Source organism: Micrococcus sp. GPGPB33 (assembly GCF_037853785.1).
Lineage (GTDB): Bacteria > Actinomycetota > Actinomycetes > Actinomycetales > Micrococcaceae > Micrococcus > Micrococcus luteus.
In genome coordinates, this window is sequence record NZ_JAQMWO010000002.1 from 399,224 (window position 1) to 512,855 (window position 113,632).

Here is a 113,632-nt window from a genome sequence, read left to right on the forward strand (position 1 = left end):
CTGTGCGATGACGATGACCTCCGTGGGATTCGTTCCCGTCAGGGCAATGAGGGCACCGATCGCAAGGACTGCGCCCCACACGATGCGAGCAGGGACGCTGCGCAGATCGGTGTCCTGGCCCAGTGTGCCGGCAATCGCGTACGCCGCGCCGAGCGGGCCAGCTACGGCGGACGTGAACCCGGCCGCGAACATGCCCGCCGCGAACACCCAGCCAGCCGCGTCCCCGAGGAGGGGTTCCAGGGCGGAGGCGAGGTCCCGACCGGTCTCGGCCTGCATGCCCTTGACGTACATCCCACCGAACGCCGTCGCCATCACGGCCAGAGTGATTACACCTCCGACGGAGATCGACACCGCCGTGTCCGTTCTCGCCGCTCGGAGAGATTCCCGCGAATCCAGACCCGGCCCCCATTTCTCCTGCACCAAACTCGCGTGCAGGAAGAGGTTGTAAGGGACCACGGTGGTCCCGATCAGTGCGACCGCCAGCAACGCCGTGCCGGGTGGCAGCCGGGGAATGAACATGCCCATCAAGAGGTCGCCGATCGGAGGCTGAACTAGGACTGCAGTGACGATGAACAGCAGCCCCAATAACCCGACCATGACGGTCAGCACCCGCTCGATCAGTTTGTAGCTGCCTGTCCAGAGCAGAATGCCGATCGTGAGGACGATCCCGATGACGACCACGGGCTGACTGAGTCCGGTCACACTAGTTAAGGCGAGGGCGGTGCCGACTGTGTCACCACCGGCGTAGGACGCCCCTCCGATGCCGATCGCCGCGACGACGAGGATCGCCATGACAAGTCGTGCCGGCACCGAGGAGAACACCTCGCGCAGAGCGTGTCCGAGACTCATGCGGGTCGCGAGGCCCAACCGTCCCGACATCTCCTGCAAGACGATGGTGGCCAAAATTGAGAAGACGACAGCCCAGGCCAGGACGAATCCCTGCTCGGCTCCGGTAACGATGGAGGTTGTGATGGTCCCCGGCCCGATGAAGGACGCGGCGATGATTAGCCCCGGACCGAAACGACTAGGCCTCTCGTCTTGGGGCAACACCTCATTGGAGAACCGGCCATCCCTCGCCTGCGTTGCCATCGCGTCTCCTCCATCTCCGGCCCGCATGGGTCAAGATGAAGCGTATGCCGGGTATGATGCACATCATAGTGGATCTGGACTATTTCATCCCATATGAGCCCCCACGTGTTGCCCCTTATGGTCTGAGACGGGCATCCCTACGATGGAGCCAGGGCTACGGCCCTTTGCCCGACCCGCAGAGCTCGCCGAAAGGAACGCCATGTACACCCGTAGCCGGAACGACGTCGAGAAGGTCGAGTGGGGCGGAGGCACCTCCGAACGCCTCATCACCGCGAAGGACGAGATGGGTTTCGCCGTCGCCCACACGATCGTGCGCGCCGGATCGTCCTCGAAGCTCCAGTACCGCAACCACAAGGAGGCCTGTTACTGCATCGCGGGCAACGGCTCCGTGGTGGAGCCGGACGGCACCGTCCACGAGATCACGCCGGGTGTCATCTACGTCCTGCCGGACCACGAGCCGCACGACCTGCGCGGCGGCACCGAGGACATGCACCTGATCTCGGTGTTCAACCCCGCCATCACCGGCGACGAGAAGCACACCCTGTCGGAGGACGGCTACTCCAGCTACTGAGCCCGGGCACGGTGAGGGAGGCGTCGACGACAGCGCCTCCCGCGTCGGCGCCGACGGCGGCGTCCGGTCGTAGGGTGGCGGGGTGCTCAACCTGTGCGCCCCCGAGCGCACCGTGCGCCGCAACACCCACCTGGCGCTGGTGCTGACCGCGATCGCGGGGATCCTCAACTCCGTGGGCTTCGTCGCCGTGGCCACGTACACGTCCCACATGACGGGGATCGTGGCGTCCATGGCGGACGCGGCGGTCCTCCACGCCCCGGGTCTGGTCGGCACGGGCCTGCTCGCGCTGGCCATGTTCATCCTGGGCGCGGTCGTCTGCGCGCTGGTGTTCAACTGGGGCCGGGTCAACGGCCTCCGCTCGCGCTACGCCAACATCCTCCTGCTCGAGGGCGTCGGCATGCTGGTGTTCGGCCTGCTCGCCGAGCACGTCCGCGATGCGCACCGGCCGCTGGTCGTGGTGGCCGTGCTGTGCTTCACCATGGGCCTGCAGAACGCCTTGATCACCCGCATCGGGGCGTGGCCGATCCGCACCACGCACGTGACGGGCATGGTCACGGACATCGGCGTCGAGCTCGGCAAGATCCTGTACCGCAACGCGCCCGCGGCCGCGGCCCCCGTCGTCGGGGAACCGCGGCGCGTGGGACTGCTGGCGCTGCTCGTGGCCCTGTTCTTCCTGGGCGGGGTGGCGGGCGCGGCCGGCTACCTCTGGCTGGGCTTCGAGGTGGTCATCCCGGTGGCCGGCGTGCTGCTGCTCATCGCCCACCGCCCGCTGATCCAGGACCTGCAGGACGCGTGGCTCACACGAAGGCCGAGACGCCCGTGAGGGCACGCCCCACGATCAGGGTGTTCATGCCGTAGGAGCCCTCGTAGGAGTAGATGGCCTCCACGTCCCCCATGATCTTGGCGATCTCGTGCTCCGTGAGCAGGCCGTTGCCGCCGAGGGCGTCGCGGGCGAGCGCCGCCGAGGACCGGGCCAGCCGGGTCGAGGTGGCCTTGGCCATCGCCGCGTGCATCATCTCCATCCGCCCCTCCTGCCGCAGGGCGTCCACCTGGAGCATCATCCCGGCGGAGGCGGCCAGGTTGCCGGCGACCTCGGCGATCTGGGCCTGGATCAGCTGGAACGCGGCCAGCGGGCGACCGAACTGCTGCCGCCGCAGCGCGTAGGAGCGCAGCACGTCCAGCACGCCCATTTGCGCGCCGACGCCCTGCCAGCCGACCCACATGCGCGAGTCGCGCAGCAGGGCGCGGGTGGCGGCGAAGGTGGTGGCGCCGGGCAGGATCGCGTCCGTGGGCAGGCGCACGTCCAGGGTGATGTCCGCGTTCTGCATGATCCGCAGGCCCATCTTCCCGCTGATCTTGGTGGCCTCGTAGCCGGGGGTGTCGGTGGGCACCACGAAGCCCTTGATCTCGCCGTCGGCGGTGTCGCGCGCCCAGACGAGCGCGACGTCGGCGATCGTGCCGGCCCCGATCCAGCGCTTGGCGCCGCGGATGACCCACTCGTCGCCGTCGCGGGTGGCGGTGGTGGCGAGGCCTCCGGCGATGTCCGAGCCGTGGTCCGGCTCGGTGAGGCAGAACGCGCCCAGGGCGTCGAAGGATTCGAGGCGCCCCTGCCACGTGGCCTTCTGACGCTCTGAGCCCAGGCCGGCGATCATGCCGAGGTTGAGCTCGTTGTGGATGCCCACGAGGGCGGACAGGGACAGGTCCACACGGGCGATCTCCGCGTGCACGAGCTGCTGGAACAGCGAGGACGAGCCGTCCAGGACGAGGCGTCCCAGACCCAGCTCGGCCAGGCCCGGCAGCAGGTCGAACGCGAACTCCTCGGCGTCCCAATACCGGGTCAGGTGCGGCCGCACGCGGGTCTGCAGGTGGTCCTCGATCGCGTCGAGCCGGGCACGCTCGGCCGGCTCGAGGCGGTCCCGCAGACGGAGCAGGTCCACGTGGGGCAGGCCGGGAGGGGCGGCGGGCGCGCCGGAGTCGGGGACGGGGCGGTCGGCGATGGCGGTCATGGCTCTCCTTCGGGGGCGGTCCGACGACGGCGGGCGGTTTCGCCGCGAATCCGACTGTAGGACTTCCAACTATCCAGGTCTGCCAGTAGTGTTCCAGATCACAGGCCCCCGGCCAAGGATCCGTTCAGCAGCCATCCCGAGGAGGGACCCATGACCGTCCAGGACCCCACCGCCGTCGCCGCCCCGTCACCGACGGAGGTGTTCCGCGCGGCCCGCGACCTGCTGGTCGAGTGCCAGACCGACTATGAGCGCGCCCGCGCCGAGTTCGAGTGGCCCCGCTTCGAGCACTTCAACTTCGGCTTCGACTGGTTCGACCGCCTGGCCCAGGACCCGGCCCGCGCGGACGTGCCGGCGCTGATCATCGCCGAGGACGACGGGCGCAGCACCGAACGCACCTTCGCCGAGCTCTCCGCGGCCTCCAGCCGGGTGGCGAACTGGCTCTCCGCGCAGGGCCTGCGCCGCGGCGACCGCCTCATCCTGATGCTGAACAACCAGGTGGAGCTGTGGGAGTTCATGCTCGCCTGCATCAAGCTGCGGGTGGTCATGGTGCCCACCACCACGCAGATGACCTCCGGGGACCTCGAGGACCGCGTGACGCGCGCCGGCGCCGCGTGGGCCGTGGCCGGCGCCGAGGACCTGGCCAAGTTCGCCGGCGTCGGCGAGGGCCTGCACCTGGTGCACGTGCCGGGCGTCTTCGCGGAGGGCCCGGCGCGCCGCGCCCCCGAGGTCGCCGGCCACACCGTGCTCTCCTACGACGACGCCGCCGACGCCGCCACCGAGCTGACCCCGGCCGAGCCGACCCCCGCCGACGAGACGCTGCTCTTCTACTTCACCTCGGGCACCACCTCGAAGCCGAAGCTCGTGGAGCACACCCACACCTCGTACCCGGTCGGCCACCTCACGACGCTCTACTGGATCGGTCTGGAGCCGGGCGACGTGCACCTCAACGTGGCCTCCCCGGGCTGGGCCAAGCACGCGTGGTCCAACTTCTTCGCCCCGTGGATCGCGGAGGCCACGATCTTCGTGCACAACGCCCGCAAGTTCGACCCCGCGGCCCTGATGGCCAACATGGAGCGCTACGGCGTCACGAGCTTCTGCGCCCCGCCCACCGTGTGGCGCATGCTCATCAAGGCGGACCTGGCGCAGCTGACGACCCCGCCGACCAAGACCATCTCCGCGGGCGAGCCGCTCAACGCCGAGGTGATCGACCAGGTGCACAAGGCGTGGGGCACCACGATCCGCGACGGCTTCGGGATGACCGAGACCACCCTGCAGATCGCCAACACCCCGGGCCAGAAGGTCGTCATCGGCTCCATGGGCCGCCCGCTGCCCGGCATGGACGTCACCCTGCTCGACCCGCTCACGGGCCAGGAGGCCGAGGAGGGCGAGATCTGCCTGCGCCTGGACCCGCGTCCGGTGGGCCTGCTGAAGTCCTACTACGGCAACCAGGAGAAGACGGACGAGGTGTTCCGCGACGGCGTGTTCCACACCGGTGACATCGCCCGCCGCGACGAGAACGGCGTGCTGACCTATGTGGGCCGCGCGGACGACGTCTTCAAGTCCTCGGACTACAAGGTGTCCCCGTTCGAGCTGGAGTCGGTGCTGGTCAAGCACCCGGCCGTGATGGAGGGCGCGATCGTCCCCACCCCGGACGAGCTGCGCCTGGCCGTGCCGAAGGCCTTCGTCACCCTCGCCCCGGGCCACGAGCCCACCGCGGAGACCGCCCGGGCGATCCTGCAGTTCACGCTCACCCAGCTGCCCCCGTACAAGCGCATCCGCCGCATCGAGTTCCTCGAGCTGCCGAAGACCATCTCGGGCAAGATCCGCCGCGTGGAGCTGCGCAAGGCCGAGGTCGAGCGCGCCCAGACGGGCGCCGCTCCGGACGGCTACGGCACCGAGTTCCGCGAAGAGGACCTGGACCTGCAGCGCTGACCGGGCCGTTCCTCGCCGCCGCCCCGTCCTCGTCCGGCGGTGGCGGGGGACCCCCGGTGCGCCGCTAGTCTGGAGCGCCATGAAGAAGCCACCCCTCGCCCAGGACCCCATCCGGGAGGCCGCCCGGAACTGGGAGCGTCACGGATGGGGTGACGTCGCCCGCCCGATGGCCGCCATCACCTCCATCATGCGGGCCCAGCAGATCCTGCTGGGTCGTACGCAGGCCGCGCTCAAGCCCTACGGCCTCACCTTCGCGCGGTACGAGCTGCTGGCGCTGCTGAACTTCTCGCGCGAGAAGCGGATGCGGATGTCCAAGGCGTCCGCGCTCCTGCAGGTCCACCCCACTTCGGTGACCAATGCGGTGGACCGGCTCGAGGCCGCCGGGCTGGTGGAGCGCACCCCCCACGAGTCGGACCGCCGCGCGCTCGTGCTCGCCCTCACGGACGAGGGCCGGCGCGTCGCCGTCGCCGCCACGGAGACGCTCAACGCAGAGGTCTTCGGCCGCTCCGGCTTCGACCCGGCGGACGTGGACACCCTCATCGACGTCCTCGGCCGGTTCCGCGCCGAGGCCGGCGACTTCCAGGCCGACGGCCCCGACGCCGGCGCGCCCGCGACGGCGGAGCACACCTCCTCCTGACGCGCCCTCCGGCCTCCGGACCGTCCGGCTCAGCGGGGCTCGAGGCGCACGGCGCCGTCGAGCCGGATGACCTCGCCGTTCAGGAACGGGTTGGACACGATCTGCTCGACGAGCAGCGCGTAGTCCTCGGGTCGGCCGAGCCGGGCCGGATGCGGGGTCTTGGTGGACAGCGCCTCGCGGGCGGCCTCGGGCAGGCCGGCCATCATGGGCGTCTCCATCAGACCGGGGGCGATCGTGACCACGCGGATCTGCGAGGAGGCGAGCTCGCGGGCCGCGGGCAGGGTCAGCGCAACCACGGCGCCCTTGGAGGCGGAGTACGCGATCTGGCCGATCTGCCCGTCGTAGGCCGCCACGGAGGCGGTGTTCACGATGACGCCGCGGTCCTCGCCGAGCGGCTCCTGCGCCTTCATCGCGGCGGCGGCCTGGGCCATCATCGACACGGTGCCGACCGCGTTGATCGCCAGGACCCGGCTCAGCACCTCGGCGGACAGCGGCCCGTCGCGACCCACGAGCTTGCCCGGCGTCGCCACCCCGGCGCAGTTGACCAGCACCCGCAGCGGCCCGGCCTCCAGCGCGGCGGCCACGGCCTCCCGGGCGGTGTCCTCGGCGGTGACGTCGCCCGTCACGAAGCGCGCACGGGGACCGAGGGCGGCCACAGCGTCCGCGCGGACGGTCTCGCCCTCGCGGTCCGGCAGGTCCACCACCACGACGGCGGCGCCCGCGTCCGCCAGACGGCGGGCGGTGGCATGGCCGAGGCCCGAGGCCCCGCCGGTGACGATCGCGCTCTGGTTCGACAGGTCCATGGGCGGACCCTCCCTTCCTCCTCGGGATACCCCCGAGTTCGATAGTTGCATGTCCTACGTTCTCATTTTAGATTAGCGGATGAGTAACCCAGATCACACGCACGGCCGGGCCCGCCCCGCCCGCCGTGGGCGGCGCCCACCGACGTCCGCCCTTCCGCCTGGACCCGCGAGGAGCCCCCATGTCCGAGAAGACCGCGCCCACCGAGACCGCCCCCGTGATCCCCCACTTCGTGCACGGCGAGCGGCGCGAAGGCGCCTCCGGCCGGCACGGCGACGTCTACCACCCGGCCACGGGCGGCGTGGCGGGGCGCGTGCCGCTGGCCTCCGCCGAGGAGATCGACGCCGCCCTGGCCTCCGCCGAGGAGGGCTTCGCCGCGTGGTCGAGGCTGAACCCGCAGCGCCGCGGCCGCATCCTGCTGCGCTGGGTCGACCTGATCAACGAGAACATGAACGAGCTGGCCACCGTGCTCGCCCAGGAGCACGGCAAGACCTTCCCGGACGCCCAGGGCGACATCCAGCGCGGCATCGAGGTCGTGGAGTTCGCCGCGGGCGCCCCGCACCTGCTCAAGGGTGAGTTCACCGCCGACGCGGGCACCGGCATCGACGTGCACTCCATCCGCCAGCCGCTCGGCGTGGCCGTGGGCATCACGCCCTTCAACTTCCCGGCGATGATCCCGCTGTGGAAGGCCGGCATCGCCCTGGCGGCGGGCAACGCCTTCGTCCTCAAGCCCTCCGAGCGCGACCCCTCCGTCCCGGTGCGCCTGGCCGAGCTGGCCCTCGAGGCCGGCATGCCCGCCGGCGCCCTCAACGTGGTGCACGGCGACAAGGCCGCCGTGGACGCGCTCATCGAGGACCCGCGCGTCAAGGCCGTCGGCTTCGTCGGCTCCACCCCGATCGCGCAGTCCATCTACGCCCACGCCGGCCGCATGGGCAAGCGCGCGCAGTGCTTCGGCGGGGCCAAGAACCACGCCGTGGTCATGCCGGACGCGGACCTCGAGATGACCGCCGACGCCCTGGTCGGCGCCGCCTTCGGCTCCGCCGGCGAGCGCTGCATGGCGATCTCCGTGGCCGTCCCGGTCGGCGAGGAGACCGCCGACCGCCTGATCGCACTGCTCCGCGAGCGCGTGAAGGACCTCAGGGTCGGCCCGTCGCTCGAGGCGTCCTCGGACTTCGGCCCCGTCGTCTCGAAGGACGCGAAGGAGCGCATCGAGGGCTACATCGCGGCCGGCGTCGAGGCGGGCGCCGACCTGGTCGAGGACGGCCGGGGCGTCGTCGTCGAGGGCCACGAGGACGGCTTCTACGTGGGCGCCACCCTGTTCGACCGCGTCACCCCGGAGATGAGCATCTACCGCGAGGAGATCTTCGGCCCGGTGCTCTCCGTGGTCCGCGCGAAGGACTACGAGGAGGCGCTCACGCTCGTGAACGAGCACGAGTTCGGCAACGGCGTGGCCATCTTCACCCGCGACGGCGACGCCGCCCGCGACTTCTCCACCCGCGTGGACACCGGCATGGTCGGCGTGAACGTGCCGATCCCCGTGCCGATCGCCTACTACACCTTCGGCGGCTGGAAGGCCTCCGGCTTCGGCGACCTGAACCAGCACGGCACGGACGGGCTGAAGTTCTACACCAAGACGAAGACCGTCACCACGCGCTGGCCCTCCGGCGTGCGCGAGGGCGCCAGCTTCGTGATGCCGGCCGGCTCCTGACCGCCCCGCAGCCCGTCCTGACCAGGAGGACCCCATGACCACCGTTCTGTTCCTCGGCCTCGGCCACATGGGCGGCCCCATGGCCGCCAACCTCGCCGCCGCGGGTCACCGCGTGCTCGGCTTCGACCTCGTCCCCGAGGCCCTCGAGAAGGCCCGCGCGGCCGGCGTCGAGACCGTCACGGACACGGCCGCGGCGGCCGCGGAGGCCGACGTCGTGCTGACCATGCTCCCCCACGGACGCCTGGTGCTGGACGTCTACCGGGGTGAGGACGGCGACGGCGGCCTGCTCGCCGCCGCCCGGCCCGGCACCGTGTTCCTGGACTGCTCGACCATCGACGTCGCCGAGGCCCGCGAGGCGGCCGCGGCGGCGGAGGCGGCGGGCATGCGGGCGGCCGACGCGCCGGTCTCGGGCGGCCAGGTGGGCGCCGAGGCCGGCACCCTCGCCTTCATGGTGGGCGCCTCGGACGAGGTGTACGCCGAGGTGCTGCCGCTGCTCGAGGTCATGGGCGCGCGGATCGTGCACTGCGGGGCCGCCGGCCTGGGCCAGGCCGCGAAGATCTGCAACAACATGGTGCTGGGGGTCACGCAGATCGCCGTCGCCGAGGCCTTCGTCCTGGGCGAGCGCCTGGGCCTGCAGCACCAGGCCCTGTATGACGTGATGAGCAAGGCCTCCGGGCAGTGCTGGTCCCTGACCACCAACTGCCCGGTGCCCGGCCCCGTCCCCGGCTCCCCCGCGAACCGGGACTTCCAGCCCGGCTTCGCCGGCGCCCTGATGGCCAAGGACCTCGGGCTCGCGCTCGCGGCCCTGGACGAGCAGGGCGTGGCGGCCGACCTGGGCCGCCTCGCGCAGGCCAAATACGCCGAGTACGCCGCCGGAGAAGGCGCCGCCCGCGACTTTTCCGGCATCATCGAGGACATCCGAGCATCACACACGGACAGGAGCGAGGCATGAGCGAGCAGACCACCCCGGACGGCGCCGAGTCGCCGATCATCGTCGAGCGGCAGGGCCGGGTCGGCCACATCCGCCTGAACCGGCCGAAGGCCCTGAACGCGCTGAACGAGGCGACGATGCGTGCCGTCGTCGCGGCGGTGCAGGAGCTGGACACCGACCCGGAGATCGGGGCGATCCTGCTCTCCGGCTCCCCCAAGGCGTTCGCCGCCGGCGCGGACATCAAGGAGATGGCCACCAAGGAGTTCTCCGAGATGTACGCGGCCGACTGGTTCGCCGGCTGGGACGGGCTCACCCGTGCCCGCACCCCCATCGTGGCGTGCGTGACCGGCTACGCCCTCGGCGGCGGCTGCGAGCTGGCCATGATGGCCGATGTGCTCGTGGCCGGCGAGGGCGCGAAGTTCGGCCAGCCCGAGATCAACCTCGGCGTCATCCCCGGCATGGGAGGCTCCCAGCGCCTGACCCGCGCCGTGGGCAAGGCGAAGGCCATGGACATGATCCTCACCGGCCGCATGATCGGGGCCGAGGAGGCCGAGCGCATCGGGCTCGTCTCCCGCGTGGTGGCCGACGAGAAGGCCCTCGAGGAGGCGCTGGAGGTGGCCGCGACCATCGCGTCCAAGTCCAAGCCGGCCTCCTGGATGGCCAAGGAGGCCGTCAACGCCGCGTTCGAGACCACGCTTGCCCAGGGCATCGCCTTCGAGCGCCGCGTGTTCCACTCCGCGTTCGCCACGGCGGACCAGAAGGAGGGCATGGACGCGTTCACGGCCAAGCGCGAGGCGGGGTGGCAGCACCGATGAGCGACGCGCAGACCACGGCGACGACGGCCCCCGCGGCTGGGCAGGACGGCGCGGCGGACGAGGTGCTCCTCGAGGTCCGCGACGGCCTCGGCCGCATCACGCTGAACCGTCCGCGCGCCCTGAACGCGCTGACGCAGGACATGGTCCGGGCGATCGACGCGGCCCTGACCGACTGGGCCGCGGACCCCGCCGTGCGCGGCGTGCTCATCCGCGGCGCCGGGGAGAAGGGACTGTGCGCCGGCGGTGACGTCGTCTCCCTGCGCTCCTCGCTCCTGGCCGGGCGGTTCGCGGAGGCCGAGCAGTTCTTCCGCGACGAGTACGCGATGAACGAGCGCATCGCCACCTACCCCAAGCCGTACGTGGCCTTCATGGACGGCATCGTCCTGGGCGGCGGCATGGGCGTGTCCGCGCACGGCTCGCATCGCGTGGCCACCGAGCGGACCCGCGCCGGCATGCCCGAGACGGCGATCGGGTTCACCCCCGACGTCGGCGGCTCCTTCCACCTCGCCCGCGCACCCTTCCAGGCGGGCCGGCACCTGGCCGCGACCTCGGCGCACGCCTCCGGTTCCGACGCGGTGGCCCTGGGTCTGGCGGACGTCTTCGTGGAGTCCGCCCGGCTGGACGAGCTCGAGCAGGCCCTCGCCGCGGCGTTCGGCGCCCTCGGCTCGGCCGCGGACGCGGGCGGGCGCGACGAGGCCGCCTTCGCCGCCGCCGACGAGGTGCTGGCCCGGTTCGCGGTGGCCGAGGACGCACGGCCCGCGTCCGCGCTGGTGGCCGGCCGGGAGTGGATCGAGGACGCCTACGGCCGGGAGTCGGCCGCCGAGGTCCTCGCCGCCCTGGACGAGCGCGCCGCCGCGGGCGGGGAGCATGCCGAGGCCGCGGGGCAGGCCGCCGAGGCCATCCGCACCAAGTCCCCGACCGCCGTCGCCGTGGCCCACGAGGCCCAGCGCCGGCTGGCCGCACGCGGGGCGGACCTGACCGTGGCCGACGCGCTGCGTCAGGAGTTCACGATCGGCACCCACCTGATGCGCGAGCCGGACATGGCCGAGGGCATCCGTGCGCTGCTCGTGGACAAGGACAAGGATCCGGCGTGGAGTCCGGCCCGGCTCGAGGACGTCTCGGCCGAGGACGTGGCTGGGCACTTCGAGCCCGTGACCGGGGTGGACCCGCTGCAGCTCGGCTGAGCCCGCCCCGACGGACGGCGCCCCGTGGTCACGTGTGGTGACCGCGGGGCGCCGTGCTGTGGGGGCGACCGTGCGGGCCCCCGGCGTCAGCCGATCAGGCCGCGACCCACGATCATGCGCATGATCTCGTTGGAGCCCTCGAGGATCCGGTGGACGCGCAGGTCCCGGACGAGCTTCTCCACGCCGTACTCGTGCAGGTAGCCGTAGCCGCCGTGCAGCTGCAGGGCGGTGTCGGCGGCCTCGTAGCCGGACTCGGTGGCCACGAGCTTGGCCATGGCGCACAGGCGCACGGTGTCCGGGTCGTTGCGGTCCAGGGCGTCCGCGGCGCGCATGAGCATCGTGTGGGCGGTCTCCAGCTTCACGGACATGTCCGCCAGCTCGAAGACGAGGGCCTGCTTGGTGGTGAGCGGCTCGCCGAACGCGCTGCGCTCCTTGAGGTAGCGGGTGGCCTTGTCCAGGGCGGCCAGGCCGCCGCCGATCGAGCAGGCGCCGATGTTCAGGCGGCCGCCGTTGAGGCCCTTCATGGCGATGCGGAAGCCGTCGCCCTCCTCGCCGAGGCGGTCGGCCACGGGCACGCGGACGTCCTCGAAGATCACCTGGCGCGTGGGCTGGGTGTGCCAGCCCATCTTCTTCTCGTTGGGGCCGAAGGACAGGCCGGGGGTGTCCTTGTGGACCACGACGGCGGAGATCCCCCGGGCGCCCGTGTCCGCGGTGCGGCACATCACCACGTAGCAGTCGGACGCGCCGGCGCCGGAGATGAACTGCTTGACGCCGTTGAGGACGTAGTGGTCGCCGTCGCGGACGGCGCGGGTCTTCAGCGCGGCCGCGTCCGAGCCGGCGCCGGGCTCGGTCAGGCAGTAGCTGGCCAGGTGCGCCATGCCCACGAGATCGGGGATCCAGCGGGCGCGCTGCTCGTCGCTGCCGAAGGAGTCGATCATCCAGGCCACCATGTTGTGGATGGAGATGTAGGCGGCGAAGGCCGGGTCCGCCTTCGCGAGCTCCTCGAAGATCAGGATCGCGTCCGTGCGCTCCAGGCCGGTGCCGCCGTGCTCCTCCCCCACGTAGATGCCGCCCAGGCCGAGCTCGCCGGCCTCGGCGAGGACGTCCACCGGGAAATGCTACTCGGCGTCCCAGTCGAGGGCGTGCGGGGCGACGCGCTGCTCGGCGAAGTCGCGGACGGCGTCGACCAGGGCCTTCTGGTCGTCGGTGATGGGGAACATGGGTTCGTCCTCCTGGGGCTCGGGCCGGCCGCGCGGGCGGTCCACGACGGGGTGGTGCGGGGGTGACACCGCGGGCGGCGACAGGGTGTGACTGTCATCACCATGATAATAGGACATCCAATGATTAGCCGTGTCGCCGCCGGGCCGTGGGCTAGCGTGCTCCCCGTGCAGACCACCACCAGCCCCACCGCGGACTCGCCCACCGGCCCCCGCTCCCACCCCTCCGGCCGCACGGAACAGCTGTTCGGCATCCGCCGCCACGCGCTGATGACCGAGCGGGACGGCGCCCTCAACCCGGCCGCGTTCGAGGTCGGCCCGTGGTGCCTCGACCTGGACGGCCGGCCCACCGGCGCGGCGGCCACCGTGATCATGGACAACGCCACCGCGGTGGCCGTGCACCACGCGGCACGGGACATCGAGACCGTGGTCACCACCGAGCTGCAGGTCAACGTGCTCGGCCCGCTGCCCGCCTTCGACGCGGAGGCCGTCAAGGCCGGGGACGACGGCCCGCTGCTGGAGTGCTGGACCCGCCCGCTGGCCTGGGATGCCGGCGGTGGCGTGGCCCGCGCGTGGCTCGAGGACGCGGACGGGCGTCGCGTCGTCGAGGCGACCGGCTGGTTCCAGTCGGTGCCCGCCGGAGCGCCGGAGCGGATGGCCGCGTTCGTCGCCGCCGGACGGCTGCCCCGCGGGGCCGAGACCCGCGTGCCCATGCCGGGGCTGCTGGCCGCCCGCCCCGAGTCGCTGCCGGCGGCCGATCCGGACGTGCGCCCCGCCGTCGCTGCCGCGGCGAGCGCGGGCGCCCGCTTCGCCCCGAAGCCAGAGCTGGCCAACCCGTCGGGCGCGGTCCACGGCGGGGCCATGACGCTGCGGGCGGTCATCGCCGCGCAGGCGGCCATGCCGGACCGCGTGCGCTACGACGTCCAGGCCGTGCACGTGGTGTTCGTGCGCCCGGGGCATGGCGAGATGGTCGCCCTCACACGGGTGCGACACGCCGGCCGGTCCCTGCGCCTCGTGGAGGTGGACCTCGTGCCGGTCGGCGCCGACGGCGTCCCCGTGGCCGACAAGCCGATGGTCCAGGTGCAGGTCACCTTCCGCGCCGCCCGGAGCTGACGCCCCGCACGCCCGAGCACCCGAGCGCTTTCGAACGTGAGAAAGGGCCTATCTCACGTTCGAAAGCGCTCATTCCCCCGACATCACGTTCGAAAGTCCCGGGAGGAGGAGGGGCCGTCGTCGTGCGGCCGGCTCAGCGGCCCACGGTGCCGAACCGGGAGGCCACGGGGGCCGTGAAGGCGGGCTTCAGGAAGAACCACGCGGCGGCGGTGACCGCCACGCTCACGAGGAACACCACGAGGCCCCACGCGTCGGTGGCCCCGCCGCGCGAGGTGTACATGTGGTTCAGGTTCGTCAGCAGGCCCGTGAAGGCCACGAGGAACACGTGCACCACGATGAACGCCACGAAGAAGACCATCACCGGGAAGTGCACCTTGCGGGCCACTTCCATGGGGAACGCCTTGTTCAGTCCCTTGGCCTCCGTGGGGAACCACGAGGACATGCGCCAGCCCGTGAGGGCGGCGAGCGGGGCGGCCACGAACACCACCAGCGCGTAGGAGAGCATCTGCAGCGCGTTGTAGTGCACCCAGCCGTTCTCCGTGGGCCAGTCCAGGGACAGGTACTGGATGCCGGCGGACAGGGCGTGCTGGAACACGTGCGGGTCCGTGGGCACGATCCGCGCCCAGTGGCCGGTGACGATCAGCAGCACCACGAAGATCACGCCGTTGAGCAGCCACAGCGCGTCGAGGGCCTGGTGCGTCCAGATGGTGAGCGAGAACTTCTTCGGGGTGTTGCCCCGCGCGGAGAACAGGCCGTCCTTCGTCGGCGTGAAGTTGGCCGGAGGCCGCGTCTCGTGACGGATCTGCAGGCCCGTCCGGATGATCAGCACCATCAGGAACATGTTCAGGAAGTGCTGCCAGCCCATCCACCAGGGCATCCCCTCGGGGGTGCCCTCGGGCAGGACCGGGTGCCCGTCGTAGGTCGCGATGAAGTCCGCCACCGGGTCGAGGCTCCGCAGCCAGCGTCCGGCCAGCACTGCGAGCAGCGCCAGCACGACGACGCCGGCCACCGCCGGCAGCGCCTTGCGCAGGCGGGACGGGGCGGCGGATTCGGCGGCGTCCGTCTCCGCGGCCCGAGCGGGCGTGCCGGTGGCGGCCCCGGGGACGGCCCGGGGCGGCTGCGCGGTGGAGGCCGGCGGGGCCGAACGGGTGTCCGGCGCGGTGGGAGCCGGCTCCGCAGCCGGCGCCGCGGCCACGGGGGCGGCGACGGCCGGTTCCGCATCGGCCGGCTCCGCGGCGGCGGGCTCGGCGGTGGCCGGCTCGGCGACGACCTCCTGCGCCACCATCTCCGGCGCGGTGGGGCCGCCCACGGCGGCGAGCTCGGTGAACCACTCCCCCTCCCGGGCGAACGGCACGTACCCGGCCATGCGTCGCCGCTTCGCGAGCGGCACGAGGTCGGACTCCACGGGAGCGCCCACCCCGGCCGCGGCCGGCGCACCGGTCGCGGAGGCGACGACGGCCGCCACGTCCGGCACGACGGGCTCGGTCTCCGCGGGTGCGGGGGCCCGCGTCGGGGACGCCGAGGCGGCGATCGGCTCGGGCGCGACGGACCGCGCCGGGGCGGCGGCCGGGATCGATCCCGCGGCCGGGGCGGGGGCGCCGCCGAGCCACTCGGCCTCGCGGGCGAACGGGACGTACCCGGCCATGCGGCGTCGCGCGGACAGGGGCGTGAGGCCCGACGTCGGCGCGGTCGGCGCCACCGGGACGGCGGCCGCGGCCGAGGCGGGGGCCGCCGTCGTGGTGTCCTGCGCCGGGGCGGGGGCGGGCTCGGTCTCGGCCGGGGCGCCCTTCAGGGGGACGTAGCCGGCCATTCGCTGCTTGGGCATGCTTCTCCTCGTCCGAGGGGCGCGGTCCGCAGCGGACCGCGCCCGCACCGGTTCAGCCGCGGCGGGTGCGCAGCTGCTCGATGACCTGCGGGACCACCTGGAAGATGTCCCCGACCACGCCGAAGTCGGCGTGCTCGAAGATCTCGGCGTCCTCGTTCTTGTCGATCGCCACGATGGTCTTGGCGGTCTTCATGCCGGCCAGGTGCTGGATGGCGCCGGAGATGCCGAGGGCGATGTACAGGTTCGGGGACACGATCACGCCGGTCTGGCCCACCTGGCGCTCGGCCGCGGTGTAGCCGGAGTCGACGGCGGCACGCGAGGCGCCCACGGCGGCGCCGAGCTCGTCGGCGAGCTGCTCGACGATCGCGAAGCCCTCCTCGGAGCCCACGCCGCGACCGCCGGCGACGACGGTCTTCGCGCCGCGCAGGGGCGGACGGGCGGAGTTCTGCGTGCGGGCGTTCACCTCGAGCACCCGGGCGCCGGCGGTCACCGGGCCGAGCTCGGCGGCGGCCAGCTCCACGACCTCGGGCGCCTCGACGGCCGGGGCCCGGTCCGCGACGGCGCCGGGGCGCACGGTGATGATCCGGGGGCCGCCCTCGCCGGTGGACTCGCTGAGGTAGTCGCCGCCGAACACGGAGTGGCGGGCGATGACCTCGTCGTCGGCCCAGCGCAGCCCCACGGCATCCGCGCAGACGGGGCCGCGGGCGCGGACGGACAGGCGGCCGGCCACCGCGCGGGACTCGGGGCTGCCGGAGAGCAGCACGGCCACGGGCGCGGTGCGGGCGGTCGCGGCGGCGAGGGCCTGCACGGCGGCGTCGCCCAGGGTGGTGGCGGCGTCGTCGGCCACGAGGACGTGGACGCGCGTGGCGCCGTACTCCCCCAGACGGGCGACGGCGGCGTCCCTGCCCTCCGCGCCGGTCACGAGGACGGCCTCGGGCACGCCCACGGTGGCGGCGGCGCCGAGGAGCTCGGCCACGATCGGGCGGAGCGCTCCGTCCGCGCCGATCTCGGCGTGCACCAGCACGGTCTGGCCGCTGTTCGCGGCGTCGGTCTGCGTCGTCATCTCGGTCTCCTCCACGTTCGCGCTCACACGAGCCCCCGACCCGCGAGGAACTCCACCAGCCGCTCGGCGGCGGTGCCGTCGTCGGTGACCTTCTCGCCCGCGGCACGCTCGGGACGCGTGTCCGCCGAGACCATCACGGAGCGGTAGGCGGCCTCGGCCGGGCCCGCGGCGATGCCGAGGTCGGCCAGGGACAGCACGGTGAGCGGCTTCTTCTTGGCCGCCATGATGTTCTTGAAGTTCGGGAACCGCGGCTCCGCGGTCTTCTCCGTCAGGCCCGCCACGGCGGGCAGGGCGACGGCGGCGCGCACGTCCGCGTCCGAGGTCGCCACGGTGCCGGTCAGCTCGCCGTCGGCCAGCTCGGGGGCCTCGGCGTGCGGCAGGTAGGGCCGCTCCAGGAGCTCGGCGACCATGGCGGGCACCACGCCGGTGCCTCCGTCCGTGGACAGCGTGCCGGCGAGCACGAGGTCGGCGCCCTCCTTCTCGACGGCCGCGGCGATCACGCGAGCCGTCTGCACGGCGTCCGAGCCGACGAGTGCGTCGTCGGTGATCTGCACGGCGGAGTCCGCGCCCATGGCCAGCATCTTGCGCAGGGTCTTCGAGGAGTCCTCGGGGCCCACCGTCAGGGCCACGACCTCGATGTCCGCGCCGGCGTCCCGCCAGCCCAGGGCGACCTCCATGACGCGCTCGCTGATCTCGTCCGGCACGGGCTCGGCCGCGCCGTCGCGCACCACCCAGCCGGTCTCCAGGCTCAGCTCACGCTCCTGCCACGTGTCCGGCACCTGCTTGGCCAGCACCAGGATCTTCACGGCCTCTCCTCCTTGGGTCGCGGTCTCGCCCCGGGGCCTCCGCCCCGAGCGCGGCGACTTACGCTACAGACTACGGGTCCGCGCACATCCGGGCCGCATGACCCCCGCGCGGGAGCGGCCGGGGCCGCCGTCGTCGGCCCGCGCGTCCGGACCATGATCGCCCGAACCGAGGAGGCACCGTGAGCCCCGCCGCCCCGTCCGCCGAGCCGCCGGTCGCCGAGGACCGGCCCCGGGTCCCGGCGGTGCCCGCCTCCTCCCTCGTGCTGGTCCGACCCGGGGCCGACGGCGAGACCTCGGTGTTCACGGTCCGCCGCGCCGGGACCATGGCCTTCAGCGCCCACGCCACGGCCTTCCCCGGCGGCCGCGTGGACCCCGCGGACGACCTGCCGGACCGGCTGTGGGAGGGCACGGATCTGGCCGACTGGGGCCGGCGCCTGGGGCTGCCGCACGAGCCCGCGGACGCCCACGGCACCCTCGCGGAACTCGACCCCGCCGACGGCGCCGGCCGCGTGCTGGCCGCCGCCGTCCGCGAGACGTTCGAGGAGACCGGAGTGCTCCTGGCCCGGGACGCCGCCACCGGCACCCCCGTGGACCCGGCCCGGGTGGCCGCGTTCCCCGACGAGCTGCGCGACGCCGTCGAGCGCCACGAGGTGGACTTCGGGGATCTGCTCGACCGCGAGGGGCTGCGCCCCGACGCCGGCGCGCTCGTGCCGTGGTCCCGGTGGATCACCCCGCACGGGGGCCCGCGCCGCTACGACACGTTCTTCTTCGCCGTCCACCTGCCGCAGGGTCAGTCCCCCGAGCGGATGTCCTCCGAGGCGGCCAGCCACGGCTGGGCGTCGCCCGCCGAGCTGCTGCGCCGCTTCCGGGCCGGCGAGGTCAACCTGATGGCCCCCACGTGGTGGCAGCTGCGCACCCTGGTCGACGCCGGCGAGGACCTCCACGCGGGCCGCTCCCGGTTCGAGCCCCTCGAGGGGGTCATGCTCGTGGCCGGGCAGGGGCCCGTGTTCCGCCACGCGGACGAGTATCTGCGTGACCTGACGGCGTTCCGTGCGGCCGCGCAGGTGGAGGAGTCCAAGGACAACATCCTCTGAGCGCTCCCGGCTCCGGTCCGTGCGGCGGGCGACGGGCCGGAGAGCACCGCGGACCTCGACCCGCGACCCCATGGCCTGCCGGGCCCCGTGCCCCTAGTCTGGTCTGCACCGGATCACCCGGCTCCGCGCGTCCGGCCCGCACCCCCGGCTCCGCGCGTCCCGCTCGCACCCTAGGAGCACTGCATGGCGCTCAGCGTCCTCGACCTGTTCTCGATCGGCATCGGCCCGTCCTCGTCCCACACCGTGGGACCCATGCGCGCCGCCCGCCGCTTCACGGACAGCATGGGCCAGCACGGCGTCCTCGAGCGCACGGCCCGCGTGCACGCCGAGCTGTTCGGCTCGCTGGCGGCCACCGGCGTGGGCCACGGCTCGGACACCGCGGTGCTGCTCGGCCTGGCCGGCCAGGACCCCGAGACCATCGACCCGGACGCCTGCACCGGGCTCGTGGAGGAGATCGTCACGGGCGGTCGGCTGCCCCTGGACGGGCGCCACGAGATCGCCTTCGACCGGCGGGGCGACCTGACGCTGCACATGCGCGAGTCCCTGCCCGGGCATCCGAACGGCATGCGCCTGACCGCCTACGACGACGCCGGCGGACAGCTCCACACCCGCGACTACTACTCGGTGGGCGGCGGCTTCGTGGTCACCTCGGACGAGCTCGAGGCCGAGCTGGACGCCACCAAGGACGTCAACCGCGCCGACGACGGCGACACCGGCGAACCGTACCCCTTCTCCACGGGCGCCGAGCTCGCCGCCCGCTGCCACGAGGCGGGCCTGAGCATCGCGGAGCTCATGCTCGCCAACGAGGCCACCCGGCACGACCTCGACGAGCTGCGCACCCGGCTGCTGGCCATCTGGGCCGTCATGGAGGAATGCGTCCACAACGGCGTGACCCGCACCGAGCCGATCCTGCCCGGCGGACTGCAGGTCCGCCGTCGGGCCCCCGCGCTGCGGGAGCACCTGCTGCAGACCACCGACCGCACCGACCCCATGTGGGCCATGGAGTGGGTCAACCTCTTCGCGCTCGCGGTGAACGAGGAGAACGCCTCGGGCGGGCGCATCGTCACCGCGCCCACGAACGGCGCCGCGGGCATCATCCCGGCCGTCATGCTCTACTACATGCGCTTCGTGCTCCCCGAGGGCGCCACGCAGCAGGAGCGGGACGACAAGGTGGTCGAGTTCCTGCTCACCGCGGCGGCGATCGGCATCCTGTACAAGCGCAACGCCTCCATCTCCGGCGCCGAGGTCGGCTGCCAGGGCGAGGTCGGCTCGGCCTGCTCCATGGCGGCGGGCGCGCTGTGCGCCGTGCTCGGTGGCACCGTGGACCAGGTGGAGAACGCGGCCGAGATCGGGATCGAGCACAACCTCGGGCTGACGTGCGACCCCGTGGGCGGCCTGGTCCAGGTGCCGTGCATCGAACGCAACGCGATCGCGTCGGTGAAGGCCATCAACGCGGCCCGGCTGGCGCTGCTCGGGGACGGCTCGCACCGGGTGACCCTGGACCAGGCCATCAAGACCATGCGCGACACCGGCGCGGACATGAAGTCCAAGTACAAGGAGACCTCGCGCGGCGGCCTGGCCGTGAACGTCATCGAGTGCTGATCGCCTGGGTCCGCGGCCCAGCGCCGCCCCGGTCGGGACGGACGGGGCACCCGTCCGCTAGCGTGGGGCCCGATCCGCACCCTGCCCCCGAGCGCGAGAGGACCGACGTGGCCATTCATCCTGTGGACGCGACCCTGGAGGCCGCGAAGATCGATCCCGACCAGCGTGCCGAGCGGCTCAAGGGGGTGAAGCTCGACGGCGCCGGCTGGAAGTACGCGCTCACGCGCGCGCTCAAGGAGTTCGGCAACGACGGCGGCACCGACCTGGCCGCGAAGCTCACCTACTACCTGGTGCTCTCGCTGGCCCCCTCGCTGCTGGCCGTGTTCTCCATCCTGTCCCTCGTGCTCGCCTCCAACCGCGGAGCCATCGACGATCTGCTGGGGCAGCTGACCGGTCTGGTCCCGAGCGACTACCAGGCGCTCGTCACGAACCTGGTGACCACCATGAGCGACTCGGCCGCCTCAGGCGGCGGGATCATCGCCCTCGTCATCGGCATCGCGACCGCCCTGTGGTCCGCCTCCGCGTACGTGAAGGCGTTCAATCGCTCGGCCAACACGGTGTACGGCTACGAGGAGGGCCGCGGCCTGGTGAAGCTGACGCTGACCAACCTGCTCACCACGCTCATCCTGATCGTGGGCATCGTGGTCGTGCTGCTCTCGCTGGCGCTGAACCGCTCGCTCGTGGACGGCTTCCTCCAGCCGATCGCCGGCCCGCTCGGCATGACCGGCGTGGTGAACTTCCTGTCGGACACGTTCCTGCCGGTGTGGGCGTGGGTGAAGTGGCCCGTCGTCGTCCTGATCCTGCTGGTGCTGATCGCGACCCTGTACTACACCACCCCGAACGTCCAGAAGCCGCGCTTCCACCTCTTCGGCCCCGGCAACATCGTGGCGCTGGTGGGCATGGTGCTGGCCGCGGTGGCCCTGTCCGTGTACTTCACGCAGTTCGCCGGCTACTCGGCGTACGGCGCGATCGGCACGATCATGGCGCTGCTGTTCGCCCTGTGGATCTTCAACATCGTGCTGCTGCTCGGCCTGGAGGTCGACGCCGAGGTGGAGCGTGCCCGCCAGCTCGAGGCCGGCCTGCCCGCCGAGGCTCGGGTGCAGCTGCCCCCGAAGGACGTGGCCGGGGTGGAGAAGCGCGCCGAGAAGCAGACGGCCGTGGAGGAGCGCGGCTACGAGCTGCGGGCGGTCCACGAGGGCCGCTGACCGCACCCGATGCGGCGCCCTCAGCGCCGGGCCGCCCGGTAGCCGTCCGCCTGGGCCGCGGCGGCGGAGGCGTAGCAGTTGCGCGCGTTGGTCTTGCCGTAGTGCTGCTGACCGGGCATGTGGTAGATGCCCGAGTTGTCGTTGGCCTTGACCGGGTGGGAGTCCGGGCACACGGAGTCGGCTCCGCGCACCGGCCCCGCGTCGCCGGCCGCGGGGGCCGCCTCCGGGGCGGGGGCCGGGGCCGCCTCCGGGATGGGCTCGGCCGCGGTGCCGCACTCCCCGGAGAACCTGCCGACGCCGTTCGCCCGGGCCTGCTCCCACGCCGCCTCGACCTCGGGCAGGAAACGGTCGTTGCCGTCGAAGACCGCCGGCTCGCCATAGCCCAGGCGGGCCATCTCGGCGTTGACCAGGACGCCGTCGGCGTACACGCCGGCGAGGAGGCGGTCATAGCGGTCGTAGAGCCGGCGGTCGTACCGCAGCACCACCGTGTCGCCGGGGCTGATCATCGACTTCAGCGCCGCCGTCGCCTCCAGTCCCATGCACTCGACCGGCTTCGAGGGGTGGTGGGTCTCGGGGGTGTCGATGTTGAGCAGGCGCACCCGCGTGGACACCTCGCCGAGGGTCACGCGGAGCGTGTCGCCGTCCGAGATCGACTCGACCGTGACCACGTCTCCCTCGACGTCGGCCGGGGCGGCGGGCGCCGCCGGCTCGGCACTGCGGGAGCCCTCAGCGGCACGCGACTCGGCGGCCCCGCTCGAGGACGACGCTGCGGCGCGCGAGCTCTGCGCGGCGGAGGAGGAAGCGGCCAGCGACGACGCAGCGGCACGGCTCGTCGCAGCCGCGTCGACGGAGGGGGTGGACGTGATCGGCATCGTGCTGACCGACGCGGAGGTGTCGGCATCGCTCGCCGGGGTGACGCCGTCGTCGGTGGCGGTGCAGCCGGTGAGCAGGAGCAGGGACAGTGCGGCCGCGGGGAGCGCCGCGCGCAGACGGGCAAGGGGCACGAGGATCCTGGAGGGGAAGGGACGGGGACATGACGAAGGCCCCGCCGTGAGGCGGGGCCTTCGGATCACCACATCATCGCAGGTGGGAGGCACAGGTGTTGCCGCACGTCACGACAACATCGGTCCCCGTTCCGTCAATGACGACGGGGGTCAGCGGCGGCCGTCGATGGGGTCGCCGCCGCCGTCGAGGGCGTCGAGGACGAGGTCGCGGGCCTCGCCCGTCGCGGACCGGCGGGAGAGCAGCAGCGCGGCCAGCCAGCACAGCAGGACGATCGCGGCGCCGCCCCACGCCAGGAGGGCGAGGCTGCCCGAGAGCAGCCCCGTGCCGTCCGCGCGGCCGACGCCGATCCACACCAGACCCCACGCGAGCGCGAACGCCGGAGCCGGGCGGCCGCCGTTGTACACGGCCGTGAACGCACCGATCAGCACGGCCACCACGAGCATCACCTTCGCCCAGAGGGACGACTGCCCCGGATCGCCGACGACGCCGGTCGAGGCCAGCCACGCGGCCAGGTTCGCCACGGCGGCGATCGAGACCCAGCCCAGATGCAGGCCCTGCACCCCGTCCAGGAGGATCCGCTCACCCCAGCTGTGCGCGCGGACGGATTCGAGGAGCACCAGGATCCACGCCAGGCACGCCAGCAGCAGCGCGATCACCACGACGCTCAGCCCCAGCAGCCCGGCCTGCACCGTCCAGATCCACGCGGCGTTGAGCAGCACCGAGACCAGGATCCACGGTCGCAGGCGGTCGTGACGGGCGGACTGGGCCGAGGCGAGGAACTGCCACACGGCGTACGCCAGCAGCCCCGCGTAGATCACGGACCAGATGCCGAACGCGGGGGTCGCCGGGGACACCCAGGTGGCGTCCGGGCCGAGCCAGCCGCCCGCGGCCTCGGCCACGGGGGTCAGGCCGCCGACGACGCCGGAGCCCAGGAACGCGGCCACGACCGCGAGGATCACGACCACGAGCATGGCCACCCGGCCGCCCGTCGAGGACAGCCCCGTCCCCGAGCTGGGGACGCGCGCCGCGGCGTCGGGGCCGAAGGGGCTGCGGGACGGGCCGAGGTCGGTGGCGGTGCTCATGGGTGCTCCCGTGGGGTGATCGTCGGGGGTGTGCCCCGGGCGGGGCGGGTCTCAGGGTCAGCGTAGCCGCCGGGCCCATCGCGGGCACGGGCCACCGCGGCCTAGGGTGGGGGCATGCGCACTTCCTCCCCGATAGGACTCCTGCTGGACGTGGACGCCCCCGTGGCCTCCACCGAGACCCGGACCGTGCCGGAGGGGATCATCGACGTGCTCGTCCGCCTCGCGAGGCGCGGGGTGCCGGTCGGCTTCAACACGGGCCGCTCCACGGACTTCCTCCTGCACAACCTGATCGCCCCGCTGCGCGACGCGGGCCTCCCGGACGACGCTCTCTTCCACGCGATCTGCGAGAAGGGCGCCGTGTGGTTCCCGTTCTCCGCGGTGCCCTCCGGGGACCTGCCCGACGTCACCGTGGACGGCACCGCCCCGGACTGGCTCCGCACCGACCCGGACATGGCCATCGACGCGGACACCCGTGACGCGATCTGGGCCCTCAACGATGAGCGCGCCGGGGACCTGCAGTTCACCGACCGCACCAAGCTGGCCATGGTCTCCCTCGAGAAGACGGTCGGCGCCGACCAGACGGAGTACGAGCGGGTGCGCGACGACGTCGCCGCGGGCGTCGAGGATCTGCTCGCCGAGCGCGGACTCGCCGAGGAGGTGCGCGTGGCCCCCTCGGTGATCTCGGTGGACGTCGAGCACCGCTCCTCCGGCAAGGACCTGGGCGTCGAGCGCTGCTTCGACCTGCTGGCGGAGGCGGGCACCCCGGTGCCCGAACGCTGGCTCACCGCGGGCGACTCGCGCAGCGACTACGCCATGGCCGACCGGCTGCACGAGCGCGGACTCGCCGTGGAGCACATGGACGTGCGGCCCGCCGACGGCGTCCCCGAGAAGCCCTACGGCGTGGTGACGGCGGCGATCCTCGCCGAACGCGGCATCGGCGACGCCGACGACGTCCACGAGCGGGCGGGCGAGTCCCTGCTGCGCTGGGTGGAGCGCGACCTGCTGCGCTGACCAGGCCGGACGCCCCCTCTGCGGACGGCCGACCCTCCCCGGGCCTGGACCTCGACCCCTAGCGTGGAAGGGAATGCCGCGCCCCTGCCGAACCGGCCCGGGCGCCTCCCGACCAGAGAGAGGTTCCACCGTGGCCACCGTCGCCCAGAACATCGTCGAGACCCTCCACGCCTCGGGCGTGCGCCGCATGTACGGCGTGCCCGGGGACTCCCTCAACGGGCTGACCGAGGCCCTGCGCTCCCACGGCGGCATCCAGTGGGTGCACACCCGGCACGAGGAGACCGCGGCCTTCGCCGCCTCCGCCGAGTCCCAGCTCACGGACGAGCTCGCGGTCTGCGTGGGCTCGTGCGGTCCGGGCAACCTCCACCTGATCAACGGCCTGTTCGACGCGCAGCGCTCCCGCACCCCGGTGCTCGCGATCGCCGCGCACATCCCGTCGGAGGAGATCGGCTCGGGCTACTTCCAGGAGACCCACCCGCAGGACCTGTTCCGCGAGTGCTCCGTCTACGTGGAGCACGTCTCCTCGGCGGACCAGATGCCCCGCATGCTGCGCACCGCGATGCGGGCCGCCGTCGAGCAGCGGGGCGTGGCCGTGCTCGTGATCCCGGGCGACGTGGCCCTCACCGAGCTCTCCGCGAAGCCCGAGGTGATCCGTCACACGCCGTCCCGCGTCATCCCGGCCGACTCCGTGCTGCGCGAGGCCGCCGAGGCCCTGGACTCGTCCAAGCGGATCACCATCCTGGCCGGCGCGGGTGCGGCCGGCGCCCACGACGAGGTCGTGGCCCTGGCAGAGCGGCTGCAGGCCCCGATCGTCCACGCGCTGCGCGGCAAGGACCGGATCGAGTACGACAACCCGTATGACGTCGGCTTGACCGGCCTGCTCGGCTTCGCCTCCGGCTACCACGCGCTCAAGGAGGCCGAGACGCTGCTGATCCTCGGCTCCTCCCTGCCGTACCGGCAGTTCTACCCCGAGGACGCCACGGTCATCCAGGTGGACGTGCGCGGCGAGCAGATCGGCCGACGGGTGGCCGTGGACGTGCCGCTCGTGGGCGGCGTGAAGGAGACGGCCCAGGCCCTCCTGCCGCTGCTGCGCGGGAACTCGTCGTCGGCGTTCCTGGACAAGGCGCTCAAGCACTACGCCAAGACCCGCAAGGACCTCGACCAGCTGGCCACCCCGGGCCGTGGACGCGTGCACCCGCAGTATGTGGCCCGCCTCCTCGACGAGTTGGCCGACGACGACGTGGTGTTCCTGCCCGACGTCGGCTCCCCGGTGGTCTGGGCCTCCCGGTACCTGACGATGAACGGGCGCCGCCGGATCATCGGCTCCCTGTCCCACGGCTCCATGGCCAACGCGGTCACGCAGGCGGTCGGCGCCCAGGCGGTCGACCCTGCCCGCCAGGTGGTGGCGATGGCCGGCGACGGCGGGTTGGCCATGATGCTCGGCGAGCTGCTGTCGTTCGTGCAGAACGACCTGCCCGTGAAGACGCTCGTGTTCGACAACGACTCGCTGAACTTCGTGGAGCTCGAGATGATGGCCGCCGGGTTCGTCCCCTTCGGGACGAGCCTGGAGAACCCGGACTTCGCGGCGATCGCGGAGGCAGCCGGCATCAAGGGCTTCCGCGCGGACCACACGACGGACCTGCCTGCGGTGATGCGCGAGTTCCTCGCCCACGACGGGCCTGCGCTGCTGGTGGTCAAGACCGAGCGTCAGGAGCTGACGATCCCGCCGAGCATCGAGTTCGAGCAGGCCAAGGGCTTCGCGCTCTACGCCATGCGCACCGTCCTCGACGGCAAGGGCACCAAGCTGCTCGACCTCGCGAAGGCGAACCTGCGCCAGCTGTTCTGACCTGCCGCGCACGACGACGGCCCGGACGCTGGCGGCGTCCGGGCCGTCGTCGTGGTGGGGCGGGGAGGGCCCAGCCCCGCCGGCCCGTCAGGCGCGGTGGGCGCCGCCCTCGGTGACGATCGGGTGCTCGGCCGTGCCGGCGACGCCCTGGGTGATCAGGCCGTCGGCGCGGTGCTCCCAGAAGTCCGCGTTGCGGATGCCGAGCGGGCGCGGGTCGAACTGCGGGTCGAGACCCTGGCGCTTCTGTGCGCGGTAGTCCTTGAGGGCCTTGAGGGCCGGGCCCTGCAGCACGAGGATGCCGAGGATGTTCAGCCAGGCCATGGAGCCCACGCCGATGTCGCCGAGGCCCCAGGCCGCACCCGTGGTGGCGACGGCGCCGTAGGCCACGGACACGAGGATCAGGGCCTGCAGGAAGCGCAGCACGACGCGGCGGACCATGCCGTTGCGCAGGTTGCGCGTGAGGTACACGAGGTTGACCTCGGCCATGTAGTAGTACGCCACGATCGTGGTGAAGGCGAAGAACGCCAGGGCCACGGCCACGAACGTGGGACCGAAGCCGGAGAACACGGCGTCGAAGCCGGTCTGGACGAAGGCCGGGCCCTCGGAGGCCGTCGGCGAGACGATGCCCTCGAACAGCAGGCCGGAGCCGGACCCGTCCGAGTACACCCGGTAGGCGCCCGTGGAGATGATGATGAACGCGGTGGCCGAGCAGACGAAGAGCGTGTCGATGTACACGGCGAACGCCTGCACGAAGCCCTGCTTGGCCGGGTGCGAGACCTCGGCGGCCGCGGCGGCGTGCGGACCCGTGCCCTGGCCGGCCTCGTTGGAGTAGACGCCGCGCTTCACGCCCCACTGGATGGCGAGGCCGAGGATCGCGCCGAACACGGCGTGCACACCGAACGCGCTGGCGAAGATGGAGCCGAAGACCTCGGGGATCTGGTCGAAGTTCAGGAACAGCACGATCAGCGCGAGGATGATGTACAGCACGGCCATCACGGGCACCACGTAGACGGCGAACGTCGCGATGCGCTTCACGCCGCCCAGGACGATGAAGGCCAGCAGGATGACCATGGCCAGGGCCACGACCCAGGCGGGCACGGCCCACGCCTCGCCCACGGCCGCGGCCACGCCGTTGGCCTGCACGCCCGGCAGGAAGTAGCTGGTGGCGAAGACGGTGACGACGGCGAACAGGATCGCGTACGCCTTGAAGGCGGGGGCGGCGGCCGTGTGCTTGTAGGCCTTCTCCAGGTAGTACGCCGGGCCGCCGCGGTACTCGCCGGTGTCCGGGTCGCGCTCCTTGTAGATCTGGCCGAGCGTGGACTCGATGAAGGATGTGGCGGCGCCGAGCAGGGCCATGACCCACATCCAGAACACGGCGCCGGGGCCGCCGAACGCGATGGCCGTGGCGACGCCGCCGATGTTGCCCATGCCGACGCGGCCGGCGAGCGACATCATGAGGGACTGGAGGGACGAGGTGCCGTCCGCGGAGTCCTGGCCCTCGCGGAGCTGCTTCACCATGTCCGGGATGTTCACGAACTGCAGGAACATGGTCCGGACGGTGAAGTAGAGGCCGACGATCAGGCAGAGCCAGATCAGGGCCGGGGACCAGATGACGTCGTTCACGGCGGTGATGAGATCTGCGAAGGACATGGGGTCTCCAGATCGGGTGGGGATGGCCGGTGCGGTGCGAGCTCCGAGCGGCGGCCGCCGGCGGTCCCGGGCGACTGGGGAGAAGGATACGCGCAAATGTGACGCACGTCTCGCACCCAGCGCGGCGGATGAGGAGTCCGGGCGCATCCTCCCCCTCGACAGCGGTCCCGGACATGCGAAAAGCCCCGGAACCACTGGGGTCCCGGGGCTTACACGCGGAGGATGGGGGATTTGAACCCCCGAGGGCTGTTAACCCAACACGCGTTCCAGGCGTGCGCCATAGGCCGCTAGGCGAATCCTCCTTGGTGCGCCCTCATGCGGCGGACCGCGCGAGGGCAGGCTCCATCATAACCAGATCGTCCTGGGCCGCGCCAATCCCCCGCGGGAGGCGAGGGCCCGGTCCGGGTCTCGCCGCGGCCCGAATCGCCCCGCCCACCGCCGCCCTGGTAGAGTCGTGGGCGGCCCCTCACGTGGTGTCATCTCGCTGAACTCCCCCAGGACCGGAAGGTAGCAAGGGTAGGTGGGCTCTGGCAGGTGCGTGAGGGGTCTTCACTTTCCCCCAGGAGATCCCATGCCCGCCGGACGCTACGCCCCCTCCCCCACGGGAAGCCTGCACCTGGGCAACCTGCGCACCGCGCTCGTCGCGTGGCTCGCGGCGCGCGCCACGGACCGTGCCTTCCTGCTGCGGGTCGAGGACCTGGACCGCGTGCGCTCCGGGGCCGAGGCCGACCAGCGGGCGGACCTGGCCGCCGTCGGGCTGGATTGGGACGCCGAGCCGGTGCGCCAGTCCGAACGCACCGCCCTGTACGACGCCGCCGTGGCCGCCCTGCGAGCCGCGCACGGCGCGGACGCGGTCTACGAGTGCTTCTGCTCGCGCAAGGACATCGCCGAGGCGACGTCGGCCCCGCACCCGAGGCCCGACGACGGTGCCCCCGCCTCCGGCGGCACCGTGCCGCTGCGTCCGCCCGGCTTCTATCCGGGCACCTGCCGTGGCCTGACCGAGGCCGAGCGGTCCGAGCGACGGCGGGTGCGCCCCGCCGCCCTGCGGATCGATGCGGCGAAGGTCGCGGGCCTGCCGGCGGGCGAGATCCCGCGCGCCACCGCCGTGGACGTGCTGCACGGCGAGGTCACGGGCCTGGTCGACGACCTGGTGCTGCGCCGGAACGACGGGGCGTACGCGTACAACCTGGCCGTCGTCGTGGACGACCTGGCGCAGGGCGTGGACCAGGTGGTCCGCGGCGACGACCTGCTCGACTCGGCCCCGCGCCAGCGCTGGCTGGCCGAGGCGCTGTGCGCCGCGCGCGGGGAGCCGACGCCTGCGGTGGAGTACCTGCACGTGCCGCTCGTGCTGAACACGGAGGGGCGGCGGCTGGCCAAGCGGGACGGCGCCGTGACCCTCAAGGACCTCGCCGCGCAGGACCCGGCGTGGACCCCCGAGCGGGTGCGGGACCGGCTGCTGGAGTCCCTCGGCCTGCCCGCGGGACCGCTGGCGGCCGCCGTGCCCGCGTTCGACCCGGCCGCCCTGCCGCGTGATCCGTGGGTGTTCACCGGGCTCTGAGCGGGCCGGCGCCCTGGTCCGCCGCAGGCCCGGCCCCGGTCAGAGGACCTGGGCGGCCTGGTCGAAGTCGAGGCGGCCCTGGCGGGGCTGCTGCGCCTTCTCGTCGTCTGCGGCGGCGTGGCCCACGTTGATCACCAGGAGGGACTTCCAGGCACGGTCCGCATGGAACTCGGCGTCCACGGCGGCGGCGTCGAACCCGGCCATGGGGCCGACCTCGAGCCCGTGGGCGCGCAAGGCCACGAGCAGGTAGCCCACCTGGATGAGCGCGTTCGTGCGGCCCATCCCCTCGCGCATGCCCGGCTTGCCCTCGGCATCCTCCTCGAAGCCCTCCCGGAACGGGGCGAGGTGGCCCATGTGGCGGTGCCAGTCGAGGTCGTAGGAGGCGATCAGCGTGAGCGGGGCGCGCTCCGTCTTCTCCCGGTTGAACTCGATCATGAGCGGAGTCAGGCGGGCACGGGCCTCGGGGCTGTCCACGACGTCGAGCCGCAGCGGCTGGTTGTTCATGGCGGTCGGCGCCCATCGGAGGTCCGCGTAGGCCCGCTCGATCAGCGCGAGGTCGACGGGCTCGTCCGAGAAGAGCTGCGTCGTGTGGCGGTCCGCGAAGAGGCGGTCGATCTCGGCCTGACTCAGCGGCCCCGCGTCCGGGGCCGGCTGCGTGGGGTGGATCGTGTCCTCGGCGTCGGTGTGCATGTGCGTGGTGGTCATGGGCCAGGGAACGGGCCGGTGGGTGGGCGCATTCCCCGGCTCCCTTAGCCCGTCCGCCCGCCGGATAGGCTTTCGAGGGTGAGCACCGCCCTGTACCGCCGCTACCGCCCGGACCGTTTCGAGGACGTGATCGGGCAGGACCATGTCACGGTCCCGCTGCGCACCGCACTGGCGAAGGACCGCGTGAACCACGCCTACCTCTTCTCCGGCCCGCGCGGCTGCGGCAAGACCACGTCCGCCCGCATCCTCGCGCGCTGCCTGAACTGCGCCCAAGGCCCCACGCCCACGCCGTGCGGCGAGTGCGACTCGTGCCGGGACCTGGCCACCGGCGGGCCGGGCTCGCTGGACGTGCTGGAGATCGACGCGGCCTCGCACGGCGGTGTGGAGGACGCCCGCGGCCTGCGCGAGCGGGCCACGTTCGCCCCGGTCCGGGACCGCTACAAGATCCTCATCATCGACGAGGCGCACATGGTCACCGCGGCGGGCTTCAACGCGCTGCTCAAGATCGTGGAGGAGCCGCCGGAGCACCTGAAGTTCATCTTCGCCACCACGGAGCCGGAGAAGGTCATCGGGACCATCCGCTCCCGCACCCACCACTACCCGTTCCGGCTCGTGCCGCCGGAGCCGCTCATCGCCTACCTCGAGCAGCTGTGCGCGGAGGAGGGCGTGTCCGTGGAGAAGGGCGTGCTGCCGCTCGTGGTGCGCGCCGGCACGGGCTCGGTGCGTGACACGCTCTCCGTGCTGGACCAGCTGATCGCGGGTGCCCAGGAGGGCCAGGTCTCCTACGAGCTCGCGGTGAGCCTGCTCGGCTTCACCCCGGAAGCCCTGCTGGACGACGTGATCGACGCCGTCGCCGCGGACGACACCCCCACCGTATTCCGCGTGGTGGACCGCGTGGTGCAGTCCGGCCAGGACCCGCGCCGCTTCGTCGAGGACCTGCTGGACCGCTTCCGCGACCTCGTGATCGCCCGTGCCCTGCCGGAGGAGGCCGGGGCGATCCTGCACGGCATGCCGGAGGACCAGGTGCGGCGTCTGTCGGCGCAGGCCGCGCAGCTCTCCCGCGCGGAGCTCTCCCGCCTCGCGGACGTCACCAACCTCGCGCTGACGGACATGGTGGGGGCCACCAGTCCCCGCCTGCACCTCGAGCTGCTCATGGCGCGCCTGCTGCTGCCTGCCTCGGACGAGACGCACCGCGGCCTGGCCGCCCGCCTCGAGGCCCTCGAACGGCGCCTCGAGCTCGGTGGCACCGCGCCCGTCGAGGACGGCGCCCCGGAGGGCACGACGACGCCGACCCGGTCCGGCACGCCCGCCGCGGACGGCGGCGGATCGGCCGGGAACGTGGAGGGCTCCGGCCCTCTGACCGGTGCCGCGCTCGCCCGGGCCGCCATGCGGCGGCCGGAGGAGTCCGCGCCGACGGCGTCCACCGCCCCGCCGGAGCGCTGGACGCCGCCTGCCCCGCAGTCCGTGGCAGAGACGCCGGAGGGGGACGTGGCCGCCGGAGCCACGGGGTCCGAGCGTCCACAGCAGCCGCCGCAGCCCGCGCGGTCCGAACCGACTGAGGTCGGGGCCCGTTCCGAGGACGCGCGCCGCCCGGAGGCCGGGAACCGCCCCGAGCCCGAGGGCCGGCCCCAGGCCCAGGACCGCACCGGTGCCGCGCCGGCCCCCGCCCACGGGCCGGAGGAGACGGCCGCGCCCTCGAACCCCACGCCCGCCCCGGCGGCGAGCCAGGTGGAGATGATCCGCCGGGCCTGGCCGGACATCCTCGCGGCCCTCGAGGACGCCTCACGCCTGGTGTGGATGCTGGTGAAGGACAACGCGAGCGTCGCGGGCTACGACGGCTCGTTGCTGACGATCGGCTTCCAGCAGGACGGGCCCCGCCAGTCGCTGCTCGGCCGGGGTGGCGACCGCGTGCTCGGCGAGGCCGTCCACCAGGTGCTCGGCATCCGCCCGCGGCTCGACCTGATCCTGGGTGGGGACGCGCCGACCGGGGACGCCCGCGCACAGTCCGGCGCTCGCCCGGCCGGTCCGGCGCGGACGGACCGGCCTGAGCGCCCGGCCCCGCCGCAGGGACGGCCCGACCGTCCGGCGGCGCCGCCGAACCGGCCCGCTCCGGCATCGGGGCAGGCCCCGCGCGAGCCGGAGTCCTCCCGCCCCACCCCGCCGCGCTCCGCCGCACCCTCCACCGCGGAGGACGACCCGGCGCCGCCGGCGGCTCCGCCCCGGGCCACACAGCAGCGTCAGACGCCGGAGCCGTCCCCCGCCTGGACGCCCGCGGCTCCCGCCACCTCCTGGGGGCCGACGCCGACGTCGTCGACGACGCCCGCCCCCGCCCCGCCGGCGGACGGCTGGGGCGGCCCGGATGAGGAGCCGCCCGCCTGGGACGACGCTCCCCCGCCCGAGGAGGACCCGTGGGACTCGCTGCCCGCGTTCGACCCGGACGCGGAGCAGGACGACTCGGACGGCCCCGAGGGCTGGACCCCGCCGGCCCGCGACGCCGAGGAGCGGCCCGTCGGCGCACCCGGCTGGGACGGTCCCGTGCCGTCGGTCGAGGACTGGGGGGCGCCGCCGCAGGCCGCACCGGCCCCCGGCGGCGCCGCGCCGGACGCCGGCCAGGACTCCCCGGTCCGGCCCGACGCCCCGACCCCCGGCGAGAGCGAGCCGAGCGCCGAGGAGGTCCGTCGGGCCTACGACCCGGGGCCGCTGGTCCGCGAGGAGGAGCACTCGATCCCCGTGTTCGCCCGTCCGGAGGCGGAGCTGCGCGCGGAGTTCGCGAAGCGCTTCGGCGCGACCCGTCCCGCCGGCTTCGACGACGGCGCGGGCGCGGCCGCGGACGGTGACTCCGCCCGGCCTGCCACGCCGTCGCCCGCCCCGGACGACGACGCAGCGGCCACGGAGCGACGCGATCTCCACCCGGCCGCCTCGGGCGCCGGCCCGTCCTCGGACGAGGAGCGGCGCCCCACGGGCTCGCCCACGGCCGACGCGACCCCTGACCCGGGCGTGCCCGCCGACGACGCGGACGCCGCGCCGCGCGCGGCTGCCGGCCCGACCGGTTCGGACTTCCCGGGTTCGGGCCATCCGGCGAGCATGTACCCGCGGCTCATGGAGCGGCTGCGGGCCGGTGGGCCCCTCGAGCCTCCGGTGAACGCGGGCTCGAGCGGCGGCGGCGGGACGGGCGGCGGCCCCGGCGCTCCCGGTGGCCCCGACCCGGACGCCTCGCCGGGCTCCCCCGCCGGGGGCCGGCCGAGCGCGGCCTCGCTCGGGGCGCGCCCCGCCGACGTCGAGCCCGCCGGGGGAGCCTCGGCGCTGCCGTCGTTGGACGCGCGGGCCGCGGCCATCCGCGCCGCCCGCGAGGCCGCCCAGGGCCGCGGCCCGACCCGGCCCGCCGACACCGGCCCCGCCGCCCCGGCGACGTCCGGGGTGGGGTGGGAGGACGAGGTCGCCAGCGACGACGACGTCCCGCTCGAGGACTCGGGCCTCGTGGGCCGGGCCGTCGTCGAACGGGTGCTCGGCGGCCGCCTGCTCGAGGAACGCCCCAACGACGCCTGAGGCGAACGCGCCCGTACGCCGTCCGGGGCCGCGGGCATGATGGACGCGGCGCCGGACCACGGCGCCGCGTCGGGGCGCACGCCCCACGAGACGCACCATCGGACGAGGGAGACGGATGTACCAGGGCGCGGTGCAGGACCTGATCGACGAGCTCGGCCGCCTGCCGGGCATCGGGCCGAAGTCCGCCCAGCGCATCGCCTTCCACATGCTGGAGGCGGACCGGGAGGACATGCTGCGGCTCGCGGACGCCATCCGCACGGTCAAGGACAGGGTGCGGCTGTGCTCGGTCTGCTTCAACGTCTCCGAGGACGAGGTGTGCTCGCTCTGCCGGGATGAACGCCGGGACCGCTCCCAGATCTGCGTCGTCGAGGAGTCGCAGGACGTCATGGCCATGGAGCGCACCCGCGCCTTCCAGGGCCGCTACCACGTGCTCGGCGGGGCCATCAACCCGATCGCCGGCATCGGCCCCGAGCAGCTGCACGTCCGCGAGCTGCTCACCCGGCTGCAGGACGAGGCCGTGCAGGAGGTCATCCTCGCCACGGATCCCAACCTCGAGGGCGAGGCCACGGCCACCTACCTCGGCCGGCTCCTCGGCGCCACGGGCATCCGCGTCACGCGCCTGGCCTCCGGTCTGCCCGTCGGGGGGGACCTCGAGTACGCGGACGAGGTCACCCTCGGCCGCGCCTTCGAGGGACGCCGCCTGATCAGCGGCTGACACCGGCCGGCGTCGAGCAGGCCCCGCCCGACGCCGGCCCGGCTCAGGCCACGCGCGTGCCGGCGGGCAGCCGCCCGGCCGGAGTGTCCAGGCGACGGTGGCCCCACCAGCCCAGCCCGGCCACCAGCACACCCTGCATCGCCAGGCCGAGCGGCCACACCGGCCAGGTGCCCTGCCGGTCCGGCACGCCGGTGCTGTCGAGACCGCGCAGCTCGCCGTCGAGGCACTCGACGTCCCGGACGGGGTCGCGCTGGGTCCAGCGCAGGCCCACGGACAGCAGGTTGAGCGGCCCGGGTTCCGCCCGGGTCCCGTCCTCGAGGAGCCCGCCCTCCCAGGGGGAGGCATCCGCGAGCACGGCGTAGGGGTTCGCCGCGAGCAGCCATCCGCTGCGCCGCGGGTCGGGGATCGTCCGGGTGGTCACCGGGCCGACGCACCGGTCGGCGATCCCGTCGTACAGCTCCGGGTGCGCCGCCTCCCACTCGGCCCAGGCCTGCTCCGCCTCCTCCGGGGTCATCTTCTCGAGCTCCGCCTCGGTGAACGGCTCCGCCGTCATGGAGCCGTACTCGGCGTCGTTGGCCCGCACCTCGGTCTGCAGGAACTGCAGGGACAGCCCGAAGGCCACCAGGGTGCCGATCGTCAGCGCCGCCACGATCAGGTACGTCACCACGACGGCGAACAGCGTGCGCCCGGCGATCGCCGAGACGGCCACGCCGATCCCCGCGATCATGCCGAACTCCACGAGGATCATCACGAGCCCCACCAGCACGGCCCACGGGGACACGCGCCCCACCACGGCTGCGACCGCCAGCCACGGCAGCGCGGCCGCGAGGAACGCGGCGGAGGCGATCCACGCGGCCAGCCACTTGCCCGTCATCAGGTGCCCGGTCCGCAGCAGGGTGACCTGGGTGATGGCCAGGGTGCCGCCGGCACGGTCGCCCGAGATCGCGTTGGCCGCCAGGGCGGGCGAGACCAGCAGCGAGAGGGTGAGGACGAAGAGCAGGACGCCGTCGAAGAGCGTCCGCCCCAGGGCGCGCATCTGCTGCTCCGCCAGCTCCGGCTCCAGGCCGGACGCCTCCATCTCCGCCACGCCCAGGCCGCGCAGCCCGAGGGCGCCGAGGGTCACCGCCCCCACCACCACGAAGAAGACGCCCAACAGCACGTACCAGCCACGCGAGCGCAGCCGCTGACGCAGTTCCATGCCCACCACGGTGGCCACGGCCTGGGCCGCGCCGAGGCGTCCCCCCGGCTGCGGCTGCGGCGGGCGGCGGTCGTGGATCGAGGTCGCGACGGCGGTGCTCACGGCCGGTCTCCTTCGGTGCGGGGGCCCTCCAGATGGAGGCCCAGGTAGGCGTTCTCGAGGCGGGAGCCCTCCGGGGCGAAGTGGCTGACGAGCACACCCTCGCGCACGAGGTCCGCGAGCAGCGCGGCCGCGGCGGCCTCACCCCGCAGCTGCACCACGACGCCGTCCCGGCGCTGGCCCGCGCCGGCGCCGGTGGCCGCGGTGACGGCGAGGCCGCGGGTCTCGAGGGCGCGGACGAGGGTGTCCCGGGCCGTCGGGTCGGGTCCGGCGATCCGGTAGGGGCGGGCGAGGTCGTCGGTGGCGCGGAACTCCTGGGTGGCCACCGTGGCGCCCTCATGGAGGAACACGGCGCGGTCGGACATCTCCTCGAGCTCGGCGAGCACGTGGGAGGAGACGAGCACGGCGGTGCCGGCTGCGGCCATGGCGCGCAGGTCGTCCCGCAGCCGGATGCGGGCGGCCGGGTCGAGGCCGTTGGCGGGTTCGTCCAGGAGCAGGACGGAGGGCCGGTGCACGGTGGCCCGAGCCAGGGACAGGCGCTGCTGCTGGCCGCGGGAGAGCACGCGGGCGGGCCGGTGGGCGAACTCCGTGAGCTCGACCCACGCGAGCTGCTCGTCCGCGCGCGCTGACGCCTCCGCCTTCCCCATGCCGTAGAGCCGGCCCAGGCTGGCGAGGATGTCGTGGCAGGTCAGCTCCTCCCACACGCCCAGGGTGTCGGGCATCCAGCCGAGCCGCCGCCGGGCCTCGACGGGCTCGCGCACCGCGTCCACCCCGGCCACGGACACGGCGCCGGCGTCCGGGCGCAGCAGGGTGGCCAAGATGAGCAGGAGCGTGGTCTTGCCCGAGCCGTTCGGGCCGACGAGGGCCGTCACGGAGCCGGCGGGCACGGTGAGGGAGACGTCCCGCACCGCATGGACGGCGCCGAACGAGCGGGGCGAGGCCGTGGGCCACGATCCCGTCGTGGGCGGCCGCCCCCAGGACGGGTGCGGCGGGCGGGGGTGCTGGAGCGGTCATGGCCCCATCCTTGCCGGGCCGTGCACGGACGCGGATCCACCCGGGGGATGATCCCGGCGCCGATCCGAGCCCGACCGGGGTCGCAGGCGGGGTCGCAGGCGGGGCCGCGGGCGCCGTCGTCCTGACCGGCCGCGGGCGCCGGGTCCAGCATCCGGAACAGGGGTTCACCTGGCGGACTCGCGCGGGTGCGCGCCCCTAGACTTGGCCCGAACCGACCCTCGATCCCGTCCGGAGCGACCCATGAGTCTCATCGTCCAGAAGTTCGGCGGCTCCTCCGTGGCCGACGCCGCCGGCATCCAGCGCGTGGCCCGCCGCGTCGCGGACACGGTCCGGGCCGGGAACCGCGTGTGCGTCGTGGTCTCAGCCATGGGCGACACCACGGACGAGCTGCTCGACCTCGCCGCCGAGCTCACGCAGGACGCGCCCGCACGCGAGATGGACATCCTGCTCTCGGCCGGCGAGCGCATCTCCATGTCCCTGCTGGCGATGGCGATCCACGCCGAGGGCGTCGAGGCCCGCTCCTACACCGGCTCCCAGGCCGGCATGCTGACGGACACCTCGTACGGCCGGGCCCGGATCGTCAAGGTCAACCCCCACCGCGTGCAGGAGGCCCTCGACGCCGGCCGCGTGGCCATCGTGGCCGGGTTCCAGGGCATGAGCCCCGAGTCCAAGGACATCACCACCATGGGCCGCGGCGGCTCGGACACCACGGCCGTCGCCCTCGCCGCCGCGCTCGGCGCGGACGTGTGCGAGATCTACACGGACGTGGACGGCGTCTACTCGGCCGACCCGCGCGTCGTGCCGACCGCCCGCAAGCTCACCGAGCTCTCCTCCGAGGAGACCCTCGAGATGGCGGCCTCCGGATCCAAGGTGCTGCACCTGCGCTCCGTGGAGTACGCGCGCCGCTTCGGCGTGCCGCTGCACGTGCGCTCCTCCTTCTCCGACCACGAGGGCACCTGGATCCTGCCCGACCCGAACGACACCATCACCCTTCAGGAAGGCGCTCCCATGGAACAGCCCATCGTCTCCGGCGTCGCCCACGACCGCTCCGAGGGCAAGGTCACGATCGTCGGCGTCCCCGACGTGCCCGGCAAGGCCGCCGAGATCTTCCGCGTGATCGCCGTGTCCAACGTGAACATCGACATGATCGTGCAGAACATCTCCCGCGAGGGCTCGGGTCGCACGGACATCTCCTTCACCCTGCCGATCGTGGAGGGCAAGGACGCCATGGCCGCCCTGCGCGCCGCCCAGGACCGGATCGGCTTCCAGGACATCGTCTCGGACCCGGAGATCGGCAAGCTCTCGCTGATCGGCGCGGGCATGCGCTCCAACCCGGGCGTCTCCGCCACCTTCTTCAAGGCGCTCGCCGACGCCGGCGTGAACGTGGACCTCATCTCCACTTCGGAGATCCGCATCTCCGTGGTCACCGCCGAGGACAAGCTCGACGACGCCGTCCGCGCCGTGCACGCCGCCTTCGGCCTCGACGCCGAGGAGGAGGCCACGGTCTACGGCGGCACCGGCCGCTGACGCCGCACCCGCCGCTGCCCCACCCACCAACGACGCCGGCCCCGCACCTTCAGCGTGAAGGTGCGGGGCCGGCGTCATGCGGGCGGTTCCTCCCGTTCCGTCAGCGAGGACGGAGGGGGTCGGCGGTCACGGGACCTGGACGGTCACGTCGGTCGTGATGCCCGCGTCCCAGGTGACGAGGCCCTTCCAGGTGCCCGAGGTCAGGCCGGACCAGGAGAGGGTCGCCTCGGTGGCCTTGCCCGAGGTCACGGGCACCGGGTTCGGGGAGACCGTGAGGTTGCCCGCGTCCTCGCGCAGCTTGAGCGTCTCGAGGGTGCCGGTGTCCTTGCCGCCGTTGGCCGCGTACAGGTGGCCGACCACGGTGTAGGCGCCCGGGGCGGGGTCGGCGATCGTCAGCGTCTCGGACTCGTCCGCGGTCGCCCGGGAGAACTGCTTGCCCTCGGGGGTGATCACGTACAGGTCCCAGTCGGCGCCGGCGGCGCCCGCGTTGATCGAGGCCACCAGGGACTGGGTGCCCTCCTCCACGGTCACCGTGGACACGGCCAGTGCGCTGGACTCGAGCGAGTTGCTCGCGGTGGCGGCGGCCACGGTGGAGTCCACCTTGCCCAGGCCCAGGACCTGCGGGGTCAGCTCACCGGTCACGCCGGGGGTGATCTCCACGTCGGCGGAGCCGGTGGCGCCGGAGCCCTCGACGGCGGAGGTGACGGTCGCGGACTTCGCCTTCACGGTGACCGGGGAGGTCACCTCCGGGACGGCCTTGCCCTTGGCGGTGGTCCAGGACATGGAGCCGTGGGTCCAGGTGTTCACGGCGGCGTCGGTGCGGGTGACGGTCAGCTCGACGTCGGCGGACTGGCCGGCCTTCAGGTCCAGCACGGCCGGGGAGGCGGTCACCTCGAAGCCGGGCACGTTCGCAGAGAACCGCCAGCGGCCGTTCTCCAGGGCGGTCACGGTGCGGGTCACGGTGGCCGAGCCGACGACGTCGGGGATCGCCAGGGACGGGACGTTCACGTCACGGCCGGCGATGTCGCCGCGCAGCAGCGCGTCCCACTGCTCCTTGCCGGAGTCGTAGACCAGGCCCGGACGGGCGGCGGCGGCCGGATCGGCGGAGCCGGCACCCGTGGCGAAGTTGTCCGTGTTCACGGTGCCGTCGGCGTTGTACACGTCGCCGGCGGTGGTCATGAGGGCGGACTTCACGGCCATCGGGGACCAGGCCGGGTACTTGCCGATCAGCAGCGTGGCCATGCCGGCCAGGTTCGGCGAGGCCATGGACGTGCCGGACATCAGGCCGAACGTGTTGCCGTGGTAGTCGGGGTCCAGCGGGGAGACGCCGGCGATCACGTTCACACCGGGGGCGGCGAGGTCGGGCTTCAGGAGCTCCTGGTTCACGGCGTTGGCCGGGCCGCGGGAGGAGAAGCCGGCGATCTGGGGCAGCGGGTCCTCCGGCAGGCCGGTGGTGTCGCCCGGGACGATCGTGGCGGTGAGGTCGGAGGACTTCACCTTCTCGATCACGCCGTTGTCGTTCATGTGCACGGTCGGCACCGCGTGGATGTCCGCGTCCAGCGAGCCGGACGGGGTGTTCACGAGGATCATGCCGACGCCGCCGGCCTCCTCCACCACCTGCGACTTCTCGGTGCGGGCGTTCCCGCCGCGCTCGCAGAGCACGATCTTGCCGGCGGCCTCCTCGGTGAGCCCGCCGGGCAGGCAGAGACGCGCGGCCTCAGCGTCGCCGGCGGCGACCTCGGACGCGTGGATGACCTCGGCCGGGCCCACGCCGGTGCGGGCCGAGGAGGCGCCCCGGAGCTGCGTGCCGTCGGAGAACTGCACGGTGGCGGTGAGCTCGTTGGAGAACGTCTCCGCGGCCACGGTGGTCAGCCACGGGGAGCCGTGGTTCACGGTGTTCGGGCCGGGGCCGGAGTTGCCGCCGGAGGCGGCCACGAAGATGCCGGCCTCGGCGGCGGACTTGAAGGCCATGGCCACCGGGTCCACGATCGAGGTGTTGGAGCCGGAGATCGAGTAGTTCAGCACGTCCACGTTGTTCTCGATGGCCTGCTCGATGGCGGCCACGGAGGCGGAGGTGTAGCAGCCGCCGGTGTTCGGGTCGGTGTCCTCCCAGCAGATCTTGTAGGAGATCAGGTGGGCGGCCGGGGCCACGCCCGCGCCCTCGCCGAAGGAGTCGTCGTCGATGGTCTGCTCCACCCCGGTGTTGCCGAGGATGGTGGTGGCCACGTGGGTGCCGTGGGAGAACACGCCCAGCGGGGAGATGCGCTCCTCCGGGGCCCGCTCGTCCACCGGGACGAAGCGCTCGAAGTCGTCGGAGAAGGCGTAGGCGCCGATCAGCTTGGAGTCGCACGACGACGCCGGGAAGTCCGGGCCGGTCTCGCACTCGGCCGTGGCGGTGGTGCCGTCCGCCTTGAGCACGGCGATCTGGCCGTCCGCGGTGCGGTACGGCACGCCGACCTTGGCCTTGCCCTTGAGCGGCTGGACGGGCTGACCGTCGATGAACGGGTTGTCCGGGTGGATGCCGGAGTCGATGACGCCGACCACCACGCCCTTGCCCGCGTTCTCGGCCTTGCCGTACACGGACTTCCAGGTGCCCTTCTTGCCGGGCAGGCCGAGGAATTCGGTGGAGCTGTAGTCCGGGGCCACCTGCTCGTCCGGTGCGACGCCGAGCACGGCCGGGTCCTTCGCGATCGCCTGGGCCTCCTCGGCGGTCAGCTCGGCGACGAACGCGTTCACGGCGCGCTGGAAGGAGATCTCGGCCTTGGCGCCGTGGGTCTTCGCGACCTTCGCCTGCTGGCGCTGGAGCTTGGCCTCGTAGTTCTTCACGCGCGGGTGCGAGGGGTCGAACTTCGCCTTCGGGGCGGCGCCCGGAACGGCGCCGGCCTCGGGGGCGGTCACCGACGGCTGGTCCTTCAGGACCACGAAGTAGCGGCCGTCCTCGAACTGCTGCTGGACCTGCACGTCGCCCTGCGGGCTGGAGACGGTGCTGCCGTCGGGCAGGTCGACGGCGGTGGCCGACACCGCGAGCGCGGGAGCGGCCACGAGGCTCGCGCCCGCGACGGCCGCGGCCAGGGCCCGACGGCGCCGGGCAGGGGTGGGGTTCTGAGGCATTGCCTCCGCCTTTCTCATCAAGGTCCGCCCAGCTCTCACCCGTGGCACGCCGGCGGGGATGACGCCGGGGGACGGGGAGATCGGCGCCCATGTGATGAGCGCCACAGCGAGACATGTGCAATCTACCGTCCGGTAGGGCGTTTGACCAGATTTTTGCCAGGCAACGTCCAGGACCGTCGAATTGGGGCCGCCGGAGTGCGCTCCCCGCGTCGGCATCACGTGGGCCCGCTCGCTCATGAGGGGCGCCACGGGGGAGGATGGTGGGGTCATGCCCGAGCCACACACCGCCCCCGCGCCCTCCGAGACCCTGCCGCCCGCCGTCGTCGCCCTGCCCGCCGACGTGTGGCGGGCCCACGCGCGGGCACACCGCGAGCGCATCGCCCGGCGCACGGACCCGCTGGTGGCCCTGCGGATGCGCGGCCAGAAGCACCCGGTGCAGGACTTCCTCTTCGGCTACTACACGCACTCCCCCGCCGCACTGCAGCGCTGGCACCCCGGGCCGGGGGTCCTCCTCGCGGACGACGACGGCGCCGCGGCCCGCGCCGAGGCGGCCGAGCTGGGCACGACCCCCGGGGCGAGTGGAAGCACTACCGGCGCGTCGAGGCCGGCGAGGTAGCAGGCGCCGTCGTCGACGGCCGCCCGGTGGGCGGCTGGCTGGTGGACGCGGCGGCGGTGCTGGCCGACCGCGCGTCGGGGGTGGCGTTCACGCGGGACCTGCTCGCGCGCACGGCGGAGCGGGCGCCACGCCTGGGCTGCTTCGGGCTGCACGAGTGGGCGATGGCGTACCGCTCGGACGTGCACGGGGTGCGGCACTCCCAGCTGCCGCTGCGGCTCGGGGCCGAGGGGACGGACGCGGTGGTGGAGGGCTCGCGGATCCGGTGCACGCACTTCGACGCGTTCCGGTTCTTCGCACCCGAGGCGCGCGACCGCAACGAGGGCGACGACGGCGTCCTGCCCACGCGCGCCGGGATGCGGGAGATGGAGCAGCCCGGCTGCCTGCACGCGGGGATGGACCTGTACAAGTGGGCGTACAAGCTGGTGCCGGTGGTCGACTCGGACCTGCTCGCGGACTGCTTCGACCTCGCGTGGGACATCCGCCGGCTGGACATGGAGGCCTCGCCGTACGACCTGACCGGAGTGGACGACCTCTCCGACGGGCGCGGCGGCTACGCGGCCGTGCGGATCGAAGAGCCGGCCGGGCGTGCCGAGTACGCGCGGCGACAGCGCGAGTTCGCCGCGCGGGGCCAGGCGCTGCGGGCGCGGCTGCTGGCGGTGCTGGACGCAGCCGCGGGGGCGGCCCCCGGGACCGGGCCGGACGCCGAGTGGACTTCCAGCGCACGTCCATGATTAGGATGGCCGCTCTACAGGCTGTGAGGCGCATCACTCGCGTCATCCGGTGACCGCCCGGCCCTCTCCGCACCGAACGACTCGAGGACCTGACGTGACCAGAACCGTTCCAGCTCGCCGCCGCACCACGCTCGCCGCCGCCGTCGCGGCCGTCTCGCTCGCCGTCGCGGCCGCCGCCCCCGCGCTCTCCGCGCCCGGCAACGGCAACGGCAACGGCAACGGGTCCGCATCGCAGGGTCAGGCCCGCTCCAACGACCTCTCCGCCACGCGCGGCAACAAGGTCAACGACGCCGCCGCGCTCGCGCCGCACCTCGTGGGCCAGACGCTGGACTGGGATGCCTGCGACTTCGGCAGCGAGCGCCTCAACGCCCGGTTCAACGCGATCCCCGGCACCGCGTGCGCCGACGTCACGGTGCCGCGGGACTGGAAGAACCCCGAGGACGGCCACACCATCACCCTGCGCGTGGCCAAGACCGAGACCTCGAAGGGCAACCCGGAGCGCCAGGGCATCGCACTGGTGAACCCCGGCGGCCCGGGCGGCTCCGGCCTGCCCTGGGGCCCCGCCATGGCCGAGCGCGCCCCGGAGCTCGCCGAGCAGTACGACTTCATCGGCTTCGACCCCCGCGGCGTGGGCCAGTCCACCGCCCTGGAGTGCACCTACACGCCGAACCCCGAGCACGACGTGTGGCAGGACACGAAGGCCCAGGTCGACGCGTGCCTCGAGAACGAGCTCACCCCCTACATCACCACCGAGCAGACCGTGTACGACATGGACTTCATCCGCGCCGTCCTGGGCGAGGAGAAGACCTCCTACATCGGCTACTCGTACGGCACCTGGCTGGGCAGCTGGTACCAGCGCGTCTTCCCCCAGCACGCGCACCGGTTCCTGCTGGACTCCGCCGTCGACATCTCCCGCGACGGGCTCCAGACCACCTGGGACCTGCAGCCGCGCTCCCGCGACCGCCAGTTCCAGGACGCGATGCTCCCCTACGTGGCCCGGCACGACGAGATCTTCGGCCTCGGGGACGACCCGATGCAGATCCGGCAGCGCTGGGAGGACGTGGGCGGCACCCGCACCCAGCTCGGCATGATCGTCGCCGGCTCGTTCCTGTTGCCTGCCATGTACGACACGTCCCAGTACCTCGACGCCGGGTCCGTCATCGCCGCCTACATCCGCATCATGGAGTCCGAGGCCGCGGCCACGGACCCCGCGGGGCAGCGCACCCAGATCGAGCGCATCCTGGCCGAGGCCCGTGCGTCGCTGCCGGCCGAGGAGCGCGACTCCTTCGACCGCTTCGCCGCCCGCGGCCTGGAGACCGTGGGCGAGCGCGAGCAGCTCGTCGCCGCCACCCAGGCCGGTGACGCCGTCACCTTCGAGGGCGCGTTCTCGGCGATCCGCTGCCAGGACGGCCAGTGGAACACCTCGCAGGGATACTGGACCTCGTGGGTGGACGACCTCGGCCGCAAGGCCCCGTGGATCGGTGTGCTGATGGGCCCGTCAGAGTGCATGTACTGGCCCGCCCAGACCTCCATGCCCGCCCAGCCCGGTGGCAAGGGCGCCCCGAACACCGTGATCGTGCAGTCCGAGCTGGACGCGGCGACCCCGTACGAGGGCGGCCACCGCGCCGCCGGCGTGCTGCGCAACACGTCCCTCATCTCCGTGGACAACGAGGGCACCCACGGCCTGTTCCCGTACGGCACCGAGTGCGTGGACACGCCCATCCGTGACTATTTCCTGACCGGCGCCCAGCCGGCCGAGAAGTCGCTGTGCGACGCCGTCCCGCTCCCGCTCGAGACCCAGCCGGTCCAGGTGGCCGGGACCCCGACGCACAAGGGCGACATCAAGATCTCGATGCGCACCGACGCCGTGCGCGAGGCCAACCGGATCACCCACGACGCGATCGAGCGTCAGCTGATCGACTCCCGCGCGGTGACCCCGGACGTCGAGGCCTTCCTGGAGGACTGACGACCCGGTCACCCGGTACCCGGTCCGCCCCCACGGCCCGGCGACTCCCCCGCGGAGACGCCGGGCCGTCGTCGCGCCCGGGGCGGCCCTGCAACGCTGGTTGGGTTGTCGCGGGTGCCGCCGCCCCACACCCCCGATAACTCAACCCGCGATGGGCAGCCGGAGGGGTGGCGTCGACGCCGAGGCCGATAGCCTCGCGCCATGATCCTGCACATCACCCTCCCGGAGGACTGGGCCGCCGCGCGTCGCACCGGCCGCTACACGGCGTCGACGCGCGGCGCCTCGATCGACGACGTCGGCTTCCTCCACGCCTCCGACGACGCCGCCCAGGTGGGAATGGTCGGCGCGGCGATCTACCCAGACCGGCCCGACGCGTTCGTCGTCGGCCTGGACGAGGACGAACTGGCGGGGGCCGGCCTGCGGGTGCGGCGCGAGCCGGGAGACCCCTCCGATCCCCACTCGGCCGAGTTCCCGCACGTCTATCCGGACGAGGCCGTCTCCGGGCACATCCCGTGCTCGATGCTCACCCCCGTGACCGACCCACGGGCGGACGCCCGCGTGCACCGCGAAGACTCGGCCGAGGCCGCCGCGCTGCTCGACGCCGGGTGGAGCGTGCGCTCCCGCTCCTGGGGCGCGCGCCTCCACCTCGACGACGACGCCGACCTGGCGCCCTACCGTGGCCACATCGCGGCGGCCGAAGCGCGGGGAATCGAGGTGCGGAGACTGACCGCCGTCGACCTGCCTGCCCTGCGCGCCCTCGACGAGGAAGCGGCTCCCCGATTCCCGCACACCGACGGCTCCCGTCACGAGCCGCTGCCGGACGACCTCGAGGCCCGACTGTCCACCCCAGAGGGGCTCGCCGTGGGGGCCTTCGAGGGAGGCGTGCTCATCGGATTCACCCTGACGTTCCGCTCCCCTGCCCGGTAGGAGGTCGACCGCACCGCGGTCGCGGCCGAGCACGAGAACCGTGGCGTGGCGAAGGCCGTCAAGGCGGCGACCGTCCTGGCGACCCATGCCCGCGGTGGGCGCGAGTGGGGAACCGGCGGCGCCGAGTCCAACGCGGCGTCCCTGCGGATGAACGCGGCCCTCGGGTTCCGTCTCGAGCCTGCCTGGCTCGGGCTGACCCCGCCCACGACGTGGGAGGAGTTCGCGCGGGCCCCGGAGTCAAGCTCCCTTGACGACAAGGTCACTTGACTGTCAAGCTTGCTTCACAACGTCCGGTCGGACGGCCCCCACAGAGCCTCCGAGGCGGGCCGGGCCACCGGCCCAGGGCATCGACCACAGGAGGGCCCCATGACCACGAACCACTCCCGCCACACCACCGCCGCCGCGGACGGCCCGGGCACCCGGTACCCGGTCCGCCCCGACGGCCCGGCGACTCCCCGCGGAGACGCCGGGCCGTCGTGGGGTCGGCTCAGCCGTCGAGGATGCAGAACTCGTTGCCCTCGGGGTCGGCGAGGACGGCCCAGCCGAGGTCGACGCGGCGGTCGTCGACCATCGCGGCGCCGAGGGCGAGCGCCCGCTCGATCTCGGCGTCGCGCGTCGAGCCGGCGGCCGCGCGCAGGTCCATGTGGGCGCGGTTCTTCACGCGCTTGGCGTCCGGGACGCGGAAGAAGAGGACGACCTGCCCGTCAGGGCCGACGAGTGAGCACTCGTCCGACCCCGGGCGGTAGAGGTGAGGCTCGTCGACCTCCCAGCCGAGCAGCGCGCGCCAGAACTCGGCGATGGCGTGGGGGTCCAGCGCGTCCCACGTGGTGTGAGAGAGACGGAGGGACATGGCGGCTCCTCAGGAACGGGCCGGGGCGGGCGGGGACGACTCCACGCGAGCCAAGGGCGCGGCACCCCGGGCAAGGCGGGTTGACTTGTCACGGGTATTCACCGCCCAGACCCGCGACAAGTCAACCCGCGTTGGCCGGACGGGCGGACGGACGGCGGAGGGCCGGGTCACCCGCGGATGTGTCGCATCACGAGCCGCGGGATCGCGCTGCGCGGGCTGATGCTGCACCACGCGACGGGCTCGCCGTCCGAGTACCGACGACGCCGGGCGCAGGCTCCCCCGCAGCGAGCGCCCGCATGGTGTCCTCGCGGGGGTCGCCGGGCGCGTGCCTCTGCGGCGCTGAGAGCCGGGGGGACAGGCACCAGCAGTGCGTGGCGCGGCGGTTCGGGTTGACGACGTGCGCGAAGTCGTCGAAGCGGTCGGCGGTGAGCGGGTGCACCTCGAAGGCCATGCGGCCAGCATCGTGGGCGGCGGTGGAGGCGTCCATGGCGAGGCCCAGCTCCGCCGCCGCCCTGTCGGGCCACCGTCAAGCAGACTTGACGTCAAACTCTCTTTACTGTCAAGCTTGCTTCACACGACGGGGACAAACCCCGGCCCCGCCCCGGAGGGACCGCCATGGCCACCACGCCGCACACCACCACCGACCTCGCCCGCGACCGCCGCCCCCGCTGGGGCCGCTCCGCCCGTCTGGGCGGCGGGTCCGGGCGACTGATCCTCGTCAGCCTCGTGGCCGGCGTCGTCATCGCCCTGCTGATCGGGGCCGCGTCCTACGGTCTGGCCTCGAGCCAGGGCGACGCCGGTCCCCGCTTCCCGGCGGTCACGGGCGCGGTCATGGCGGCGTCGGCGCTCCCGGTCGGCGCAGCCCTCGCCTGGCTGTTCCTCGTGGACCGCACCACCCTGCGCGGCGCCGTCCGGGACACCGAGGAGACCATCGAAGGCCGGTGGCTCGAGAAGGCGCAGTCCGGCGCGTTCGGCGACCTGCTCGTGGTGCTGGGCCTGGGCACGTTCGTCGTCGCCCTGGCGGGGTGGCAGCCCAGCCTCCCCCTCGTGGGCGCCGGGCTGCTCCTCTTCGCGGGCGCCTCGGTGGCCGTCCGCTACGCGCTCCAGAAGCGCCGGGGCTGAGCCGTGGAGAACACCATCCCCGACGAGCGTGCCCGCCTCGGCTGGTCGCAGCAGCGGCTCGCCGACGAGCTCGGCGTCTCCCGGCAGACCGTCATCTCCCTCGAGAAGGGCCGCTACGACCCCTCGCTCCCGCTCGCCTTCCGCCTCGCGGCCGTGTTCGGGCGGCGGATCGAGGACCTGTTCACCCCGGACGGCAACGCGGGTTGAGTTGTCGCGGGTCCAGGCGCCCAGCACCCGTGACAAGTCAACCCGCGTTGGGCCCGGGGCGGCGTGGGGCATGAGAGGCTGGGGCCATGGATCGAGAGCTGCGCACCCCTCCGGAGCTGGAGGGCGTGGACTGGCACGACGACGCCCCGCGTCGCCCCCGCCCGATCGTCACCCTGGTGGCGTGGATCGCCATCCTGGGTCTGGTCCTCAGCGTGGGCGCCGGGATCTTCTCCGCCTTCTGACGCGGCAGCGCCGGCCGCCGTCCGACGCGCCGCCCCGGCCTCAGCGCACGTCGCCGTCCACGTAGCGCCAGACCCCGTCCTCACGGCGGAACCGGCTGACCTCATGGAGTCGGAACCGCCCCTCGGCCCCCGTGCCGACGGCCACGAACTCCACGGTCCCGGCGTCCTGGAACGGCCCGCCGTCCCGCACGTCCAGCACCGCCAGGCGGGTGAACCGCGGCGCCTGTTCCCCCGCGGCCGGCAGCAGCTCGGCCGCGGTGGGCCGGTGCTCGGGAACCCAGGTCGCGGCGAGGTAGTCGGCCATCGCCTGCGCCTCTGCCGGCCCGGCCTCGCCCAGCCGCGCGAACGCCGTGTACCGGGAGCGCATGAGCGCCTCGGCGGTGGGCGCGGTCAGGGCGCCGTCCCGGGCGAAACGCGCGTGCAGGCGACCGCAGCACGCCGCGAGCCCGGCTCCGGACCCGCAGGGGCAGGGCTCGGGGCGGGTCACCGGCGCGGGCGTCCGGTCGCGCGACGCCGGGCGGAGCGGGCCTTGATGCGGCGCACTCCCGTCAGCACGACGCCGGCCGCCGCGGCGAGCAGCGCGGGGCCGAGCGGGCTGATCGGCCGGCGTCGGCCGAGCGGGGACACACGGGTCTGCTGAGGTCTCATGCCGCCAGGCTACGCCGGGCCGGCTGCCGCGTGCCGCCCCCATCACACCCACGATTCCGCGTCCGGGCGGCCGAGTAGACTGGACGGGCAAGCACGCGGAGCGCCCCGGGCCGGGCGTGAGACGGCATCACACCCTCCTGCTCCGCGGCATCGTCCCGCACCCAGGAGCGTGTTCATGCCCATCATCGTCGTCGACGTCATGCCCAAGCCCGAGATCCTCGATCCGCAGGGCAAGGCGATCAACGGGGCCCTGCCCCGCCTCGGCTTCACCGAGTTCAGCCAGGTCCGCCAGGGCAAGCGCTTCGAGCTCACCGTGGAGGGCGAGGTCACCGACGAGATCCTCGCCCAGGCGCGCACGGCCGCCGAGGAGATGCTGTCCAACCCCGTCATCGAGGACGTCGTGAACGTGGCCGTCCTGGACGAGGCCGAGGGCGCCCGATGACCGAGCTCCCCCTCATCGGCGACTACTCGACGCCGACGACGCCGCTCAGCGGCGCGCGCATCGGCGTCATCACCTTCCCCGGCACCCTGGACGACGTGGACGCGCTGCGCGCCGTCCGCCTCGCCGGCGCCGAGCCCGTCTCCCTGTGGCACGCCGACGCGGACCCGCAGCGGACGCTCGCCGGCGTGGACGCCGTCGTGATCCCGGGCGGCTTCTCCTACGGCGACTACCTGCGCGCCGGCGCGATCGCGCGCTTCGCCCCCATGATGGACGCGGTGGCGACGGCGGCCGGCGGCCCCGAGGGCGACGCGGACGGCCTGCCGGTGCTCGGCATCTGCAACGGCTTCCAGATCCTCACCGAGTCGCATCTGCTGCCGGGTTCGATGGTCAAGAACGACCACCTGCACTTCATCTGCCGCGACCAGGAGCTGGTCGTGGAGAGCACGGACACCGTGTGGACCCGCGACTTCGAGCAGGGCCAGACCATCACCGTGCCCCTGAAGAACCAGGACGGCCAGTACGTGGCGGACGAGACGACCCTCGACGCCCTCGAGGCCGAGGGCCGCGTGGTGTTCCGCTATCAGGGCTGGAACCCGAACGGCTCGCGCCGGGACATCGCGGGCATCGCGAACCCGGCCGGCAACGTCGTCGGTCTGATGCCGCACCCGGAGCACGCCGTGGAGCCGGGCTTCGGCCCGGACACCGCCGCCGGCCCCCGCTCCGGCGTGGACGGCCTCGGCTTCTTCACCTCCGTCCTGACCACCCTCGCCAGCCGTGGAGGCCATGCATGAGCCAGCAGTTCAACATCGAGACGGTCGCGGACGCCCAGGCGACGCCGGACGTCGAGCAGCCCTGGGCCGAGCTGGGCCTGAAGGAGAACGAGTACGCCGAGATCAAGAAGATCCTCGGCCGCCGACCCACCGCCGCCGAGCTGGCCATGTACTCGGTCATGTGGTCCGAGCACTGCTCGTACAAGTCCTCGAAGGTGCACCTGCGCCAGTTCGGCGAGAAGCTCACCGACGAGATGAAGCAGCACATGATGGTGGGCATCGGCGAGAACGCCGGCGTGACCGACCTCGGTGACGGCTGGGCCGTGACGTTCAAGGTCGAGTCCCACAACTCGCCCTCCTACGTGGAGCCCTATCAGGGCGCGGCCACGGGCATCGGCGGCATCGTGCGCGACATCATCTCCATGGGCGCCCGCCCGGTGGCCGTGATGGACCCGCTGCGCTTCGGCGCGATCGACCACCCGGACACCGCCCGCGTGTTCCACGGCGTGGTGGCCGGCATCGGCGGCTACGGCAACTCCCTGGGCCTGCCGAACATCGGCGGCGAGACCCGCTTCGACCCGATCTACCAGGGCAACCCGCTCGTCAACGCCCTCGCCGTGGGCGTGCTCAAGCACGAGGACCTGCGTCTGGCCAACGCCTCCGGCGTGGGCAACAAGGTGGTTCTGTTCGGCGCCCGCACCGGCGGTGACGGAATCGGCGGCGCCTCCGTGCTGGCCTCCGAGTCCTTCGACGGCGACGGCAAGCCCGCCAAGCGCCCCTCGGTGCAGGTCGGGGACCCCTTCTCCGAGAAGGTGCTCATCGAGTGCTGCCTCGAGCTGTTCCGCGACTCCCTCGTCGAAGGCATCCAGGACCTCGGCGCCGCCGGCATCTCCTGCGCCACCTCCGAGCTCGCCTCCAACGGCGAGGGCGGCATGCGCGTGGAGCTGACCGACGTGCTGCTGCGCGACTCCACGCTGACCCCGGGCGAGATCCTCATGTCCGAGTCGCAGGAGCGCATGATGGCCGTGGTGACGCCGGAGAACGTCGCCGCGTTCGAGGCCGTCATGGCCAAGTGGGACGTCGAGTACTCCTGGCTGGGCGAGGTCACCGGCGACGGCCGCCTGATCATCACCTGGGACGGCGAGGTCATCGTCGACGTGGACCCGCGCACCGTGGCCCACGACGGCCCGGTCTACGAGCGCCCGTACGCGCGTCCGGCCTGGCAGGACGAGCTCCAGGCGGACACGTTCCGCTCCTCCGAGGCCGGTCAGGACCTGCCCGCCACGGGCGAGGAGCTGCGCGCCGCCGTCGTGGAGCTGATGAGCTCCCCGAACCTGGCGGACACCTCTTGGATCACCCGCCAGTACGACCGCTACGTCCGCGGCAACACCGCCCTGGCGGCCCCGGACGACGCGGGTGTGGTGCGCGTGGACGAGGAGACCGGCATGGGCGTGGCCCTGGCCACGGACTGCAACGACCGGTTCACCTACCTGGACCCGTACACGGGCGCGCAGGCCTCCCTGGCCGAGGCGTACCGCAACGTCACCACCGCCGGGGCCGTGCCCCTGGCCGTCTCCGACTGCCTGAACTTCGGCTCCCCCGAGGACCCGGACGTGATGTGGCAGTTCGCGGAGGCCGTGCGCGGCCTGGCGGACGGCTGCCAGACCCTCGGCATCCCGGTGACTGGCGGCAACGTGTCCCTGTACAACCAGACGGGCAGCACCCCGATCCACCCCACCCCCACGGTGGCGGTGCTCGGCCAGCTCGACGACGTCCTGCGCCGCACCGCGTCCGGCTTCGCCCCGGACGCGGACGGTCAGGCGATCTACCTGCTGGGCGAGACCGGGGACGAGCTGGACGGCTCCGAGTTCGCGCGCCTGCGCGGCCACCTCGGCGGCCTGCCCCCGAAGGTCGACCTGAAGAAGGAGCGCCTGCTCGGCGAGCTGCTGGTCAACATGTCCCGGGACGGCATGATCGACGCCGCCCACGACGTCTCCGGCGGCGGCCTCGCGGCCACCCTGTCCGAGATGGTGCTGCGCTTCGGCGTGGGCGCCCGCGTGGTGCTGGACGAGGTGCTGCGCCGCGACGGCGTGGACCTGTTCACCGCACTGTTCTCCGAGACGCAGGCGCGCGCCGTCGTGGCCGTGCCCCGCACCGAGGAGGTCCGGTTCACCGACATGACCACGGCCCGCGGCTACGCGGCCGTGCGCATCGGCGTGGTGGACGCCGACTCCGCGGCCCTCGAGGTCCAGGACGCCTTCACCCTGCCGATCACGGAGCTGCGCGAGGCCTGGGAGGCCACCCTGCCGAAGCACTTCGGCTGACCCCGTGGCCCCACGGGCCCCGGCACGACGACGGCCGCTCACCCCCGGGGGTGAGCGGCCGTCGTCGTGGGACGGGACTGCGGGGACGAACGCCCCCGACCCTCGCACGGCCGTGCGCCTCAACCGTTGACGCGGCGGGCTCCGGTGACCAGAGTGATCTCAGGACAGCGCGCCAGCGCGCCGCCCGGCCCGTCCAAGAGGGTCGACGCGGTCCCGACACACGAAGGAGACCACCCATGCGCCTCATCACCCTGGGCCTCGGCGCCGCACTCGGCTACCTGCTCGGCTCCGCCGAGGGCCGCAAGAACCTCGAGAAGATGACCCAGAACGCCCAGAAGCTCTGGAACGACCCCAATACCCAGGAGAAGGTCGGCCAGGTCCAGGAGACCGCCCAGCAGAAGTTCGCTGAGGTGAAGAAGTCCGATCCGGTGCAGAAGGCCACGACGAAGGTGGAGGATGCCATGCAGGGCAACGACAAGAAGAACGACGTCCGCGAAGATCGCGTGACCGAGTCCAACAACGACAACGTCACCTCGGCGGCCCGCCACGGTGCCGAGCCGGACACCGTCTCGGACCCGTCCACCCCGCTGGGTGACGAGGGTCCGCTGACGCGCTGACCCGCGCAGACACGGCGGCCCGCCTCCCCTCGGGGAGGCGGGCCGCCGTCGTCGTGGGCCGGGTCAGCCGTCCTGCTTCAGGACCTCGTCGGCCGGCGGGGCCTGCACCGGATCCACCTCGCCCATCTCGGAGAGGGTCACCACGGCCTTCGTGCCGGCGGACTCGGTCTCCACGGTGAGCAGGCGGCCGTCCTCCTTGGACACCGTGAACGCGGTCAGCGCCACGCCCTCCTGCGGGCCCGAGACGGGCTCGTCCAGCACGTAGCGGATCGCGTCCTGACCGCTGCGGCGGATGCCGTCCGCGTCCGCCTCGACGTCGTCCAGGCCGCCCGACTCCGGCAGGGAGCCCAGCAGCGAGCTCACCATCGCGCCCATGCCGGTGGCGCGGGGATCGCTCTCGTACGGGGTGGCGGTCCAGCGCTCCACATAGGCGGGGCGGTCCTCGCCGCTCGCGCCGGCGCGCTCCACCGTGAATCGGGAGTACGCGGTGCCGTCCACGATCCGGGACTCGTCCCGGGTGATCAGGCCGTCGTCCTGGTACACGGACACGTACCGCATGGACGAGCCGTCCACGGGACCGGAGATGTCCACCGAGTCCGGGACCGCGCGGCCGTTGGTCGGGGCCTCGGACCGCAGCTCGGTGACCATGCGGACGGAGTCGGCCTCCTCGAGCTGGGTGCGGGCGCGGTCCCAGGCGCCGGGGGCGTCGTCGCCCGAGGCGCAGCCGGTCAGCAGCAGGGCGGCCGCCCCGACGGCGGCGAGGGACAGGCCGCGGCGGGTGCGGCGGGTCTGGGTCTGGCGCTGCCTCACTCGGCCACCTCCTCCGGCGCCTCGGCCGGCTCGATCTGGTTCCAGTCGCTCAGGGCGTACTGCTGGGTGGCCCGGCCGTCGTCGACGGTGAGCGCGACCAGCTCGCCGTCGTCGTCCACCGTGAAGGAGTGCACCCGGGTGGCGTCGCCCTCGGCCATTGCGGCGTCGGCGACCTCCTCGGGCACGGCATAGCGGTAGGCCGTGCCGCCGTCCCAGTCGACCTCCTCGGCGCGCACCTGGGCGCCGTCGAGGGCGTCCGCCGCGGGGAGGCCCACCTGGTCGAGGAGGGCCTTCAGGGGCGGCTCCTGCCCCTCACCGGCCGGGACACGGCGCCACTGCGGGTCGGAGTACATCACCTGGACGTCGTCCGGGACGTCGGAGCCGTCCACGTCGACCCGGACGAACACATCCTCGCCGACCTGGCGGGACTCCATGGTGATGTGTGAGTCCCGGCCGACCTGCATGACGCCCTTCGACTCGGCGTCGCCGCCGTCGAGCCGGCCGGCGATGTCCCAGCGGACCGAGTGCGGGCCCTGACGGCCGGTGGTGTAGGCGGTCTCGAGTCGGACGGTCTCGGCCTCGTCCAACTGGGTGCGGGCCTGATGCCAGGCCTCCCCCGCCGACTGCGGCTCGGATGCGCACCCGGCCAAGGCCAGGGCGCCCACGACGCCGAGCCCGGCCGCGCGGACGGCACGTCTGCGCTGCATGTTCTCCTCCTGGGGCTGCTGCCGGCCGAGGCAGGGCGCCGCGGCCATTGGCGTCACCCTACCGGCGGCGCAGGGCGAAGGATGCGCCGTGGTGGTTCTGCGGCAGGTGGTCGCCGCGGCCGAAGAGCTTGTGGCGCAGCGTGCCGTCCGTGTACGCGGTCTTGTAGCGGCCGAGCTTCTGCAGCGCCGGCACCACGAACTCCACGACGTCCTCGAAGGCGCCCGGGGTGATGTGGTAGGCGAGGTTGAAGCCGTCCACGTCGGTCTCGTCGGCCCACTCGACGAGCTGACGGGCCGCGGACTCGCCGCCGCCCACGATCACGGGGCCGAAGCCGCCGATGCCCACCCATTCGGCGAGCTTGCGCACGGTCCACTCCTCATCCGTGCCGGAGGCCTTCTGGAAGGTCTCCACGGCGGACTGGATGGCGTTCGACTTCACGTCCCCGATCGGCTCGTCCAGGTCGTACTGGGACAGGTCGATGCCCATCCAGCCGGACATGAGCACGAGGCCGCCCAGCGGGTCCACGTACTGCGCCAGGTCGTCGTACTTGGCCCGCGCGTCCTCGTCGGTGGCCCCGGTGACGATCGTCTGCATCGCGAAGATCTTCACGTCGTACGGGTCACGGCCGGCGTCCACCAGGGCCTGGCGGATCTTCTTCACGGTGGCGGCCGCCAGCTCCTTCGTGGGGGAGTTGATGAACACGGCCTCGGCGTGCTTGCCGGCGAAGGCGCGGCCGCGCGTCGAGGCGCCGGCCTGGTAGATCACGGGGGTGCGCTGCACGGACGGCTCGGTGACGGCGTGGCCGGGCACGGTGAAGTACCGGCCCTCGTGGGCGATGTCGTGGACCTTGGCCGGGTCCGCGAACACGCCGGACTCCTTGTCGTAGACGACGGCGTCGTCCTCCCACGAGCCCTCGAGGAGCTTGTAGACGACGTCGAGGTACTCGTCGGCGTGCTCGTAGCGCTCGTCGTGCTCCATCTGGTCGTCCTGGCCCATGTTCTGGGCGGCGGAGGGCAGGTAGCCGGTGACCACGTTCCAGCCCACGCGGCCGCCCGTGAGGTGGTCGAGCGTGGCGAGGCGGCGGGCGAACGGGTAGGGGTGCTCGTAGGCGGTGCCGGCGGTGACGCCGAAGCCGAGGTGCTCGGTGACCGCGGCCATCGCGGAGACGAGCAGGAACGGGTCGTTCACGGGGGTCTGCGCGCCGGTCCTGATGGCGGCCTCGGAGGTGCCGCCGTACACGGAGTACGGGCCGAGGACGTCGGCGATGAACAGGCCGTCGAACAGGCCCTTCTCCAGCGTCTGCGCCAGGTGCGTCCAGTAGCCCAGGGTGTTGCAGTCCCGGGCGTGGTCGTCGGGGTGACGCCAGAGACCCGGGGACTGGTGGGCGACGCAGTTCATGTCGAATGCGTTGAAGAGGATCGCGCGGTGCTCGTCCGGGCGGGTGGGTGCTCCGGCCCCGGCGTTCTCGGCGGTGCTCATGGGTCTCCTTTCCAGGGCCGCCCGGTCGCAGGGGCGCGGCCGGGCGAGCGACGGTTCCGCACCATGCAACGCTGACGCGGCCGGCGGTGGAAGCCGGTCCGGCCCAGGGGTTCATGACGGCCCCGCCGGGCCCGGCCACGCGTCCGGCGCCCGGTTCGTGACATGCCCCGACCATGACGGAGGACACGTCCGCGGGCGGCGGCCCTGTTGCGGCCCAGTGGCACCCCAGCGCTGAGCCAGAGAAATCTGCTGCCTCCACCCTGCAGAGACGACCGAAACGTCTGGCTCGGCGCTGGGCTCGGGCCGTGACGGCCGGCCGGGCCAGGACCGGCGGCGCCCCCGGTGTGACGCCCGTGTGACCCTCCGGCGCCGGCGGCCGGGCGACCGCGCGGCCGACCGGGCCCGCGGTGGTCTACTGGCATCCGTATCCGTCCGACACCGACGACGAAGCGACGATGGGAGCCCTCCATGAGCGTGCACGCGCCTTCCCGTGCCACCGCCTCCACCCCGGTCCGGGACGAGGACCGCCACAGCCTCGACGTCGTCTTCCGCGGCGTCGGGCGCACGTTCCCCACCGCGGACGGACCACGCGTCGTCCTGCGCGACGTGGACCTGACCGTGGCGCCCGGCGAGGTGCTCGCCGTGATCGGCGCCTCCGGCTGCGGCAAGTCCACGCTGCTGCGCGCCGTGGCCGGCCTGGACCCGGACTTCGACGGAGAGCTGCTGATCGACGGCTCGCCCGTGCGACCCTACGACGAGCGCACCGCCGTCGGCTTCCAGGAGCCGCGCCTGCTGCCCTGGCGCACCCTGCGCCGCAACGTGGAACTCGGCCTGCCCCGGGAGCTGGACCGCGCCGCGGGCCGGGACCGCGTGCAGGAGCTGCTCGAGCTCGTGGGCCTCGCGCCCTTCGCGGAGCACCGCCCCCGGGAGGTCTCCGGCGGCATGGCCCAGCGGGCCTCGCTCGCCCGCGCCCTGGCGCGCCGCCCCGGCGTGCTGCTGCTCGACGAGCCCTTCGGCGCCCTCGACGCCCTGACGCGCCTGAAGATGCAGGACCTGCTGCTGGACGTGCACGCCGCCACCGGCACCACCGTCCTGCTCATCACCCATGACGTGGAGGAGGCCCTGCAGCTCGCCGACCGCGTGCTGCTGCTCGCCCGTGACGTCCCCGCGCCCGACGGCGGGGCCCGCCCCGGAGCGACCGTGGGGCGGATCGTGGACGTGCCGGGGGCCCGTCCCCGCGACCGCGCGGACGCCCGCCTGGCCCGGCTGCGCGCCGAGCTCCTCGAGGGCCTCGGCGTCGAGAGCCACGCCCGATGAGCGGCGCCGGCTCCGCACGCCTGACCCGTCGCACGGCGCTCGGCCTGCTGGCCGCGTCCCTGCCCCTGGGCCTGAGCGGATGCGTCCTGCAGGGTGAGGCGACGACCGGGCCGGTGAACGGTCCGGACACGCTGAGCATCGACTACGCCACCTACAACCCGCTCTCCCTCGTGATCCGCCACCAGGGATGGCTGGAGGAGACGCTCGCGCCCCGCGGCGTCCGGGTGAACTGGGTGTTCTCCGCCGGCTCCAACAAGGCCAACGAGCTCCTGCGCTCGAACTCCGTGGACATCGGGTCGACGGCCGGCTCGGCCGCGCTGCTGAACCGGGCCAACGGAGCGCCCACGCGCATCGTGGGCGTCGCCTCGCGGCCGGAGTGGTCCGCGCTCATGGTCCCGCCCGGCTCGGACATCACGGACGTCGCCCAGCTCGCGGGCCGCACGGTGGCCGCCACGCGCGGGACGGACCCGTACTTCTTCGCCGTGCAGGCGCTCGAGGCCGCCGGGGTGGACCCGGCCGACGTCGAGATCCAGAACCTGCAGCACGCCGACGGCCGCGCCGCCCTCGCCGGCGGATCGGTGGCCGCGTGGTCCGGGCTCGACCCGATCATGGCCAAGGCCGAGGCCGAGGGCGCCCGCTTCCTGTACCGGGACCTCGCCCTGAACACGTTCTCCGTCCTCAACGCCACGGAGTCCTTCCTCGAGGCGGACCCGGAGACGGCCCAGACCGTCCTGGACACGTACGAACGCGCCCGCGCCTGGGCGCTCGAGCACCCGGACGAGACCGTCGGGATCCTGGCCGAGGCCGCGAAGATCTCTCCCGACGTCGCCCGCACCGTGATCCTCGAACGCACCAACGCGGACGTCAGCCCCGTGCCGGGCCAGGAGCTGCTCGACGCCCTGACGGGGGTCGGACGGATCCTGGTCGGCACCGGGTCCGTCGACTACCAGCACCAGGTGGACGCCGCCCTGGCGAGCATCCTGGACACCCGTTTCGCCGAGGAGGCCATCCGATGAGCACCGCCCTGACCACCCCCGCCGCGACGACGGGCCCCGAGGCGCGCGAGCGGTCGGGTCACGACGACGGCGACACAGGGGCGCGCCGACGGCAGCGGCCCCGGGTGCTGGACCGGCCCGGCGCCCGGGCGGTGGTGGGGCTGGCCGCGCCCGCCGTCCTCCTGGTGCTGTGGTGGGCGGTGACGGCCGCCGGGCTGCTCTCCGCGGTGCAGCTGCCCTCCCCCGGCGCGGTGCTCAGCGCCGGCGTCAACCTGCTGGAGCGGGGCGACCTGTGGCTGCACGTGGGGATCTCCACCCAGCGCGTGCTGCTGGGCTTCCTGCTCGGGGCCGCGCTCGGGCTGGCCGTGGGGTCCGCGCTCGGGCTGTCCCGGTGGGCGGACGCGCTGTTCGCCCCGCTGATCGGGGCGCTGCGCGCGGTGCCCTCGCTGGCCTGGGTGCCGCTGCTGATCCTCTGGATGCAGATCGGCGAGGAGTCCAAGGTCACCCTCATCGCGATCGGCGCGTTCTTCCCGGTGTTCACCACCGTCTACGCCGCCCTGCGCCACGTGGACCCGCACCTGGTGGAGGCCGGACGGGCCTTCGGCTACCACGGGCTGTCCCTGCTGCGGACGGTGCAGCTGCCCGCCGTGGTGCCGGCCGTGTTCTCCGGCCTGCGGCTGGCCCTGGCCCAGGCCTGGCTGTTCCTGGTGGCCGCGGAGCTGATCGCCTCCTCGATGGGCCTGGGCTTCCTGCTCACGACTCGCAGAACAACGGACGCACGGACCGCCTGATCCTGGCGATCATCCTGCTCGCCGTGCTCGGCAAGCTCACCGACTGGCTGCTCGGCCTGCTGGAGCGCCGGGCCCTGCGCCGCTGGGCCTGAGCCCGGCACGTCCGGCCGCCCGGTCGTCGGGTCAGTCCCCCTCGGGGACCTCGCCGGCCGACGTGTAGGCGGTCGGCGGGGTGCCGTTCACGAGCCAGTCGCCGGCCATGCGCACCTTGTACGCCGCCGGGTCGTGGGTGGCGAGGGTGCGGGCGTTACGCCAGTGCCGGTCGAGCCGCAGCGTGGCCGACGTCGCCGACGCGCCGAGCGTGTCGAAGATGCGGGTGCACACCTCGAGGACGGCCTCCGGCACCACGGCCTGGGCCCGGTACGCGGCGGCCATCGCCTCGGCGGACGCCGCCACGACGTCGGCCTCCGCCGGGCCGGCCCCGTCGGCGCCGTCCTCCCCCTCGTCGAGCAGACGCCCGATCTCGCGCACCATCAGCTCGGCCGCGGCCTGCCGCCCGGCCAGCTGCCCCATGATCTCGAGGAGCTGCGGGTCGTCCTTGGGCAGCGCGGCCGTGCCGGTGTTGAAGGTGCGGCGCCGCTGCCGCAGCAGCTGCGTGCCCTCCGTGAGCGCCGCCCGGCCTATCCCGGCCTGCAGCGCCAGCAGGGTCGCCTCCATGAGCACGGGCACCGGCCCGTCCTGCCGCGGCACCTCGAGCAGCTCCTCGGCCGCGGCGTCGTCGAGCACCACGGACCCGGTGGCGGTCAGGCGCTGGCCGAAGCCGTCCCAGTCGTCCTTGATGCCCACGCGCGGCTGACGCACGCGCACGACGGCGACGGCCCGGTCCGGCTCGCGGACCGCGCCCCCGGCCCGCTTCGAGTTCCGGCGCGAGACGAGGTCCGCCCCCTCGATGCCCACGGTCGCGGCGGTCCACGTGGCGAACGCCGAGCCGGTCGCGTAGTACTTCTGCCCCCGCACGACCCAGGTGCCGCCCTCGTCCCGGCTGGCCAGGGTGGCGGCACGGCCCGGTGCGGCCCCGCCGGCGCGTTCGGCCAGGGCGGAGCCGGCCCAGTCCCCGTCGACGATGTGCCGCAGCCACCGCTCCCGGCGGGCGGGCGCCTGGTCCATGGCCGTGGCGATGAACACGAGGTGGGAGCGCCAGACGTGCGCGGTGTTCACGTCCCGGGCGGCCAGGTCCATGAGCAGGCGCAGCACGGTCTCGCTGCCGCCGCCCTCGCCGCCCGCGTCCACGGGGACGCCGACCTTGCCGAACCCGGCGGCCTGCAGCTCCCCGAGCGCGGCGAACGGCAGGTGCCGGCCCGCCTCGCGGGCCCGCTCGCCGTGGGCGACGGAGTCGAAGGCGTCGGCGTACCGGGCGGCGAGGGTGGCGTAGGTGGTCATGGACCTACTCTGACACGTGCGGGCGGCCCGGCGGCCGGGGCGCCCCGGCCGTGGGACGGGGTCCACACCGGCCGCCGTCGCCGTGGCCCGCGCCAGGCGCCCGCGGGGGTCCGGCGGGCCGAGCATGACCGCCGGTGACGACGGCGGGCGCGGCGCCGTCGTCGGCGTCCCTACCCTGGTCGGACCCGCCGACCAGGAGGAACCGCCGCCCATGACGCCCACCGAGGACCCCGCCCGCCCCGACCCGGCCGAGGAGGGCGCCTCCGGGGCCGTCCGCGGACCGAACGACGGCGTGCCCGCCGCGGCCCTCGCGACGCTGCCCGGCCCCCTCCCGCAGGCGCTCGTCGACGCCGCCGACCCGGACGTCCACCCCGGCCGCCCGGCGGACCGGCTGCACGGCGGGCGCGGCGACGGCCGCCCGGTGGCCGAGTCGGACCGGCTCGCGTTCTGGGAGGCGGCCGGCCGACGTCTGAGCTGGGAGCGGCCCTTCACCCGGACGCGCTCCCTCACCGCCCCGGACCCGGCCGCCGAGCGCGGCCCGGAGATCCGCTGGTACGAGGACGGCACCCTGAACGTGGCCGTGAACTGCGTGGACCGGCACGTGGCGGCGGGGCGCGGGGAGAAGGTCGCCCTGTACTTCGAGGGCGAGCCCGGCGACCGCCGCGCCGTCACCTACGCGCAGCTGCAGCGCGAGGTCGCCCAGGCCGCGAACGCCCTCGAGGAGCTGGGCATCGAGGCGGGCGACCGCGTCGTCGTGTACCTGCCCGTGCTCGTGGAGACGATCGTCATCACGCTGGCGTGCGCGCGGATCGGCGCCGTGCACTCGCTCGTGTTCGGCGGGTTCTCGGCGGAGGCGCTGCGGTTCCGCGTCGAGGACACGGGCGCCAAGCTGCTCGTCACCACCGACGGCCAGTTCCGCCGCGGCGTCGCCGTCCCCGTGAAGGCCAACGCGGACGAGGCCGTGTCCGGGGACAACGCGATCGAGCACGTCCTCGTCCTGGACCGCACGGGCCACCGGGACATCCCGTGGACCGAGGGCCGGGACCTGTGGTGGCACGACGTCGTGGACCGCCAGCCGGACACCCACACCCCGCGCGCCTTCGACGCGGAGCACCCGCTGTTCATCATGTACACCTCCGGCACCACGGGACAGCCCAAGGGGCTCGTGCACACCTCCGGCGGGTACCTCGCCGCGGCCTCGTGGACGCACGACTTCCTGTTCTCCCACCCGGACCCGGCACGGCGCGACGACGACGTCCACTGGTGCACCGCGGACCTGGCCTGGGTCACCGCGCACACCTACGAGATCTACGGTCCGCTCTCGAACGGGGTGACGCAGGTGATCTACGAGGGCGTGCCGAACGCCCCGCACCCGGGCCGGCACTTCGAGGTGATCGAGCGCTACCGGGTGACGAGCTACTACACGGCGCCCACCCTGATCCGCTCGCTCAAGGGCTGGCATCCGGACGGGATCCCGGCGCACGCGGACGGCGGCCCGGACCTGTCCTCGATCCGCCTGATCGGGACCGTGGGCGAGTCCGTGAACCCGGAGGCCTGGACGTGGGCCCGCACCCAGATCGGCCGGGACACCCCGGACCTGCCGATGGTGGACACGTGGTGGCAGTCCGAGACCGGCGCCACCGTGCTCTCCCCCGTCCCACGGACACGGCCTTCAAGCCGGGCTGCGGCTCCCGGCCCCTGCCGGGGGTGGACGTGGCCGTGGTCGACGACGACGGCGCCCCCACGCCCGAGGGCCTGCAGGGCCGGATCGTGGTCACCCGCACCTCGCCGTCGATGGCGCGGACCGTGTGGCGGAACCCGGCCCGCTACTTCCACTCGTACTGGGAGGACTACGCGGACCAGGGCGAGGCGGGCTGGTTCCTCGCCGGCGACGGCGCCAAGCGGGACGAGGACGGCGACGTCTGGATCCTCGGGCGCGTGGACGACGTCATCAACATCTCCGGGCACCGGCTGAGCACCATCGAGATCGAGTCCGCCCTCGTGGCGCACCCGGAGGTGATCGAGGCGGGGGTGTGCCCCGTGCCGCACGAGACCACCGGGCACGCGGCCGTCGCCTTCGTGGTGGCGCACGAGAGCTGGCTGGCCGGCGACGACGGCCCCGGCGCCTCCGCCGCCGACCGCGCCGAGGAGCTGCGTCGGCACGTGGGGCGGGTGATCGGGCCGGTGGCCAAGCCCGCCGAGGTGGTCTTCGTCCCCGACGTGCCCAAGACCCGTTCGGGCAAGATCATGCGGCGGCTGCTGACGCAGCTGCACCAGGGCACCGCGCTCGGAGACACCACGAGCCTGCAGAACGAGCCGTGCGTCGGGCAGATCGCCGAGGTGCTCCGGGCCGGCCGCCGCGCTCAGGACGCCGACACCGGCGCCGTCCGCAACGCCAGCTCGGCCAGCACCTGAGCGGCCCGCGGCACCACGGCGTCGTCGAACACGGCCTGCGGGGAGTGGTTGACCGGGGCCTCGTCCGGGGCCACGCCCTCCGGGACCGCCCCGAGCAGGACGTAGGCGCCGGGCACCCGCTGGAGGACCTCGGAGAAGTCCTCGCTGCCGGGCTCGGGCTCGGGCAGCTCCCGGTAGGCGTCGGCCCCGTAGAGGTCCTCCACGGTCCGGCGGACGAAGGCCACCGCGTCCGCGTCGTTGGCCGTCACCGGGAACGCGCAGTCCGTCCGGACCTGTGCGCTCATGCCGTGCGCCGCGGCGATCCCGTGCACCATGCGCTCCACGGCCGCGCGCAGCCGGGCGCGGGCGTCCGCGGAGAAGGTCCGCAGGGTGAGGGCGAGGGTGGCGCTGTCCGGGATGACGTTGGCCGCCGTGCCCGCGCTCAGGTGCCCGACGGTCGCGACCACCGGGTCGAAGGCGTCGAACTGCCGGGTGACCACGGACTGCAGCGCCAGCACCATCTCGGCGGCCACGGGCACCGGATCCTGAGCCAGGTGCGGCACCGAGCCGTGCCCGCCTCGACCGTGCACCGTCACCACCAGGTCGTCGCAGCCGGCCTGGATCGCCCCCGGGCGGCTGAGCAGGACGCCGCGCGGGTACGTGCCCGAGGAGACATGGATCGCGTAGGCGGCGTCCACCGGTCGCCCGGCCGCCTCCAGCAGCCCCTCCTGGATCATGTGCAGGGCGCCGCCGCCGGTCTCCTCCCCGGGCTGGAACATGGCCACCACGTCGGCGGTGAGCTCCCCGCGACGGCGCACCAGCCACGCCAGCGCGCCGTAGAGGCCGGCGGTGTGCAGGTCGTGGCCGCAGGCGTGCATGGTGCCCGGCACGGAGGGGGCGTACTCCAGCCCGGTCTCCTCCGTGACGGGCAGGGCGTCCATGTCCCCCCGCAGCAGCACGACCGGCCGCCGGGCCCCCTCCGGCAGCGGGGCCCCGCCGCGCAGCACCACGACGACGGAGCTCAGCGCCCGGCCCACGCTCGTCTCCAGCGCGGGGCGGCCGGTGGCGGCATCCTCCCCCGCCTCGGCGCGCAGGGCCTCGAGCCGCTCGAGGACGGCGGCCTGGGTGCGGGGCAGGTGCAGGTCCAGCTCCGGATGCCCGTGGAGGCGGCGGCGGAAGGCGATCGCCTCGCGGGCGATGTCCTCCGGCAGGTCCGGGGCGAGGGCGTTCGCGGGCGGGGTGGGGGCGGTGCGGTCCATCAGGACATCATGCCGTGGCGGCCCGCCGGCCCACCCGGATCGCGCAGCGGGTCAGCCGGCCAGCTCCTGCAGCTCGGCCAGGTCGAAGACGTCCTCCTTGGCGGGGGCCTCGGGCGCCTCGACCGCGTTCCACTCGGTGAAGGTGGCGTTCGCGTCCACGTCCTCGTCCTCCGAGTTCACGTCCTCGAGACGGTAGAGGGTCGTGCTCTCCGGGTCGATCAGCATCGTCCGGCCGAACTCGTGGTGCTCCTCGGGCAGCGCGTACTTGAGGTACGTCCTGCCCTCGAGCTCCACCTCCTCGGCCTTCAGGTCCTTGCCGTCGAAGGCGTCCGCGGCGGGCATGTCCTCCTCGAGGTCGGACATGATCTCCTGGAGTGAGATGTCCATCTGCGCGGCCTGATCGGCGCTCGTCTTGATCCAGCGGTCGCCCACGAGGGTGGAGAACATGCCCATCTCCTGGGGCAGGTCGTCACCGTCGGCCTTGAGCTTGAAGAACACGTCGGCGTCCCGGCGCAGGACCTCGATGTCCATGGTGGCCCCCCCCCATGTCCATGTTCATGGTGCCCTTGAGGTGGGAGTCGTCGGTGGCGCCGGCGAGGTCCACGTTCAGGGACTGGCTGGCGTCCGTGCCCAGGGAGGCGGAGGGCGCCGCCGAGGCCGACGCGTCGTCCTTCTCCTCCTCCTTGTCGGCGGCGGTGCCCTCCACCCTCAGGCGCAGGCTCTCGGCGTCCACGACCTTCTGGCGGATCTCGGGCCAGCTCTCGTCCAGCGTCGGGTCGGAGGCGCAGCCGGTGAGCAGCAGACCGGAGGCGGCGAGCATGCCGACGGCGAGGCGTGCGGGCGTCTTCATGGGGACTCCTTCACAGAGGTGCGGACGTGCCGGCGGCCGGGCACCGCCGGACGATGACCCCTCGACCGTCTCACGTCACCCCTGGCCCGTCAGGCCCTGAGGGGCGGCGAAGCTGCTGCTGTGCCGAACCTGTGCGGGTCAGCCGCCGGTGGCGCCGTCCTCGAAGATCTGCCCCACCGGGGTCTGCTTCTCCGCCTGGAACACATCCTCGGCACGGCCGTAGGCCCAGTACGCGCTCACCGACAGCTGTCGCCGGTCCACGCCGCGCACGTCCGTGAGGTACGCCCGGACGCGCTTGACCTGCTCCCGCTCGCCGTGCACGAACGCGTGCACCCGTCCGTCCCGCCACGCCGCGCCCTCGACGGCGGCGGCGAACCTCGTCGTCTCCGGGGTGAAGGGGCCGCCGCGGTGCAGCCAGCGCACCTCGACGCCGGCCGGCGCGGTCAGGGGCACCTCGTCCCCGGCGTCGGTCACCTCGATCAGCGCGACGCCGGCCGCCGCGGCGTCCGTGGCGGCGAGGTCCTCGAGGGCGGCGGCGATCGCCGGCAGCGCGGCCTCGTCGCCGGCGAGCAGGTGCCAGTCGGCGGTGGGGTCGGGCCGGTAGGCGCCGCCGGGACCCAGGAACGCGACCTGCTGCCCCACCGGCTCGGACGCCGCCCACGCCCCGGCCAGGCCACCGTCGTGCCCGGGGGCGGCGCCGCCGTCGGACGCACCGTGGACCACGAAGTCGACATCCATGGTGCGGGCGGCCGCGTCCATGTGGCGCACCGTGTAGGTGCGGCGGACCGGCAGCTGCTCCGGGGCGAGGCGCTCGCGGAGGGCGTCCAGGTCGTACGGGGGCTCGAGGCCGAGCGCGGGGTCGGCGAAGAGCAGCTTCACGTACTGGTCCGTGGCGCCCTTCTCCGCCCAGCGGGCATGGACGGCGTCGAACTGCTCACCGCCGAGGGTCAGGCGCACGAGGTGCGGGGTGAGCCGGCGGGCGGCCACCACGGTGAGGACGGTCTGGGGCCGGGCCATGCGGGCCTCCTGGGGTCGGGGCGGGGTCTGCGCGGGTACGCGTCCCCCACTCTCCCACGACGAGACGGATTAGCGCACGTCAGCGTGACGTTTTCCCGTGGCGTCGGGGTCAGCGGAACCGGGCCCCCCGGTGGTCCTCCGGCAGCAGCGGTCCCCCGCCGGCCACGTTCTCGCGCAGGGTCCGCCCCGCCTCGGGCTCACGCAGCAGGCCGCGCCGCCGCAGCTCGGGGCTCACGAGCCGGGCGAACCGCTCGAGGTCCGTCGGGCGCACGGCCGCCGAGATGTTGAAGCCGTCCACGCCCGTCTCGCGGTGCCAGCGCTCGAGCTCATCGGCCACGGTGGCCGGGGACCCCACGATCACCGGCCCCCGCCCGCCCACGCTCACGAACTCCGCCACCTCGCGCACCGTCCAGCGACGGTCCGGCGACTGGGTGGTGAACGCGGCCAGCGCCGTCCGCGAGGCCTCGCTCTCCACGTGCTCCAGCTCGGCGTCCGGGTCCAGGCCGGACAGGTCCACCCCCGTCCAGCCGCCGAACAGCGCGAGCGCGGACTCCACGTCCACGTGTTCGTGGTACTCGGCCAGCCGCGCCTGCGCCTCCTCGTCCGTGTCCGCGACGACGACGGTCACCATCGCCAGCACGCGGATCGCGTCCTCGGGGCGGCCGGCCTCCCGCAGGCCCTCGCGGGTCTGCTCGACGAACCGCCGCACGTGCGCCGTCGTCGGGCCGATGTAGAAGACCGCCTCCGCGTGCTCGAGCGCGAACCGTCGCCCCCGCGAGGACGCGCCGGCCTGGAACAGGAACGGGGTGCCCTGCGGCCCGGGGTGCGCGAGCGCGACGCCGGGCAGGCGCACGTGCGGGCCCTCCACGCCGATCGGGTGCACCTTCGCCGGGTCCGCGAACACCCCGGACTCGCGGTCCGCCACGACGGCGTCCCGCTCCACGGACCCCTCGAACTGGCGGTACATGGCGTCGAGGTAGGCGTCGGCGCGGTCGTAGCGCTCGTCGTGGCCCGGCTGCCGGTCCAGGCCGAGGTTGCGTGCGGCCGAGTCCTGGTAGCCGGTCACCACGTTCCATGCGATGCGCCCCTCCGTGAAGTGGTCCAGCGAGGTCAGCGTGCGCGCCAGCAGGTAGGGCTGCTCGTAGGTGACGGACGCGGTGACGCCGAAGCCCACCCGCTCGGTGACGGCGGCCATCGCCGAGACCACCGTGAACGGGTCCAGCAGCGGCCACTGCACGCCGCCGCGCACCGTGGCGTCCACGCCGCTGCCGTGCACGTCGTACAGCCCGAGGATGTCCGCGAGGAACACGGCGGTGAACCCGCCCTCCTCCACGGTGCGGGCCAGGTCCGTCCAGAAGGACAGCCGGTCGAACTCGTGGGCGCGGGACTCGGGGTGCCGCCACAGCCCGGGCGACTGGTGCACGGGCGTCACCATGTCGAACGCGCTGAGGATGAACGGGGCGGGGGTCGCGGTCATCGGGTCTCCAGGGTCACGGGGGCACGGTCGGGGCGGGCGGTCACCGCGGCGGCACCGGGGGCGGCATCGACGGCCGGCCCGTCCGCCTGTGCGGCCAGGATGGCGGCGTCGTCGGCCACGAGGTCCGTCTCGGGGCGGGCCACGGGGTCACGGGCGAAGCGCGAGGCGATCAGCGAGAGCGTGGCCAGCAGCGTCAGGTACGCGGCGATCAGCCACGGCGTGTGGCCGCCGACCTCGTACAGCAGCGCCGCGATGAACGGGGCGAACCCGCCGCCCACCACCGTGCCGAGCTGATAGCCCAGGTTCACGCCCGAGTACCGCACGCGCACCGGGAACTGCTCGGCGAACCACGCGGCCTGCGGACCGTAGACGCTGTCGTGGGCCACGTTGATCACCAGCACCACGACGAGCGGCAGCACCGCCAGCGCGCCGGCATCCACGACGGCGAACAGCACCCAGCCCGCCACCGCCGTGAGCGCGTACCCGACCCGGGACACCCGGGCACGGCCCACCCGGTCCGAGACCGCGCCCCAGAAGGGGGTGCTCACCAGCCCGATGGCCGAGGCGACCATGATGGCGGAGACGAGGACGCCGTCGTCGGCGCCGCGGAGCACGAGGTAGCTGACCAGGTACGCGGTGACGAGGTAGTAGAGGCCGTTCTGGCCGAGACGCAGGCCGGCGGTCACGAGCACGGGGCGGGCGTGATGGCGCAGCAGCTCGACGACGGGCGCGCGGCTGACGGTCCCGGCGTCCCGGTGCACGCGGAACTCGGCCGAGTCCTCGACGCCGAGGCGGATGGCCAGGCCCACCACCACGAGCAGACCCGAGGCGAGGAACGGCAGGCGCCAGCCGAACGCGGCGAACTGCTCGTCGGTGGTGGCCAGCTTGACCAGGGAGAACGCGCCGGTGGCCAGGAGCATGCCGGCCGAGGAGCCGACCTGCGTGAACGAGCCGAACAGGCCGCGCCGGTCCGCGGGGGCGTGCTCCACGGACATCAGGGCGGCGCCGCCCCACTCCATGCCGGCGGAGAGGCCCTGCAGGCAGCGCAGCAGCACGAGCCCGGCCACCGCCCACCAGCCCGCCTGGGCGAACGTGGGCAGGACGCCGATGAGCATCGAGGCGCCGCCCATCAGCAGCAGCGAGATGACCAGCAGGGCCTTGCGGCCCACGCGGTCCCCGAAGTGGCCGGCCACGATCCCGCCCAGCGGGCGCAGCACGACGCCGACGGCGAGCGTGGCGAACGAGGCGAGGGTCGCCCCGAACGCGGTCTGGCCGGGGAAGAACTGCACGTTGAACACGAGCGCGGCGGCCAGGCCGTAGAGGTAGAAGTCGTACCACTCGATGGTGGTGCCGATGAACGAGCCGAGCACGGCCCGGCGACGGTGGGTGCGCAGGGTGCTCATCGGGCGGCCTCCCCGGAGGCGGGGGCGTCGGCGCCGAGGGGCGCGGAGGCGGCCGGGGCGTCGCCGATCGCGTTGAGGCCCTCGGGCACGGTGCCGTTGATCCAGAAGTCGCCGATCGCCCGGGCGCGGAACGCGATGGGATTGTGCGTGGCCACCGTCTGCGCGTTGCGCCAGTGCCGGTCCAGGCCCTTGGCGGTGCTCGTGGCGGAGGCCCCACCGGTGAGGAACAGCTCCTGGGCGGCGCCGAGGGCCAGCTCCGGGACGGTCACCTGGGCGTGCTCCACCGCCAGCTCGGCCCACGTGAAGGAGGCGGGCACCTCCTCGGGGGCGCCGGAGCCGGTGCGGCCGGCCTCGTGGTCCGCGAGCGCCGCATCCAGGGCGTCCGCCGCCGAGAGCACCGCGGCCTCGGCCGTGAACGCCTTGGCCGCGATCCGCCCGACGGCCTCCTGGATCAGCGGGTCCTCCCGGAACGGCAGGCCCAGGCCCGTGTTGAAGGTGCGCACGCGGACGGCCACGGCGTCGGCGGCGTCCCGACGGGCCGCCCGGGCGATCCCGGCGAGGACGGCGAGCAGGATGAGCTGGAACCACGCCGCCTCGTAGACCGCCTCGGCGCTGCCGGGTGCCCGGTCGAGCACGTCCTGCGGCGGCACGGCGACGCCGTCGAACACCGCGGTGCCGGTGCCGGTCAGGCGCTGGCCGAAGCCGTCCCAGTCGTCGTCCAGACGCACACCCGGGGCCTCCACCGGCACGACGGCGAAGCGCCGGCCCGGGGCCGGTCGCCCGTCCGCGTCGGTCTGGGCGGCGGAGACGCGCGTGTGCGAGGAGAAGATCGAGCCGGTCGCGTAGAACTTGGTGCCAGTCAGGGTCCACGGGCCGTCGCCCGCGGGTGCCGGGGTGAGGACCGTGTTGAGCGTGCCCAGCGCGTTGCCGCCCTTCTCGGTGGATGCGTTGCCGACCGTGGCGCCGGCCAGGATCCGGGCATGCCAGCGCTCGCGGACGGCCTCGGGCTGGAAGCGGAGGGAGTCGAGGAATCCCAGGTGCGAGCGGTAGAGGTGCGCGACGTTCGCGTCCGCCTCCGCCAGGTCGATCAGCAGGGCCACGGCGGTCCGCACGTCCACACCGGGCCCACCGGCCTCCGCGGGGACCCGCAGCGTGGCGAAGCCGGCCTCGTTGAGGGCACGGACCTCCTCGAACGGGAGGATCCGGCGGCGGTCGCGCTCGCGGGAGCCTTCGGCGATCCGCGCGAACACCGGGGCGAAGTGGCGGCGCAGGCCGGCCAGGTCGCGGGGCAGGTCTGCGGGGCGCTCGAGCGGCGGGACGGCGCCGAGCGGGACGGGCGTGGCGGCGGGCGGCGCGGACGCGTCCGTCGGGTCGGTGAGCGGCATGTCGATCTCCTCGGTCCGGAGGCGGGCGGCCCGCCGGGCGCGGTGCCGCGGGTCGTGGGGGTCGCTGGGTCGTATGGAGGCCCACGCTAGGAACGGTTCCGGGGCGGTGTGCCGGCGGCCGTCACATTCGGCGGGCCGGTCGCGGGGAGGGCTCCGGCCGGGGCCGGGGTGACGCGGCGCGGCCCTAGGCTGAGCCCGTGCGTCTCGTCCTGCTCGTCCTGCTCTCGCTGCTGAGTCAGCAGCTCGGCGCGTCCGTGGCGGGCCTGCTGTTCGACGACGTCGGCGCGTCCGCCATGGTCGCCCTGCGCGTGGTGTTCTCCGCGGCCGTGCTGCTGCTCGTCACCCGGCCGAGCCGCGCCGCCCTCGCCGGCCTGGGTCCCCGGGGGTGGGCCGCCGTCGTCGGGCTGGGTGCGGCCATGACCGGCATGAACCTGGCCATCTACGAGGCGTTCGCGCGGATCCCGCAGGGCGTGGCCGTGACGTTCGAGGTGCTCGGGCCGCTGGCGCTGTCCGTGGCGGCGCGGCCGTCATGGCGGTCGGCGGCGTGGGCGGCCCTCGCGCTCGTCGGGATCGGGGTGCTCGGCCGGGAGGGGTTCAGCGCGGACGGCGGGATCGGCGGCGCGGGGCTGGACCCGGTGGGGGTGGCGCTCGCGCTGGCCGCGGCGGCGTGCTGGGCGGCGTACATCCTGCTCTCCCGGCGTGCGGGGACCCATCTGCCGGGGGTGCAGGGGCTGGCCCTGGCGACGGCGGCCGGGTCCCTCGTGGCGCTGCCGGTCGGCGTCGCGACGGCGGGTACGGCCCTGCTCTCTCCCGTGGTGCTGGGCGTGGGACTGGCCGTGGCGCTGCTGTCCACGGCGGTGCCGTACGGGATCGACCTGCAGGTGCTGCGCCACATGCCGACCGCACTGTTCTCCCTGCTGACGTGCCTCTCGCCGATCGCGGCGGCGCTGACCGCGTGGGCCGTGCGCGGGCAGGAGCTCACCCCGCTGGACCTGGCGGGGATGCTGCTGGTGATCGCGGCGTGCGCGGCCGCCGTCTGGACGGGCCGGTCACCCGGTGTGGCGGGCGGGGGCCGAAGTTAGCCTGGGTCGATGACCCACCCGCCCCATCCCGTCCCCGCCGACGTCCCCGCCGCCGAGCGCGCCGCCCTGCGCCGTGGCCGGCTGCGTCCGTGGCTGCCGTTCCTGCTCGCGGCCGCGCTGTGCCTGGCGCTGCTGGGGTGGGCCCTCGTCGCCCTGCCGGGCCTGCCGGAGCGCGTGCCCACGCACTGGGGCGTCGACGGGCGACCGGATGCGTGGGAGGACGCCTCGTTCGGCACGGTGGCGACGGGGCCGCTGATCGGCCTCGGCATGACGGGGTTCCTGGCCCTGGTCTCCGCGATGGTCACTGCCCTGGTTCCCATGGATCCGGGGCTGTCCCCGTGGCGGCGCGTGCGCCAGCCGGGGGTGCACCGCGGGGTCCAGGCGTGCCTCGGGTGGTCGTGCGTGCTCATCGTGCTGGTGCTGGCCCCGACGACGGCCGAGGTGCTCGCCGCCGGGGCGTGGACGATGGCCTGGTGGCTCCTGCCCCTCACGCTGACCGTGCTCATGGTGGGCATCTTCCCGGCGATGCGGGCCGGCACCCGGCGGTGGACGCGCTGGGCGGACCGCGTCGCCGCGGACCTCGGGCACCGGCCCACGGCCGCGGAGCTCGCCGAGGACGAGGTGTGGACGCCCCTGGGGCTCAAGCGCGACCCCGAGGACCCGGCCGTCTTCCCCGCCAAACGCCCCGGCTACGGCGTGGGTGTGACGGTCAACCTCGCCACCCCGGCGGGCCGGTGGCTGGTGCGCGGATTCGTGGCGGTGTTCATCGTCGGCCTGCCGCTGGCGCTCTGGCTCGGCGCGTTCGCCGCGCGGTGAGGCGGACCGTGTCCGACGACGTCGCCGTCCGCCTGCTCCTGATCGCCGACACCCACATCCCGCGGCGTGCCCGCGCCCTGCCCGCGCAGGTGTGGGCCGGGGTGGCGCGGGCCGACGTCGTGCTCCACGCCGGCGACTGGGTGGCCGAGGACGTGCTCGACGACCTCGACGCGAGGGCCGCCCGGCTGGTGGGCGTGTGGGGCAACAACGACGGGCCTGGGCTGCGGGCGCGGCTGCCCGAGGTGGCGCGCGTGGAGATCGGCGGGGTGCGGATCGCGATGGTCCACGAGACGGGCCCGGCGGCCGGCCGCGAGCGCCGCATGGCCGCGGCGTTCCCGGACGCGGACGTGCTGGTCTTCGGGCACAGCCACATCCCGTGGGACACCGTGGCCGGTCCGGACACCGCGAACCCGGGGCTGCGGCTGCTCAACCCCGGCTCCTGCACGGACCGGAGGCGGCAGCCGGTGTGCACCCTGATGCGCGCGGTGGTGCGGGGCGGGCGGCTCGAGGACGTGGAGCTGGTGTCCGTGGACCGCACGCCGTGACCGACGGGCCGGCCGCTCCCCCTGCAACGCTGGTTGAGTTATCACGGGTCCAGGCGGCTCGCGCCCGTGATAACTCAACCCGCGTCGCGCCGGTGCCACCATGACCGGCGGGCCGGCCGCTCCTGCACAGCCACCACGACGACGGCGGCCCTCCCCAGGGCGCGTCGGTCCGGTCCGTCGCAGGGCCCGGGGGCGGCAGGCTCACCCCATGACCGCGCGCACGCCCCTGCCGTCCACCCTCGCCGCGGGCGCCTTCACGACGGCCGAGCTGCACGCCGCCGGCCTGCCGTGGCGCCGCACCCTCGCGGCAGACCTCGCCCGGATCTGCCGCGGCGTGCACACCGCGGGCATCCCCGACCCGTGCGCCCCGGACGGCGCGGCCGCGCTGGTCCGCCTCACGGGCGGGGTGGTCTCCCACGTCTCTGCCGCCCTCTGGCACGGACTGCCGCTGCCGCCCCGCCTCGCGCGGCCCGCCGGACTGCACCTGACCTTCGACCGCTCCGCGCGCACGCACCGGACCGACCTGGACGGCGTCGTCAGCCACCGGGTGCGGCTGCCCTCCGACCACGTGCTCGAGCTTCCCGACGGCCAGCGCGTCACGACGGCGGCGCGCACCTGGTTCGACCTCGCCGGGATGCTCCGCCCCCACGAGGTGGACTGGCTCATCGCGGACGGCGACCACCTGGTGCGTCCGCCGTGGACGCCGACGGGCCGGGCGGACCCCGTGGCCACCGTGTCCGAGCTGTCGGAGGTGCTCGCCCGCTGCCGTGGCCGGCCGGGTGTCCGTCTCGCACGTGCCGCGCTGGCGGAGGTGCGCGTCGGGGCCGACTCCCCGCCCGAGACCTTCCTCCGGCTCGCGCTGATCCGGGCCGGGCTGCCGGAGCCGGAGCTGCAGGTCGCCGTCGACCCGGCCGACCCGGCCTCGCCCGTCGTGGACCTCGGGTACCGGGGGCGCGCCTGGCCCTCCAGTACGACGGCGCCGGCCACCGCACGGCTCAGCAGCAGGCGAGGGACGCCCGTCGGGACGCGTACTGCCTCGAACGGGAATGGACGACCCTGCGCTGCACCTGGGAGGACCAGCGCGCTGGGTTCGGGCGGATCGTAGGGCTGGTCCGGCGTCGGCTCGCCCGCACGCGCTGATCCGCCCCCGCCCGTCCCGACGCGGGTTGAGTTGTCACGGGTCCAGACCAACGCGGGTTGAGTTGTCACGGGTCCAGGCCCGCGTAACCGGTGATAACTCAACCCGCGTTGCACGCCACCGGCCGGCCCCGCGTGACGCTCTGCGACGCGCCCACCCTGCACTCGGCGCGCCTCGCCCGGGACAATGGGTCGGACTGTCCCGAAGCCTCCATCGAAAGGACCCCCGTGGCTGACCACGAGTTCGGCTTCCGCACCCAGGCGTTGCACGCGGGCGCCGTCCCGGACGCCGTCCACGGCTCCCGTGCGGTGCCGATCCACCAGACCAGCTCCTTCGTGTTCGAGTCCGCCGAGGACGCCGCCAACCTCTTCGCGTTGCAGAAGTACGGCAACATCTACTCGCGGATCGGCAACCCCACGGTCGCGGCGTTCGAGGAGCGCATCGCCACGCTCGAGGGCGGCATCGGCGCCGTCGCGACGGCGTCCGGCATGGCCGCCGAGTTCATCACCTTCGCGGCCCTCGCCGGGGCCGGGGACCACATCGTGGCCTCCTCGAAGCTGTACGGCGGCACGATCACCCAGCTCGACGTCTCCCTGCGCCGCTTCGGCGTGGAGACCACCTTCGTGGACTCCACCGAGGCCGCGGACTTCGAGGCCGCGATCCAGGACAACACCAAGGCCGTGTACACGGAGATCGTCGCCAACCCCTCCGGCGACGTCGTGGACCTGCCGGGTCTGGCCGACGTCGCCCACCGGCACGGCATCCCGCTCGTGGTGGACGCCACGCTCACCCCGCCCTACCTGATCCGGCCGATCGAGCACGGTGCGGACATCGTGATCCACTCGGCCACCAAGTTCCTGGGCGGGCACGGCACCACTCTGGGCGGCGTCGTGGTGGAGTCCGGCCGCTTCCCGTGGGACAACGGCAAGTTCCCGTCCATGACCGAGCCCGTGCCCTCGTACGGCGGCGTGTCCTGGTGGGGCAACTTCGGCGAGTACGGGTTCCTCACCAAGCTGCGTTCCGAGCAGCTGCGTGACTTCGGCCCGTCCTTGGCCCCGCAGTCGGCGTTCCAGCTGATGATCGGCGTCGAGACGCTGGCCCCGCGCATGGATGCCCACCTCGCCAACGCCCGCGCCGTCGCCACCTGGCTGGACGAGGACCCGCGCGTCTCCTGGGTGCGCTACGCCGGCCTGCCCGACCACCCGCACCACGCCCGCGCGCAGCAGCTGCTGCCCCGGGGTGTCGGCTCGGTGTTCAGCTTCGGTGTGGTCGGCGGCCGCGAGACCGGCGCCGCGTTCATCTCCGCCCTGCAGCTGGCCAGCCACCTGGCGAACATCGGCGACGCGAAGACGCTCGTGTTGCACCCGGCCTCCACCACGCACCAGCAGCTCACCGCCGAGCAGCTCGTGGCCGCGGGCATCCCGGCGGACCTGATCCGCATCTCGGTGGGCATCGAGGACCTCGAGGACATCCTCTGGGACCTGGACCAGGCCCTGACCGAGGCCACCGGCCGCACCCGTGACGGCGCCGTCGTCCCCGCAGAGCAGGAGGCCTGAGCCATGAGCACCACCCACCCCGAGCGCACCTGGACCGGCCCCGGCGCCCCCGAGCGCCTGGCGATCCTGCGGCGCACCCGGTCGATCGCGATCGTCGGCGCCTCGGACAAGCCGGCCCGCGCGTCGTACTTCGTGGCCACGTACCTGCTGAGCTCGACCACGTACCACGTCTACTTCGTGAATCCCGTGCTCGCCGCGGCCGGCAAGGAGATCCTCGGCCACCGCGTGTATGCCTCGCTGGACGACCTGCCCGTCATCCCGGACCTCGTGGAGGTGTTCCGCAAGTCCTCCGACGCCCCCGAGGTGGTGGCGGACGCCGCCCGCGTGGGCGCCCGGACCGTGTGGCTGCAGCTGGGCATCTGGAACGAGGACGCCGCGCGTCAGGCCGGGGCCGCGGGCCTGGAGATCGTGATGGACCGCTGTGTGAAGATCGAGCACGCCCGCTTCCATGGCGGGCTCAACCTCGCCGGCTTCGTCACCGGCGTGATCAGCTCGCGGCGCCAGGAACTGGACCGCTAGGCGGACGACGCCCCGTGTCGGGCGTCGTCCGGCCCGCGTTGCGCACCCGCCGTCGATGGCGTGGGATGGTCCCATGACCTCCGAGCTCCCCTCCTCGTCCCTCTCCTCCGCCTGGACCGGCCGCACCGACGGCGACGCCCCCGAGCACCTACGCTGGCACCAGGTCGTCCGCCCCGCCGACGGCCGCGGCGAGCCCACGACGCCGCAGCGCCACCCCGGTGCCGGTGCTCCGACGTCGGGCGCGCGGTCCACGGCGCTCATCGGCTTCGCCTCGGACGAGGGCGTGCGCCGGAACCACGGCCGCGTGGGCGCCGAGGACGGCCCGGAGGCGCTGCGCGGCGCGCTCGCCTCGCTCGCGTATCTCGAGGGCACGGGCGCGCTCGTGGACGCGGGCGACGTGTCCGTGGACCGCGGAGACGACGACGCCCCGGGCGAGCTCGAGGCGGGCCAGGCCGAGCTGGGCACGGTGGTCAGCGGGCTGCTGAACGCCCACGACCTGGCCGTGGTGCTCGGCGGCGGACACGAGACCGCCTACGCATCGATCACGGGCCTGACCGGCTCCACGCGCGTGGGCGCGGGCACCCGCGTGGGCATCCTCAACCTGGACGCGCACTTCGACCTGCGCGAGGCGCCGCGGCCCAGCTCCGGCACCCCGTTCCTGCAGGCGCTGCGGGACGCCGAGGGGGCGGAGCATCAGCTCTCCTACGCGGTGGTGGGCATCAGCGAGGCAAACAACACCCGGGCCCTGTTCGACACCGCGCGCGAACGCGGGGTCACGTGGGTGACCGACGAGCAGGCCCAGACCGCCGACGTCACCGGCGTGCGCCGCTGGGTGCGCTCGTTCATCAACGCCGTGGACGTGCTCTACCTGACGATCGACCTGGATGTGCTGCCGGCCGCCGTCGCCCCGGGGGTGAGCGCACCGGCCGGCTTCGGCGTGCCGTACGAGGTGATCCACGCGTGCGCGCTGGAGGCCACCCAGTCCGGGAAGCTGGCCCTGGCCGACGTCGTGGAGCTCAACCCCGCCCTGGACGTGGACGGCCGCACGGCGAAGGCCGCGGCCCGGCTGATCCACACGATCGTCAGCCGTCACCGGACGGACGCGTCGCTGCTGGCCTGAGGCGGGCGGGGGTCCGTTCAGGCGCGGGGGCCGCGCGCGTCAGTGCCCCGCTGCCCACGGGGCTGGGGGCTCGGCGCTGCCGTGGGCCGCGCGTCGGGCGGCGTAGTCCAGCGCCGAGCGTGCCAGGAAGTCGTGCAGGGCCAGCACCCCGGCCCGGGCTCCTGCCGCGTCCCTCCGGGTCACCGCCTCCAGCGCCGGGACGTAGAACGCCCGGCCGCGTTCGACCTCGTCGGGCAGGCCCTTCGTGGTGGCGAGCCAGAACCGCCGGGAGAGCCCCTGGAGCGGGACCAGGGAGTCGGCGAGATAGCGGTTGTTCGCGATCGTGCGCAGGAGTTCGTGCGAGCGCCCGACGGCGGCGACGTACGCCGGCAGGTCCTCCACCGTGCGCAGGTGCCGCACGTGGGCCGCGACGGCGGCCAGCTGCTCCTCGTCCGCCCGCGCGCAGGCCAGTCCCACGGCCAGGGCCTCGAGCGACCGCCGCACCTCCAGCCTCTCCAGCTGGTCGTCCACGGAGATCGGGGGCACCTGCAGTCCCCGTCCCCCACCGGCCAGGAGCCAGTGGTCTCGGATGAGGCGCTGCACGGCCTCGCGCAGGGGTGTGCGCCCCGTCTCGGCGGCGTCGATGAGGTCCGCCTCGCTGAGGATGGCGCCCGGTGGCAGCTCCCCGGTCTCGATCTTCTGCGTCAGGCGGGCGTAGGCCTCCTCCGACTTGTTCATGGGCCCAGCGTAGGCAGTCATCTGCCCCCAATCCGTTTGATATATCCGGGATATGCGGCGTAGCGTGACCCACATCCTGTTACCGGCGTCACATGGAGGACTCATGAAGTACCGCCCGCAGCACGAGGCCAACCCCCTGCCCTTCTCCCCCTTCAAGAGCTCCACCGTGCCGCGGCCCATCGGCTGGCTGTCCTCCGTGAGCACGGACGGCCGGGAGAACATCGCCCCCTACAGCCAGTGGCAGAACCTCACCTTCGACCCGCCCATGGTGATGTTCTCCGCGAACCAGTACCCGGACGGACGCCGCAAGGACACCGTCCTCAACGCGGAGCAGACCGGCTGGTTCGTGTGGAACATGGCCACCTATGACCTGCGCGAGGCCGTCAACGTCTCCGCCATGGCCCTGGAGCCGGGCGAGAGCGAGTGGGACCGCATCGCCGAGCACGGCGTCACCAAGGTCTACGCGGACAACCACCCCATCCCGATGGTCGCCGAGTCCCCCGTGCGCTTCGAGTGCCGCTACCACTCGACGCACCGCATCAAGGGCGACTCGAACGTCGGCACCATCGACGTGGTCTTCGCCCACGTGGACACCATCCACATCGACGACGACGTCATCACCGCCGACGGCCGCCTCGACATCCCGCGCATCCAGCCGATCGCCCGCCTGGGCTACTTCGACTACACCGTGGTGCGGGAGACCTTCGAGATGCGGGTGCCCGGCGCCGACGGCGATGCCCAGGCCGGCCTCGAGGGACGGGCATGAGCACCGCGGCCACCGGCGCGGCCCGGCCCGCTCCCGTGCCCGGGGCCTGCCCCCGGAGCCTGAAGGACATGCTGGCCGTGAACTTCGGCAACGCGCTGGAGTGGTACGACTGGAACGTCTACACGATCTTCGCCCCGGTCTTCGCGGCGCAGATCTTCCACGCGGACAACCCCACCTCCGAGCTGCTCGCCACCCTGGCCGTCTTCGCGGTGGGCTTCGTCGCCCGCCCCATCGGCGGCTACGTGTTCGGCGCCTACGCGGACCGGGTGGGCCGCAAGCGCAGCCTCTTCGCGGCGATGATGATCACCGCGCTCGGCAGCCTGATCATCGCCTTCACCCCCACCTACGGCACGGTGGGCGTCCTCGCCTCGGTGATCCTCGTCGTCGCCCGCCTGCTGCAGGGCCTGGCGCACGGCGGCGAGATGGGCACCTCCGTGACCTACCTCGTGGAGCGGGCGCCGCAGGGCCGGCGCGGGCTGTTCGGGGCGACGTCGTGGGTGTCCGTGGTGGTGGGCACGATCCTGGCGACGCTCGTGGGCCTGGCCATCAACACGCTGCTCTCCCACGAGCAGGTGGCGTCCTGGGGCTGGCGCGTGGCGTTCGGCATCGGCGGCGTCCTCGGCCTCTACGCGCTGTATCTGCGACGGAGCCTGACGGAGTCGGAGCACTTCACGGCGGCGCAGCAGGTGGTGCCCACCGCCGACGACGCCCCGCGCCGGGAGCCGGGCGCGGTGTGGCGCGGCCTGCTGACGATCTTCCTGGTCTCCGCGGGCGGCTCCCTGATGTTCTACACGTGGCTGATCTACCTGCCCACGCACGCGCAGGTGGCCCATCAGATGGACAAGTCCACCACCCTCTCGGCCTCGCTCCTGGCCCAGGTGATCTTCCTGGCCGCCATCCTCGGGGCGGGCCTGCTGGGCGACCGGATCGGCCGCCGCCCGCTGGTCATCGCCTTCGGCCTGCTCTTCGTGGTGCTGCCGTTCCCGCTGTTCGGCATGCTGGACGGCACCTTCGCCTCGTTCCTGCTCGTGCAGACCATCGCCCTGCTGGCCGTGGCGCTGCTGTTCGGCGTCAACGGCGCCGTCTGGTCCGAGGTGCTGCCCACGGCGGTGCGCGCCAAGGGCGTGGCCACCATGCTCTCGCTGGCCACCGCGATCTTCGGCGGCACGGCGCCGTACCTGATCACGTGGCTGACGGCGCAGGGGTGGGCCAGCGCGTTCCCGATCTACCTCATGGTGGTCGGCGGCCTCACCGGCCTGACCGGCCTGTTCATGAAGGAGACGAAGGACGTGGACCTGGCGGCCTGAGCCGGGGCGACCGGGCCCGCAGGCCGCCCCCTCCGCACACAGAGTGGTCACGACACGCCGTCTCGTGCAGACGCACGCGGCGTGTCGTGACCACTCTGTGGCCTCTGACCGCTCTGCGGCGTCAGTGCCCCTCGGCCTCGGCGCCCTCGGACTCCTTGGCCAGGTCCTGCGGCTCGGCATCGGCGGACACGCCCGCGAGCGCCTCCGCCACGGCGGCCAGCACGGACCCGTCGCGCAGGGCCTGCTCGGCGGCGGCCAGCTGCGGGGCCATGTACTGGTCCGGGCCGGGGCCGGGGACGCCGGCCTCGCGGATCACGCGGACGGCGGCACCGGTCGCGGCGGAGGGCTGCAGCGGGGCGCGCAGCTCGATCGCGCGGGCGGCGGCCACGAGCTCGACGGCGAGCACGCGGCGGAAGTTCTCCACGGCCGAGCGCAGCTTGCGGGCGGCGTGCCAGCCCATGGAGACGTGGTCCTCCTGCATCGCGGAGGACGGGATCGAGTCCACGGACGCGGGCACGGCCAGACGCTTCATGTCCGAGACGAGCCCGGCCTGCGTGTACTGGGCGATCATCATGCCGGAGTCCACGCCCGGGTCGTCCACGAGGAACGCGGGCAGCCCGTGTGAGCGGGCCGGGTCCAGCATGCGGTCGGTGCGGCGCTCGGACATGCTGGCGACGTCGGCCACCGGGATGGCCAGGAAGTCCAGCACGTACGCCACGGGCGCCCCGTGGAAGTTGCCGTTCGAGCTCACCCGGCCGTCGTCGAGCACCACCGGGTTGTCCACGGTGGCGGCGAGCTCGCGCTCGGCCACGGTGCGCACGTACGCGAGGGTGTCGCGCAGGCCGCCGGCCACCTGCGGGGCGCAGCGCAGCGAGTAGGCGTCCTGCACGCGGGAGTCGCCCTCCTTGTGGCTGGCCACGATCGGCGAGCCCGCCAGGATCTTCAGCATCCGGTCGGCGGAGGTCGCCTGGCCCGGGTGGGGGCGCAGCGGCAGGTGCAGCTCCGGCACGAACACGCGGTCGGTGCCGAGCAGCGCCTCCACGGACATCGCGGCGGTGAGGTCCACGGTGTCGGCGAGCTCCTCGAGGTCGGCCAGCGCCATGATCAGCATGCCGAGCATGCCCTCGGTGCCGTTGACGAGGGCCAGGCCCTCCTTCTCCCGCAGCTCGACCGGCTCGATCCCGGCCTCGGCGAGCGCCTCGCGGGCCGGACGCAGCGCACCGTCCGCCCCGACGACGTCGCCCTCGCCCATCAGCGCCAGGGCCACGTGGGAGAGCGGGGCGAGGTCGCCCGAGCAGCCCAGCGAGCCGAACTCGCGCACGGCGGGGGTGATGCCCGCGTTGAGCATGGCCACGAAGGTCTCGACCACCACGGGGCGCACGCCCGTGCGGCCGGAGGCCAGCGTGGTGGCGCGCAGGAACATCAGCGCGCGGACGACCTCGCGCTCCACCACGGGGCCCATGCCGGCGGCGTGGGAGCGGATCAGGGACTTCTGCAGCTGCGCGCGGGACTCGAGCGGGATGTGCTTGTCCGCGAGCGCGCCGAAGCCGGTGGAGACGCCGTAGGTGGGGGTCTCGGCCTCGGCCAGCGCCTCGACGTGGCGGCGGACCGCGCCGACGGTCTCGAGCACGTCGTCGGCGAGCACCACGCGGGCGTCGTGGCGGGCCACGGCGACGACGTCGTCCAGGGTGGCCCCGGACGTGCCGAGCGTGACGGTGGCGGGAGGGGTGGTCATGGTGATGCGTTCTCCTTGCTGTCGGTCGATCAGACGGCCCGGCGGCCCGCGCGCCAGACCGCATGGGTCAGCGGCATGCCGGGGCGGTAGGCCAGGTGGATGGCGGCGGGGGCGTCGAGCACGTGCAGGTCGGCGCGCTTGCCGACCTCGAGGCTGCCGACGCGGTCCTGCGCCCGCAGGCCGATGGCCCCGCCGAGGGTGGCGGCGCGCACGGCCTCGGCGAGGGTCAGGTGCATCTGCAGCACGGCGGTGCCCACGTTGAAGTTCATGGACGTGGTGTAGCTGGTGCCCGGGTTGCAGTTCGAGGCCAGGGAGACCTCGATGCCGGCGTCGAGCAGGCGACGCGCGGGCGCCAGCGGGGCGCGGGTGGACAGGTCGCACGCCGGCAGGCAGCCGGCCACGGTGCCGGGCGTGCCGGTGGCCGAGGCGCGGTCCCAGCCGGTCCAGGTGCCGGCCAGGGCCTCGACGTCCGCGTCGGAGAGGTGGTTGACGTGGTCCACGGAGGCGGCGCCGAACTCCACGGCCACGCCCACGCCCGGGCCCTGCTCGATCTGGTTGCCGTGCAGGCGCACGCCCAGTCCCGCCGCCACGCCCGCGGCGAGCACGCGGCGGGTCTGCTCGGCGTCGAAGGCGCCGGTGTCGCAGAACACGTCCACCCAACCCGCGTGCTCCCGCACGGCCTCGAGCATCGGCCCGACGACGTCGTCGAGGTAGTCCTCCGCGTCCCGGCCCGGGGGCACGAGGTGGGCGCCGAGGAAGGTCACCTCGTCCACGAGGCCCTCCTCGCGCAGCCCGGCCAGCAGGCGCGCGTGGCGGGCCTCCTCCTCCACGGTGAGCCCGTAGCCGGTCTTGGTCTCGAGGTAGGTGGTGCCGCCGGCCACCGCGTCGGCCACCCGGCCGCGGACCAGCTCGGCCAGGCGGTCGTCCGAGGCGGCACGGGTGGCGGAGGTGGTCACACCGATGCCGCCGGCCGCGTAGGACTCCCCGGCCATGCGGGCCTCGAACTCGGCGGAGCGGTCCCCGTCGAACACGAGATGCGTGTGGGAGTCCACCCAGCCGGGCAGCACGGCGCGGCCCCCCACGGACACCCGGTCGTCCGCGTCCGGGGCGTCCGCGGCGGCGCCGATCCAGGCGATGCGCTCGTCCTCGACGACGACGGCCGCGTCCGTGAGCACCCGCCTTTCGGGGTCGACGGTGGTCAGCTCGGCGATGTCGGTGATGAGCGTGGAGCGCATGGGGGCCTCTCTCTGCGGGACGGACGGGGGGTGGGGCGGTGGGGTGGGCCTCAGGTGAGCGCCGCGACCAGATGGGCGACCGGCGTGGCGAGCAGGATGGTGAGGGCCACACGCTCGGCCCAGATCACCACGAGCTTCCACAGCGGGATGGGGATGTCCGTGGCCAGGATGGCAGGCACCACCGCGGAGAAGAAGATGATCGCGGAGACGCAGACGACGCCGATCACGAAGCGGGCGACGAGGTCCTCGTGACCGGCCGCCATCGTGGCCGGGATGAACATCTCGGCGATCGAGGTGGCGGAGGCCGAGGCCAGCAGGCCGGGATCGGAGTAGCCCAGCGCCCAGAACAGCGGGTAGAAGATCACGCCGATCCACTCGAACACGGGCGTGTAGGTGGCCAGGACCAGGGCGATCAGGCCCACGGACATGATGGAGGGCAGGATCTGGAGCACCATCACGAGGCCGTCCCGGAAGTTGACCCAGATGTTCTTCGGCAGGGACGGGGCCTCGGCGAGGGTCTGTTCGGCGGCGCGACGGGCCACCCGGAAGCGGTCCCGGGTGACGGCCAGCTCGGGCGAGTGCACCGCGCCGGGGTACACCTCGTCCGGGATGCGGCTCAGCGGCGGGATGCGCACGGTGATGGCCGTGACCGCGAACGTCACCAGGAGGGTGCCGAAGAAGTACCAGAGCCAGATGTCCATCAGGCCCAGCGTCTTGGCGACGATCACCATGAAGGTCGCGGACACCGTGGAGAAGCCGGCGGCGATGATCGCCGCCTCGCGGGCCGTATAACGGCCGCTGGTGTACATGCGGTTGGTGAGCAGCAGGCCCAGGGCGTAGGAGCCCACGAAGGAGGCCACGGCGTCGACGGCGGCGCGGCCGGGCACCCGCCAGATCGGCCGCATGGCCGGGCGCAGGTAGACGCCCACGAACTCCATGAGGCCGTAGCCGATCACGAGGGCCAGGAAGACGCCGCCGATGGGCACGATCAGGCCCACGGGCACCACGAGCTTGTCCATCAGGAACGGACCGATGCTCTTGTCCAGGATCCAGCTCGGGCCCACGCCGAACACGACCATCGCCGAGGCGACCAGGCCGAGCACGGCGAGGAACGCGAACACCGCCCGCGTGGTGCTGGTCCGCCAGCGACCCGAGGCGAACGGGTACACGGCGCCGGCGGCGATGATGGCCAGGCCCACCCAGCGGTCGGCCGGGCCGAGCAGCCCGCGCACCCAGGTCACCAGGTGGTCCAGCGGGATGGAGCTCGCCCCGTTGATCGTGACGGGCACGAAGAACATGACGATGCCGATCGCCGAGTAGACGATCATGCGCCAGCGCGCCGGCGGGCGGGGCGCGTCGGCCTCGATCGCGGCCATCGCGGTGGTGTCGGTGTGCAGCTCGTGGTCTGCGGGGCGGGACGAGTCCATCGTGGTGTCCTTTCGATCGCGAGCCGGACGGGCGGACGCCCGTCCGGCTCGCGGCGGTGAAGTCGTCGGACGGCGACGGCGCGGCGGCACCGTCGTCGTCCGACGACGTGACCGGGGTCAGTCCCGGATCGTGGCCTCCATGGGCACACGGACGCCGCGCTCCTTCGCCACCTCGGCGGCGCGGGAGTAGCCGGCGTCGACGTGGCGGATGACGCCCATGCCCGGGTCGTTGGTGAGCAGCGCCTCGAGCTTGGCCGCGGCCAGCTCGGTGCCGTCGGCCACGCCCACCTGGCCGGCGTGGATGGACCGGCCGATGCCGACGCCGCCGCCGTGGTGGATCGACACCCAGGTGGCACCCGAGGAGGTGGCGGTCAGCGCGTTGAGCAGCGGCCAGTCGGCGATCGCGTCGGAGCCGTCCAGCATGGACTCGGTCTCGCGGTACGGGGAGGCCACGGAGCCGGAGTCGAGGTGGTCGCGGCCGATCACGATCGGCGCCTTGACCTTGCCTTCGGCCACGAGCTGGTTGAAGAGCAGGCCGGCCTTGTGGCGCTCGCCGTAGCCCAGCCAGCAGATGCGGGCCGGCAGGCCCTCGAACTCCACGAACTCGGCGGCGCCGTCGAGCCAGCGGTGCAGGTGCTCGTTCTCGGGGAACAGCTCCTTCAGGGCCTCGTCGGTCACGCGGATGTCCTCCGGGTCGCCGGAGAGCGCGGCCCAGCGGAACGGGCCGAGGCCCTCGCAGAACAGCGGGCGGATGTAGGCCGGGACGAAGCCCGGGAACTCGAACGCGCGGGAGTAGCCGGCCTTGCGGGCCTCGTCGCGGATGGAGTTGCCGTAGTCGAACACCTCGGCGCCGATGTCCTGGAAGCCGACCATGGCCTCGACCTGGCGGGCCATGGACTCCTGGGCCTTCTTGGTGAAGGTGTCCGGGTCGGCCTCGGCCTCGGCGTGCCAGTCCTTCTCGTCGATCTCGATCGGCAGGTAGGACAGCGGGTCGTGCGCGGAGGTCTGGTCGGTGACGATGTCGATCTCGACGGTGCCGGCCTTCTGGCGCTCGAGCAGCTCGGGGAACACCTCGGCGGCGTTGCCCACGAGGCCCACGGAGACGGCCTCGCCGTCGCGCTTGGCCTGCATGACGCGCTCGACGGCCTTGTCGATGTCCGTCTCCACCTCGTCCAGGTAGCGCTTGCCCATGCGGCGGCGCAGGCGGTCCTCCGAGACGTCCACGATCAGGCAGACGCCGCCGTTGAGGGTGACGGCCAGGGGCTGGGCGCCGCCCATGCCGCCGCAGCCGCCGGTGAGGGTCAGGGTGCCCTTGAGGGAGCCGTCGTAGCGCTTGCGGCCGATCGCGGCGAAGGTCTCGTAGGTGCCCTGCAGGATGCCCTGGGTGGCGATGTAGATCCACGAGCCGGCGGTCATCTGGCCGTACATCGTCAGGCCCTCGGCCTCGAGCTCGCGGAAGGTCTTCCAGTCGGCCCAGTCGCCCACCAGGTTGGAGTTGGCGATCAGCACGCGCGGGGCCCACTTGTTGGTGCGGAACACGCCCACCGGCTTGCCGGACTGCACCAGGAGGGTCTCGTCCTCCTCGAGGTCCTTGAGGGTGGCGACGATGGCGTCGTAGGCCTCCCAGGAGCGGGCCGCACGGCCGGTGCCGCCGTAGACGACGAGGTCCTCGGGACGCTCGGCGACCTCGGGGTCCAGGTTGTTCATGAGCATCCGCAGCGGGGCCTCGGTCTGCCAGGACTTGGCGGAGAGCTCGGTGCCGCGCGGGGCGCGGATGGTGCGGGACGGGTCGTGCTGGGTGAAGCCCACGGCCATGGCAGTTCCTCTCGACGGGGTGCGTGCGCCGCCGGGACGGGTGGCCCCGGTGATTTCACGGCTCGGCATGCACTTTCCGAACATTGAAACAGTGACTCGGCTCACGCGCAAGCCCGATCCGCGCGTCCCGCACCCGTTACGCTCCCTCTCATGACCACCACCCCCACCGCCTCGACGCGCACCGTGGACCGGGCCCTGGACCTGCTCGCCGCCGTCACCGAGCAGCCCCGGCTGAGCCTGACCGAGGCCGCCCGCGCCACGGAGCTGCCGGCGTCCACGGCGCTGCGCCTGCTGCGCAGCCTCGAGGGATCCGGCTTCGTTGCCCGCGACGACGACGGCGCCTACCGCCCCGGCGTGCGCCTCATCCAGCTCGGGGCGCGGGCCTTCTCCCGGGACTCGCTCGTGCAGCTGGCCCGCGGGCCGATGGACCACGTCGTGGCCGCCACGGGCGAATCCGTCTACCTCTCGGTGACGACCCCTCCGGACTCCGCCGTCTACCTGGCGATCGTGGAGGGCACGCACTCGGTCCGCCACACGAACTGGGTCGGACGCACCGTCCCCCTGGCGGGCACGGCCGTGGGCGACGCCCTGCGCGGCAGCGTGGCCGCGGGGGACTACACGCTGCGCACCCGTTCCGTGGAGAAGGACGTCACCTCGCTGTCCGCCCCCATCAGCGTGGCGGGCACGGTGGTCGGTGCGCTCAGCACACTCGTGCCGGCCTACCGCTGCACGGACGAGCTGGCGGACCGGTGCGGGGCGGCCCTCGTCGCCGCCACCGACGAGCTGGCGCACCTGCTCGGGGCGGCGGACACTCCCAGGGAAAGCCCAGCCGACTCCCCTGGAAAGCCCAAGGCGAGTTCGTAGGCTGAAGCCACCTCATCGAAGGTGCGAGTGATGACGGAGAAGGCCCCGGGCCCGGCGAGAGCCGGAACCGGGGCCTTTCTCTGTGCCCGGCGCCCGAGGCGCCGGGTCCGGGATCAGCGGCGGGAGGAGACGACGCCCGCCCAGAGGCCGCCGAGCAGGCCGGCCACCGGCAGCATCCAGAACAGGTGCACGCCCGACCCGTAGAGGACGGTGTTGGAGAACACCGCGAACAGGCCCACGGCACCGAGGAAGCCGCCGACCACGCCGCCGACCACGTAGCGCACGACGGAGCGGGCGGCCCCGCCCATCAGCAGCACGACCAGGTAGCCGGCCGCGCCCGCCAGGGCGCCGCCCACCAGGCCGAACATGAACGACTGCACCAGCACGACCCAGCCGCGGCCGGTCTCGCCCAGCGCCACGGAGCCGTTCGGATCACCCAGGCCGCCGGTGAGCACGCGCACGACGTCGCCGATGATCACGACGAGCACCGAGAGGAGGATGACGCGGTTGGTGAAGCCCCAGCCGTCCACCGGGCGCAGCGGCTCGAGCACCTCCTCCTCCACCACGGCGTGGCGCACGGGGCGGGCCGGGGCGGTGTGGGCGTTCGCGGTGTGGGGCTGGACGGCGTGGCTGCCGTCGGCGTTGATGGTCATCTCTGATCTCCCGTCCCGCCCCGGGCGGGGCGCGTTCCGGGCGCCAGGGCGCCCGTCTGGTTGCACGTCTGACGTGATTTTAGGCTTTTCCCAGCCCGAGGGGGTAATGGTGACCCGTCCGCCGGGCGGGGGCGGCTCAGAGGACGTCGGTGCGGCGGTTGGCGAGCGAGGGGAGGAACTCCCGGACCTCGTCGATCCGCTCGCGGGTGACCTCCGCGGTCACCACGGCCTCCCGCTCGTCGGCGAGCTCGGCGACGGGCAGCGCCAGCGGGTCCACGATCATCGAGTGGCCCACGGTGCCGTCCGAGCACGTGTCCGCCGCGGCCACCCACACCGTGTTCTCCACCGCACGGGCCTTGAGCAGGGTGCGCCAGTGCTCCACCTTGTGCTCGCCGGAGAACCACGCCGCGGGGATCACGAGCACGTCCGCCCCCTCCACCGCGAGACGCCGGGACAGCTCGGGGAAGCGCAGGTCGTAGCAGGTGAGCAGGCCCAGGCGGAGCCCGCCGAGCTCGATCGCCGCGACGCCGCCGTCGCCGGGGGTGATCCGGTCCGACTCGCGATGCGCGAACGCGTCGTAGAGGTGGAGCTTGCGGTACGCACCCAGCCGGGCGCCGTCCGCGCCCACCGCCAGCAGCGTGTTGTAGGGACGCCGGTCCGGTCCCGGCTCGTAGCCGCCCGCGACGACGGCGATCCCGTGCTCCCGCGCCAGCGCGGCCAGGCCCGCGGCGAACGGCTCCCAGGCCGCGGCGACGGCGTCGGGGAACTCCTCCCCCACCTCGCGGGCCCCGAGCATGGCCTCCTCGGGCAGCACCAGGAGGTCCGCCCCCTCGCCCGCGGCGCGGGCGGCGAGGCGGGCCATCACGGCCAGGTTCTCCTCGACGTCGCCCACGGGCCCGAACTGTCCGACGCTGATCCTCATGCCCCCAGGGTAGCCAGGCCCCTGCCGGTGGCCGTCAGCCCTGGTCAGCGCCGGGGCCAGCCGCCACGCTGGAAGCCGGGCACGACGTCGGCCCGCATCGGCCGCCGTCGTCCTCCGCCCCGGATCCGCGCGGCACCGCGCGGCACGTCGACACCACAGGAGCAGACGCGATGACCACCCAGCAGCCCGACATCCCCGGCACGCCGGGGCCGATCACCCCCGACCTCGAGGAGCACACCGCCCTCACCCACCCGGACCAGCCCGTGGCCGCGCCGGCCCCGGACCAGCGCGGTCCGGCACAGGTCTCCCCCACCGGCCAGGACACCGGCGCCGACCCCGCGACCGCCGCGCAGGGCTGCCCGTACCTGACCACCGCGCACGGCGTCCGCCTGCAGGACTCGGACCACTCGCTCAAGGCCGGCCGCCGCGGCCCCACCCTGCTGCAGGACCACCACCTGCGGGAGAAGCTCAGCCACTTCGACCACGAGCGCATCCCCGAGCGCGTGGTCCACGCCCGCGGCGCCGGCGCCCACGGCGTGTTCCGCGGCTACGGCACCGCCGCGAAGATCAGCCGGGCCGGGCTGTTCGCCAAGGACAAGGAGACGGAGGTGTTCGTCCGCTTCTCCACCGTGGCCGGCTCCCGCGGCTCCATGGACCTGGCCCGCGACACCCGCGGCTTCGCCACCAAGTTCTACACGGACGAGGGCACGTGGGACCTGGTGGGCAACAACATCCCCGTGTTCTTCGTGCAGGACGCCATCAAGTTCCCGGACGTGGTGCACTCGGTGAAGCCGCACCCGGACCGCGAGATCCCGCAGGCGCAGTCCGCGCACGACACGTTCTGGGACTTCGTGTCCCTGCACACCGAGGCCCAGCACCACACCCTGTGGAACATGTCCGACCGCGGCATCCCGCGCTCCTACCGCATGATGGAGGGCTTCGGCGTCCACACCTACCGCCTGATCGCGGCGGACGGCTCCACCGTGCTGGTCAAGTTCCACTGGAAGCCGATGCTCGGCGTGCACTCCGTGACCTGGGAGGAGGCGCTGCTCACCAACGGCATGGACCCGGACTTCCACCGGCGTGACCTCGCCGACGCGATCGAGGCCGGCGCCTTCCCCGAGTGGGAGCTCGGCGTGCAGGTGTTCGAGGACAACGAGGAGCAGATGTTCGAGGGCATCGACCTGCTCGACCCCACGAAGCTGGTCCCGGAGGAGCTCGCCCCCGTGCAACCCCTCGGCCGCATGACGCTGAACGCCAACCCGTCCAACTACTTCGCGGAGACGGAGCAGGTGGCCTTCAACCCGGCCAACCTCGTGCCCGGCATCGACGTCACCAACGACCCGCTCCTGCAGGGCCGCCTCTTCTCCTACCTGGACACGCAGCTCACCCGCCTCGGCGGGCCGAACTGGACCCAGCTGCCCATCAACCGCCCGCACGCCCCGGTCAACGACATGCTGCGTGACGGCTTCCACCAGAGCGCCGTGCATCGCGGCGTGGCGCCGTACCGGCCCAACTCGCTCGACGGCGGCCTGCCGTACGAGACCCCCGCGGACGACCACGCGTTCATCGAGCACCCGGAGCCGCTGCCGGCGTCGGTGAAGGAGCGCGCGCACGCCGCCTCCTTCGACGACCACTTCTCGCAGGCGCGCCTGTTCTTCCTCTCCCTCTCCGAGGTGGAGCGCGAGCACGTGGCGCAGGCGTACACGTTCGAGCTGGGCAAGTGCTACGAGCAGACCATCCGCGAGCGCCAGCTGGCCCACCTCGCCGCGATCGACACGCGACTGGCCCAGCAGGTCGCGGACGGCCTGGGCATCCCCGTTCCCGCGCCGACCGAGACCCCGGCCGACGTGCAGCCCTCCCCCGTGCTGTCCCAGATCGGCGGGGCGTGGCCGCTCGACGGCCGTCAGGTCGGCGTCGTGGTGGGCGAGTCCGTGGACGAGAAGGAGCTGGACGCCCTCGTGCAGGGCATCCACGGTGCGGGCATGGTCCCGCTGGTCATCGCGCCGAAGGGCGGCCCCGTGGCCGGGGAGATCGTGGCCCAGCGGACCTACCTGACCGCCGCGTCCATCGAGCTGGATGCCGTGGTCGTGGCCTCGCCGGCGGCCCCCGCCGCTGACGCCGCCCCCAGCCTGGACCAGAAGGCCGGCGCCGCCGACTCCGAGGCGGTGGACCCGCGCGTCGTCAAGGTGCTGCAGGAGATGTGGCGCCACTCCAAGGCGATCCTCGCCCTCGAGCCGGCGGAGGCCGTCCTCGCGGCCGCCCAGGTGTCCGGCAAGGGCGTCGAGTCCGCGGCGGACGGCGCCTCCGCCGTCAGCCGGCTGACGGAGCTGCTGCCCGCGCACCGCGTGTGGGACCGCTTCCCGACGACGGGCCGCCTGGCCGACTGACCCGGCGGACCCCCGGGCGCTTTCGAACGTGAGATAGGGCCTATCTCACGTTCGAGAGCGCCCATTCGCCCTCTTTCACGTTCGAAAACGCGGGCCGGGGTGGGCCGGGGGCGGGGCGGCGGGCCGGGTCAGTCCTCGATGAGGTCGCGGACCTGGACCACCTGGTCGCGGCCCGGGCCCACGCCGATCGCGGAGATCCGGCACCCGGAGAGCTTCTCGAGGGCCTCCACGTAGCGCTGGGCGTTCAGCGGCAGATCCGTGAACGCGCGGGCGCCCGAGATGTCCTCGGTCCACCCGTCGAAGTGCTCGTAGACCGGCTTCGCGTGGTGGAACTCGGTCTGGGTCATGGGCATGCGGTCGTGGCGCACGCCGTCCACCTCGTAGGCCACGCACACCGGGATCTTCTCGATGCCGGTGAGCACGTCCAGCTTGGTGAGGAAGTAGTCCGTGAAGCCGTTGATCCGCGCGGCGTAGTGGGCCATGACGGCGTCGTACCAGCCGGTGCGCCGCGGGCGGCCGGTGTTCACGCCGAACTCGCCGCCGGTGGTGCGCAGCTGCTCGCCCATCTCGTCGAAGAGCTCCGTGGGGAACGGGCCGGCGCCGACGCGCGTGGTGTAGGCCTTCACGATGCCGATGGTCCGGGAGAAGCGGGTGGGGCCGATGCCCGCGCCCACGGCCGCGCCGCCGGCGGTCGGGTTGGACGAGGTCACGAACGGGTAGGTGCCGTGGTCCACGTCCAGGTAGGTGGCCTGGCCGCCCTCCATGAGCACCACCTTGCCCTCGTCCAGGGCGTCGTTGAGCAGGTTCACGGAGTCCACGACCATGGGGCGCAGGCGGTCCGCGTAGCCCAGGAAGTACTCGGCGATCTCGTCCACGGTGACGGCGCGGCGGTTGTAGAGCTTCACCAGCAGCTCGTTCTTCTGCCGCAGGGCGCCCTCGATCTTCTGGCGCAGGATCGACTCGTCGAAGATGTCCTGCACGCGGATGCCCAGGCGGGCCACCTTGTCCATGTAGGTGGGGCCGATGCCGCGGCCGGTGGTGCCGATCGCGCGCTTGCCCAGGAACCGCTCGGTCACCTTGTCCATGGTCTGGTGGTACGGCGCCACGAGGTGGGCGTTGGCGGAGATCTTCAGGTGCTCGCACGAGTGGCCGCGGGACTCGAGCCCGTCGATCTCCTCGAACAGCGCCTCCAGGTTCACCACCACGCCGTTGCCGATCACCGGCACCGCGTTGGGCGAGAGGATGCCGGCGGGCAGCAGCTTGAGCTCGAACTTCTCCCCGTTGACGACGACGGTGTGCCCGGCGTTGTTGCCGCCGTTCGGCTTGACGACGTAGTCCACTCGCCCGCCCAGCAGGTCGGTGGCCTTGCCCTTGCCCTCGTCGCCCCACTGGGCTCCGACGATCGCGATCGCTGGCATCTGCATCTCTCCTCAGGGCCGTGGGTCGTCCCGGACCGGCCCGTACATGGAAAACGCCCCCTTGCGGTGCGCACGGAGGCCGTACCCCCGAATCCTACCAGCGTGACGGATGCCACCCTCTGGCTACGCTGGCGCCATGAGCACCGCAGCGCCCGGCACCCAGCACTCGGAGTTCGCCTCCCCGACCCCCACCCGCAAGGGCCCGAGCGTGGGCACGTGGCGCCCCTGGGCCGTGCTGCCGTGGGCGCTGGCCCTCCTCGCCCTGCCCCTGATCGCGCTCGCCCTGCGCTCCAACTTCGGCGCGAACGGCTGGATGACGGTCATCTACATGGTCTTCGGCGCCCTGCCCCACGAACTCGTCCTCGTGCTCATGGTGGGGAGCCTGTTCCTCCTGCCCCGCGTGAACCCGCAGGATGAGCAGCGGGGCGGCATCCGGCTGGGGCGCCTGCTGCACACGCTGTTGGGCATCTCCTGGGGGTCCTTCGCGCTGGCCGCGATCATCTTCCCCGACGGCGGCGACCACCCGGACTCCGGCGCCACGACCCCGGTGCTCATGGACCTGCTCGGCACGAGCACCGCGATGGACGTCGGCATCGTGGGCGGCCTCGCCCTCGTGGCCGTCAGTGCGCTCACCGGTCTCGCGGTGATCGTGGTGTGCGTGGTGCGGCGGATCCGCGCCGTTCGCTGAGCACGCTCCCGACGACGGCGGTCAGCGCGCCGACATGACGCGCTGACCGTCACGGTCACGGCGTGTTCAGGCGTTGGCGGGCTCGGCCGTGCCCGCACCCCGACGGCGCAGCTCGGGCTTCACGGTGCCCTCGGCGCCCGTGTCGGGTCGGGCGTCCTCCGCGGCCCCGGCCTCCGAGGCGACGGCCGCACCGGAGCCGCACGGGCCGGCGTCGTCCGTGCCGCCGCAGCAGCCGCCGGCCGAGGCGCCGTCGTCGGCCGCGGCCTGCTGCGCACGCTCCTCGGCGCCGAGCACGGTGAAGCCGGCGTCGGCGATCATCTGCAGGTCCGCCTCGGCGTCCTGGCCCTCGGAGGTGAGGTAGTCGCCGAGGAAGATCGAGTTGGCCACCTGCAGGCCGACCGGCTGCAGGGAACGCAGGTGCATCTCGCGGCCGCCGGCGATGCGCAGCTCCTTGTCCGGGCAGGCCAGGCGGACCATGGCGAGGATCCGGAGGCACTCGAGCGGGGTGAGCTGCTGGTGGCCCTGCAGCGGGGTGCCGTCGAAGGGCATGAGGAAGTTGACGGGGATGGAGTCGGAGTCCAGGTCGCGGAGCGCGAGGACGGCCTCGACGAGCTGCTCGTGCGTCTCCCCCATGCCCGCGATCAGGCCGCTGCAGGAGGACAGGCCGGCGGCGCCGGCGCGCTGCACGGTGTCCACGCGCTGCTCGTAGGTGTGGGAGGTGCAGATGGACTCGTAGTGGGACTCGGCCGTGTTGAGGTTGTGGTTGTAGGCGTCGACGCCGGCGTCCTTGAGCTTCTCGGCCTGGCCGTCCTTGAGGAAGCCGAGGCACGCGCACACCTCGACGTCCGGGTGCTGGGCCTTGAGGTCGCCGACCATGCCGGCCACGCGGTCGACGTCGCGATCCGTGGGGCCGGTGCCGGAGGCGACCATGCACACGCGCGAGGCGCCGCCGGCGATGCCCAGGCCCGCCTGGCGGACGGCCTCCTCCGGCTTGAGCCACGTGTAGCGCAGGATCTCGGCCTCGGTGCCGAGCCGCTGGGAGCAGTAGGTGCAGTTCTCCGGGCAGAGGCCGGTCTTGAGGCTGACCAGGTAGTTGACCTTGACCGTGCGGCCGAAGTGCTTCTCGCGCAGGCGCGAGGCCGCCGCGACGATGCGGAACGTGTCCGCGTCCGGGGCGTCCAGCACAGCGACGGCCTCCTCAGCGGTGAGGCGGTGGCCCGCCTCGATGCGGTCCACGAGGGCCTCGGGGTCGAGGGCGGCGGGGCGGGGGTCGACGGCGGGGGCGTCCTGGGTGGCGGTCATGATGGCCTCTCCGGTGGGCGGGGCTCGGCCCCGGGCGGGTCTGACCCGAGGGACTCTAACAGTGTTCATTGAACAGTGTTCAGGAGCGGGGGGCCATGACCCCGACGTCAGCGCCTGCGCCGGTCCAGAGGGACCGGCTCGGGCCGGGGCTGCTCCTCGAGCGTCGTCGTCGCCGCGAGGATGCCGTGGGCGGCGGCAGTGAGCACCGCGCCGAGCAGACCGGCCCCGACCGCCCGGACGCCGGCGTCGTCGATCGCGTTCAGCACCAGCCCCGGAACGGGCGCGGCCCCCATCAGCAGCATCACCCACGCGGTGGAGCCGGCCCCGGCGTAGAACACGTTGCGGCGAGCCTGCTCCGCCTCGACCCGGTGATGCACCCCTCGCAGGGTGAGCATCGCTCCGAGGGCCGTGAAGGCCACCAGCGTCAGACCCCAGCCCAGTCCCAGGTCCTGCCGCAGTCCCGCGAACACACCGGCCGAGCCCACCAGGGCAGACGCCACACCGATGCGCCACCGCCACTCACACTCATTCCCCACCCTGCTCACAGCCCCATGCTGACACACGGCCCCCGGAGGCGGAGCGGCAGATCATGCGGTCCCGGCCGGCGGGATCACTCCTGCGTAAGGGGCGAATGGAACTCCGAGGCGAGCATCGCGTAGGTGGCGCCATCCACCCAGCCGCGCGTGAGATGCAGAGACTCCTCCTTGAACGTGCCCTCGTGACGCATCCCCACCTTCTCCATGATGCGCAGGCTCGGGGCGTTGTCCGCGAAGGCATGAGCCTCCACGCGTCGCACACCCAGATCGTCGAACGCGAAGCCCAGCAGGGCTCGAGCAAGCTCCGTGCCATAGCCCTGCCCCGCCTGGCGCGGATCGATCGTCCAGCCGAGCTCGGCCTGGGCGTCCCGGGCTTCCTCCCGCGGGCCGCCCTGACTCCACGCGTCCTGCACCGCGACCTTCCCGACACCGACAATGACGTCTCCGGCCCGCACGGTGAGGCGGTCCCCCGCCGCGAGATAGGACTCTCGCAGCGCGTCCTCACTCTCCGGGCGGCCGGAGGTCCACGTCCACACCTGCTCGAGACGGCAGAAGCCCCATACGGCGGGCGCATCGAGACCCCGGAACGGGGTGAGGGTCAGCCGGCGGGCCCGCAGCGGGAAGCAGACGCCTCGACTCGCGGCGAGCTCCAGGAGAGGGGTGGCCATGACAGACAGGGTACGAACAAGAGTCCTCGAGTCAGCCTCCGGACAGACCAGTGCCCACACCCTGCGTCGATGCCGACTCCACGCGGTCTGCCAGGGCCCGTTGACCTCAGGCAGATCCCGCCACGGAGTCCCGCACCTGCACCGGCAGATGATCGCTTCGACCATCGTGTGGACATTCGAGAAGGGTCGACCCTGCCGGCCCGTGCGGTCTGGAGCAGCGGGGCGATCAGCTCCGATCGGGCGTCGGAGGCGACGTGCAACCGGGACATGGCTCCCCGGATCTCAGCGGGTCCCTGGAGCCATTCTCAGACACGCCCTAGGCCATCTCCAGCGCCGAGGCCCGCCTCACAACAGAGGAAGTCCTGTTGCTCACTCCGGCCGGGCCGGCCGACGTCGTCGTGGGCTGGGGTGACGGCCTGTCCGGGCTGCTGGCGTTCATCACGCAGATGGCGCTCGTTCTCATGCTCGGCCACATCCTGGCGAACACCGGCCCGGTGCGCCGCCTGCTCGCCCGGCTCGCCAGCATTCCCCGCACGCCCCTGGCCGCCTACATCTTCGTGTTCGTGGTGGCGGCAGCGGCCTCCCTCATCACGTGGGGCCTGGGCCTGGTGGTCGGTGCGCTGCTGGCCAAGGAGGTCGCGGCGCAGGCCCGTGAGCGCGGGCTGGTCCTGCACTTCCCGATGCTGGTGGCCGCCGGGTTCTCCGGGTTCGTGGTGTGGCACATGGGGTACTCGGGCTCCGGCCCGCTGACGGCCGCCACCCCCGGTTCGTTCCTCACGGAGAGCCTGGACGGCCGGACGGTTCCGGTCTCGGAGACCACCTTCTCCTGGTGGAACATCACCGCCGTCGTGGTGACCGTGCTCGTCGTGGCCCTGGCCCTGTTCCTCGTCGCCCCGCGCACCGGGGACCGGATCGTGGAGCTGGAGATCGACGCGAGGGACCAGGACGCCGTGTCCGCACCGGAGATCGAGACGCCGGCGGACCGCCTCGACGCCTCCCGTGTCCCCACGCTCCTCGTGGGCGCCATGCTCGTGGTCTATCTGGTGATGCACTTCGTCGGCGGCGGCACCCTCACCCTGGACATCGTCAACTGGTCCTTCCTCGCGCTGATCCTGCTGCTGGTGCGCAGCCCGCACGAGCTGATCGGCCTCACCCAGTCGGCCGCGTCCAACGTGGGCGAGATCCTGCTGCAGTTCCCCCTCTACGCGGGCATCCTCGGCATGATGACGTCCACCGGCCTGGTGGCGGTGCTCTCGGACGCCTTCGTGGCGATCTCGAACCCGGTGACGTTCGGCCTGCTGGCGTTCCTGGCCGCGGGCCTCGTGAACTTCTTCGTCCCCTCCGGCGGCGGACAGTTCGCCGTGCAGGGCCCGATCATGCTCCAGGCCGGCGACGCGCTCGGCGTGGACCCGGCCATCACCATCATGGCCGTCTCCTACGGCGACCAGTGGACCAACATGATCCAGCCGTTCTGGGCGATCCCCCTTCTGGCGATCGCCGGCCTGAAGATGCGCGACATCCTGGGGTACACCACGGTCGTGCTGCTCGCGTCGGGGCTCGTCTTCGGCGGCACGCTCCTGCTCGTCTCGCTCTGACCCGATCGGCCGACGCCGGCCGGGGCAGGACAGACGAAGGGCCCCGGGATCACCGGGGCCCTTCGCCTGTCATCACTCGCACCTTCATCACTCGCACCTCGATGAAGCGGTTCCACCGTACGAACCGAGCATGGGCGCAGCCGTCATGCAGCCTGGCAGTTGCCTGGCAATGGCCGCCTCAGCCCAGGGCACCGCCGGACTCCGCCAGGTAGCACGTGCCGCACAGGGACTCGTAGGTCACCTGGACGCCGTCGATCGCCACCTGGTCCCCCTCGAACACGAAGTGCTCGGCGCCCGTGGCCGGGTCCACGACCTTGCGCGTGTTGAACACCGCCTTCCGGCCGCACCGGCAGATGGTCTTCAGCTCCTCGAGGGAGTGCGCCAGCTCCAGCAGCCGCGCGGAGCCCGGGAAGGAGCGGGTGCGGAAGTCGGTGCGCAGCCCGTAGGCGATCACGGGGACGCCGTCGAGCACGGCGATGCGCAGCAGGTCGTCCACCTGCGCCGGCTCGAGGAACTGCGCCTCGTCCACGAGCAGGCACGCCACGGGCGGGGCCTCCACGTGCCCCACGAGGGCGTCCGGGTCGTCACCGGTGGCGTGCCGGCGGAACAGCTCCCGCACGTCCGCTCCCGCCGGGACGAGGAAGTCCACGGCGCGGGTCACGCCGAGGCGGGAGACGACGTCGCCCTCCCCCTTCACGTCCACCTCCGGCTTGGCCAGCAGCACCCGCTGGCCGCGCTCCTCGTAGTTGAAGGCGGCCTGCAGCAGGCCCGTGGACTTGCCGGAGTTCATGGCCCCGTAGCGGAAGTAGAGCTTGGCCACGGCTCCGCTCAGCCCCGGGCGCGGCCCTGGTCGGCCTCGATCTGCTCCGCGGCCGTGGGGTCCGAATCCCGCAGGAAGGTGCGGATGCGCTCGACCTCCTCGGACTCCCCGATCCCGGCGGCCGCGCGGCCCAGCGCGTACAGGGCGCGCAGGAAGCCGCGGTTGGGCTCGTGGGCGTACGGCACCGGGCCGGCGCCGCGCCACCCCGCCCGGCGCAGCGCGTCCAGGCCCCGGTGGTAGCCGACGCGGGCGTACGCATAGGAGTCCACGGTCCGGCCCTCGGCCCACGCGTCCTCCGCCATGAGCGCCCACACCAGGGAGGACTCGGGCGCCACCGGCACGATGTCCTCGGGCAGGTCACCTGCCTCGAGCCGGGCCAGCACCTCCGGCTCCTCCGGCAGGCGCGTGGCCGGCGGCTCCATCAGGTTCTTGCCGATCAGGGACTCGGACATGGGATGCCTCTTCTCCTCGCGGACGATGCGGTCGCGGCCGAGTCTATCGACGGCGCCGGACGCCGGACGGATCGCCGTCCCCGCGTCCAGGACGGTCCGGTACCGTAGGCGCAGCGTCCGTCCGCAGCCCCACGCTCCCGGGGCCGGGCCGCCGATGCCGTCGAAGGAGCCTCCATGACCCACCCCGCGCCCGCCCGCCGCCGTGCCCCGCTGGCCGTCGGCGTCGCCGCCCTCGCCCTCGCCCTGGCCGGCTGCGGCTCGGCCGGCCAGTCCGGTGAGCCCGCCTCGTCGACCGCCGCGGCGCCCAGCGGATCGGCGGCCTCGGCCGCGGCCGGCTCGGCCACGGAGAGCCCCACCGACCCCGCGTCCGCCGCGGCGTCCCGCGTCCGTGAGGCCCTCGCGTCGGAGTCCGCCGAGGGCACCCCGCGCGCCGAGCCGCGTCAGGCGTTCGAGACCGTCGGCCCGGGCATCAAGGACGGCGCCGCCACCGAGGCCTGGAAGAACACGGCCGCGGTCCGCAACGACACCGTCTCCGTGATGGACTGCACGCGCGACGTCCTGGACCAGCGCACCCTGGACGCCGTCGCCACGCACATCCCGGACAGCTCGAACATCGAGATCGTGCAGCTGTTCGCCTCGCAGGACGAGACCCACGAGTTCCTCACCTGCGTCTACAACGGCTACTTCGAGTACAGCCCCGGCATGCCCCTGGCGCAGGTCCACTACCAGCACAACCTCGACGGCTCCCGCCTGGAGTGGTGCCAGGAGGAGCCCGCCGCCGTGGCGGACGAGTACACGTTCGACCCGAAGACCGGCAAGGGGCTGCTCGCCCTGCTGCGCCCCGGCATGGTCGGCGGCCAGGACGGCGCCCCCTGCTGCCCCAGCGCACCGCGTGGGCCTGCTCCGAGGACGGCAGCGAGATGGTCTCCGTGACCATGGGCTCCATGGAGGGCTTCGGCGACGCCAACGGCGGCCTCACCCAGGTGAAGAACTCGCCGGTCGCGCAGAGCACCACCCTCGTCACCGAGACCCGCGACCACCTCGCGGACACCGTGCTGAAGGACGCCGGGGACTTCCAGGAGGTCATCAAGCTCAGCTCGCCGTTCTTCCTGAACGCGCAGATGGACGAGGAGACCCTGGCCCAGGCCCGGGAGATCCCCACCGGCCGCGTGCCCGACGAGCTGCTGAACAACCAGTCCACGATCGACCGCCCCGAGGGCGCCCCCGGCCCCGTGGCCCCCGGCCAGCCGCCGCGGCCGTTCCAGGGCGCCGCGCGGGAGGCCGCCGAATCCCAGCGGGCCGCGGAGGCGTCCGCCTCGGCGTCGGCCAGCCCGTCACCGACGAAGTCGGCTTCGGCCTCCCCGTCCCCCTCCACGTCCGGGGACTGACACCCGGCACGACGACGGCCGGTCACCTCGTGAGGTGGCCGGCCGTCGTCGTGGGGCCCGGCGGATCAGGCCTTCGCCGCGGCGTCGTCCTGACCGGCGAAGTGCCGGCGGTACGCGCCCAGGGTGAGGAACGCCGGGTACTCCGGCGGCAGGGCCGACTCGCAGAACACGCGCACCGCGTCCTCGAACCGGTGGCCCTCGGGCAGCGGGCCGGCGAGGATCCGAGCGTGCTCCTCGCGGATCAGCTGCTCCATCCAGCCGCGGTTGGCGGTCCGCACGCCGCCCTCGGTCAGCTGCACACCGGTGCCGTTGTGGGCCCACTGCCAGATCTGGGACCGGGAGATCTCCGCCGTGGCGGCGTCCTCCATGAGTCCGTGGATCGCGGCGGCGCCGTTCCCCCGCAGCCAGGACTCGATGTAGCGGATCCCGACCTCGATGTTCATCCGCACGCCGGCCTCGGTCACCGAGCCCGTGGTCGCGGCGACGTCGAGCAGGGCGGCCTCGTCCGGCTCCACGTCCTCGCGACGGCGGGTGCGGATCTGGTTCGGGGCCTCGCCGAGCACGGCGTCGAACTCCTCCCGGGCGACCGGCACGAGGTCCGGGTGCGCCACCCACGAGCCGTCGAAGCCGTCGCCGGCCTCGCGGGCCTTGTCCGCGCGCACCTTCTCCAGCGCGGCGGCGTTGGCCTCCTCGTTCCGGCGGTCCGGGATCACGGCGGACATGCCGCCGATCGCCGAGGCGCCGCGCCGGTGGCAGGCCCGGACCAGCTGCTCCGTGTAGGCCCGCATCATCGGCTGGGTCATGGTCACCTCCGAGCGGTCCGGGAGGACGAACTCGGCCCCGCGGTCCCGGAAGTTCTTGATGATGGAGAAGATGTAGTCCCAGCGGCCGGCGTTGAGGCCCGCGGCGTGGTTGCGTAGCTGGTACAGGATCTCCTCCATCTGGAACGCCGCGGTGATCGTCTCGATCAGCACGGTGGCCCGGATGGTGCCCTGGGGGATGCCCAGCTCGTCCTGCGCCGCCACGAACACGCAGTTCCACAGCCGCGCCTCGAGATGGGACTCGAGCTTGGGCAGGTAGAAGTACGGGCCGTGGCCGCGGCGGATCAGCTCGTGGGCGTTGTGGAAGAAGTACAGGCCGAAGTCCACGAGGGCGCCGGCCATCGGCTCGCCGTCCACACGGATGTGGTCCTCGAGGAGGTGCCAGCCGCGCGGGCGGACGATGATGGTCGGCCGGTCCGTGAGCTCGCGCTCGCGCAGCCGGTACTCCTTGCCCTCGGGGGAGGTGAAGTCGATCTGGTCGCGGATCGCGTCGAACAGGTTGACCTGCCCGTCCAGCATCCGGTCCCAGGACGGCGTCGAGGAGTCCTCGAAGTCGGCGAGCCAGCCCGAGGCGCCCGAGTTGAGGGCGTTGATCGTCATCTTCCGATCCACGGGGCCGGTGATCTCCACGCGGCGGTCCTGCAGGCCGGGGGCCAGCGGCGCCACACGCCAGGAGTCGTCCTCGCGGACCCGGCGGGTGGACCGCAGGTAGTGCGGGTTCCATCCGTCGGTGATGCGGCGCTGGGTGTACTCCCGCTCCTCGAGCAGCCGCCGGCGGCGGTCCTCGGCCAGCCGGTGCAGGCGGCCGAGGAACGCCAGCGCCTCGTCCGTGAGGATCTCGGCCTGCCGCCCGTCGACCGGCCCGTGGACGGTCACCACGGGGGCGGCGCCCTCGGGGATGACGACGGGGATGGCCTGGGTGCTCACGTCATGCGGCAGGGGCGTGTGCTCCCGAGCGTCGTCGGCATGGATCTCGTGCAGGGTGGGGGTCGTGGTCTGCGGGCTCATGGGACTGCCTCCTCGCGGTCTCGGCTGAGCGGATCAGTGGAACTGGCCGGACTCCGTGGAGCCCGCCAGGGCCACCGTGGAGCTGTCCGGGTTGATGGCGGTGGACACGGCGTCGAAGTAGCCGGTGCCGACCTCGCGCTGGTGCTTGGTCGCGGTGTAGCCGCGGGCCTCGTCGGCGAACTCGCGCTCCTGCAGCTCGACGTACGCGGACATCTGGCGCTCGTTGTATCCCTTGGCCAGGTCGAACATCGAGTGGTTCAGGGCGTGGAAGCCGGCCAGCGTGATGAACTGGAAGGTGTAGCCCATGGCGCCCAGCTCGCGCTGGAACTTGGCGATGGTGTCGTCGTCGAGGTTCTTCTTCCAGTTGAAGGACGGCGAGCAGTTGTAGGCCAGCATCTGGTCCGGGAACTCGGCCTTGACGGCCTCGGCGAACTTCCGGGCCAGCTCGAGGTCCGGCGTGCCGGTCTCCATCCAGATCAGGTCCGCGTGGGGGGCGTAGGCCTTGGCGCGGGCGATGCAGGGCTCGACGCCGTTGCGGACCTTGTAGAAGCCCTCCGCGGTGCGCTCACCGGTGATGAACTCGGCGTCGCGCTCGTCCACGTCCGAGGTGATCAGGGTGGCCGCCTCGGCATCGGTGCGGGCGATGATCACGCTGGGCACGTCGGCGACGTCGGCGGCCAGGCGGGCGGCGTTGAGCGTGCGGATGTGCTGGCCGGTGGGGATGAGCACCTTGCCGCCGAGGTGGCCGCACTTCTTCTCGGAGGCCAGCTGGTCCTCCCAGTGCACACCGGAGGCGCCGGCGGTGATCATCGACTTCATGAGCTCGTAGGCGTTGAGCGGGCCGCCGAAGCCGGCCTCGGCGTCGGCCACGATCGGCACGAGCCAGTCCTCGACGGTGCTGACGCCCTCGGCGTGCTCGATCTGGTCCGCGCGCAGCAGGGCGTTGTTGATGCGGCGCACCACCTGCGGCACGGAGTTGGCCGGGTACAGGGACTGGTCCGGGTACGTGTGGCCGGAGAGGTTGGCGTCCGCGGCGACCTGCCAGCCGGAGAGGTAGATGGCGCGCAGCCCGGCCTTGACCTGCTGGACGGCCTGGTTGCCGGTGAGGGCGCCGAGGGCGTTGGTGAACTCACCGCGGGCGTTCTCGTCCTTCAGCTGGGTCCACAGCTTCTCGGCGCCGCGGCGGGCCAGCGTGTGCTCCTCCTGGACGCGGCCGCGGAGACGGACGACGTCCTCGGCGGTGAAGCTGCGCTCGACGCCGGCCCAGCGGGGGTTGTTGTCCCAGTCGTGCTGGAGCTGTTCGGCGGAGGCGGGAGTGGAGTGGTGGGGCTGGGTGGTCATGACGTCCTCCTGAGGATCGGTCCGGTTCGGTGAAGGGTTCGGTGCGACGTGTCCGTCGCTGCCGTTGACATCCACCTTGGCCCCAGGCAAGGCCCTCTGGAGCACAAAATCGGTGGAAACTCCGGCCGTTCCTGCCACTGGGTCAGAACGTGACAGTCCTTGCGCCCCCATGTGGCCTGGATCACGGCAACGGCCCCCCGCTTGTCAAGAATGTGACTTTCTTTCCGAAGCACGTGATCTCCTCCCCGGTTCCGTCTACAGTTCCGCGCATGATGACCCGCCCGCTTCCCGAGGACAGCGCGACCGTGGACGCCGTCGCGCTGGGCCGCCGCGTTCGGCACCTGCGCAAGCAGGCCGGCCTCACCCTGGACCAGCTCGCGGAGCGCACGGGAGTGAGCGGCTCGCACCTGTCCCTCGTGGAGAACGCCCGCCGCGAGCCGCGGCTCTCGCTGGTCCAGCGGATCGCCGAGGTCCTGGGCGTGCCGGTCGAGGACCTGCTCACCGGCCGGGCCCCCACCCGGCGGGCCGAACTGGAGATCGAGGTCGAACGGTTCGCGCGCTCGGAGCACTACGCCTCCCTCGGCCTGCCGCCGCTGCGCATCGGGCCCCGCACCCCCACCGAGGTCCTCGAGGTGATCGCGGGGCTGGAGGCCGAGCTGCGCCGTCGCCTGGAGGAGCAGGCCGCCACCCCCGAGGAGGCGCGCCGCGCCAACGCCCAGCTGCGCGCCCGGATGCGCGCGGTGGACAACCACTACCCCGACCTCGAGGCCGAGGCGCATCGGCTGCTCGACGCGATCGGCCACACGGGCGGGCCGCTGGGCCTGCACGCGGTCTCGGAGCTGGCCGAGCACCTCGGCTTCACCCTGCGCTTCGTCCCGGACCTGCCGCACTCCACGCGCTCCGTCACGGACCTCAAGCACGGGCGCATCCACATCAGCGGCTCCCGCTCCTCAGACCATGACCGCCGCACCGTGGTGCTCCAGGCCCTCGCCGCCGCCGTCCTGGGCCACGGCGAGCCGCGGGACTACGAGGACTTCCTCGCCCAGCGTGTGGCGGTGAACTACCTGGCGGGCGCGCTGCTCATGCCGCAGCGGGCGGCGTCGTCGCTGCTGCGGGCCGCCCAGAAGCGCCGGGACCTGTCCGTGGACGACCTGAAGGACGCGTTCGGCGTCTCCTACGAGGCCGCCGCGCACCGGTTCACCAACCTGGCCACCGTGGACCTGGGCATCCGCTGCCACTTCCAGAAGGTCCACGAGACCGGGGTGATCCACAAGGCCTACGAGAACGACGGGATCGTGTTCCCCGCCGACCACACCGGTGCGATCGAGGGCCAGCAGGCGTGCCGGAAGTGGGGCGCACGGCAGGCCTTCTCCCGCAACGACCGGTTCCGCGCCCACGCCCAGTACACGGACTCGCCCAACGGGACGTTCTGGTGCACCTCGATGATCGAGAACGGCCCCGACGGGCTGTTCGCCCTCTCCGTGGGCACCCCGTTCGAGCATGCCCGGCACTTCCGCGGCGCGGACACCCGCCACCGGGTCACCTCCACGTGCCCCGATCCGCGCTGCTGCCGCCGCCCCGACCCCGAGCTCGAGGCCGCGTGGGGCGGGCACGTGTGGCCCGCGGCCCGCATGCACGCGCATCTGCTGGCGGCCATGCCCACGCAGACCTTCCCCGGTGTGGACGAGCGTGAGGTCTTCGAGTTCCTCCAGGCCCAGGAGGAGCGGGAGGGCTGAAACGACGCCGGCCCGCACCCTCACGCGAGGGTGCGGGCCGGCGCGGCGGACGGGGGGTCAGCCGATGCTCTTGCCGGCCGAGTTCAGCTCGGTGCAGGCCTGGACCACGCGGGCGGCCATGGCCTCCTCGGCCTTGGCGCCCCACACGCGGGGGTCGTACTGCTTCTTGTCGCCGACCTCGCCGTCGACCTTCAGGACGCCGTCGTAGTTCTCGAACATGTGCCCGGCCACCGGGCGGGTGAACGCGTACTGGGTGTCCGTGTCCACGTTCATCTTCACGACGCCGTACTCCACCGAGTCGGCGATCTCCTGGGCGGCGGAGCCGGAGCCGCCGTGGAACACGAGGTCGAACGGGCGCTCCCTGCCGAACTTCTCGCCCACGGCCTGCTGGATCTCCTGCAGGATCTCCGGGCGCAGCTTCACGTTGCCCGGCTTGTAGACGCCGTGCACGTTGCCGAAGGTCAGCGCGGTGAGGTAGCGGCCGTGCTCGCCGAGCCCGAGGGCCTCCACGGTGGCGATGCCGTCCTGGACGGTGGTGTAGAGCTTCTCGTTGATCTCGTGGGCCACGCCGTCCTCCTCGCCGCCCACGACGCCGATCTCCACCTCGAGGATCTGCTTGTTGGCGTGGGTGCGCGCGAGCAGCTCGCGGCCGATCCGCAGGTTCTCCTCGAGGGTCTCGGCGGAGCCGTCCCACATGTGGGAGTTGAAGATCGGGTCGCGCCCGGCCTTCACCTCCGCCTCGGAGGCGTCCAGCAGGGGCAGGACGAAGCCCTCGAGCTTGTCCTGGGGGCAGTGGTCCGTGTGCAGGGCGATGTTCACGGAGTACTTCTTGGCGACCTCGCGCGCGAACGCGGCGAAGGCCAGCGAGCCGGCGACCATGTCCTTCACGGAGGAGCCGGAGAAGTAGGCGGCGCCGCCGGTGGAGACCTGGATGATGCCGTCCGAGCCGGCCTCGGCGAAGCCGCGGATGGCGGCGTTCAGGGTCTGGGAGCTGGTGACGTTGATCGCCGGGTAGGCGAAGGCGCCGTTCTTGGCGGCGTCGATCATCTCGGCGTACTTCTCCGGGGATGCGATGGGCATGCTGCAGCTCCTAGGCGTCGTCGACTCGGGCAGGCGGGGGGAGCGCGGCGAGCGCGACACCCTCGGGCTCATCCTATCCGCGCGGCCGGACCCGCCCCAGGGTCCCGGACCCGACGGCGACGCCGGCCTGGGCACGACCCCGCCGTTGGCCTAGGGTGAGCGGCGTCACATTCGCATCCGAGAGACCGGAGACCGCCATGGCCCCCGCACGCCGCCCCTCCCGCCCCCTCGCCCTGGCCGCCGCCCTGGCTGTCGTCGCCGGGTTCGGCGCGCCGCACGCTGCCCTGGCCCAGGAGTCCGCCCCTGCCCCGGACGCGCCGGAGGTGAGCTCCGCCGTCGAGGACCTCTCGCAGCCGGCCACGGCGGCCGAGGACGCCCGCTGGAACGCGGCCCGGGACGCCCTGGCGGCCGCCTCGGCCGACGACCCCTTCTACCTGCCGCCCACCGTCGTGCCCGCGACCCCCGGCGCCCTGATCCGCACCGAGCCCACCGCCTTCTACCTGGACCCGGTGCGGCTGGTGCAGGTGCCGGCGCACGCCACGCGCATCATGTACGCCTCGCAGGACGCCCAGGGCCGACCCATCGCCGTGACCGGCACCGTGCTGACCCCCACCGCCCCGTGGACGGGCGGCGGCGAGCGCCCCGTGATCAGCTACGCAGTGGGGACCCAGGGGGCGGCGGACCGCTGCGCCCCGTCCCGCACCCTCTCCACCGGCGTGCAGTACGAGGGCGTCGGGATCACGTCCCTGCTGAGCCGCGGCCACGCCGTGGTGGTCACCGACTACGAGGGCCTGGGCACCCCGGGCGCGCACACCTACATGGTCCGGGAGGCCCAGGCGCACGCCGTCCTCGACGCGGTGCGCGCGGCCGCCCAGGTGTCGGGGTCGGGCGTCACCGCGACCGCGCCGGTCGCGCTCGCGGGCTACTCACAGGGCGGCGGGGCGGCCGCGGCCGCCGCCGAGCTCGCGCCCGACTACGCCCCGGAGCTGGACCTCAAGGGCGCCTACGCGGGCGCCCCGCCGGCCGACCTCGTGCAGGTCGCGGGCCGGATCGACGGCGGTCTCTACGCGGCCTTCCTGCTCTACGCGATGGCCGGGCAGCTCGCCGCGTACGACGTGGACCCGGCCACGCATCTCAACGAGACCGGCCTGACGGCCCTCGCCGGCGCGGCCGAGACCTGCATGGTGGGCAGCCTCGCCTACGCGCACCTCGACTCCGCCACACTGACCCACACGGGGCAGGACTTCCCTGAGCTCGTCCGCTCCGATGCCGAGCTGGCCGGGATCCTCGCCGAGCAGCGGATCGGCGCACCGGGCCGCCGTCCGGACGTGCCGGTGATGATCGCGCACTCCGTCACGGACGACGTCATCCCGTACCGCACCGGCCGCGACCTGGGCCGCCGCTGGTGCGCGGAGGGCGCGCGGGTGCGTTTCGACCCGCTCCTCACCCCGACCCACGTGGGCGGCCACGTGGCCTCGCTGCCGCGGATGGGGGCGTTCCTGGACGCGACCCTCGCCGACCGCTGGACCGCCGACTCGTGCGGGTGGTTCTGAGCCTCGGCTAGCGTCGGGGCCAGGACCGTCCCGCCCACCGAAGGAGCAGTCATGCGCGCCGAGCAGGTCACCGATCCCATCGCCTACCACGGCGAGGGCCCCGTCTGGGCCGCCTCGTGGGGCAGCGCCGCCGAGGGCGTGACCGCCGGCGGCGGCCTGCGCTGGGTGGACATGCTCGCCGGGGACGTCCTGTCCCTGCGCACCGACGGGACGGTGGACCGCACGCACGTCGGCGACGTGGCCGCCGCGCTGCGCCCGCGTGCGGGGGTGGCGCCGTCGTCGCGGTGGAGCGGGGCTTCGCCCTGATCTCGCCCGAGGGCGAGCTGACGACGCTGCCCGAGCTGTGGGGCGCGGACGCCGGGATCCGGATGAACGAGGGCGGCTGTGACCCGGACGGCCGGTTCCACTGCGGCACCATGGCGTACGCCAAGACCCCCGGCGCCGCGAACCTCTACCGGCTCGCCCCCGGCCCCGACGGCGGCGCCGGCGAGGTGGACGTCGTGCTGACCGGCGCGACGACGTCCAACGGCCTCGAGTGGAGCCCGGACGGCACGCGGGCCTACTACAACGACACCCCCACACGGCAGGTGGCCGTGTTCGACTACTCCCGCGAGGAGGGCCTGACGAACCGCCGCGTGCTCGTGGACGTGCTCGACGGCGAGGGCAAGCCGGACGGGCTCACCGTGGACGCCGAGGGCGGGATCTGGGTGGCCGTGATCAGCCACGGGCAGATCCACCGGTACACGCCCGAGGGGACGCTCGACGAGGTGGTGGAGGTGCCCGTGCAGAAGACCACGGCGTGCACCTTCGGCGGCGACGACCTCGGCACCCTGTACATCACCACCTCCTGGGAGAACCTGGAGCGCGGCGAGGACCCGCTGGCCGGGGCCCTGTTCGCCGTCCGCCCGGGGGTGACGGGCCTGCCGGCCCGCCCCTTCGCGGGCTGAGGCCGTCACGCCGCACATCGTCGGCGCGGTCCTGCGCCACCCTGCGCCGTCCTGCGCCGTCCTGCGCCGCGAGCCAGACGAATCTGCGGTCCAGAGGCTCCTTTCAGCGCGGAATCGTCTGGCTCGCGCCGGACTCAGGGGACGGCCGCGTGCTGCCGGATCCACGCGTGCATCGCGATGCCGGCGGCCACGCCCGCGTTGATCGAGCGGGTGGAGCCGTACTGCGCGATGGACAGCACCGCGCTCGACGCCGCTCGCACCTCCGCCGAGAGCCCCGGCCCCTCCTGCCCGAAGACGAGCACGCAGGCACGCGGGAAGTCGAAGGTCTCCACCGGCACCGACTCGGGGAACAGGTCCACGCCGAGCACGGGCAGCCCCTCCCCCGCCGCCCACTCCGTGAACGCCGCCACCGTCTCGTGGTGGCGCACGTGCAGGTAGCGGTCGGTGACCATGGCGCCGCGCCGGTTCCAGCGGCGCCGCCCGATGATGTGCACCCCGGCGGCGTTGAACGCGTTGGCGGTGCGCACGACGGTGCCGATGTTCAGGTCGTGCTGCCAGTTCTCGATGGCGACGTGGAACGGGTGCCGCCGCGCGTCGAGGTCCGCGACGATCGCCTCGAGGCGCCAATAGCGGTAGCGGTCGAGGACGTTGCGGCGGTCGCCGTGCGCGAGCAGCTCCGGGTCGTAGCGGGGGTCCTCCGGCCACGGGCCGGTCCACGGGCCGACGCCGACCTCGCGGGGCGCGGCGCCGTCCTCGGCCGGCGCGGGCTCGCTCAGCGGCCGGCCTCGGACCGGTCGACGGCCGCCCAGGCGGCCCCGGCGGACACCGCGGCCACGGAGAGCACCGCCGGCCACGCACCGATCTTCTTGGCCAGCGGGTGGGAGGCGCCGAAGCCGCCGAGGTACAGGGCGGCCAGGCCACCGGCGACGGCGGGCCCACGCTTGGCCAGCCACGTGCGCCCGGCGTACAGGCCGGCGGCGGCCAGCACGACGCCGCCGAGCGGGCGGATGCCGGTCTCACGGGCGGTCAGGTAGCCGCCGATCAGACCGAACGCGGTGACCGGGGCCGTGGAGACGGCGTGGGCGGGGAGGAGGGTCTTGCCGTCGCGGACGACGGGCGGGGCATGGCGCGGAGTCTTCATGGCGCCACCGTAGCGCGCGCATCCTGGAATACGCCGGGGGCCACCGTCGGGGAGAATGTCCTGGTGAGCATGATCGACAACGCCGTGTACGTGGACGGGCGGCGCGTCCACGCCCCCTCCACCCTCGAGGACACCTGGGAGGAGTGCGAGCGCACCGGCGGCATGGCCTGGCTGGGCCTGTACCGCCCGGACGTGGCCGAGCTCCAAGCGGTCGCGGAGGAGCTGCGCCTGCACCCGCTCGCCGTCGAGGACGCCCTCGCCGGAGGCGAGCGCGCCAAGCTGGACCGCTACGGCGAGGACTCGTTCATGGTCCTGCACCCGGCCCGCTACGTCGACCGCACCGAGACCGTGGAGTTCGGCGAGCTGAGCGTCTTCACCGGTGAGCACTACGTGGTGACGGTGCGTCACGCGGAGGAGCCGGACCTGGCCGCCGTGCGACGGTCCCTGGAGACGGAGGGCCGCGAGCGCCTCGCGATGGGGCCGTGGCAGGTCACCCTGGAGATCCTGGACCGTGTCGTGGACGACTACTTCCCGGTGGCCGACGGCCTCGAACAGGACATCGCGGAGATCGAGGACCAGGTCTTCGCCGGCGACGGGCACGTCTCCCGGCGCATCTACGAGCTCTCCCGCGAGGTGCTGAACTTCCAGCACGCCATCCGCGCGCTGCCGTCCATCGTGGAGCAGCTCCAGGAGGAGGTGCGCACCCGCCTGCATGAGGACACCCGCCGCCTCGACGCCGACGGCCTGCCCCGGCGCGACGACGCCCACGCCTGGGAGGACGAGGAACTCAGCGATCAGGCGCGCCTCGAGGTGGAGAACCTGCGCCGCCTGCGCGACGTCCACGACCACGCCGTCCAGATCAACGAGCGCGTGATGACCATGCGCCAGATGCTCAACAACGCCCTCGAGCTGGACTCGACGCTGGCGTCGAAGCGGCTGGCCGAGCAGTCGATCGCCCAGAACGAACAGGTCAAGCAGATCTCGTCCTGGGCGGCGATCATCTTCGCGCCGCAGCTGGTGGGCTCGGTCTACGGCATGAACTTCGACGGCATGCCCGAGCTGCACTGGGCGTTCGGCTACCCGTTCGCCCTGGGACTCATGCTGGCGGTGGCCCTCACGCTGTTCGTGCTGTTCAAGCGCGCGGACTGGCTGTAGGCCGGGTGCGCGGGGCCGGCCGAGGCTCAGTCGAGGCCGAGCTCGTCCTTGCCGAACGCGTACAGGTACGGCACCCCCGCCTCCTCGGCCACGCGCTCGGCGGCGCCGGTCGCGCGGTCCACGATCACGGCCACGGCCTGGACGTCGCCGCCCGCGTTGCGCACGCCCTCGACGGCGGTCAGCGCGGAGCCGCCCGTCGTCGAGGTGTCCTCCAGCACGACGACGCGGCGCCCGTCCACGCCCGGGCCCTCCACCTGCCGGCCCATGCCGTACGACTTCTGCGCCTTGCGCACCACGAACGCGTCGAGCGCGCGGCCCGCGGTGCCGGCCTGATGCATCATCGCGGTGGCCACGGGGTCGGCGCCCATGGTCAGGCCGCCCACCGCGTCGAACTCGATCCCGTTCTCCTCGAGCAGGCGCAGCATCACGCGGCCGATCAGTGGGGCGGCCTCGTGGTGCAGGGTGACACGACGCAGGTCCACGTAGTAGTCCGCCTCCTTGCCGGAGGACAGGGTCACCCGGCCGTGCACCACGGCCAGCTCCTGGATGAGCTGCTTGAGCCGCTCGCGGTCCTGCTCGGGCGTGGGGACGGTGGGGGTCTGCGCGTCGGTCATGCCGCCCATGCTAGTGCGAGCCCGGCCACCCCTGCCGATTCCGTCCCGGCCTGGCTAGGCTCGGGTTATGAGCGAGATCCCGCACGACGACGCCCCCGTCCAGCATCCCTCCGGCCTGCCCCTGGCGCACTGGCTCACCCTCACCGAGGGCCTGATCGCGGCGCGCGTGGCCGAGAGCCTCGAGGAGCACGGCCTGACCCGCGTCCAGTGGCAGCTGCTGAACACCCTCACGGTGGCCCCGCAGTCCCGCGCCGAGCTCGAGGCCGGCTTCGAGGAGGAGCAGCGCGGCGCGGTGTCCGGTCAGATCGAGGAGCTGGTCGAGTCCCACTGGGTGACGATCGAGGGCGACCTCTACACCCTCACCGCCACGGGCCGCACCGCGGGCGCCCGCGTGGGTGAGGCGGTCGAGGCCCTGCGTGCCGAGGCGACGGCGGACGTCCCGCGGGACCAGATCGACGACGCCGTCCGCGTCCTGCGCCGCATCGCCCGCAACCTGGGGCACCCGGACGCGTGAGCCGTCGTCGCCGACCGCCCCTGTCCCCGTGCGCGGGGCCGGTCCTACGCTGACCGGCATGCGTGAACTCCAGCAGCGGATCATCGCCCAGCAGGGCGTCCTCCCCGAGATCGACCCGGCGGCCGAAGTCGAACGGCGCGTGGCCTTCCTCGTCGACTACCTCGCGGCCACGGGCGCGTCCGGCTTCGTCCTGGGCATCTCCGGCGGCGTGGACTCCACCGTGGGCGGCCGGCTGGCCCAGCTCGCCGTCGAGCGTCGCCGCGCCCAGCTCGGCGTCACGGACGCCGTCGCCCTGGGCGGCCCCGGCACCACCCCGCCGGGTGAGGCGGGGGTGGGCGCCGACGTCGTACCCTCCCGCGAGAACCCCCGGTTCACCGCCGTGCGCCTGCCCTACAAGGTGCAGCACGACGAGGCGGATGCGCGGGCGGCCATGGACTTCGTGGGTGCGGATCAGGACGTCACCCTGAACATCGCGGAGGCCGTGCAGGGTCTGGCCGCCGCCTTCGCTGAGGCCGTGGGGGAGCCGATCTCGGACTACAACCAGGGCAACGTGAAGGCCCGCATCCGCATGACGGCCCAGTACGCGGTGGCCGGCGCCCACGGGCAGTTGGTGATCGGCACGGACCAGGCAGCGGAGGCCATCACCGGGTTCTACACGAAGTTCGGCGACGGCGGCGCGGACGTCCTGCCGCTGGCCGGCCTGAACAAGCGGCAGGTGCGGGCGCTGGGCCGCGAACTCGGCGCCCCCGAGCCCCTGTGGAACAAGGTGCCCACCGCGGACCTGCTGGACGGCACGCCGGGCCAGACGGACGAGGCCGAACTCGGGATGACGTACGAGGACATCGACGACTACCTCGAGGGCAAGGACATCCCCGCCGAGGTCGCGGAGAAGCTCGAGGGCATCTGGCTCCGCAGCCGCCACAAGCGCACCACGCCGGTGACGATCCACGACGACTGGTGGCGCTGAGGCGCCGATCCCACGGTGTCCGCGCCCTTCGATAGCCTGGCCGGGTGAAGATCGCCACCTGGAACGTCAACTCCCTCCGTGCCCGCGCCGACCGCGTCGAGGCCTTCCTCGAGCGCCATGACATCGACGTCCTGGCCATCCAGGAGACCAAGTGCCGGGACGAGAACTTCCCCTGGGAGCTCTTCGAGCGCGCCGGCTACGAGGTGGTGCACAACGGCACCTCGCAGTGGAACGGCGTGGCCATCGCCTCCCGCGTCGGCCTGAGCGACGTGCAGCGCGGCTTCCCCGGCCAGCCGCACTTCGGCAAGGGCGGCGTGGACCCGCAGGAGGAGTCCCGCGCCATCGGGGCGACCGTGGGCGCGGAGGCGGCCGACGGCGTCGCCCCGGTGCGCCTGTGGAGCCTGTACGTGCCCAACGGGCGCGGCCTGGAGGACGAGCACATGGGCTACAAGCTCGAGTGGCTGCGCGTGCTCCAGGAGCACGCGGCCGCTCGCCTCGCCGAGGACCCGGACACCCGGCTCGCCCTGGCCGGCGACTGGAACATCGCTCCGCAGGACGAGGACGTGTGGGACATCGAGCTGTTCCAGCGCGAGGGCTACACGCACGTCTCCCCGGCCGAGCGCGCGGCGTTCCACGCGTTCGAGGACGCCGGGCTGGTGGACGTGGTGCGCCCGCGCCACCCCGGCCCCGGCGTGTACACGTACTGGGACTACACGGGCCTGGCCTTCCCCAAGAAGAAGGGCATGCGCATCGACTTCCAGCTGTGCTCCCCCGCCCTCGCACGGACGGTCACGGACGCCTGGATCGACCGCGAGGAGCGCAAGGGCAAGGGCGCCTCGGACCACGCGCCCGTGGTCGTCGAGCTGGGCTGAACCACGGACGAGCCCG

The 113,632-nt window shown here is 73.3% G+C and carries 97 protein-coding genes, 1 tRNA gene, 1 other RNA gene and 7 pseudogenes (1 of these 106 only partly in view); 56 read left to right on the forward strand and 50 right to left on the reverse strand.

The annotated features are described in order from the left end of the window. A protein-coding gene (locus tag POD19_RS01895) for an Nramp family divalent metal transporter (RefSeq protein ID WP_080694971.1) crosses the window boundary here: on the reverse strand, positions 1 to 1,089 show its 5' portion. It extends 183 nt beyond the left edge of the window; 1,089 of the gene's 1,272 nt are visible here — the first part of the coding sequence; it begins with the start codon at positions 1,087 to 1,089; the stop codon falls past the left edge of the window. A 199-nt stretch (positions 1,090 to 1,288) separates the two neighbouring features. On the opposite strand from POD19_RS01895, the gene POD19_RS01900 reads away from it, so the two are divergent. Together POD19_RS01900 and POD19_RS01905 are read left to right on the forward strand one after the other, a co-directional pair. After that, positions 1,289 to 1,660, forward strand: coding sequence for an ectoine synthase (locus tag POD19_RS01900; RefSeq protein WP_036338798.1), 372 nt, complete (start codon positions 1,289 to 1,291; stop codon positions 1,658 to 1,660). Positions 1,661 to 1,742: 82 nt separating this feature from the next. After that, on the forward strand, positions 1,743 to 2,483 hold the full coding sequence (locus POD19_RS01905) for a YoaK family protein (protein WP_036383960.1): 741 nt from the start codon (positions 1,743 to 1,745) through the stop codon (positions 2,481 to 2,483). Here the strand turns inward: POD19_RS01905 and POD19_RS01910 are convergent. Next, positions 2,458 to 3,666: an acyl-CoA dehydrogenase family protein gene (locus tag POD19_RS01910; protein WP_070708771.1), complete on the reverse strand. Its 1,209-nt coding sequence runs from the start codon at positions 3,664 to 3,666 to the stop codon at positions 2,458 to 2,460. The two genes, POD19_RS01905 and POD19_RS01910, sit on opposite strands and share 26 nt — an antisense overlap. A 150-nt stretch (positions 3,667 to 3,816) precedes the next feature. On the opposite strand from POD19_RS01910, the gene POD19_RS01915 reads away from it, so the two are divergent. Next, the gene (locus tag POD19_RS01915; RefSeq protein ID WP_070708772.1) at positions 3,817 to 5,598 is read left to right on the forward strand and encodes an AMP-binding protein; all 1,782 of its coding nucleotides are present in this window, start codon (positions 3,817 to 3,819) and stop codon (positions 5,596 to 5,598) included. Between the two features lie 79 nt (positions 5,599 to 5,677). Beyond that, positions 5,678 to 6,235, forward strand: coding sequence for a MarR family winged helix-turn-helix transcriptional regulator (locus tag POD19_RS01920; RefSeq protein WP_070708773.1), 558 nt, complete (start codon positions 5,678 to 5,680; stop codon positions 6,233 to 6,235). Positions 6,236 to 6,264: 29 nt separating this feature from the next. Here the strand turns inward: POD19_RS01920 and POD19_RS01925 are convergent, their stop codons facing one another. Then, positions 6,265 to 7,038, reverse strand: a complete 774-nt coding sequence (locus POD19_RS01925; protein WP_070708774.1) for an SDR family NAD(P)-dependent oxidoreductase — start codon at positions 7,036 to 7,038, stop codon at positions 6,265 to 6,267. Between the two features lie 179 nt (positions 7,039 to 7,217). Between POD19_RS01925 and POD19_RS01930 the strand changes: the two genes are divergently transcribed. Genes POD19_RS01930 through POD19_RS01945 form a run of 4 tightly spaced genes read left to right on the forward strand, consistent with a single transcriptional unit; the run spans position 7,218 to position 11,674 of the window. Further along, on the forward strand, positions 7,218 to 8,744 hold the full coding sequence (locus POD19_RS01930; RefSeq protein WP_101967244.1) for a CoA-acylating methylmalonate-semialdehyde dehydrogenase: 1,527 nt from the start codon (positions 7,218 to 7,220) through the stop codon (positions 8,742 to 8,744). A gap of 34 nt (positions 8,745 to 8,778) precedes the next feature. Continuing rightward, entirely contained in the window at positions 8,779 to 9,696 is a 918-nt protein-coding gene (gene mmsB, locus POD19_RS01935) for a 3-hydroxyisobutyrate dehydrogenase (RefSeq protein ID WP_041102792.1), read from the forward strand. Then, positions 9,693 to 10,490, forward strand: coding sequence for an enoyl-CoA hydratase (locus tag POD19_RS01940; RefSeq protein WP_036316152.1), 798 nt, complete (start codon positions 9,693 to 9,695; stop codon positions 10,488 to 10,490). Before mmsB ends, POD19_RS01940 begins: the two co-directional genes overlap by 4 nt. Further along, a complete protein-coding gene (locus POD19_RS01945; protein ID WP_144818580.1) occupies positions 10,487 to 11,674 on the forward strand; it encodes an enoyl-CoA hydratase/isomerase family protein in 1,188 nt (395 codons plus the stop codon). The genes POD19_RS01940 and POD19_RS01945 overlap by 4 nt, the downstream gene beginning before the upstream one ends. Positions 11,675 to 11,760: 86 nt before the next feature. On the opposite strand, the pseudogene POD19_RS01950 reads toward POD19_RS01945, so the two are convergent. After that, positions 11,761 to 12,894 (reverse strand): annotated as a pseudogene (locus POD19_RS01950) (acyl-CoA dehydrogenase family protein). Between the two features lie 165 nt (positions 12,895 to 13,059). On the opposite strand from POD19_RS01950, the gene POD19_RS01955 reads away from it, so the two are divergent. Beyond that, positions 13,060 to 14,004: a PaaI family thioesterase gene (locus tag POD19_RS01955; protein ID WP_101965691.1), complete on the forward strand. Its 945-nt coding sequence runs from the start codon at positions 13,060 to 13,062 to the stop codon at positions 14,002 to 14,004. A 133-nt stretch (positions 14,005 to 14,137) separates the two neighbouring features. Here POD19_RS01955 and POD19_RS01960 read toward each other — a convergent pair whose 3' ends face one another. From POD19_RS01960 to POD19_RS01970, 3 genes are read right to left on the reverse strand one after another with little or no spacing between them, the layout of a single operon-like run. Continuing rightward, positions 14,138 to 15,829 carry a cytochrome b/b6 domain-containing protein gene (locus POD19_RS01960; RefSeq protein WP_240756390.1) on the reverse strand — a complete coding sequence of 564 codons (1,692 nt, stop codon included), beginning with the start codon at positions 15,827 to 15,829 and terminating at the stop codon, positions 14,138 to 14,140. Positions 15,830 to 15,881: 52 nt separating this feature from the next. Next, positions 15,882 to 16,919, reverse strand: a complete 1,038-nt coding sequence (locus POD19_RS01965; protein ID WP_063189078.1) for an electron transfer flavoprotein subunit alpha/FixB family protein — start codon at positions 16,917 to 16,919, stop codon at positions 15,882 to 15,884. Next, complete coding sequence (locus tag POD19_RS01970; protein ID WP_063189076.1) at positions 16,916 to 17,698, reverse strand: electron transfer flavoprotein subunit beta/FixA family protein; 783 nt, start codon at positions 17,696 to 17,698, stop codon at positions 16,916 to 16,918. Before POD19_RS01970 ends, POD19_RS01965 begins: the two co-directional genes overlap by 4 nt. A 179-nt stretch (positions 17,699 to 17,877) precedes the next feature. Between POD19_RS01970 and POD19_RS01975 the strand changes: the two genes are divergently transcribed. From POD19_RS01975 to POD19_RS01985, 3 genes are all read left to right on the forward strand, one after another. Then, on the forward strand, positions 17,878 to 18,792 hold the full coding sequence (locus POD19_RS01975) for an NUDIX hydrolase (RefSeq protein WP_101965623.1): 915 nt from the start codon (positions 17,878 to 17,880) through the stop codon (positions 18,790 to 18,792). A gap of 183 nt (positions 18,793 to 18,975) precedes the next feature. Then, positions 18,976 to 20,394: an L-serine ammonia-lyase gene (locus POD19_RS01980; protein WP_070709614.1), complete on the forward strand. Its 1,419-nt coding sequence runs from the start codon at positions 18,976 to 18,978 to the stop codon at positions 20,392 to 20,394. A 107-nt stretch (positions 20,395 to 20,501) separates the two neighbouring features. After that, on the forward strand, positions 20,502 to 21,599 hold the full coding sequence (locus POD19_RS01985) for a YihY/virulence factor BrkB family protein (RefSeq protein ID WP_246830380.1): 1,098 nt from the start codon (positions 20,502 to 20,504) through the stop codon (positions 21,597 to 21,599). Between the two features lie 20 nt (positions 21,600 to 21,619). Here the strand turns inward: POD19_RS01985 and POD19_RS01990 are convergent, their stop codons facing one another. Next, entirely contained in the window at positions 21,620 to 22,603 is a 984-nt protein-coding gene (locus POD19_RS01990; protein ID WP_144818582.1) for a thermonuclease family protein, read from the reverse strand. A gap of 150 nt (positions 22,604 to 22,753) precedes the next feature. After that, the gene (locus POD19_RS01995; protein WP_060974368.1) at positions 22,754 to 23,686 is read right to left on the reverse strand and encodes a TspO/MBR family protein; all 933 of its coding nucleotides are present in this window, start codon (positions 23,684 to 23,686) and stop codon (positions 22,754 to 22,756) included. Between the two features lie 114 nt (positions 23,687 to 23,800). Between POD19_RS01995 and POD19_RS02000 the strand changes: the two genes are divergently transcribed. Further along, a complete protein-coding gene (locus POD19_RS02000) occupies positions 23,801 to 24,697 on the forward strand; it encodes a haloacid dehalogenase (protein WP_144818584.1) in 897 nt (298 codons plus the stop codon). Positions 24,698 to 24,827: 130 nt separating this feature from the next. After that, complete coding sequence (poxB, locus tag POD19_RS02005) at positions 24,828 to 26,543, forward strand: ubiquinone-dependent pyruvate dehydrogenase (RefSeq protein ID WP_144818586.1); 1,716 nt, start codon at positions 24,828 to 24,830, stop codon at positions 26,541 to 26,543. An 87-nt stretch (positions 26,544 to 26,630) separates the two neighbouring features. On the opposite strand, the gene POD19_RS02010 is transcribed toward poxB, so the two are convergent. Continuing rightward, positions 26,631 to 28,193 (reverse strand): alanine/glycine:cation symporter family protein, encoded by a 1,563-nt coding sequence (locus tag POD19_RS02010; RefSeq protein WP_144818588.1) that lies wholly within the window; start codon positions 28,191 to 28,193, stop codon positions 26,631 to 26,633. 216 nt (positions 28,194 to 28,409) lie between these two features. Beyond that, positions 28,410 to 28,495 (reverse strand) — tRNA-Ser (locus POD19_RS02015). A 155-nt stretch (positions 28,496 to 28,650) separates the two neighbouring features. Between POD19_RS02015 and ffs the strand changes: the two genes are divergently transcribed. Beyond that, an RNA gene (gene ffs / locus POD19_RS02020) (signal recognition particle sRNA small type) lies at positions 28,651 to 28,747 on the forward strand. A 17-nt stretch (positions 28,748 to 28,764) separates the two neighbouring features. Then, the gene (gene gluQRS, locus POD19_RS02025; RefSeq protein ID WP_144818590.1) at positions 28,765 to 29,751 is read left to right on the forward strand and encodes a tRNA glutamyl-Q(34) synthetase GluQRS; all 987 of its coding nucleotides are present in this window, start codon (positions 28,765 to 28,767) and stop codon (positions 29,749 to 29,751) included. A 39-nt stretch (positions 29,752 to 29,790) separates the two neighbouring features. Here the strand turns inward: gluQRS and POD19_RS02030 are convergent, their stop codons facing one another. Further along, complete coding sequence (locus POD19_RS02030; protein ID WP_141844109.1) at positions 29,791 to 30,456, reverse strand: malonic semialdehyde reductase; 666 nt, start codon at positions 30,454 to 30,456, stop codon at positions 29,791 to 29,793. A 78-nt stretch (positions 30,457 to 30,534) separates the two neighbouring features. Between POD19_RS02030 and POD19_RS02035 the strand changes: the two genes are divergently transcribed. Both POD19_RS02035 and recR read left to right on the forward strand, forming a co-directional pair. Continuing rightward, complete coding sequence (locus POD19_RS02035) at positions 30,535 to 34,002, forward strand: DNA polymerase III subunit gamma and tau (protein WP_144818592.1); 3,468 nt, start codon at positions 30,535 to 30,537, stop codon at positions 34,000 to 34,002. Between the two features lie 115 nt (positions 34,003 to 34,117). After that, complete coding sequence (gene recR / locus POD19_RS02040; RefSeq protein ID WP_002856659.1) at positions 34,118 to 34,717, forward strand: recombination mediator RecR; 600 nt, start codon at positions 34,118 to 34,120, stop codon at positions 34,715 to 34,717. Between the two features lie 43 nt (positions 34,718 to 34,760). Here the strand turns inward: recR and POD19_RS02045 are convergent, their stop codons facing one another. Then, positions 34,761 to 36,017 carry an ABC transporter permease gene (locus tag POD19_RS02045; RefSeq protein WP_122054933.1) on the reverse strand — a complete coding sequence of 419 codons (1,257 nt, stop codon included), beginning with the start codon at positions 36,015 to 36,017 and terminating at the stop codon, positions 34,761 to 34,763. Then, a complete protein-coding gene (locus POD19_RS02050; RefSeq protein WP_340309282.1) occupies positions 36,014 to 36,922 on the reverse strand; it encodes an ABC transporter ATP-binding protein in 909 nt (302 codons plus the stop codon). Before POD19_RS02050 ends, POD19_RS02045 begins: the two co-directional genes overlap by 4 nt. A gap of 346 nt (positions 36,923 to 37,268) precedes the next feature. Between POD19_RS02050 and POD19_RS02055 the strand changes: the two genes are divergently transcribed. After that, positions 37,269 to 38,555: an aspartate kinase gene (locus POD19_RS02055; protein ID WP_063190141.1), complete on the forward strand. Its 1,287-nt coding sequence runs from the start codon at positions 37,269 to 37,271 to the stop codon at positions 38,553 to 38,555. 126 nt (positions 38,556 to 38,681) lie between these two features. Here POD19_RS02055 and POD19_RS02060 read toward each other — a convergent pair whose 3' ends face one another. Beyond that, positions 38,682 to 41,666, reverse strand: a complete 2,985-nt coding sequence (locus tag POD19_RS02060; RefSeq protein ID WP_144818594.1) for a S8 family serine peptidase — start codon at positions 41,664 to 41,666, stop codon at positions 38,682 to 38,684. A 268-nt stretch (positions 41,667 to 41,934) separates the two neighbouring features. Between POD19_RS02060 and POD19_RS02065 the strand changes: the two are divergent. From POD19_RS02065 to POD19_RS02080, 4 genes and pseudogenes are all read left to right on the forward strand, one after another. After that, positions 41,935 to 43,013: pseudogene (locus POD19_RS02065) on the forward strand (3-methyladenine DNA glycosylase). Positions 43,014 to 43,107: 94 nt separating this feature from the next. Beyond that, positions 43,108 to 44,979 (forward strand): alpha/beta hydrolase, encoded by a 1,872-nt coding sequence (locus POD19_RS02070; protein WP_119217576.1) that lies wholly within the window; start codon positions 43,108 to 43,110, stop codon positions 44,977 to 44,979. A 201-nt stretch (positions 44,980 to 45,180) separates the two neighbouring features. Further along, on the forward strand, positions 45,181 to 45,906 hold the full coding sequence (locus POD19_RS02075) for a DUF952 domain-containing protein (protein ID WP_020621447.1): 726 nt from the start codon (positions 45,181 to 45,183) through the stop codon (positions 45,904 to 45,906). A gap of 45 nt (positions 45,907 to 45,951) precedes the next feature. After that, the gene (locus POD19_RS02080; protein WP_020621446.1) at positions 45,952 to 46,173 is read left to right on the forward strand and encodes a hypothetical protein; all 222 of its coding nucleotides are present in this window, start codon (positions 45,952 to 45,954) and stop codon (positions 46,171 to 46,173) included. A 220-nt stretch (positions 46,174 to 46,393) separates the two neighbouring features. On the opposite strand, the gene POD19_RS02085 is transcribed toward POD19_RS02080, so the two are convergent. Then, positions 46,394 to 46,756 carry a VOC family protein gene (locus tag POD19_RS02085; protein ID WP_020621445.1) on the reverse strand — a complete coding sequence of 121 codons (363 nt, stop codon included), beginning with the start codon at positions 46,754 to 46,756 and terminating at the stop codon, positions 46,394 to 46,396. Positions 46,757 to 46,943: 187 nt separating this feature from the next. Next, positions 46,944 to 47,243, reverse strand: coding sequence for a hypothetical protein (locus POD19_RS02090; RefSeq protein WP_051049981.1), 300 nt, complete (start codon positions 47,241 to 47,243; stop codon positions 46,944 to 46,946). A 128-nt stretch (positions 47,244 to 47,371) separates the two neighbouring features. On the opposite strand from POD19_RS02090, the gene POD19_RS02095 reads away from it, so the two are divergent. The 3 genes from POD19_RS02095 (at position 47,372) to POD19_RS02105 (ending at position 48,327) form a co-directional block, all read left to right on the forward strand. Then, on the forward strand, positions 47,372 to 47,878 hold the full coding sequence (locus tag POD19_RS02095) for a hypothetical protein (protein ID WP_020621444.1): 507 nt from the start codon (positions 47,372 to 47,374) through the stop codon (positions 47,876 to 47,878). 3 nt (positions 47,879 to 47,881) lie between these two features. Further along, on the forward strand, positions 47,882 to 48,085 hold the full coding sequence (locus POD19_RS02100; protein ID WP_002856639.1) for a helix-turn-helix transcriptional regulator: 204 nt from the start codon (positions 47,882 to 47,884) through the stop codon (positions 48,083 to 48,085). A gap of 86 nt (positions 48,086 to 48,171) precedes the next feature. After that, a complete protein-coding gene (locus POD19_RS02105; protein ID WP_010079551.1) occupies positions 48,172 to 48,327 on the forward strand; it encodes a hypothetical protein in 156 nt (51 codons plus the stop codon). 40 nt (positions 48,328 to 48,367) lie between these two features. Here the strand turns inward: POD19_RS02105 and POD19_RS02110 are convergent, their stop codons facing one another. Both POD19_RS02110 and POD19_RS02115 read right to left on the reverse strand, forming a co-directional pair. Continuing rightward, the gene (locus POD19_RS02110) at positions 48,368 to 48,814 is read right to left on the reverse strand and encodes a YchJ family protein (protein ID WP_020621443.1); all 447 of its coding nucleotides are present in this window, start codon (positions 48,812 to 48,814) and stop codon (positions 48,368 to 48,370) included. Then, complete coding sequence (locus tag POD19_RS02115) at positions 48,811 to 48,975, reverse strand: hypothetical protein (protein ID WP_155395521.1); 165 nt, start codon at positions 48,973 to 48,975, stop codon at positions 48,811 to 48,813. Before POD19_RS02115 ends, POD19_RS02110 begins: the two co-directional genes overlap by 4 nt. 175 nt (positions 48,976 to 49,150) lie before the next feature. Here POD19_RS02115 and purS point away from each other — a divergent pair, with 175 nt between their 5' ends. The 4 genes from purS to POD19_RS02135 all read left to right on the forward strand — a co-directional run bounded on the left by purS (position 49,151) and on the right by POD19_RS02135 (position 53,128). Further along, complete coding sequence (gene purS / locus POD19_RS02120) at positions 49,151 to 49,417, forward strand: phosphoribosylformylglycinamidine synthase subunit PurS (RefSeq protein ID WP_002856633.1); 267 nt, start codon at positions 49,151 to 49,153, stop codon at positions 49,415 to 49,417. Then, on the forward strand, positions 49,414 to 50,208 hold the full coding sequence (gene purQ, locus POD19_RS02125) for a phosphoribosylformylglycinamidine synthase subunit PurQ (RefSeq protein WP_020621441.1): 795 nt from the start codon (positions 49,414 to 49,416) through the stop codon (positions 50,206 to 50,208). Before purS ends, purQ begins: the two co-directional genes overlap by 4 nt. Next, complete coding sequence (gene purL / locus POD19_RS02130) at positions 50,205 to 52,511, forward strand: phosphoribosylformylglycinamidine synthase subunit PurL (protein WP_020621440.1); 2,307 nt, start codon at positions 50,205 to 50,207, stop codon at positions 52,509 to 52,511. Before purQ ends, purL begins: the two co-directional genes overlap by 4 nt. Before the next feature lie 236 nt (positions 52,512 to 52,747). Beyond that, on the forward strand, positions 52,748 to 53,128 hold the full coding sequence (locus POD19_RS02135; protein WP_041105404.1) for a YtxH domain-containing protein: 381 nt from the start codon (positions 52,748 to 52,750) through the stop codon (positions 53,126 to 53,128). Positions 53,129 to 53,191: 63 nt separating this feature from the next. Here the strand turns inward: POD19_RS02135 and POD19_RS02140 are convergent, their stop codons facing one another. Genes POD19_RS02140 through POD19_RS02150 form a run of 3 tightly spaced genes read right to left on the reverse strand, consistent with a single transcriptional unit; the run spans position 53,192 to position 56,125 of the window. Then, the gene (locus tag POD19_RS02140; protein WP_020621438.1) at positions 53,192 to 53,938 is read right to left on the reverse strand and encodes a hypothetical protein; all 747 of its coding nucleotides are present in this window, start codon (positions 53,936 to 53,938) and stop codon (positions 53,192 to 53,194) included. Continuing rightward, on the reverse strand, positions 53,935 to 54,693 hold the full coding sequence (locus POD19_RS02145; protein WP_144818598.1) for a Tat (twin-arginine translocation) pathway signal sequence: 759 nt from the start codon (positions 54,691 to 54,693) through the stop codon (positions 53,935 to 53,937). The genes POD19_RS02140 and POD19_RS02145 overlap by 4 nt, the downstream gene beginning before the upstream one ends. Before the next feature lie 10 nt (positions 54,694 to 54,703). After that, complete coding sequence (locus tag POD19_RS02150; RefSeq protein ID WP_144818600.1) at positions 54,704 to 56,125, reverse strand: LLM class flavin-dependent oxidoreductase; 1,422 nt, start codon at positions 56,123 to 56,125, stop codon at positions 54,704 to 54,706. A 468-nt stretch (positions 56,126 to 56,593) separates the two neighbouring features. On the opposite strand from POD19_RS02150, the gene POD19_RS02155 reads away from it, so the two are divergent. The 3 genes and pseudogenes from POD19_RS02155 (at position 56,594) to POD19_RS02165 (ending at position 59,320) form a co-directional block, all read left to right on the forward strand. Then, entirely contained in the window at positions 56,594 to 57,442 is an 849-nt protein-coding gene (locus POD19_RS02155; protein WP_020621435.1) for an ABC transporter ATP-binding protein, read from the forward strand. After that, positions 57,439 to 58,458 (forward strand): aliphatic sulfonate ABC transporter substrate-binding protein, encoded by a 1,020-nt coding sequence (locus tag POD19_RS02160; protein ID WP_020621434.1) that lies wholly within the window; start codon positions 57,439 to 57,441, stop codon positions 58,456 to 58,458. Before POD19_RS02155 ends, POD19_RS02160 begins: the two co-directional genes overlap by 4 nt. Further along, positions 58,455 to 59,320, forward strand: a pseudogene (locus tag POD19_RS02165) (ABC transporter permease). The gene POD19_RS02160 and the pseudogene POD19_RS02165 overlap by 4 nt, the downstream one beginning before the upstream one ends. Before the next feature lie 31 nt (positions 59,321 to 59,351). Here POD19_RS02165 and POD19_RS02170 read toward each other — a convergent pair. Continuing rightward, entirely contained in the window at positions 59,352 to 60,608 is a 1,257-nt protein-coding gene (locus POD19_RS02170; RefSeq protein ID WP_020621432.1) for an acyl-CoA dehydrogenase, read from the reverse strand. Between the two features lie 211 nt (positions 60,609 to 60,819). On the opposite strand from POD19_RS02170, the pseudogene acs reads away from it, so the two are divergent. Next, positions 60,820 to 63,023 (forward strand): annotated as a pseudogene (acs, locus tag POD19_RS02175) (acetate--CoA ligase). On the opposite strand, the gene POD19_RS02180 reads toward acs, so the two are convergent. From POD19_RS02180 to POD19_RS02210, 7 genes are all read right to left on the reverse strand, one after another. Continuing rightward, on the reverse strand, positions 62,972 to 64,261 hold the full coding sequence (locus tag POD19_RS02180) for a M20 metallopeptidase family protein (protein ID WP_020621430.1): 1,290 nt from the start codon (positions 64,259 to 64,261) through the stop codon (positions 62,972 to 62,974). The pseudogene acs and the gene POD19_RS02180 overlap by 52 nt on opposite strands. 51 nt (positions 64,262 to 64,312) lie before the next feature. Next, positions 64,313 to 64,792, reverse strand: a complete 480-nt coding sequence (locus POD19_RS02185) for a hypothetical protein (protein WP_340309283.1) — start codon at positions 64,790 to 64,792, stop codon at positions 64,313 to 64,315. Then, entirely contained in the window at positions 64,731 to 65,111 is a 381-nt protein-coding gene (locus POD19_RS02190) for a hypothetical protein (RefSeq protein ID WP_340309284.1), read from the reverse strand. Before POD19_RS02190 ends, POD19_RS02185 begins: the two co-directional genes overlap by 62 nt. A gap of 138 nt (positions 65,112 to 65,249) precedes the next feature. Next, complete coding sequence (locus POD19_RS02195) at positions 65,250 to 66,128, reverse strand: siderophore-interacting protein (RefSeq protein ID WP_020621428.1); 879 nt, start codon at positions 66,126 to 66,128, stop codon at positions 65,250 to 65,252. A 109-nt stretch (positions 66,129 to 66,237) separates the two neighbouring features. Further along, positions 66,238 to 67,605 carry an LLM class flavin-dependent oxidoreductase gene (locus POD19_RS02200; RefSeq protein WP_020621427.1) on the reverse strand — a complete coding sequence of 456 codons (1,368 nt, stop codon included), beginning with the start codon at positions 67,603 to 67,605 and terminating at the stop codon, positions 66,238 to 66,240. Next, complete coding sequence (locus POD19_RS02205) at positions 67,602 to 69,008, reverse strand: MFS transporter (protein WP_070709836.1); 1,407 nt, start codon at positions 69,006 to 69,008, stop codon at positions 67,602 to 67,604. The genes POD19_RS02200 and POD19_RS02205 overlap by 4 nt, the downstream gene beginning before the upstream one ends. Next, a complete protein-coding gene (locus tag POD19_RS02210) occupies positions 69,005 to 70,393 on the reverse strand; it encodes an acyl-CoA dehydrogenase family protein (RefSeq protein ID WP_020624946.1) in 1,389 nt (462 codons plus the stop codon). Before POD19_RS02210 ends, POD19_RS02205 begins: the two co-directional genes overlap by 4 nt. 197 nt (positions 70,394 to 70,590) lie before the next feature. On the opposite strand from POD19_RS02210, the gene POD19_RS02215 reads away from it, so the two are divergent. The 7 genes from POD19_RS02215 to hutG all read left to right on the forward strand — a co-directional run bounded on the left by POD19_RS02215 (position 70,591) and on the right by hutG (position 77,169). Then, a complete protein-coding gene (locus POD19_RS02215) occupies positions 70,591 to 71,475 on the forward strand; it encodes an EamA family transporter (RefSeq protein ID WP_063189894.1) in 885 nt (294 codons plus the stop codon). 9 nt (positions 71,476 to 71,484) lie between these two features. Beyond that, the gene (locus POD19_RS02220) at positions 71,485 to 72,291 is read left to right on the forward strand and encodes a DUF1648 domain-containing protein (protein WP_063189893.1); all 807 of its coding nucleotides are present in this window, start codon (positions 71,485 to 71,487) and stop codon (positions 72,289 to 72,291) included. 8 nt (positions 72,292 to 72,299) lie between these two features. Further along, the gene (locus POD19_RS02225; protein ID WP_144818604.1) at positions 72,300 to 72,836 is read left to right on the forward strand and encodes a metallophosphoesterase family protein; all 537 of its coding nucleotides are present in this window, start codon (positions 72,300 to 72,302) and stop codon (positions 72,834 to 72,836) included. A gap of 208 nt (positions 72,837 to 73,044) precedes the next feature. Continuing rightward, positions 73,045 to 73,941, forward strand: coding sequence for a hypothetical protein (locus POD19_RS02230; RefSeq protein WP_340309285.1), 897 nt, complete (start codon positions 73,045 to 73,047; stop codon positions 73,939 to 73,941). Positions 73,942 to 74,201: 260 nt separating this feature from the next. Next, positions 74,202 to 75,530 carry an O-acetylhomoserine aminocarboxypropyltransferase/cysteine synthase family protein gene (locus POD19_RS02235; RefSeq protein ID WP_020625719.1) on the forward strand — a complete coding sequence of 443 codons (1,329 nt, stop codon included), beginning with the start codon at positions 74,202 to 74,204 and terminating at the stop codon, positions 75,528 to 75,530. A 3-nt stretch (positions 75,531 to 75,533) separates the two neighbouring features. Beyond that, the gene (locus POD19_RS02240; RefSeq protein ID WP_020625718.1) at positions 75,534 to 76,049 is read left to right on the forward strand and encodes a CoA-binding protein; all 516 of its coding nucleotides are present in this window, start codon (positions 75,534 to 75,536) and stop codon (positions 76,047 to 76,049) included. Between the two features lie 73 nt (positions 76,050 to 76,122). Then, positions 76,123 to 77,169, forward strand: a complete 1,047-nt coding sequence (gene hutG, locus POD19_RS02245; protein ID WP_020625717.1) for a formimidoylglutamase — start codon at positions 76,123 to 76,125, stop codon at positions 77,167 to 77,169. 39 nt (positions 77,170 to 77,208) lie between these two features. On the opposite strand, the gene POD19_RS02250 is transcribed toward hutG, so the two are convergent. Further along, a complete protein-coding gene (locus POD19_RS02250) occupies positions 77,209 to 77,886 on the reverse strand; it encodes a GntR family transcriptional regulator (protein ID WP_020625716.1) in 678 nt (225 codons plus the stop codon). Between the two features lie 103 nt (positions 77,887 to 77,989). Between POD19_RS02250 and POD19_RS02255 the strand changes: the two genes are divergently transcribed. After that, positions 77,990 to 78,652 carry a flavin reductase family protein gene (locus POD19_RS02255; RefSeq protein WP_020624777.1) on the forward strand — a complete coding sequence of 221 codons (663 nt, stop codon included), beginning with the start codon at positions 77,990 to 77,992 and terminating at the stop codon, positions 78,650 to 78,652. Beyond that, entirely contained in the window at positions 78,649 to 79,959 is a 1,311-nt protein-coding gene (locus POD19_RS02260) for an MFS transporter (RefSeq protein ID WP_060973915.1), read from the forward strand. Before POD19_RS02255 ends, POD19_RS02260 begins: the two co-directional genes overlap by 4 nt. Positions 79,960 to 80,080: 121 nt before the next feature. On the opposite strand, the gene hutH is transcribed toward POD19_RS02260, so the two are convergent. The 4 genes from hutH to hutU all read right to left on the reverse strand — a co-directional run bounded on the left by hutH (position 80,081) and on the right by hutU (position 86,171). Beyond that, entirely contained in the window at positions 80,081 to 81,694 is a 1,614-nt protein-coding gene (hutH, locus tag POD19_RS02265) for a histidine ammonia-lyase (RefSeq protein WP_020624959.1), read from the reverse strand. Between the two features lie 29 nt (positions 81,695 to 81,723). Next, positions 81,724 to 82,929, reverse strand: a complete 1,206-nt coding sequence (gene hutI / locus POD19_RS02270) for an imidazolonepropionase (RefSeq protein WP_020624960.1) — start codon at positions 82,927 to 82,929, stop codon at positions 81,724 to 81,726. A gap of 50 nt (positions 82,930 to 82,979) precedes the next feature. Beyond that, positions 82,980 to 84,356 carry a YjiH family protein gene (locus tag POD19_RS02275; protein WP_020624961.1) on the reverse strand — a complete coding sequence of 459 codons (1,377 nt, stop codon included), beginning with the start codon at positions 84,354 to 84,356 and terminating at the stop codon, positions 82,980 to 82,982. A gap of 117 nt (positions 84,357 to 84,473) precedes the next feature. After that, the gene (hutU, locus tag POD19_RS02280) at positions 84,474 to 86,171 is read right to left on the reverse strand and encodes a urocanate hydratase (protein WP_020624962.1); all 1,698 of its coding nucleotides are present in this window, start codon (positions 86,169 to 86,171) and stop codon (positions 84,474 to 84,476) included. Between the two features lie 150 nt (positions 86,172 to 86,321). Here hutU and POD19_RS02285 point away from each other — a divergent pair, with 150 nt between their 5' ends. Continuing rightward, the gene (locus POD19_RS02285) at positions 86,322 to 87,035 is read left to right on the forward strand and encodes an IclR family transcriptional regulator (protein ID WP_020624963.1); all 714 of its coding nucleotides are present in this window, start codon (positions 86,322 to 86,324) and stop codon (positions 87,033 to 87,035) included. 113 nt (positions 87,036 to 87,148) lie between these two features. On the opposite strand, the gene POD19_RS02290 is transcribed toward POD19_RS02285, so the two are convergent. Together POD19_RS02290 and POD19_RS02295 are read right to left on the reverse strand one after the other, a co-directional pair. After that, positions 87,149 to 87,688 (reverse strand): hypothetical protein, encoded by a 540-nt coding sequence (locus POD19_RS02290; RefSeq protein WP_020624964.1) that lies wholly within the window; start codon positions 87,686 to 87,688, stop codon positions 87,149 to 87,151. Between the two features lie 136 nt (positions 87,689 to 87,824). Then, on the reverse strand, positions 87,825 to 88,610 hold the full coding sequence (locus tag POD19_RS02295; protein ID WP_043279483.1) for a carbon-nitrogen hydrolase family protein: 786 nt from the start codon (positions 88,608 to 88,610) through the stop codon (positions 87,825 to 87,827). A 170-nt stretch (positions 88,611 to 88,780) separates the two neighbouring features. Between POD19_RS02295 and POD19_RS02300 the strand changes: the two genes are divergently transcribed. Continuing rightward, on the forward strand, positions 88,781 to 91,000 hold the full coding sequence (locus POD19_RS02300; protein ID WP_070708845.1) for a catalase: 2,220 nt from the start codon (positions 88,781 to 88,783) through the stop codon (positions 90,998 to 91,000). A gap of 128 nt (positions 91,001 to 91,128) precedes the next feature. Here the strand turns inward: POD19_RS02300 and POD19_RS02305 are convergent, their stop codons facing one another. Beyond that, complete coding sequence (locus POD19_RS02305; RefSeq protein ID WP_069941931.1) at positions 91,129 to 92,418, reverse strand: adenylosuccinate synthase; 1,290 nt, start codon at positions 92,416 to 92,418, stop codon at positions 91,129 to 91,131. Positions 92,419 to 92,554: 136 nt separating this feature from the next. Here POD19_RS02305 and POD19_RS02310 point away from each other — a divergent pair, with 136 nt between their 5' ends. Beyond that, positions 92,555 to 93,106: a hypothetical protein gene (locus POD19_RS02310; RefSeq protein ID WP_144818606.1), complete on the forward strand. Its 552-nt coding sequence runs from the start codon at positions 92,555 to 92,557 to the stop codon at positions 93,104 to 93,106. Positions 93,107 to 93,172: 66 nt separating this feature from the next. Here the strand turns inward: POD19_RS02310 and bioB are convergent, their stop codons facing one another. The 4 genes and pseudogenes from bioB to POD19_RS02330 all read right to left on the reverse strand — a co-directional run. Beyond that, positions 93,173 to 94,408: a biotin synthase BioB gene (bioB, locus tag POD19_RS02315; protein WP_144818608.1), complete on the reverse strand. Its 1,236-nt coding sequence runs from the start codon at positions 94,406 to 94,408 to the stop codon at positions 93,173 to 93,175. Positions 94,409 to 94,515: 107 nt separating this feature from the next. Further along, positions 94,516 to 94,908, reverse strand: a complete 393-nt coding sequence (locus POD19_RS02320; protein ID WP_102708213.1) for a hypothetical protein — start codon at positions 94,906 to 94,908, stop codon at positions 94,516 to 94,518. A 110-nt stretch (positions 94,909 to 95,018) separates the two neighbouring features. Next, the gene (locus POD19_RS02325; protein ID WP_257997764.1) at positions 95,019 to 95,612 is read right to left on the reverse strand and encodes a GNAT family N-acetyltransferase; all 594 of its coding nucleotides are present in this window, start codon (positions 95,610 to 95,612) and stop codon (positions 95,019 to 95,021) included. A gap of 63 nt (positions 95,613 to 95,675) precedes the next feature. After that, positions 95,676 to 95,881, reverse strand: a pseudogene (locus POD19_RS02330) (transposase); the annotation flags it as partial. A 93-nt stretch (positions 95,882 to 95,974) separates the two neighbouring features. On the opposite strand from POD19_RS02330, the pseudogene POD19_RS02335 reads away from it, so the two are divergent. Next, positions 95,975 to 97,207: pseudogene (locus tag POD19_RS02335) on the forward strand (short-chain fatty acid transporter); the annotation flags it as partial. Positions 97,208 to 97,385: 178 nt separating this feature from the next. Here the strand turns inward: POD19_RS02335 and POD19_RS02340 are convergent. Next, a complete protein-coding gene (locus tag POD19_RS02340; RefSeq protein ID WP_010079593.1) occupies positions 97,386 to 98,027 on the reverse strand; it encodes a thymidine kinase in 642 nt (213 codons plus the stop codon). 8 nt (positions 98,028 to 98,035) lie between these two features. Further along, positions 98,036 to 98,479, reverse strand: a complete 444-nt coding sequence (locus POD19_RS02345; protein ID WP_060774573.1) for a DUF3151 domain-containing protein — start codon at positions 98,477 to 98,479, stop codon at positions 98,036 to 98,038. A gap of 174 nt (positions 98,480 to 98,653) precedes the next feature. Here POD19_RS02345 and POD19_RS02350 point away from each other — a divergent pair, with 174 nt between their 5' ends. Beyond that, the gene (locus POD19_RS02350; protein ID WP_340309286.1) at positions 98,654 to 99,412 is read left to right on the forward strand and encodes a hypothetical protein; all 759 of its coding nucleotides are present in this window, start codon (positions 98,654 to 98,656) and stop codon (positions 99,410 to 99,412) included. Beyond that, on the forward strand, positions 99,400 to 99,867 hold the full coding sequence (locus POD19_RS02355; protein ID WP_340309287.1) for a hypothetical protein: 468 nt from the start codon (positions 99,400 to 99,402) through the stop codon (positions 99,865 to 99,867). Before POD19_RS02350 ends, POD19_RS02355 begins: the two co-directional genes overlap by 13 nt. 65 nt (positions 99,868 to 99,932) lie before the next feature. Here POD19_RS02355 and aceB read toward each other — a convergent pair whose 3' ends face one another. Continuing rightward, positions 99,933 to 101,696, reverse strand: coding sequence for a malate synthase A (aceB, locus tag POD19_RS02360; protein ID WP_081339209.1), 1,764 nt, complete (start codon positions 101,694 to 101,696; stop codon positions 99,933 to 99,935). A gap of 33 nt (positions 101,697 to 101,729) precedes the next feature. Then, a complete protein-coding gene (gene aceA, locus POD19_RS02365) occupies positions 101,730 to 103,037 on the reverse strand; it encodes an isocitrate lyase (RefSeq protein WP_020626748.1) in 1,308 nt (435 codons plus the stop codon). Positions 103,038 to 103,306: 269 nt separating this feature from the next. On the opposite strand from aceA, the gene POD19_RS02370 reads away from it, so the two are divergent. Further along, positions 103,307 to 104,773: a helix-turn-helix domain-containing protein gene (locus POD19_RS02370; protein WP_144818610.1), complete on the forward strand. Its 1,467-nt coding sequence runs from the start codon at positions 103,307 to 103,309 to the stop codon at positions 104,771 to 104,773. Between the two features lie 57 nt (positions 104,774 to 104,830). Here POD19_RS02370 and fbaA read toward each other — a convergent pair whose 3' ends face one another. After that, the gene (gene fbaA / locus POD19_RS02375; RefSeq protein WP_095695227.1) at positions 104,831 to 105,853 is read right to left on the reverse strand and encodes a class II fructose-bisphosphate aldolase; all 1,023 of its coding nucleotides are present in this window, start codon (positions 105,851 to 105,853) and stop codon (positions 104,831 to 104,833) included. Between the two features lie 197 nt (positions 105,854 to 106,050). On the opposite strand from fbaA, the gene POD19_RS02380 reads away from it, so the two are divergent. Together POD19_RS02380 and POD19_RS02385 are read left to right on the forward strand one after the other, a co-directional pair. Further along, complete coding sequence (locus tag POD19_RS02380; RefSeq protein WP_119217600.1) at positions 106,051 to 107,406, forward strand: lipase family protein; 1,356 nt, start codon at positions 106,051 to 106,053, stop codon at positions 107,404 to 107,406. A 51-nt stretch (positions 107,407 to 107,457) separates the two neighbouring features. Continuing rightward, a pseudogene (locus POD19_RS02385) lies at positions 107,458 to 108,353 on the forward strand (SMP-30/gluconolactonase/LRE family protein). A gap of 134 nt (positions 108,354 to 108,487) precedes the next feature. Here POD19_RS02385 and POD19_RS02390 read toward each other — a convergent pair. Beyond that, complete coding sequence (locus POD19_RS02390) at positions 108,488 to 109,129, reverse strand: TrmH family RNA methyltransferase (RefSeq protein ID WP_197458576.1); 642 nt, start codon at positions 109,127 to 109,129, stop codon at positions 108,488 to 108,490. Beyond that, a complete protein-coding gene (locus tag POD19_RS02395; RefSeq protein ID WP_020626754.1) occupies positions 109,126 to 109,494 on the reverse strand; it encodes a hypothetical protein in 369 nt (122 codons plus the stop codon). The genes POD19_RS02390 and POD19_RS02395 overlap by 4 nt, the downstream gene beginning before the upstream one ends. 69 nt (positions 109,495 to 109,563) lie before the next feature. Here POD19_RS02395 and POD19_RS02400 point away from each other — a divergent pair, with 69 nt between their 5' ends. Further along, a complete protein-coding gene (locus tag POD19_RS02400; RefSeq protein WP_036316798.1) occupies positions 109,564 to 110,649 on the forward strand; it encodes a magnesium and cobalt transport protein CorA in 1,086 nt (361 codons plus the stop codon). A 26-nt stretch (positions 110,650 to 110,675) separates the two neighbouring features. Here POD19_RS02400 and pyrE read toward each other — a convergent pair whose 3' ends face one another. Then, positions 110,676 to 111,272 (reverse strand): orotate phosphoribosyltransferase, encoded by a 597-nt coding sequence (gene pyrE / locus POD19_RS02405; protein ID WP_123244201.1) that lies wholly within the window; start codon positions 111,270 to 111,272, stop codon positions 110,676 to 110,678. A gap of 58 nt (positions 111,273 to 111,330) precedes the next feature. Between pyrE and POD19_RS02410 the strand changes: the two genes are divergently transcribed. From POD19_RS02410 to POD19_RS02420, 3 genes are read left to right on the forward strand one after another with little or no spacing between them, the layout of a single operon-like run. After that, entirely contained in the window at positions 111,331 to 111,777 is a 447-nt protein-coding gene (locus tag POD19_RS02410) for a MarR family winged helix-turn-helix transcriptional regulator (RefSeq protein WP_123244200.1), read from the forward strand. Positions 111,778 to 111,835: 58 nt separating this feature from the next. Next, positions 111,836 to 112,744, forward strand: a complete 909-nt coding sequence (gene nadE / locus POD19_RS02415; RefSeq protein ID WP_144818612.1) for an ammonia-dependent NAD(+) synthetase — start codon at positions 111,836 to 111,838, stop codon at positions 112,742 to 112,744. A 44-nt stretch (positions 112,745 to 112,788) separates the two neighbouring features. Further along, positions 112,789 to 113,616: an exodeoxyribonuclease III gene (locus POD19_RS02420; protein ID WP_144818614.1), complete on the forward strand. Its 828-nt coding sequence runs from the start codon at positions 112,789 to 112,791 to the stop codon at positions 113,614 to 113,616. The last annotated feature ends 16 nt before the right edge of the window (positions 113,617 to 113,632 follow it).

Coding starts and splice junctions, on each gene's coding strand:
- POD19_RS01900 (WP_036338798.1), top strand. CDS start 1,289: ATGTACACCCGTAGCCGGAACGACGTCGAGAAGGTCGAGTGGGGCGGA.
- POD19_RS01910 (WP_070708771.1), bottom strand. CDS start 3,666: ATGACCGCCATCGCCGACCGCCCCGTCCCCGACTCCGGCGCGCCCGCC.
- POD19_RS01915 (WP_070708772.1), top strand. CDS start 3,817: ATGACCGTCCAGGACCCCACCGCCGTCGCCGCCCCGTCACCGACGGAG.
- POD19_RS01920 (WP_070708773.1), top strand. CDS start 5,678: ATGAAGAAGCCACCCCTCGCCCAGGACCCCATCCGGGAGGCCGCCCGG.
- POD19_RS01925 (WP_070708774.1), bottom strand. CDS start 7,038: ATGGACCTGTCGAACCAGAGCGCGATCGTCACCGGCGGGGCCTCGGGC.
- POD19_RS01930 (WP_101967244.1), top strand. CDS start 7,218: ATGTCCGAGAAGACCGCGCCCACCGAGACCGCCCCCGTGATCCCCCAC.
- mmsB (WP_041102792.1), top strand. CDS start 8,779: ATGACCACCGTTCTGTTCCTCGGCCTCGGCCACATGGGCGGCCCCATG.
- POD19_RS01940 (WP_036316152.1), top strand. CDS start 9,693: ATGAGCGAGCAGACCACCCCGGACGGCGCCGAGTCGCCGATCATCGTC.
- POD19_RS01945 (WP_144818580.1), top strand. CDS start 10,487: ATGAGCGACGCGCAGACCACGGCGACGACGGCCCCCGCGGCTGGGCAG.
- POD19_RS01960 (WP_240756390.1), bottom strand. CDS start 15,829: ATGCCCAAGCAGCGAATGGCCGGCTACGTCCCCCTGAAGGGCGCCCCG.
- POD19_RS01980 (WP_070709614.1), top strand. CDS start 18,976: ATGGCGCTCAGCGTCCTCGACCTGTTCTCGATCGGCATCGGCCCGTCC.
- POD19_RS01995 (WP_060974368.1), bottom strand. CDS start 23,686: ATGAGCACCGCCACCGACCTCGGCCCGTCCCGCAGCCCCTTCGGCCCC.
- POD19_RS02000 (WP_144818584.1), top strand. CDS start 23,801: ATGCGCACTTCCTCCCCGATAGGACTCCTGCTGGACGTGGACGCCCCC.
- POD19_RS02010 (WP_144818588.1), bottom strand. CDS start 28,193: ATGTCCTTCGCAGATCTCATCACCGCCGTGAACGACGTCATCTGGTCC.
- gluQRS (WP_144818590.1), top strand. CDS start 28,765: ATGCCCGCCGGACGCTACGCCCCCTCCCCCACGGGAAGCCTGCACCTG.
- POD19_RS02030 (WP_141844109.1), bottom strand. CDS start 30,456: ATGACCACCACGCACATGCACACCGACGCCGAGGACACGATCCACCCC.
- recR (WP_002856659.1), top strand. CDS start 34,118: ATGTACCAGGGCGCGGTGCAGGACCTGATCGACGAGCTCGGCCGCCTG.
- POD19_RS02055 (WP_063190141.1), top strand. CDS start 37,269: ATGAGTCTCATCGTCCAGAAGTTCGGCGGCTCCTCCGTGGCCGACGCC.
- POD19_RS02060 (WP_144818594.1), bottom strand. CDS start 41,666: ATGCCTCAGAACCCCACCCCTGCCCGGCGCCGTCGGGCCCTGGCCGCG.
- POD19_RS02075 (WP_020621447.1), top strand. CDS start 45,181: ATGATCCTGCACATCACCCTCCCGGAGGACTGGGCCGCCGCGCGTCGC.
- POD19_RS02085 (WP_020621445.1), bottom strand. CDS start 46,756: ATGTCCCTCCGTCTCTCTCACACCACGTGGGACGCGCTGGACCCCCAC.
- POD19_RS02090 (WP_051049981.1), bottom strand. CDS start 47,243: ATGGACGCCTCCACCGCCGCCCACGATGCTGGCCGCATGGCCTTCGAG.
- POD19_RS02095 (WP_020621444.1), top strand. CDS start 47,372: ATGGCCACCACGCCGCACACCACCACCGACCTCGCCCGCGACCGCCGC.
- POD19_RS02105 (WP_010079551.1), top strand. CDS start 48,172: ATGGATCGAGAGCTGCGCACCCCTCCGGAGCTGGAGGGCGTGGACTGG.
- POD19_RS02115 (WP_155395521.1), bottom strand. CDS start 48,975: ATGAGACCTCAGCAGACCCGTGTGTCCCCGCTCGGCCGACGCCGGCCG.
- purS (WP_002856633.1), top strand. CDS start 49,151: ATGCCCATCATCGTCGTCGACGTCATGCCCAAGCCCGAGATCCTCGAT.
- purQ (WP_020621441.1), top strand. CDS start 49,414: ATGACCGAGCTCCCCCTCATCGGCGACTACTCGACGCCGACGACGCCG.
- purL (WP_020621440.1), top strand. CDS start 50,205: ATGAGCCAGCAGTTCAACATCGAGACGGTCGCGGACGCCCAGGCGACG.
- POD19_RS02135 (WP_041105404.1), top strand. CDS start 52,748: ATGCGCCTCATCACCCTGGGCCTCGGCGCCGCACTCGGCTACCTGCTC.
- POD19_RS02145 (WP_144818598.1), bottom strand. CDS start 54,693: ATGGCCGCGGCGCCCTGCCTCGGCCGGCAGCAGCCCCAGGAGGAGAAC.
- POD19_RS02150 (WP_144818600.1), bottom strand. CDS start 56,125: ATGAGCACCGCCGAGAACGCCGGGGCCGGAGCACCCACCCGCCCGGAC.
- POD19_RS02155 (WP_020621435.1), top strand. CDS start 56,594: ATGAGCGTGCACGCGCCTTCCCGTGCCACCGCCTCCACCCCGGTCCGG.
- POD19_RS02160 (WP_020621434.1), top strand. CDS start 57,439: ATGAGCGGCGCCGGCTCCGCACGCCTGACCCGTCGCACGGCGCTCGGC.
- POD19_RS02170 (WP_020621432.1), bottom strand. CDS start 60,608: ATGACCACCTACGCCACCCTCGCCGCCCGGTACGCCGACGCCTTCGAC.
- POD19_RS02180 (WP_020621430.1), bottom strand. CDS start 64,261: ATGGACCGCACCGCCCCCACCCCGCCCGCGAACGCCCTCGCCCCGGAC.
- POD19_RS02185 (WP_340309283.1), bottom strand. CDS start 64,792: ATGGACATCGAGGTCCTGCGCCGGGACGCCGACGTGTTCTTCAAGCTC.
- POD19_RS02190 (WP_340309284.1), bottom strand. CDS start 65,111: ATGAAGACGCCCGCACGCCTCGCCGTCGGCATGCTCGCCGCCTCCGGT.
- POD19_RS02195 (WP_020621428.1), bottom strand. CDS start 66,128: ATGGCCCGGCCCCAGACCGTCCTCACCGTGGTGGCCGCCCGCCGGCTC.
- POD19_RS02200 (WP_020621427.1), bottom strand. CDS start 67,605: ATGACCGCGACCCCCGCCCCGTTCATCCTCAGCGCGTTCGACATGGTG.
- POD19_RS02205 (WP_070709836.1), bottom strand. CDS start 69,008: ATGAGCACCCTGCGCACCCACCGTCGCCGGGCCGTGCTCGGCTCGTTC.
- POD19_RS02210 (WP_020624946.1), bottom strand. CDS start 70,393: ATGCCGCTCACCGACCCGACGGACGCGTCCGCGCCGCCCGCCGCCACG.
- POD19_RS02220 (WP_063189893.1), top strand. CDS start 71,485: ATGACCCACCCGCCCCATCCCGTCCCCGCCGACGTCCCCGCCGCCGAG.
- POD19_RS02230 (WP_340309285.1), top strand. CDS start 73,045: ATGACCGCGCGCACGCCCCTGCCGTCCACCCTCGCCGCGGGCGCCTTC.
- POD19_RS02240 (WP_020625718.1), top strand. CDS start 75,534: ATGAGCACCACCCACCCCGAGCGCACCTGGACCGGCCCCGGCGCCCCC.
- hutG (WP_020625717.1), top strand. CDS start 76,123: ATGACCTCCGAGCTCCCCTCCTCGTCCCTCTCCTCCGCCTGGACCGGC.
- POD19_RS02250 (WP_020625716.1), bottom strand. CDS start 77,886: ATGAACAAGTCGGAGGAGGCCTACGCCCGCCTGACGCAGAAGATCGAG.
- POD19_RS02255 (WP_020624777.1), top strand. CDS start 77,990: ATGAAGTACCGCCCGCAGCACGAGGCCAACCCCCTGCCCTTCTCCCCC.
- POD19_RS02260 (WP_060973915.1), top strand. CDS start 78,649: ATGAGCACCGCGGCCACCGGCGCGGCCCGGCCCGCTCCCGTGCCCGGG.
- hutH (WP_020624959.1), bottom strand. CDS start 81,694: ATGACCACCCCTCCCGCCACCGTCACGCTCGGCACGTCCGGGGCCACC.
- hutI (WP_020624960.1), bottom strand. CDS start 82,929: ATGCGCTCCACGCTCATCACCGACATCGCCGAGCTGACCACCGTCGAC.
- POD19_RS02275 (WP_020624961.1), bottom strand. CDS start 84,356: ATGGACTCGTCCCGCCCCGCAGACCACGAGCTGCACACCGACACCACC.
- hutU (WP_020624962.1), bottom strand. CDS start 86,171: ATGGCCGTGGGCTTCACCCAGCACGACCCGTCCCGCACCATCCGCGCC.
- POD19_RS02285 (WP_020624963.1), top strand. CDS start 86,322: ATGACCACCACCCCCACCGCCTCGACGCGCACCGTGGACCGGGCCCTG.
- POD19_RS02290 (WP_020624964.1), bottom strand. CDS start 87,688: ATGACCATCAACGCCGACGGCAGCCACGCCGTCCAGCCCCACACCGCG.
- POD19_RS02295 (WP_043279483.1), bottom strand. CDS start 88,610: ATGAGGATCAGCGTCGGACAGTTCGGGCCCGTGGGCGACGTCGAGGAG.
- POD19_RS02300 (WP_070708845.1), top strand. CDS start 88,781: ATGACCACCCAGCAGCCCGACATCCCCGGCACGCCGGGGCCGATCACC.
- POD19_RS02305 (WP_069941931.1), bottom strand. CDS start 92,418: ATGCCAGCGATCGCGATCGTCGGAGCCCAGTGGGGCGACGAGGGCAAG.
- POD19_RS02310 (WP_144818606.1), top strand. CDS start 92,555: ATGAGCACCGCAGCGCCCGGCACCCAGCACTCGGAGTTCGCCTCCCCG.
- bioB (WP_144818608.1), bottom strand. CDS start 94,408: ATGACCGCCACCCAGGACGCCCCCGCCGTCGACCCCCGCCCCGCCGCC.
- POD19_RS02325 (WP_257997764.1), bottom strand. CDS start 95,612: ATGGCCACCCCTCTCCTGGAGCTCGCCGCGAGTCGAGGCGTCTGCTTC.
- POD19_RS02345 (WP_060774573.1), bottom strand. CDS start 98,479: ATGTCCGAGTCCCTGATCGGCAAGAACCTGATGGAGCCGCCGGCCACG.
- POD19_RS02350 (WP_340309286.1), top strand. CDS start 98,654: ATGACCCACCCCGCGCCCGCCCGCCGCCGTGCCCCGCTGGCCGTCGGC.
- POD19_RS02355 (WP_340309287.1), top strand. CDS start 99,400: ATGGTCTCCGTGACCATGGGCTCCATGGAGGGCTTCGGCGACGCCAAC.
- aceB (WP_081339209.1), bottom strand. CDS start 101,696: ATGAGCCCGCAGACCACGACCCCCACCCTGCACGAGATCCATGCCGAC.
- aceA (WP_020626748.1), bottom strand. CDS start 103,037: ATGACCACCCAGCCCCACCACTCCACTCCCGCCTCCGCCGAACAGCTC.
- POD19_RS02370 (WP_144818610.1), top strand. CDS start 103,307: ATGATGACCCGCCCGCTTCCCGAGGACAGCGCGACCGTGGACGCCGTC.
- fbaA (WP_095695227.1), bottom strand. CDS start 105,853: ATGCCCATCGCATCCCCGGAGAAGTACGCCGAGATGATCGACGCCGCC.
- POD19_RS02380 (WP_119217600.1), top strand. CDS start 106,051: ATGGCCCCCGCACGCCGCCCCTCCCGCCCCCTCGCCCTGGCCGCCGCC.
- POD19_RS02395 (WP_020626754.1), bottom strand. CDS start 109,494: ATGAAGACTCCGCGCCATGCCCCGCCCGTCGTCCGCGACGGCAAGACC.
- POD19_RS02400 (WP_036316798.1), top strand. CDS start 109,564: ATGATCGACAACGCCGTGTACGTGGACGGGCGGCGCGTCCACGCCCCC.
- pyrE (WP_123244201.1), bottom strand. CDS start 111,272: ATGGGCGGCATGACCGACGCGCAGACCCCCACCGTCCCCACGCCCGAG.
- POD19_RS02410 (WP_123244200.1), top strand. CDS start 111,331: ATGAGCGAGATCCCGCACGACGACGCCCCCGTCCAGCATCCCTCCGGC.
- nadE (WP_144818612.1), top strand. CDS start 111,836: ATGCGTGAACTCCAGCAGCGGATCATCGCCCAGCAGGGCGTCCTCCCC.